Source organism: Hymenobacter telluris (genome assembly GCF_017313265.1).
In the GTDB taxonomy this organism is placed as follows: Bacteria; Bacteroidota; Bacteroidia; order Cytophagales; family Hymenobacteraceae; genus Hymenobacter; species Hymenobacter telluris.
In genome coordinates, this window is the sequence record NZ_JAFLQZ010000004.1 from 1 (window position 1) to 115,343 (window position 115,343).

92 protein-coding genes and 2 tRNA genes (1 of these 94 running past the window's edge) are annotated in these 115,343 nt (G+C 58.0%); 50 read left to right on the forward strand and 44 right to left on the reverse strand.

Features of this window, described 5'->3' with window-relative positions; all coding sequences use genetic code 11:
* Nucleotides 1-59 precede the first annotated feature (59 nt).
* On the forward strand, nt 60-3,392 hold the full coding sequence (locus J0X19_RS07435) for a UTP--glucose-1-phosphate uridylyltransferase (protein WP_206983451.1): 3,333 nt from the start codon (nt 60-62) through the stop codon (nt 3,390-3,392).
* Between the two features lie 102 nt (nt 3,393-3,494).
* On the opposite strand, the gene J0X19_RS07440 is transcribed toward J0X19_RS07435, so the two are convergent.
* Nucleotides 3,495-4,742 carry an Imm26 family immunity protein gene (locus tag J0X19_RS07440; protein ID WP_206983453.1) on the reverse strand — a complete coding sequence of 416 codons (1,248 nt, stop codon included), beginning with the start codon at nt 4,740-4,742 and terminating at the stop codon, nt 3,495-3,497.
* A gap of 75 nt (nt 4,743-4,817) precedes the next feature.
* Here J0X19_RS07440 and J0X19_RS07445 point away from each other — a divergent pair, with 75 nt between their 5' ends.
* On the forward strand, nt 4,818-6,794 hold the full coding sequence (locus J0X19_RS07445; RefSeq protein ID WP_206983455.1) for an AAA domain-containing protein: 1,977 nt from the start codon (nt 4,818-4,820) through the stop codon (nt 6,792-6,794).
* 96 nt (nt 6,795-6,890) lie between these two features.
* On the opposite strand, the gene J0X19_RS07450 is transcribed toward J0X19_RS07445, so the two are convergent.
* The 8 genes from J0X19_RS07450 to J0X19_RS07485 all read right to left on the reverse strand — a co-directional run bounded on the left by J0X19_RS07450 (nt 6,891) and on the right by J0X19_RS07485 (nt 22,801).
* Nucleotides 6,891-8,117, reverse strand: coding sequence for a glycoside hydrolase family 88 protein (locus J0X19_RS07450; protein ID WP_206983457.1), 1,227 nt, complete (start codon nt 8,115-8,117; stop codon nt 6,891-6,893).
* A gap of 90 nt (nt 8,118-8,207) precedes the next feature.
* Entirely contained in the window at nt 8,208-9,386 is a 1,179-nt protein-coding gene (locus J0X19_RS07455; protein WP_206983459.1) for an alginate lyase family protein, read from the reverse strand.
* 110 nt (nt 9,387-9,496) lie between these two features.
* Nucleotides 9,497-11,950, reverse strand: a complete 2,454-nt coding sequence (locus tag J0X19_RS07460) for a glycoside hydrolase family 2 TIM barrel-domain containing protein (RefSeq protein WP_206983462.1) — start codon at nt 11,948-11,950, stop codon at nt 9,497-9,499.
* Between the two features lie 156 nt (nt 11,951-12,106).
* Entirely contained in the window at nt 12,107-13,306 is a 1,200-nt protein-coding gene (locus tag J0X19_RS07465) for an alginate lyase family protein (protein ID WP_206983464.1), read from the reverse strand.
* Nucleotides 13,306-14,724 carry a RagB/SusD family nutrient uptake outer membrane protein gene (locus J0X19_RS07470; protein ID WP_206983466.1) on the reverse strand — a complete coding sequence of 473 codons (1,419 nt, stop codon included), beginning with the start codon at nt 14,722-14,724 and terminating at the stop codon, nt 13,306-13,308. Before J0X19_RS07470 ends, J0X19_RS07465 begins: the two co-directional genes overlap by 1 nt.
* Nucleotides 14,725-14,829: 105 nt before the next feature.
* Nucleotides 14,830-17,898, reverse strand: a complete 3,069-nt coding sequence (locus tag J0X19_RS07475) for a SusC/RagA family TonB-linked outer membrane protein (protein WP_206983468.1) — start codon at nt 17,896-17,898, stop codon at nt 14,830-14,832.
* Between the two features lie 257 nt (nt 17,899-18,155).
* Entirely contained in the window at nt 18,156-20,969 is a 2,814-nt protein-coding gene (locus J0X19_RS07480) for a substrate-binding domain-containing protein (RefSeq protein ID WP_206983470.1), read from the reverse strand.
* 164 nt (nt 20,970-21,133) lie between these two features.
* Nucleotides 21,134-22,801: a serine hydrolase gene (locus tag J0X19_RS07485; RefSeq protein ID WP_206983471.1), complete on the reverse strand. Its 1,668-nt coding sequence runs from the start codon at nt 22,799-22,801 to the stop codon at nt 21,134-21,136.
* A 389-nt stretch (nt 22,802-23,190) separates the two neighbouring features.
* Here J0X19_RS07485 and J0X19_RS07490 point away from each other — a divergent pair, with 389 nt between their 5' ends.
* Nucleotides 23,191-23,706, forward strand: a complete 516-nt coding sequence (locus J0X19_RS07490; protein ID WP_206983473.1) for an FKBP-type peptidyl-prolyl cis-trans isomerase — start codon at nt 23,191-23,193, stop codon at nt 23,704-23,706.
* 564 nt (nt 23,707-24,270) lie between these two features.
* On the opposite strand, the gene J0X19_RS07495 is transcribed toward J0X19_RS07490, so the two are convergent.
* Nucleotides 24,271-24,945 (reverse strand): acyl carrier protein phosphodiesterase, encoded by a 675-nt coding sequence (locus J0X19_RS07495; protein WP_206983475.1) that lies wholly within the window; start codon nt 24,943-24,945, stop codon nt 24,271-24,273.
* A 120-nt stretch (nt 24,946-25,065) separates the two neighbouring features.
* Here J0X19_RS07495 and J0X19_RS07500 point away from each other — a divergent pair, with 120 nt between their 5' ends.
* The 9 genes from J0X19_RS07500 to J0X19_RS07540 all read left to right on the forward strand — a co-directional run bounded on the left by J0X19_RS07500 (nt 25,066) and on the right by J0X19_RS07540 (nt 36,170).
* On the forward strand, nt 25,066-25,572 hold the full coding sequence (locus tag J0X19_RS07500; protein ID WP_206983477.1) for a pyridoxamine 5'-phosphate oxidase family protein: 507 nt from the start codon (nt 25,066-25,068) through the stop codon (nt 25,570-25,572).
* A gap of 215 nt (nt 25,573-25,787) precedes the next feature.
* Nucleotides 25,788-26,501 carry a spheroidene monooxygenase gene (locus J0X19_RS07505; RefSeq protein WP_242582251.1) on the forward strand — a complete coding sequence of 238 codons (714 nt, stop codon included), beginning with the start codon at nt 25,788-25,790 and terminating at the stop codon, nt 26,499-26,501.
* Between the two features lie 443 nt (nt 26,502-26,944).
* Entirely contained in the window at nt 26,945-27,934 is a 990-nt protein-coding gene (locus tag J0X19_RS07510) for a PspA/IM30 family protein (protein ID WP_206983486.1), read from the forward strand.
* Between the two features lie 246 nt (nt 27,935-28,180).
* The gene (locus J0X19_RS07515; RefSeq protein ID WP_206983487.1) at nt 28,181-29,962 is read left to right on the forward strand and encodes an OmpA family protein; all 1,782 of its coding nucleotides are present in this window, start codon (nt 28,181-28,183) and stop codon (nt 29,960-29,962) included.
* A 200-nt stretch (nt 29,963-30,162) separates the two neighbouring features.
* Complete coding sequence (locus J0X19_RS07520; protein WP_206983489.1) at nt 30,163-30,939, forward strand: ABC transporter permease; 777 nt, start codon at nt 30,163-30,165, stop codon at nt 30,937-30,939.
* 161 nt (nt 30,940-31,100) lie between these two features.
* Nucleotides 31,101-31,931, forward strand: coding sequence for an ATP-binding cassette domain-containing protein (locus J0X19_RS07525; protein WP_206983491.1), 831 nt, complete (start codon nt 31,101-31,103; stop codon nt 31,929-31,931).
* A 153-nt stretch (nt 31,932-32,084) separates the two neighbouring features.
* A complete protein-coding gene (locus J0X19_RS07530; protein WP_206983493.1) occupies nt 32,085-32,645 on the forward strand; it encodes a transposase in 561 nt (186 codons plus the stop codon).
* Between the two features lie 169 nt (nt 32,646-32,814).
* Complete coding sequence (locus J0X19_RS07535; RefSeq protein WP_206983495.1) at nt 32,815-34,176, forward strand: sigma-54-dependent transcriptional regulator; 1,362 nt, start codon at nt 32,815-32,817, stop codon at nt 34,174-34,176.
* A 221-nt stretch (nt 34,177-34,397) separates the two neighbouring features.
* Complete coding sequence (locus tag J0X19_RS07540; protein ID WP_206983503.1) at nt 34,398-36,170, forward strand: sensor histidine kinase; 1,773 nt, start codon at nt 34,398-34,400, stop codon at nt 36,168-36,170.
* Nucleotides 36,171-36,335: 165 nt separating this feature from the next.
* On the opposite strand, the gene J0X19_RS07545 is transcribed toward J0X19_RS07540, so the two are convergent.
* A complete protein-coding gene (locus J0X19_RS07545) occupies nt 36,336-36,752 on the reverse strand; it encodes a response regulator (protein ID WP_206983505.1) in 417 nt (138 codons plus the stop codon).
* 78 nt (nt 36,753-36,830) lie between these two features.
* Nucleotides 36,831-40,379: a PAS domain-containing protein gene (locus J0X19_RS07550; protein ID WP_206983509.1), complete on the reverse strand. Its 3,549-nt coding sequence runs from the start codon at nt 40,377-40,379 to the stop codon at nt 36,831-36,833.
* A 183-nt stretch (nt 40,380-40,562) separates the two neighbouring features.
* On the opposite strand from J0X19_RS07550, the gene leuS reads away from it, so the two are divergent.
* Entirely contained in the window at nt 40,563-43,409 is a 2,847-nt protein-coding gene (gene leuS / locus J0X19_RS07555; RefSeq protein ID WP_206983515.1) for a leucine--tRNA ligase, read from the forward strand.
* A 340-nt stretch (nt 43,410-43,749) separates the two neighbouring features.
* Here leuS and J0X19_RS07560 read toward each other — a convergent pair whose 3' ends face one another.
* The 5 genes from J0X19_RS07560 to J0X19_RS07580 all read right to left on the reverse strand — a co-directional run bounded on the left by J0X19_RS07560 (nt 43,750) and on the right by J0X19_RS07580 (nt 46,942).
* Nucleotides 43,750-43,986 (reverse strand): hypothetical protein, encoded by a 237-nt coding sequence (locus J0X19_RS07560; RefSeq protein ID WP_206983518.1) that lies wholly within the window; start codon nt 43,984-43,986, stop codon nt 43,750-43,752.
* Nucleotides 43,987-44,090: 104 nt separating this feature from the next.
* Nucleotides 44,091-45,716, reverse strand: a complete 1,626-nt coding sequence (locus tag J0X19_RS07565; RefSeq protein WP_206983521.1) for an FAD-binding protein — start codon at nt 45,714-45,716, stop codon at nt 44,091-44,093.
* The gene (locus J0X19_RS07570) at nt 45,713-46,090 is read right to left on the reverse strand and encodes a hypothetical protein (protein ID WP_206983523.1); all 378 of its coding nucleotides are present in this window, start codon (nt 46,088-46,090) and stop codon (nt 45,713-45,715) included. The genes J0X19_RS07565 and J0X19_RS07570 overlap by 4 nt, the downstream gene beginning before the upstream one ends.
* A gap of 188 nt (nt 46,091-46,278) precedes the next feature.
* Nucleotides 46,279-46,647, reverse strand: a complete 369-nt coding sequence (locus J0X19_RS07575) for an MmcQ/YjbR family DNA-binding protein (protein WP_206983525.1) — start codon at nt 46,645-46,647, stop codon at nt 46,279-46,281.
* Nucleotides 46,648-46,771: 124 nt separating this feature from the next.
* Nucleotides 46,772-46,942: a DUF6728 family protein gene (locus J0X19_RS07580; protein WP_206983527.1), complete on the reverse strand. Its 171-nt coding sequence runs from the start codon at nt 46,940-46,942 to the stop codon at nt 46,772-46,774.
* A 213-nt stretch (nt 46,943-47,155) separates the two neighbouring features.
* Between J0X19_RS07580 and J0X19_RS07585 the strand changes: the two genes are divergently transcribed.
* The gene (locus tag J0X19_RS07585; RefSeq protein ID WP_206983529.1) at nt 47,156-47,611 is read left to right on the forward strand and encodes a nuclear transport factor 2 family protein; all 456 of its coding nucleotides are present in this window, start codon (nt 47,156-47,158) and stop codon (nt 47,609-47,611) included.
* A gap of 132 nt (nt 47,612-47,743) precedes the next feature.
* Here J0X19_RS07585 and J0X19_RS07590 read toward each other — a convergent pair whose 3' ends face one another.
* Together J0X19_RS07590 and J0X19_RS07595 are read right to left on the reverse strand one after the other, a co-directional pair.
* Nucleotides 47,744-48,403 (reverse strand): HAD family hydrolase, encoded by a 660-nt coding sequence (locus tag J0X19_RS07590; RefSeq protein WP_242582271.1) that lies wholly within the window; start codon nt 48,401-48,403, stop codon nt 47,744-47,746.
* Nucleotides 48,404-48,525: 122 nt separating this feature from the next.
* Nucleotides 48,526-49,188: a Rossmann-fold NAD(P)-binding domain-containing protein gene (locus J0X19_RS07595; RefSeq protein ID WP_206983531.1), complete on the reverse strand. Its 663-nt coding sequence runs from the start codon at nt 49,186-49,188 to the stop codon at nt 48,526-48,528.
* A gap of 71 nt (nt 49,189-49,259) precedes the next feature.
* On the opposite strand from J0X19_RS07595, the gene J0X19_RS07600 reads away from it, so the two are divergent.
* On the forward strand, nt 49,260-49,787 hold the full coding sequence (locus J0X19_RS07600) for a hypothetical protein (protein ID WP_206983533.1): 528 nt from the start codon (nt 49,260-49,262) through the stop codon (nt 49,785-49,787).
* Between the two features lie 549 nt (nt 49,788-50,336).
* On the opposite strand, the gene ispG is transcribed toward J0X19_RS07600, so the two are convergent.
* Nucleotides 50,337-52,328, reverse strand: a complete 1,992-nt coding sequence (gene ispG, locus J0X19_RS07605; protein ID WP_206983541.1) for a (E)-4-hydroxy-3-methylbut-2-enyl-diphosphate synthase — start codon at nt 52,326-52,328, stop codon at nt 50,337-50,339.
* Between the two features lie 226 nt (nt 52,329-52,554).
* Between ispG and J0X19_RS07610 the strand changes: the two genes are divergently transcribed.
* Both J0X19_RS07610 and J0X19_RS07615 read left to right on the forward strand, forming a co-directional pair.
* On the forward strand, nt 52,555-53,049 hold the full coding sequence (locus tag J0X19_RS07610) for a TlpA disulfide reductase family protein (protein ID WP_242582273.1): 495 nt from the start codon (nt 52,555-52,557) through the stop codon (nt 53,047-53,049).
* A 45-nt stretch (nt 53,050-53,094) separates the two neighbouring features.
* Nucleotides 53,095-53,715 carry a thioredoxin family protein gene (locus J0X19_RS07615; RefSeq protein WP_206983543.1) on the forward strand — a complete coding sequence of 207 codons (621 nt, stop codon included), beginning with the start codon at nt 53,095-53,097 and terminating at the stop codon, nt 53,713-53,715.
* A 134-nt stretch (nt 53,716-53,849) separates the two neighbouring features.
* On the opposite strand, the gene J0X19_RS07620 is transcribed toward J0X19_RS07615, so the two are convergent.
* Nucleotides 53,850-54,515, reverse strand: coding sequence for an NAD(P)H-binding protein (locus J0X19_RS07620; RefSeq protein WP_206983545.1), 666 nt, complete (start codon nt 54,513-54,515; stop codon nt 53,850-53,852).
* 159 nt (nt 54,516-54,674) lie between these two features.
* Entirely contained in the window at nt 54,675-55,652 is a 978-nt protein-coding gene (locus tag J0X19_RS07625) for an NAD(P)H-quinone oxidoreductase (protein ID WP_206983547.1), read from the reverse strand.
* Nucleotides 55,653-55,799: 147 nt separating this feature from the next.
* Here J0X19_RS07625 and J0X19_RS07630 point away from each other — a divergent pair, with 147 nt between their 5' ends.
* Together J0X19_RS07630 and J0X19_RS07635 are read left to right on the forward strand one after the other, a co-directional pair.
* On the forward strand, nt 55,800-56,312 hold the full coding sequence (locus J0X19_RS07630) for a hypothetical protein (protein ID WP_206983549.1): 513 nt from the start codon (nt 55,800-55,802) through the stop codon (nt 56,310-56,312).
* Nucleotides 56,313-56,410: 98 nt separating this feature from the next.
* Nucleotides 56,411-56,770: a hypothetical protein gene (locus tag J0X19_RS07635; RefSeq protein WP_206983552.1), complete on the forward strand. Its 360-nt coding sequence runs from the start codon at nt 56,411-56,413 to the stop codon at nt 56,768-56,770.
* A gap of 12 nt (nt 56,771-56,782) precedes the next feature.
* Here J0X19_RS07635 and J0X19_RS07640 read toward each other — a convergent pair whose 3' ends face one another.
* From J0X19_RS07640 to J0X19_RS07650, 3 genes are all read right to left on the reverse strand, one after another.
* Nucleotides 56,783-57,985: a lactonase family protein gene (locus J0X19_RS07640; protein ID WP_206983554.1), complete on the reverse strand. Its 1,203-nt coding sequence runs from the start codon at nt 57,983-57,985 to the stop codon at nt 56,783-56,785.
* Between the two features lie 170 nt (nt 57,986-58,155).
* Nucleotides 58,156-59,409, reverse strand: a complete 1,254-nt coding sequence (locus J0X19_RS07645; RefSeq protein WP_206983556.1) for a sensor histidine kinase — start codon at nt 59,407-59,409, stop codon at nt 58,156-58,158.
* Nucleotides 59,406-60,083, reverse strand: a complete 678-nt coding sequence (locus tag J0X19_RS07650) for a response regulator transcription factor (protein WP_206983558.1) — start codon at nt 60,081-60,083, stop codon at nt 59,406-59,408. Before J0X19_RS07650 ends, J0X19_RS07645 begins: the two co-directional genes overlap by 4 nt.
* Before the next feature lie 196 nt (nt 60,084-60,279).
* Between J0X19_RS07650 and J0X19_RS07655 the strand changes: the two genes are divergently transcribed.
* The 4 genes from J0X19_RS07655 to J0X19_RS07670 all read left to right on the forward strand — a co-directional run bounded on the left by J0X19_RS07655 (nt 60,280) and on the right by J0X19_RS07670 (nt 62,673).
* Nucleotides 60,280-60,684 carry a hypothetical protein gene (locus tag J0X19_RS07655; RefSeq protein WP_206983560.1) on the forward strand — a complete coding sequence of 135 codons (405 nt, stop codon included), beginning with the start codon at nt 60,280-60,282 and terminating at the stop codon, nt 60,682-60,684.
* Between the two features lie 220 nt (nt 60,685-60,904).
* Entirely contained in the window at nt 60,905-61,324 is a 420-nt protein-coding gene (locus tag J0X19_RS07660; protein WP_206983562.1) for an STAS/SEC14 domain-containing protein, read from the forward strand.
* Between the two features lie 227 nt (nt 61,325-61,551).
* Nucleotides 61,552-61,962 carry a hypothetical protein gene (locus J0X19_RS07665; RefSeq protein WP_206983564.1) on the forward strand — a complete coding sequence of 137 codons (411 nt, stop codon included), beginning with the start codon at nt 61,552-61,554 and terminating at the stop codon, nt 61,960-61,962.
* Between the two features lie 90 nt (nt 61,963-62,052).
* Nucleotides 62,053-62,673 (forward strand): outer membrane beta-barrel protein, encoded by a 621-nt coding sequence (locus tag J0X19_RS07670; protein WP_206983567.1) that lies wholly within the window; start codon nt 62,053-62,055, stop codon nt 62,671-62,673.
* 329 nt (nt 62,674-63,002) lie between these two features.
* On the opposite strand, the gene J0X19_RS07675 is transcribed toward J0X19_RS07670, so the two are convergent.
* Nucleotides 63,003-65,192: a glutamine synthetase III family protein gene (locus tag J0X19_RS07675; RefSeq protein WP_206983569.1), complete on the reverse strand. Its 2,190-nt coding sequence runs from the start codon at nt 65,190-65,192 to the stop codon at nt 63,003-63,005.
* A gap of 322 nt (nt 65,193-65,514) precedes the next feature.
* Here J0X19_RS07675 and J0X19_RS25110 point away from each other — a divergent pair, with 322 nt between their 5' ends.
* The 5 genes from J0X19_RS25110 to omp85 all read left to right on the forward strand — a co-directional run bounded on the left by J0X19_RS25110 (nt 65,515) and on the right by omp85 (nt 72,051).
* On the forward strand, nt 65,515-67,374 hold the full coding sequence (locus J0X19_RS25110; RefSeq protein ID WP_206983571.1) for an LTA synthase family protein: 1,860 nt from the start codon (nt 65,515-65,517) through the stop codon (nt 67,372-67,374).
* 123 nt (nt 67,375-67,497) lie between these two features.
* A complete protein-coding gene (locus J0X19_RS07685) occupies nt 67,498-68,526 on the forward strand; it encodes a family 43 glycosylhydrolase (protein WP_206983573.1) in 1,029 nt (342 codons plus the stop codon).
* A 73-nt stretch (nt 68,527-68,599) separates the two neighbouring features.
* Entirely contained in the window at nt 68,600-68,995 is a 396-nt protein-coding gene (locus tag J0X19_RS07690; RefSeq protein WP_206983575.1) for a hypothetical protein, read from the forward strand.
* 49 nt (nt 68,996-69,044) lie between these two features.
* Complete coding sequence (mtaB, locus tag J0X19_RS07695) at nt 69,045-70,391, forward strand: tRNA (N(6)-L-threonylcarbamoyladenosine(37)-C(2))-methylthiotransferase MtaB (RefSeq protein WP_206984123.1); 1,347 nt, start codon at nt 69,045-69,047, stop codon at nt 70,389-70,391.
* 268 nt (nt 70,392-70,659) lie between these two features.
* Nucleotides 70,660-72,051 carry an Omp85 family outer membrane protein gene (gene omp85 / locus J0X19_RS07700; protein WP_206983576.1) on the forward strand — a complete coding sequence of 464 codons (1,392 nt, stop codon included), beginning with the start codon at nt 70,660-70,662 and terminating at the stop codon, nt 72,049-72,051.
* 151 nt (nt 72,052-72,202) lie between these two features.
* On the opposite strand, the gene J0X19_RS07705 is transcribed toward omp85, so the two are convergent.
* Both J0X19_RS07705 and J0X19_RS07710 read right to left on the reverse strand, forming a co-directional pair.
* Nucleotides 72,203-72,913, reverse strand: coding sequence for a hypothetical protein (locus tag J0X19_RS07705; RefSeq protein ID WP_206983579.1), 711 nt, complete (start codon nt 72,911-72,913; stop codon nt 72,203-72,205).
* Nucleotides 72,914-72,969: 56 nt separating this feature from the next.
* Entirely contained in the window at nt 72,970-74,208 is a 1,239-nt protein-coding gene (locus J0X19_RS07710; RefSeq protein WP_206983581.1) for an ABC transporter permease, read from the reverse strand.
* Between the two features lie 309 nt (nt 74,209-74,517).
* On the opposite strand from J0X19_RS07710, the gene J0X19_RS07715 reads away from it, so the two are divergent.
* On the forward strand, nt 74,518-75,792 hold the full coding sequence (locus tag J0X19_RS07715; protein ID WP_206983583.1) for an asparagine synthetase B: 1,275 nt from the start codon (nt 74,518-74,520) through the stop codon (nt 75,790-75,792).
* 173 nt (nt 75,793-75,965) lie between these two features.
* Nucleotides 75,966-77,804: a glycoside hydrolase family 2 protein gene (locus J0X19_RS07720; RefSeq protein WP_206983585.1), complete on the forward strand. Its 1,839-nt coding sequence runs from the start codon at nt 75,966-75,968 to the stop codon at nt 77,802-77,804.
* A 94-nt stretch (nt 77,805-77,898) separates the two neighbouring features.
* Here J0X19_RS07720 and miaE read toward each other — a convergent pair whose 3' ends face one another.
* The 3 genes from miaE to lpxK all read right to left on the reverse strand — a co-directional run bounded on the left by miaE (nt 77,899) and on the right by lpxK (nt 81,696).
* Complete coding sequence (miaE, locus tag J0X19_RS07725; RefSeq protein WP_206983587.1) at nt 77,899-78,504, reverse strand: tRNA-(ms[2]io[6]A)-hydroxylase; 606 nt, start codon at nt 78,502-78,504, stop codon at nt 77,899-77,901.
* 104 nt (nt 78,505-78,608) lie between these two features.
* Complete coding sequence (locus tag J0X19_RS07730; protein WP_206983589.1) at nt 78,609-80,636, reverse strand: putative porin; 2,028 nt, start codon at nt 80,634-80,636, stop codon at nt 78,609-78,611.
* Entirely contained in the window at nt 80,629-81,696 is a 1,068-nt protein-coding gene (gene lpxK, locus J0X19_RS07735; protein ID WP_206983591.1) for a tetraacyldisaccharide 4'-kinase, read from the reverse strand. The genes J0X19_RS07730 and lpxK overlap by 8 nt, the downstream gene beginning before the upstream one ends.
* A gap of 69 nt (nt 81,697-81,765) precedes the next feature.
* On the opposite strand from lpxK, the gene J0X19_RS07740 reads away from it, so the two are divergent.
* The 13 genes from J0X19_RS07740 to groL all read left to right on the forward strand — a co-directional run bounded on the left by J0X19_RS07740 (nt 81,766) and on the right by groL (nt 95,475).
* Nucleotides 81,766-82,449, forward strand: a complete 684-nt coding sequence (locus J0X19_RS07740; RefSeq protein ID WP_206983593.1) for a uracil-DNA glycosylase family protein — start codon at nt 81,766-81,768, stop codon at nt 82,447-82,449.
* A 143-nt stretch (nt 82,450-82,592) separates the two neighbouring features.
* Nucleotides 82,593-83,696, forward strand: coding sequence for a Nif3-like dinuclear metal center hexameric protein (locus tag J0X19_RS07745; RefSeq protein WP_206983595.1), 1,104 nt, complete (start codon nt 82,593-82,595; stop codon nt 83,694-83,696).
* Nucleotides 83,686-84,450, forward strand: a complete 765-nt coding sequence (locus J0X19_RS07750) for a zinc ribbon domain-containing protein (RefSeq protein WP_206983597.1) — start codon at nt 83,686-83,688, stop codon at nt 84,448-84,450. Before J0X19_RS07745 ends, J0X19_RS07750 begins: the two co-directional genes overlap by 11 nt.
* A gap of 56 nt (nt 84,451-84,506) precedes the next feature.
* The gene (locus J0X19_RS07755; protein WP_206983599.1) at nt 84,507-86,036 is read left to right on the forward strand and encodes a tetratricopeptide repeat protein; all 1,530 of its coding nucleotides are present in this window, start codon (nt 84,507-84,509) and stop codon (nt 86,034-86,036) included.
* A gap of 41 nt (nt 86,037-86,077) precedes the next feature.
* Nucleotides 86,078-87,346 carry an aminodeoxychorismate synthase component I gene (gene pabB / locus J0X19_RS07760; protein WP_242582277.1) on the forward strand — a complete coding sequence of 423 codons (1,269 nt, stop codon included), beginning with the start codon at nt 86,078-86,080 and terminating at the stop codon, nt 87,344-87,346.
* A 181-nt stretch (nt 87,347-87,527) separates the two neighbouring features.
* Nucleotides 87,528-88,982, forward strand: coding sequence for a tRNA (N6-isopentenyl adenosine(37)-C2)-methylthiotransferase MiaB (gene miaB, locus J0X19_RS07765; protein WP_206983603.1), 1,455 nt, complete (start codon nt 87,528-87,530; stop codon nt 88,980-88,982).
* Nucleotides 88,983-89,028: 46 nt separating this feature from the next.
* Nucleotides 89,029-89,451, forward strand: a complete 423-nt coding sequence (locus J0X19_RS07770) for a hypothetical protein (RefSeq protein ID WP_206983604.1) — start codon at nt 89,029-89,031, stop codon at nt 89,449-89,451.
* Between the two features lie 55 nt (nt 89,452-89,506).
* Nucleotides 89,507-90,820, forward strand: coding sequence for a sigma-54 interaction domain-containing protein (locus J0X19_RS07775; protein ID WP_206983606.1), 1,314 nt, complete (start codon nt 89,507-89,509; stop codon nt 90,818-90,820).
* Nucleotides 90,801-91,346, forward strand: coding sequence for an LptE family protein (locus tag J0X19_RS07780; RefSeq protein ID WP_242582279.1), 546 nt, complete (start codon nt 90,801-90,803; stop codon nt 91,344-91,346). Before J0X19_RS07775 ends, J0X19_RS07780 begins: the two co-directional genes overlap by 20 nt.
* A gap of 135 nt (nt 91,347-91,481) precedes the next feature.
* Entirely contained in the window at nt 91,482-92,834 is a 1,353-nt protein-coding gene (locus J0X19_RS07785; protein ID WP_206983608.1) for a hypothetical protein, read from the forward strand.
* Nucleotides 92,835-93,254 (forward strand): preprotein translocase subunit SecG, encoded by a 420-nt coding sequence (gene secG, locus J0X19_RS07790; RefSeq protein WP_206983610.1) that lies wholly within the window; start codon nt 92,835-92,837, stop codon nt 93,252-93,254.
* A gap of 247 nt (nt 93,255-93,501) precedes the next feature.
* Nucleotides 93,502-93,792 (forward strand): co-chaperone GroES, encoded by a 291-nt coding sequence (groES, locus tag J0X19_RS07795; RefSeq protein ID WP_206983612.1) that lies wholly within the window; start codon nt 93,502-93,504, stop codon nt 93,790-93,792.
* A gap of 42 nt (nt 93,793-93,834) precedes the next feature.
* Nucleotides 93,835-95,475, forward strand: a complete 1,641-nt coding sequence (groL, locus tag J0X19_RS07800) for a chaperonin GroEL (protein WP_206983614.1) — start codon at nt 93,835-93,837, stop codon at nt 95,473-95,475.
* 353 nt (nt 95,476-95,828) lie between these two features.
* Here groL and J0X19_RS07805 read toward each other — a convergent pair whose 3' ends face one another.
* Nucleotides 95,829-97,250 carry a peptide MFS transporter gene (locus J0X19_RS07805; protein WP_307788299.1) on the reverse strand — a complete coding sequence of 474 codons (1,422 nt, stop codon included), beginning with the start codon at nt 97,248-97,250 and terminating at the stop codon, nt 95,829-95,831.
* A 231-nt stretch (nt 97,251-97,481) separates the two neighbouring features.
* Between J0X19_RS07805 and pckA the strand changes: the two genes are divergently transcribed.
* The 3 genes from pckA (at nt 97,482) to J0X19_RS07820 (ending at nt 100,877) form a co-directional block, all read left to right on the forward strand.
* Nucleotides 97,482-99,107 (forward strand): phosphoenolpyruvate carboxykinase (ATP), encoded by a 1,626-nt coding sequence (pckA, locus tag J0X19_RS07810; RefSeq protein WP_206983617.1) that lies wholly within the window; start codon nt 97,482-97,484, stop codon nt 99,105-99,107.
* A 171-nt stretch (nt 99,108-99,278) separates the two neighbouring features.
* The gene (locus tag J0X19_RS07815) at nt 99,279-100,064 is read left to right on the forward strand and encodes a S1/P1 nuclease (protein WP_206983619.1); all 786 of its coding nucleotides are present in this window, start codon (nt 99,279-99,281) and stop codon (nt 100,062-100,064) included.
* Between the two features lie 102 nt (nt 100,065-100,166).
* A complete protein-coding gene (locus tag J0X19_RS07820; protein ID WP_206983621.1) occupies nt 100,167-100,877 on the forward strand; it encodes a 16S rRNA (uracil(1498)-N(3))-methyltransferase in 711 nt (236 codons plus the stop codon).
* Between the two features lie 8 nt (nt 100,878-100,885).
* On the opposite strand, the gene J0X19_RS07825 is transcribed toward J0X19_RS07820, so the two are convergent.
* A complete protein-coding gene (locus J0X19_RS07825) occupies nt 100,886-102,319 on the reverse strand; it encodes an RtcB family protein (RefSeq protein ID WP_206983623.1) in 1,434 nt (477 codons plus the stop codon).
* A 223-nt stretch (nt 102,320-102,542) separates the two neighbouring features.
* Between J0X19_RS07825 and J0X19_RS07830 the strand changes: the two genes are divergently transcribed.
* The gene (locus tag J0X19_RS07830) at nt 102,543-103,211 is read left to right on the forward strand and encodes a DUF4159 domain-containing protein (protein ID WP_206983625.1); all 669 of its coding nucleotides are present in this window, start codon (nt 102,543-102,545) and stop codon (nt 103,209-103,211) included.
* 23 nt (nt 103,212-103,234) lie between these two features.
* On the opposite strand, the gene J0X19_RS07835 is transcribed toward J0X19_RS07830, so the two are convergent.
* The 5 genes from J0X19_RS07835 to J0X19_RS07855 all read right to left on the reverse strand — a co-directional run bounded on the left by J0X19_RS07835 (nt 103,235) and on the right by J0X19_RS07855 (nt 107,449).
* A complete protein-coding gene (locus J0X19_RS07835) occupies nt 103,235-103,786 on the reverse strand; it encodes a hypothetical protein (protein WP_206983627.1) in 552 nt (183 codons plus the stop codon).
* A 61-nt stretch (nt 103,787-103,847) separates the two neighbouring features.
* Nucleotides 103,848-104,420, reverse strand: a complete 573-nt coding sequence (locus J0X19_RS07840) for a 1-acyl-sn-glycerol-3-phosphate acyltransferase (protein WP_206983629.1) — start codon at nt 104,418-104,420, stop codon at nt 103,848-103,850.
* A 125-nt stretch (nt 104,421-104,545) separates the two neighbouring features.
* Nucleotides 104,546-105,358: a patatin-like phospholipase family protein gene (locus J0X19_RS07845; RefSeq protein ID WP_206983631.1), complete on the reverse strand. Its 813-nt coding sequence runs from the start codon at nt 105,356-105,358 to the stop codon at nt 104,546-104,548.
* A gap of 204 nt (nt 105,359-105,562) precedes the next feature.
* Complete coding sequence (locus J0X19_RS07850; RefSeq protein WP_206983633.1) at nt 105,563-106,411, reverse strand: MBL fold metallo-hydrolase; 849 nt, start codon at nt 106,409-106,411, stop codon at nt 105,563-105,565.
* A gap of 90 nt (nt 106,412-106,501) precedes the next feature.
* On the reverse strand, nt 106,502-107,449 hold the full coding sequence (locus tag J0X19_RS07855) for an acetyl-CoA carboxylase carboxyltransferase subunit alpha (protein WP_206983635.1): 948 nt from the start codon (nt 107,447-107,449) through the stop codon (nt 106,502-106,504).
* Between the two features lie 251 nt (nt 107,450-107,700).
* Between J0X19_RS07855 and J0X19_RS07860 the strand changes: the two genes are divergently transcribed.
* Nucleotides 107,701-107,774: transfer RNA gene (locus tag J0X19_RS07860), tRNA-Asp, on the forward strand.
* Nucleotides 107,775-108,267: 493 nt separating this feature from the next.
* Here the strand turns inward: J0X19_RS07860 and J0X19_RS07865 are convergent.
* Both J0X19_RS07865 and J0X19_RS07870 read right to left on the reverse strand, forming a co-directional pair.
* On the reverse strand, nt 108,268-108,447 hold the full coding sequence (locus tag J0X19_RS07865; RefSeq protein WP_206983636.1) for a hypothetical protein: 180 nt from the start codon (nt 108,445-108,447) through the stop codon (nt 108,268-108,270).
* Between the two features lie 686 nt (nt 108,448-109,133).
* A complete protein-coding gene (locus J0X19_RS07870) occupies nt 109,134-109,559 on the reverse strand; it encodes a BLUF domain-containing protein (RefSeq protein WP_206983638.1) in 426 nt (141 codons plus the stop codon).
* Nucleotides 109,560-109,845: 286 nt separating this feature from the next.
* Here J0X19_RS07870 and J0X19_RS07875 point away from each other — a divergent pair.
* Nucleotides 109,846-109,919, forward strand: a tRNA-Asp gene (locus tag J0X19_RS07875).
* Between the two features lie 186 nt (nt 109,920-110,105).
* Here the strand turns inward: J0X19_RS07875 and J0X19_RS07880 are convergent.
* Nucleotides 110,106-110,297 (reverse strand): hypothetical protein, encoded by a 192-nt coding sequence (locus tag J0X19_RS07880; protein ID WP_206983640.1) that lies wholly within the window; start codon nt 110,295-110,297, stop codon nt 110,106-110,108.
* A gap of 492 nt (nt 110,298-110,789) precedes the next feature.
* Here J0X19_RS07880 and J0X19_RS07885 point away from each other — a divergent pair, with 492 nt between their 5' ends.
* Nucleotides 110,790-111,035, forward strand: a complete 246-nt coding sequence (locus tag J0X19_RS07885; RefSeq protein ID WP_206983642.1) for a hypothetical protein — start codon at nt 110,790-110,792, stop codon at nt 111,033-111,035.
* Between the two features lie 80 nt (nt 111,036-111,115).
* Here J0X19_RS07885 and J0X19_RS07890 read toward each other — a convergent pair whose 3' ends face one another.
* The 3 genes from J0X19_RS07890 to J0X19_RS07900 all read right to left on the reverse strand — a co-directional run.
* Nucleotides 111,116-112,063: an ADP-ribosylglycohydrolase family protein gene (locus J0X19_RS07890; RefSeq protein WP_206983644.1), complete on the reverse strand. Its 948-nt coding sequence runs from the start codon at nt 112,061-112,063 to the stop codon at nt 111,116-111,118.
* A 42-nt stretch (nt 112,064-112,105) separates the two neighbouring features.
* Nucleotides 112,106-112,807: an HAD family hydrolase gene (locus J0X19_RS07895; protein ID WP_206983645.1), complete on the reverse strand. Its 702-nt coding sequence runs from the start codon at nt 112,805-112,807 to the stop codon at nt 112,106-112,108.
* A gap of 131 nt (nt 112,808-112,938) precedes the next feature.
* On the reverse strand, nt 112,939-115,343 hold the 3' portion of the coding sequence (locus J0X19_RS07900) for a carboxypeptidase-like regulatory domain-containing protein (protein ID WP_206983647.1). It continues 3,721 nt past the right edge of the window; 2,405 of the gene's 6,126 nt are visible here — the last part of the coding sequence; its start codon lies off the right edge, out of view; the stop codon is at nt 112,939-112,941.

Consider the following 115,343-nt stretch of genomic DNA (forward strand, 5'->3'; position numbering starts at 1 on the left):
TGAGGAGGGAAGCCTAGTACATAGCTTCTAGGCCACTCCCTAATAAATCACGCATCTTCATGAATGCATTTATAGATACCATTACCTCCACCGACCCGGCGGTGCGGAACCGGTCGTTCTACGACCTGAGCCGCGGACTGTCGGCGCGGACGCTGTTGCAGCACCTGCGGGAGCTGGACGAGTTCCGGAAGGCTACGCCCAACCTGTATGATAAGGTGCGGGCCATTCTGTTTCTGTACGCGGGCTTCCGGTTTTTCTTGCAGGAGTCCGAGGAAACTGCGCCGGTGGGCAAGATTCCGTACGCGGGCTTCGAGGACCTACTGGGCCGCCGGTTCGAGCACGCCATCAGCACGTTTCTGAAGGAGTTGGACGCGCACGGGCCCAACGCCACGCTGTTCAGCGCCCTGGCCGAAAGCTACCACCACCTCTCCTTCCAGATTCTGGCCGACCAGGTGCGCAAGAGTGTGCGTTCCAGTAAGGGCAACCAATGGATGTTCCGCGTCGGCCACCAGGAAGAGCACCCGATTCGCATTCATCCGCAACTGCTTCAGCGCCAGGAAGGCAGCTTGTTCTATCCCGTTCTGCACGAAAGCACCTCGGTGCGCATGGACCTCACCCACAGCGGCTGGTCGGATATCTTCTTCCTGGGTATGGACTACCCGGAGGGCGCCCGCGTGGTGAACCTCTCCATCGACCTGGGTATGTTCGGGCGCGACAAAGACATTCTGCCGCCCCTGCACGCCTACGTGCGCGTAATTCCCGACCCGGTGCTGCGCCTGACCAGCATCGACCTGAACACCACCAAGGACATCCACGACCTGGCCGACCTGTTCAACTTCGGCAACGACTACCTGAGCCTGGTGAAGGCCGGCGTCATTGCCTCCGGCATGATTCCGCCTTCGTTTGAAGGCACCAACCAGAGCCTGCCCGATATTCTGGCGCGCATGGTGGCGCCGGGTATGGGCATTGAGCTGGTTACCAAGGTAAACGACATTCCGAAAGGCTCGCGCTTTGCGGTTTCCACCAACCTGCTCGGCTCTATCATCAGTTTGCTGATGCGCGCCACCGGCCAAACCCAGCAGCTAACCGACGGCTTGCTGGAAAGTGAGCGGCGTTTGGTGGCTTCGCGCGCTATTCTGGGCGAATGGATTGGCGGCTCCGGCGGCGGCTGGCAGGACTCCGGCGGGGTGTGGCCCGGCATCAAGGCCATTCAGGGCACCTTCGCGCAGCCCGGCGACCCGGAGTACGACATCAGCCGCGGCACGCTACTGCCCCGCCACCGAGTATTGGAGGGCGAGGAAGTGCACCCCGAAATGGAAGAGCGGATTATGAAGTCGTTGGTGCTTATGCACGGCGGCATGGCCTCCAACGTGGGGCCTATTCTGGAGATGGTGACCGAGAAATACTTGCTGCGCGGCGAGCAGGAAACGGCCGCCCGCCAGCAAACCAACCAGGTATTCGACAACATTCTGGCCGCCATCCGGGAGGGTGATATTCAGAAGCTGGGTGCCAACACGGCCCGGAACTTCGAGGGGCCCATCAAAACCATCATTCCCTGGGCCACCACCTACTTCACCGAGCAGCTGATTGCCAAGGCGAAAAAGGAATTTGGGGCCGACTATTACGGTTTCCTGATGCTCGGCGGCATGTCGGGCGGCGGCATGGGCATGTTTGTGAACCCCGACAAGTACGAGCACTACAAGGTGCGCGTGCTGGAGCTGCTGCGCCAGACCAAGCAGGAACTGTCGGCGGCGCTGCCGTTTGCCATGGAGCCGGTAGTCTACAACTGGAGCATCAACAAGCGCGGCACCTGGGCCAGTCTGCACCAGGGCGCCGAAGCGCTGATGCCGGAGCAGTACTACGCCATTCACGTGTCGCAGCTGGTACGGCAGGAGCCCGCAACCATTGCCTACATCCGGCGGGCGGAAATCGACTTCTTCACCACCCACTGCGAGCAAAACAACCTGGCCTACCCCCTGCTGCGCACCATCGTCAGCAACCTGTTCAAAGTATCGGACCCTACGGCCCAGGGCAACCGCAGCACGGAAAACGAGAAAGCCGAGCGCATCAAGCAGGAAAACGGCTTCGACTACATTCAGCACGAAGACATCCGGGAGGAGCTGCAGAAGGGCCGCATTGGCCTGTCCCGCAACCGCCTTTCCAACGATACCACCATCGAGGACGTGCAAGCGCCCGACGTGGTGCAGTTCGACAGCCTGAGGGAGTACGAGGCCGCCGGCGCAGCCGCCATCCAAGCCAATAAAGTGGCCGTGCTGAGCCTCGCGGCCGGCGTGGGCAGCCGCTGGACCAAAGGCGCGGGCGTTATCAAGGCCCTGAACCCGTTTGTGGAGTTCAACGGCCAACACCGCAGCTTCCTGGAGATTCACCTGGCCAAAACGCGCCGCGTGGCCCAGCAGTACGGCGCCACCATTCCGCACGTGGTAGCTACCAGCTACCTCACCCACGAGCCCATCCGCAAGCAGCTGGAAGCCACCGGCAACTTCGGCTACAACGGGCCGGTGTACCTCTCCGAGGGCCGCAGCATCGGGCAGCGTTTTGTGCCCACCGAGCGGGATTTGCGCTTTATGTGGGAGGAAATGCCCCAGGAAACCCTCGACGAGAACAAGCAGAAAGTGCGCGACGCCGTGCGCGGCAGCATGATCAACTGGGCCAAAGGCAAGGGCGAAGGCACCGACTACGTGGACAACATTGCCGCCCAGCGGTTCTCGCCCCTCGGCCACTGGTACGAGGTATCCAACCTGCTCCGCAACGGTACGCTGGCCCAGCTGCTGCGCGAAAATCCGCAGGTGGAAACCCTCATGCTCCACAACATCGACACGCTGGGCGCCGACGTGCACGCGGCGGCGCTGGGCTACCACCTGGCCTCCCGCAACGTGCTGACCTTCGAGGTGATACCGCGCCGCATCGAGGACCGGGGCGGCGGACTGGCCCGCGTGAACGGCCAGGTGCGCCTGCTCGAAGGCCTCGCCCAGCCCCACGAGGAAGACGAGTTGGCCCTGAGCTACTACAACACCATGACCACTTGGATTCAGGTGGATGAGCTGCTGGCCCTGTTCGGCCTCACCCGCCAGGACCTGCAAGTGAACGACGAAGCCCAACTGGCCCGCGCCGTGCGCAGCGTGGCCCAGCGCATCCCTACCTACGTCACCATCAAAGACGTGAAGTACCGCTGGGGCCACGGCCAGGAAGACATTTACCCCGTAGCGCAAATCGAGAAGCTCTGGAGCGACATGTCGGCCCTGCCGGACGTGCAGTGCGGCTACGTGGTAGTACCGCGCAGCCGCGGCCAGCAGATGAAGGACCCCGCCCAGCTGGACTCCTGGGTAACAGACGGCAGCAAAGCCCACGTGGAATCGTTGGGTACGTTTTAAGTAGCTGTTAGTGTCATTCCGAGTGCAGCGAGGAATCTGAGTTAGCCGGTTATGGTTAATACAGATTCCTCGCTTCATTATGGGATGACAGCTAGTTGTTCCTCACCACCATTTCCATTCTCCGCACGAAGGAGGTAAACTATTCTGCCAGTTTACTATTTTCTGCCTCGTAGGAAAGCCAAAATGCTTACTGAATTCATCATAACTTGTAGTTGCCGGCAGTCCTTTTTTAGCTAAAATTGTTTTTCTAAGATGTTGGTAGCGTGAATGACGTAAATCACGCTCTTCTACTTCATCTTGTCCGGCAGATAAGTAGAAATGGCGTTCGGGGTGGAAGAAAAAACTCTCTGAGTTGATATCTGCTAATGGTCTTACGTGATGAGTCCACTCAGACATGATTTTTTCATTCTCTCGGCTTAGCATTTCGTCTTCGGGTACGATAATAGAAGCAATTCCCCATTGATAATGGTATCCGCGAGGGCCATTCTGGTATAATGGCTCAAACGCCTGCGGGAGTTGATGCAACTGCTCCACCTCAACCTTCTGATGCGCTACTATTGGTAAACAGCCGTTCAGGATGTAATAGTCGCTGAGGAGCAGTGGAGGATAACGCCCAGCACTAGCCAACTCTTCTGTACTCAACTCTGGTACGGTCTTCTGAATTTTTAGGACCTCCGCCATCATCAATGAGCCAATAATACGGCACAGATAATGATAGCCGCCGGTATATCCAGGAGGATTCTGTATCCAGGATGTCTGACGTAATCGGTTTATATCTAGAATTAAACGGCAGAATCCATAGCCACTATCATTACTTAGAGTGAAGGCCACTACATCTCCAACCTTGTAGCTTATTTTGGGTATTGGCGTATGAAGCCGGGCCGTTAATTGCTGCGGGTAGTCAACTGGCTGCCTTGCAATAAAGCCATCAAGCCACCGGGCTGCATCCAACCATGAGTTATATACTCCACGAGCCTTTAGGGAGATAAACGAAAAGTCTGGCGTATAAGCGGAAAATTGTGTGGCTCCATCAAAGAAAAAACGGTACCCCGTAGGCCTATACTTTTCTACATTCGACCCAGTAATACTCCGTGGTTTACCTCGTCCCGAAGCTGTGCGCATAAGCTTTTCCGGCGTTAGCTCGATATCATAATCAGCCTCACTAAAGGCATCAGGGCCTTTAGAAGTGAAGTATGATACAATTTTGCGGATTGCTGTTTCGTCATGATAGAACACCATATTGGGCAACCATTCCTCGCGCTGCCAATGCGGCTCTACAATACGTAACCCAAGATAAGGACGCTGGTCGTTGGTAAGCTCTGGTCGCATTATGGCAAGATAGACTTCCATTCCAAAATTCTCCCCGACCTTCGGCCACCAATTTGCCGTTTTCGTTGTTATCAGCGAATATCTACTACCACTCTGTTGACTGAACAACCGACCTATACCGACCCGTACGCAGTAGAGAAAGAACTGCGTAAGGTGCAGGCCCTCATGAAGCTGGAACAGCAGGAGGACCTGGAGCAATTCAAACTCAAAAACGCCAAGGCCAGCATTGCCGAGCGCCAACAGCGCGGCCTGACCTGGTATCCCGTCAAAATCATCAAGGAAGACATCGGCTTCGGCGGCAAGCTGGTGCTGGAACTGGAACGCCCGGCGGCGCAGAACGGCTTGCACCTGTTTCAGGTGGGCAAAAACGCGGCCTTGTTTGGCAACGTGCCCGGCCGCTCCGGCTCCGACCGGCCCACGCTCAACGGCGTGATTACGGCCGTGAAGCGTAATAAAATCCTGCTAGCCACCACCAAAGAAGACCTCCCCGATTGGGTGGATGAAGGCAAGCTCGGCGTGGACCTGACCTTCGACGAGGTGAGCTACCGCGAGATGGAGTACGCCCTGGGCAAGGTGATGGGCGCCTTCGATGGGCGCCTGGCCGAGCTGCGCGACGTGCTGCTGGGGGCCAAACCCGCGCAGTTCCGTCCCGAAACCGAAGCCACGCTCTACTATCCTTCGCCCCTGAATGAGTCGCAGCTGGCGGCGGTGCGGCACGTGCTGGCCGCTAAAGACGTGGCCATCATCCACGGTCCGCCCGGCACCGGCAAAACCACCACGCTGGTGCAGGCCATTATGGAAACCACTCGGCGCGAGCGGCGGGTGCTGGTGTGTGCGCCCAGTAACACGGCCGTGGATTTGCTGACCGAAAAGCTGGCCGAGCGCGGCGTAAACGTCATCCGGATGGGCAACCCCAGCCGGGTGTCGGACTTGCTGCTCGAGCACACGCTCGACGCCCAGATTATGGCCCACAAGAGCTACCCCGAGCTGAAAAGCATGCGCCAGACCGCCGAGCAGTACCGCGAAGCGGCCGGCAAGTTCAAGCGCCATTTCGGGTGGGAAGAGCGGGAGGAGCGCCGCCAGCTCAAAGAGCAGGCCCACCTGATGCTGCAAGATTCCGACAACCTGGAGCGCTACATCACCGAAGATTTGCTGGACAAGGTGCAGGTGATTACCTGCACGCTGGTGGGCGCCAGCAACCGCGCCATCCGCCACCTCACCTACGAAACCATCTTCATTGACGAAGCCGCGCAGGCCTTGGAGCCGGGCTGCTGGATTCCGATAACCAAAGGCAACCGCGTGGTACTGGCCGGCGACCATCAGCAGCTGCCGCCCACCATCAAGAGCGAAAAAGCGGGAGCCTTGCGCGAAACGCTGTTTGAGAAGTGCATCCGGCGCCAGCCCGAAACGGCCCGCATGCTGGAAGTGCAGTACCGCATGCACGAGCAGATTATGGAGTTCAGCTCCGAGCAGTTCTACGACGGCAAGCTGGTGGCCGCCCCCACCGTGGCCCACGCCGACCTGCCCGACTACGACATCCGCTTCGCCCCCGACCAGGCCGTGGAGTTCCTGGATACGGCCGGCTTCGGCTTCCTGGAGCTGGGCATTGCCGAAAGCCGCTCCATTGCCAACCCCGAAGAGGCCGACCTGCTACTCAAGCGCCTGGCGCAACTCCTGGAGCCCTACGATGCCGCCGACCACACCGAGGATTTGCTGACCATCGGGGTAATTGCCCCCTACCGCGCCCAAATCAACTATTTGAAGGACGCCGTGGAAGGCAACGCCGAGCTGGCCGGCCTCCTGGAGCACCGCATGTTGAGCGTGGGTACCGTGGACTCGTTCCAGGGCCAGGAGCGCGACATCATTGCCATCAGCCTCACTCGCAGCAACACCCAGGGCGAAATCGGCTTCCTGAGCGACATCCGCCGGATGAACGTAGGCATGACCCGCGCCCGCAAAAAGCTGCTCATCGTCGGTGATTCTTCTACGCTCGGTTCGCACCCGTTCTACAAGGCCTTCCTCGACTACGTGGAAAGCATTGGGGCCTACCGCACGGCCTGGGAGCTGCAATAAGGCGTAAGTCCGCACACGAAGAAGCCTCCGTTTCAGATTCGGTGTCACCGAGTTTGGAACGGGGGCTTCTTCGTGCGTGTGCGGACTGTGAGAAACTTACCGCACCGATAAACCCCGGCCGGCGGCTAAGTTGCGTTGGCGAAGCAGGGCTTCCAGGAAGTAATAATCGGCGTAAATGAGCGGTACATCTATTTCGCTGTTCATGGGTTTCGAGCCGGTGCTGTGTTGCAGCAGGAAGCCTTGGCTGCCGCCGGGCTTGGCGGTGTAGCTGCGGGCCAGGTTGGCCATCATTTGGTCGGCTTTGCTGCGGTAGAGTACCCCGCGCGTGGCGCTGAACGTGCTGAGCTCATACAGCCCCGAGGCAATAATGGCCCCGGCGGAGGCGTCGCGCGGCTCGTTGGGGATGTTGGGGGCGTTGAAGTCCCAGTACGGAATCAGGTCCGGGGGCAGGTTGGGATGATTGAGGATGTACTGGGCTACCTTTTCGGCTTGCGCGAGGTAGGCGGGGTTCTTGGTTTCGCGGTAGCACATGGTGTAGCCATACAGCGCCCAGCCCTGCCCCCGCGCCCACGCCGACGCGTCGGCGTAGCCTTGGTGCGTCATTTTCTTTACTGGCTGGCCCGTGGCCGTGTCGTAGTCCACTACGTGGTAGGAGCTGAAATCGGGCCGGAAGTGGTGGCGCAGGGTGGTATTGGCGTGGCTGACGGCAATTTTGTAGAACGACGAGTCGCCGGACAGCCGGGTGGCGGCGAACAGCAGCTCCAGGTTCAGCATGTTGTCGATGATGACTGGAAAGCCCCAGGTTTCGCGGTGATGGTCCCAGGAACGCAGCGCGCCCACCGTGGGGTTGAAGCGGGTGCAGAGCGTGCGCGCCGACTCCAGCAGCACGGCCCGGTAGGTGGCATCCTGGGTGAGGCGGTAGCCCTGCCCAAAGCTGCAATACACCTTGAAGCCCATGTCGTGGGTGGTGGCGTTGGTTTTTTCGGGCTCGATGCGGGTGGTATAGGTTCGGGCCGCCGCCTGCCACTTCGGCTGCCCGCTGGCTTCGGAAAGCAGCCATAAGTAGCCCGGAAAGAAGCCGCTGGTCCAGTCGCGCGAGGGCACCAGCACCAGCTCTCCGCTCGGTGTGAGCGTGCGCGGCGACACGAAAACCGGCTTACCGGCCGCCGCAGGCTTTTGCTGCATAGCTTTTGGCACCTGTTTGAGCAGCAAAGCGGCCTGCGTTTCGGCCAGCTTCACGGTCTTTTTATAAGGAGCCTGGCCCAGCGCCTGCGTGGCCAGCAAGGCCAGGACTAAGTGGAAAAACGCGGTTTTTCTGTTCATCTGAATACATTCTTGCGCCATAGCTTGCGCCAGGCGGCGTTGCAGCAACGCGCCGGCCCGCTGGCTTGATGGTGGGTTGGAGAAAAGGAATCAGTTCAGCCAGATCAGGGGGTTGCGGACGGGCAGGTTGCGCACCACTTCTTCCACCTGCGGGGCGTGTTCCAGGCGCTGCCAGACAGCAAACCACTCGCGCTGGTTGAACTGCACGGCGCCCAGTACCAGAAAAGGCTGCGCCACCGGCCAGTTGTTCCAGTACATCACGTCTTTAGCGAAAGGCCAGGCGTGTTTATCGGCCACAAAAGGGTACAGAAACTCGATGCCCCGCCGGATGCTGCGGCCGTCCGGGGTCTGGTACACCCACAGGTTGTCCTGGTGGCGGCTGAGGATCTGGCAAATCATGGTCATGGCATCCAGGTTGAACAGCGAGTAGCCGTAGGGCTTGGTGCGCTTGGTTTCCAGCGGAAAAGAGCCGTTGGCGGCCATTTGGGTCGGGAGCAATACCGTTTTGTACCGCTCCCGGCAGAAGTTCAGCAGCTCTTGGTTGCCGGTGAGGCGGGCAAAGGCGGCCACTTGCATTACCCAGCAGGTGCCGTGGTTGTTGGCGGCCTTCATTTCGTCCTGGCCGTACGGGTGCGTCGTCAGCCAGGTCAGGTACTGCGCAAACCAGCTTTTGATGCCGGCCAAATCGGTGCTATTGAACTGTTTATCCGCCTGCATGACCAGCACGCCCTGGGCCACTTCCATCAGCTGAATGGTATCAATAATGCCAATACCCCGCCCGGTGAAGCGGCCGGTAATGGCCTGCGCGTACAGCAACGACGGATTCATGCGCGTAGCTGGGTCCAGAAACCAAGCCCGCAGGTGCATTAGCGCGTGGCGCACGTACTGCGCATCGTGGGTGAGCTGGTAGGCCGAAGCCAGCGCCCCGATAATGCGGCTGAACCGAATCATGGCTTGGCGGTGCGCCACGAAGTTGGCCGGGTTGGTTTTTCCGTCGCGCTGGATGTAGGGGCCGCTGGGATTCGCAGGGTCGGGCCACCAGTAGTCCCCCTCCGAAAAGAAGTCGTGGGGGCCGCCCGCACTGCGTGGTGAGGTACTACTCGTTACCGTAACCGGTGCCTGCTGCAAGGCCCAGGCGGCTTCGGCCAGCACCTGGCGGCGCAATACTGCCTCGGCCTGCCGCTGGAGCTTAGGGCTGGGTGCGCCAGCGAAGCTGAACCACGCATTGAGCAGGAGCAACAGCAGAAGCAGGATTGGTTTGCGGTTCATTGTAGTTGTGGTTCAAGCAGATATGACAATCAACCTGTTTGCTAAATGCTGTAGAGACGCGACACTTGGCTGCGCCGACCTGCGGTTCGCGTCTACATCCTGCCTGTTGCTTATAGCATCAGCAGCACCGTTTCCAGGCCGGGCGACTGCACGGCTACGGCGGTTTTGCCGGGCTGAGCTTCCAGGCAGATGATGGCCCGACCGTTGTAGGCCTGCACCTTGCGCGAGCCGCTGCTGGTACCCAAGTCGTCGTGGAGCTGGCCCGCGCCGACCAGGGAAAATTCCACCCAATTGGCGGCGTCCAGGCACTGCACGCCCTGGGCATCGTAGAGCTTCACTTCCACGGTGGTTTGCCCGTTGGTGTCGGCTATTTTACTGAGGACCAACTTGGTGGGCTTGCCCCATTTCTGGGTTTGGTAGCGGAAGCTGATGTGGTCCTGCACCGTTTGCTTGCCTTGGCTGGCCACCACGCGCAGCTGGTTTTCGCCGGGGGCGAAGGGCACGTTCCAATGCAGGCCGGCCGCCGGAAAGTCCTGGGAGTTGCGCTTTTTCACGCCGTAGCTTTTGCCGTTCACGAACAGCTCGGCCTCGGCGCAATTGGAGTACACTTTCACCATTTTCAACTCGCCTGCTTCGCCCCAGCGCACCGGCCAGGAGTGGCCGTAGAGGTGCACCATCGGGGCGGTGGTCCAGTAGGACTGGAACACGTAGTAGGCCTCTTTGGGCGTGAAGTCGCGCTCCACTACGCCCTTTTGGTTCATGTAGGGTACGGGGTTATCGGGGCGCACGGGGGTCGAGAAGTCCTTGAAGGGCCAGTAGGCGGTGCCGCTCAGCCAGGGCATGGTTTCCTGCTCTTTGAGGTGCCAGTCCACGAGGTTGCAGAGGTAACTTTCGCTCCAGTCGCCATCCTTGGAAACCCGGGCGCTGCCCCCGAACAGGGACGCGTCGCCGGCCCGCTCGTCGGCGCCCTGGCCGGCGGTTATTTTAGCCAGGGCATTGTCGGGGGTTTCGGAGTGGCGGCCGGCGTGGCTGTCGCCGCCCCATTCCACGTGCAGGAAACGCTTCACGCCCGCAAATTCCTTCTCGGTAACTTCTTTGTAATCAGTGTATATACCGCGGTACCAACCAGCCCAGATGGAGGGCGAGTACACATCTACAATGTCCTTGCAGAAGTCGCAGCGGCGGATGGCGGTGTAGCGGGAACGGTCGAACTGGTGCGAAAGGTCGTTGAGCTCGGTCATGAAGGCGCGAATCTTCTGCTTGTCGAACTCGGGGAAGTCGCCGGGCCAGTCGTTTTCGTTGCCGAGGCCCCAGATGATGATGCTGGGGTGGTTGTAGTGCTGCTGCACCATATTGCGGAGCATGCGCTTGGCCTGCGCCTGGTACACGGGGCCGCCCAGCCCGCCGCGGCACCACGGAATTTCCTCCCACACCAGTATCCCCAGCGAATCGCAGAGGTTGAGCACGATGCGCGACTGTTGGTAGTGCCCCAGCCGAATGAAGTTGACACCCATGCGCTTCATGAGCACCATTTCCTCCCGAATCATGGCCTCGGTCATGGCGGCGGCTACGCCGGCGTGGTCTTCGTGGCGGTGGGTACCACGCAGCAGCAGGCGCTGCCCGTTCAGCTTATACGGGCCGTGCTCCACAAATTCGCTGTGCCGAAAGCCTACTTTATTGGTCTGCTGATACGCCTGCGGCCCGTTGCCCACCGTCAGCTGCACCGTGTAGAGCTGCGGCCGGTCCGGCGACCAAAGCCGGGGGTTCTTCAGCACGAATTGGTGCAGTTCCACTTCGCCGGCTTTCACCATCAGGCGGCCCTGGTACTTGCCCACCGGCTTGCCCTGCGGATCAAGCAGGCGCACTGACACTGGTGTTTCGGTGGTTGACAGGCTACTTTCCAGGAAGGTGGCTTTCAGCGTGAGTGAGCCGGTTTTGCCAGCGGCATCCACTTCCGCCTTGGCGGCCAGCCGCTCCACCGCTACTGCCGGCAGATACTCCAGGTTCAGGTAGCGGTACAAACCGCCGTACACGTTGAAATCCGACAAATCGGAGGGTATCATTTCCAGGTCGCGGGAGTTGTCGCACCGGATGCTGAGCGGGATTCGGCCGTTGAACTGCTTCTGGTACGCCTCCGTCTGCTGAAATATGGCCACGGCATTGGTAATATCCACGGTCCACTCATCGTAGCCGCCCACGTGGCTGCCTACTTTGGTGGTGTTGATGTAGACGTCGGTTTTCTGGCCGGCCCCCTCGAAATGCAGGCGCGTGCGGCCGTTGGCGTAGGGGTTTTGCACGGTGAGCTGGGTGCGGTACCAGCCTGGCCCCTGGTAATAATTCTGGTCGGGGCGCACGGCATCATGAGCGTTGAAGCAGTGCGGCAGCGTCACGGATTGCCACAGCGGCACGCTTTCGGGGTTGCCTGCTACCACCGGCCGCACCGCTTCCCACACGCCGCCCAAATCCTGCCGCACAAATTCCCAGCCGGTGTTCAGGCGGGTAGTGCGCTGGGCTAGCGCTACATTGGCTAGGAGGAGTAGAAAGGCAATCAGCTTTACTTTCATGTGGTTTCTAATACAGCGTGCGTGGGCCTCCCCCCGGCCCCCTCTCCCGCGGAAAGGGGGAGCCTTGCGTCAGGGCGGGAGGGAATGAGTGCAAACAGGTATGAGTCAATACTCCTACCCTCTTAACCTCCTACCCTCACGCCTAGAGAGTTGCGCTTATATCTCCCAGGGAGTGGATTTGAAATCGGGGTACAGGGCCAGCACCTGGGGGGCGTTCAGCGAGGGGTACTCCTGCGCGGCGCGCTGGTAGAGCATGAGGGCCGTGTGATTGGAGGTCGGGGTTACGTCGGCGCGGTCCATCTGCTTTTCCCGCCGCAGGTACGGCTGCAACCACTCCACTCCTTTTTGGAGGCCGCGGCCGTCGGCGGTGCGGTACTGCCACAGGTCCACGCCAGCCTGGCGGGCCAGAACAGCGAGCTGCACCCAGCCTTGCAGGTTCATGGAGGTGTAGTTCCAGGGGCGGGTGCGGGCCAGTTCCAGCGGCTGCCCACCATCGGGGGCGAATTGTAGGGCCACGCGCGGCACGGTTTGCTTTTCCAGCGTGGTGCGGGCCAGGGTTTTGTTGCCGGTGAACAAGGCAAAATCCACCACTTGCAGGTCGTAGAACGTGCCGTGGTTGTTTTTGGTGTTGCCCTCGGCTACGCCCAACTTGCTGGTGGTCAGCCATTCGGTGTACTGGCTGAACCAGGTTTTGAGGCCACTCACCAGCTTCTCATCCACGCTTTTGCTGCCGCTCATCAAGGCCAAGGCCTCGGGTATTTCCACCAGGTGGCGGGTCTGGATGATGCCGTAGCTGCGGCCCTCCGTGGTGCCCGGAATGCCCTGCCCGTAGTTCAGGTTGGGGTTCATGCGGGTGGCAGGGTCCAGGAAGAAACCGCGCAGCTGACGCGCGGCCTGGGTAGCATACTTCTCGTCACCGGAGAAGTAGTACGCCAGCGCCAGGGTCTTCACATCTTTGCACACGCCGGCCAGGGCCGCATCGTCTTTCAGCTCCTTGCTTTCCGGGTTCACCAGGCCATCCTTCTGGATGTAGGGCTTGCCATCGGGCTTGCTGGGGTCGGGCCAGAAATACGGCGCCTGCGACATAAAATCGTGCTTGTCGCCACTGGGCGGCAGTTTGGCCTTGCTCGTGACGGTGTACACGTCGTGTTGCAGCGCCTTGTCGGCCTGGCTCAGCACCGACTTCACTTGCTCCATTTCCGGCGCGCTGCCGCGCTTATATGCCGCCTTGTAGCTGGCCATACGGGTGGCATCGAGCAGTAGGAAAGGCTGCGTGGAAGCGGCTTGCGCCGCCCCTACTGTAACCAGCACTAGCCAAATCAACGCCCCACAAAGGCTTTTGGTGAGAGTACCCATTAAATATGGCCTGGATTCTGAGTGAGGTTTGGGTTAAGCAGCAACTCGGGCTGCGGCAGCGGGAACAGGTAGTATTTATCATCGACTACGCGGGTGGGCGTGCTGGCTTGCACGGCTTGGCGCAGGCGCTTGAGCCGCACCAAATCAAACCAGCGGTGGCCTTCCTGGCACAGCTCCCAGGCCCGCTCCCGCACCAGCAAATCCACGAAGGCATCCTTGGTGGTAGCCCCCCCCAGCGGCGCCAACCCAGCGCGCGTGCGCACCGCATTAATGCCCTGGTACTTGCTGGCGTCGGTGGCGTTCAGGTTGTTGAGGGCCTCCGACTGCATGAGCAGCACGTCGGCGTAGCGCGTAATCAGGTAGTTGGTGCGCGCATCGTTGACGATGCGCTTGGGGTCCCGGAACTTGTTGAAGTAGTAGCGCGGCAAAGTGGTAGTGCCGGCCTGGTTGCTGAGGTTCCAGGCGCGGCGCACGTCGGTGGCGGCGTAGGAAGCCACGAAGGCATCTTCCACCGTGAACGTGCCCAGCCCGCTGAGCTGCGAGGGCAAAAACTGCCGCACAATGATGCTGCCGGTGTTCGGCGGCAAGTCGAACTGGATGGAGAAGATGTGCTCGGGGCCGTTTTCCTTGTCCGGGTCGAACACGTCGCCGTACACGGGCAGCAGCCGGTAGGTGTTGGAGGTAATAACCTTGTTGCAGGCGGCCAGGGCATCCTGGTTGTCGTTGGGCTGCACGGCGGCACTGCTGGCGCGGGTTAGGTACACCTTGGCCAGCAGTGCCGTGGCGGCCCCACTGGAAACGCGCCCTTTTTCGCCGGCGGCAATCTGGCTTTCCGGGAAGCAATTGGCTTCGGCAAACTTTAAGTCGCTGATAATCTGCTCGTACACCTGCGCCAGTGGGGCGCGCGGCGGCCGAATGTCGTCGGAAGGGCCTTTTACGGTGGCCAGCACCAGTGGCACGTCGCCAAAGCAGCGGGCCATATCGAAGTAGCCCAGCGCCCGCAGAAACCGCGCGTTGCCGATGATGTTGTTTTTGCGGGCCTCGTCCATGCTCACGGTCGGCACCTTCTCAATAACGTCGTTGGCCCGGTTGATCATCCGGTAGGTGTTGGTCCACCAGCTGTTGATTTCGGTGTTGGTGGAGGTGTAGGTGAAGCGCGAGAGTTGCGCCCGCTCGTCGGTGGCCGAGCCCACCCGAATCAGGTCGGCGGGCAGCTCCGTGATTTGCCAGCCGGTGCGACCAAAGTAGGTCTGGGGCAGCAACGCGTTGAACACCCCGTTCAGGCCCGCCACGGCGTCGCCTTCACTCTTGTAGAAGTTTTCGGCGGCAATGAAATCGTAGGGTTTTTCTTCCAGAAACTTCTCGCAGGAAGTGAGGCTCAGCGAAGCCAAACCCAGTAAGCAGATATATTTTTTCATGGTCTGTCTAGTAGTTAGTAGGGAGTATTAGGTAGGGAGTAAGTGGTGTTTGAGAGCTATCAAGCTCCTTTTTCTCACAACTCAGCACTGATTACTCCTATCTGATTAGAAGCCCAGCTTCAGGCCGGCAATGAAAGTGCGGGTGCTGGGGAAGGCGTTGTAGTCGGTGTTGAGGCTCAGGTTGTCGCTGCCGAACGAGTTTACCTCGGGGTCGTAGCCGGAGTACTTGGTCCACGTCACCAGATTTTGGGCCGTGATGTACACGCTGGCCGACTTCACCACCTTGCTGAACTTAGGCACGGTGTAGCCCAGCGTCACGGTTTTGAGGCGCACGAAGCTGCCGTCTTCCAGCACGTCGTTCACGATGCCGGTGGAGCGCCGGATCGTGCTGCCGGCCCGCGGAATATTGGTATCCGTGTTGGTCGGCGTCCAGCGGTTCACCACCGATTTCAGTTTGTTGGTGCTCGTCAAGCCCGATTCCAGCTCGTAGCGGTTCAGGTTCAGCACGTCGGTGCCTTGCACGCCCTGCACAAACACGCTCAGGTTGAAGCCACCGTACTTGAAGTTGTTGGTTACGCCGTAGATGAACTGCGGCTGGGCCTGCCCGATGATGGTGCGGTCGAGGGCCGTAATGGCGCCGTCGCCGTTCAGGTCGCGGTAGCGCGGGTCGCCGGGGCGCACCACGGTGCGGGTGCCGCTGGCCTGGATTTCCTCAGTTGACTGCCAAATACCATCGAACTCATAGCCGTAGAACGAGCCGATGGGCTCCCCTACCCGCAGCACGCTGGTTTGGCCCAGGCCCGAGCCCACAAACAAGCTGGAGCTGGAAGCGCCCACGTACCGCTCATACTCGCCGTTGAGGTCCAGCACCTTATTGCGGTTCAGCGAAACGTTGAGGTTGGTGTTCCAGTTGAATTTTTCGCCGTTGAGGTTGGTGGTGTTCAGCGCAAACTCCAATCCTTTGTTTTGCACGCTGCCCGCATTCAGGTAGATGTCGTTGTAGCCCGTGGTGCGGGGGGTTGACACACGCAGCAGCAGGTCGGTAGTTTTCTTGTAATACGCGTCGGCCGTAACGTAAATGCGGTTTTGCAGGAAGGCCACATCAATGCCCACGTTGCTGGCCGCCGTGGTTTCCCAGCGCAAATCGGGGTTCACAATGTTGAGCGGCACCAAGCCCACCAGCCGGTTGCTGCCCGAGGCGTAGGAGCCCACATCATAGCGCGCCAACGACTGATAGTTGCTGATTTCCTGGTTGCCGGTGACGCCGTAGCCCACGCGCAGCTTCAGGTCACTGAGGGCGGTGAGGTTTTTCATAAACGGCTCATCGATAAGGCGGTAGGCAAAGGCCGCCGACGGGAAGTAGCCCCATTTGTTGTTCTTGCCGAAGCGCGACGAGCCATCGGCCCGCATCGTAAACGTGAACAAATACTTCTCGAACAGCCGGTAGTTGACGCGCCCGAAGTACGAAGCCAGCGTGTTGGTGTAGCGCCCCGAGTTGGGCGTCAGAATGTTGGCGCCCAGGGCCAGGTTGTCGGAGCCGAGCGTGTTGGTGAAGAAGTTGTTGGCCGAAGCCGAGAAGTCGTTGCCGTAGAACTGCTGGAACGTGAGGCCGCCCACCACGTTGAGGGCGTTGTTTTCGTTGATTTTGGTGTCGTAGGTGAGCGTGTTTTCGTTGAGCCAGCTGTAGCGGTTGGTTTCCGAGCGGGAGCCGGAGCCGTTGTTGAGGCGGCCAAGGAAGATGTCGTTCGGGCGGAACACGTCGGCCTGAATGGTGCGGTAGTCGAGGCCGGCCGTCACGCGCAAGGTCAGACCCTTGAGCACCTCGTAGTTGCCGGCCACGTTGAACAGCCCGCGCCCGGTGGTGCGGTGGTCTTTGGCTTTTTCGGCGTACGCCACCGGGTTGCCCACGTCTTCCACATACGGCAGCGGGGTATTGGAATAGGTGTACTGCCCAAACTCGTCGCGCACCGGAATGATGGGGCTAATCCGCAGGGCATCAAGCAGTACACCGCCGTTACTCCCCCCCGAGGAGTTCACGAAAGCCCGCTTCTCGAAGGTGCCCGCCACTTGGCTGGAAAGGCTGAAGCTGAGCTTCTGGCTGATTTTGCGGTCAAGGTTCAGGCGCACCGTGCCGCGCTGGAAACCCGAGTTCAGGATGATACCTTGCTGGTCGAAGTAATTGAAGCTGAGGTTGTAGCGTGTGCCTTCGTTGCCGCCATTGAAACTCAGCTGGTAGTTGCTCATGCGCGCTGGCCGCAGAATCTCGTCCTGCCAGTCGGTGCCTTCGCCCAGTGCGTCAATCTGCTCCTGGGTGTAGGGCAACGGCAGCGGACTGCTGGAGTTTTCGTTGCCCTGCTCCCGCACGTCGTTGAGGTACTCGGCAAACTCGCGGGCGTTCATCAGCTCGTACTTGTTGCGCACCATTTGTACGCCGGTATAAGCCTCGAAATTGATGTTGTTGCTGCCGGCCTTGCCTTTTTTGGTGGTGATGAGCACCACGCCATTCGCGCCGCGCGAGCCGTAAATGGCCGTGGCTGAAGCGTCTTTGAGAATCTCCACCGACTCGATATCCGAGGGGTTGATGGAATTCAAATCTCCCGCGCCGGGGAAACCGTCCACCACAAACAGCGGCTCGTTGCCGGTGTTGATGGAGTTGGTACCCCGGATGCGGATGGACACGTTGCCGCCGGGCTCGGAGTTGGTTTGCGTCACTTGCACGCCGCTCACCCGGCCCTGCAAAATCTGGTCGGCGCGGGCAATAGGCGTTTCGGCCACCTGCTCGGCCGAAATGGACGCCACGGCCCCGGTCAGGTCGCGCTTGCGCTGGGTGCCGTAGCCCACCACCACCACTTCATCGAGGCCGGTTGCCTTTTCTTTCAGCTGCACGCCATCGATTGCAGAACGGCCCGCAACGCGCACTTCGGTGGGCTCGAAACCGATAAAGGAGAAGACAAGCACGGCGTCGTTGTCGGCGGCGGCTAAGGGCAGGGTGAACTTGCCGTTGGGGTCGGTAGAGGTGCCGGTGGAGGTGCCTTTAATGATGACCGATACGCCGGGCAACGGGCTCTTGTCGGTGGCGCTCAGAACGGTGCCCGTTACCTGCCGGGTTTGGGCGTGTGCAGATAGGCTTAGCGCTAATGCAGCAGGCATCAGCAGGTGGGTAAATTTTTGCATAGTACTCGGAGCTAAGTGGGAAATCAACGGGAAGATCTTGGCAAGCCCAGCCGGTTGCGGCAGCAGGCATCGTTGCAAGGAGCGGTGGTTTCTACAAATGTTCACCCCCAACTCACCTCCGCATTTGCTGGATTCTTTCAAATGCTGTTCAAAAACCAATTTATTACAAGTACTTATCTATCAATAGCATATAAAAACAAAAACGAGCCCGTATCGGGCTCGTTTGCAAATTTGTAACGCCGCTTTCAAGAAATCTTTCAGTTGGGTGGGGCGGTGTGCAGGGCCCGGAACTCGGAGGGCGACACCTGGTAGCGGGCCTTGAAGCTGGTAGAGAAATACGACAGTGAGGAGAAGCCGATTTCGTAAGCCACATCCGTAACGGTGAGGGTGTCGTTGAGCAGCAGGTCGCGGGCTTTCAGCAGGCGTACGCTCTGGATGAAATCGGTGACGCCGGTGCCGAGTACGGCCTTCACTTTGCGGTAGAGCTGCATGCGCGAAATGCCGAGGCTACGCGCCACGTCTTCCACGCTCAGGTTGGCTTTGGTGAGGTTGGCTTCCACAATGGCCGTGAGGTCGGCCACAAATTTCTGGTCGGCGCTGGCGGCGGCGGGGGTATCCGGGGCCCCGGAAAGTTGCCGCCGGAAATGCTCGCGCTGGCGGTTGCGGTTGGCCAGCAAGGTGCGCAGGCTTTCCAGCAGAAAAGTGGGGTTGAAGGGCTTGGTCAGGTAGAGGTCGGCACCGGCCTGCACGCCTTCCACTTGCTGCTCCGGGGCGTTGCGGGCCGTGAGCAGCACCACCGGAATGTGCGAGGTGCGCCAGTCGTCTTTGAGCTGGGCCACCACTTCCAACCCGGTCAGGCCCGGCATCATCACGTCGCACACTATCAAATCCGGAATCAGCTCAGTAGCCAGCCGGAAGCCGGTGTGGCCGTCGGTGGCGGTTTCCACCCGAAAATCCGAACGGAGCTTGCGGGCCAGAAAGTCGTTGACCTCGGGGTTGTCTTCAATCACCAGCACCAGCAGTTCGGTGTCGGGGCTGGGCTGCGGGGCGGCATCCGGGAAGGAGCCTTTGATGGTTTCCAGCTCATCGAGGGCGAAATGCAGTGGCGCGGCCTCGGCGTGGGCGCGCAAAGCTTCCGGCAGCTCGCGGGGCAGCTCCACCGTGAATGTGGCGCCCTGGCCGGGCACGCTGCTGAACGTGAGCTGGCCCTGGTGCAGCCGCACGAGGCCCTGTGCCAGCGCCAAGCCCATGCCTGAGCCCTTGCCGGCCGCCTGCTGATTGCCCTGGTAAAACCACTCGAATACGTGCGCCCGGTCTTGCTCCGAGATGCCCGGCCCGGTGTCGGCTACGCTCACGCGCAGGAACTGGCCGTCGGGGCTGGCCTGGAGGCTAACGGTGATGCGGCCCTTATCCGGCGTGAATTTCAGGGCGTTACTCAGCAGGTTGAAAAACACCTTGTCCAGGATGTTGCCATCAAACCAGGCCGTTAGTACCGGCTCGGCCACCTGAAACTGCACCCGAATACCGCGCTGCCGGGCCGGCTTCTCAAACAGGTCCACAATGTCCTGCACGAAGTCCACCACGTTGCCCTCAGAGGCGCGCACCGTCATTTTGCCGACTTCAATCTTGCGAAAATCGAGTAGCTGATTCACTAACTGCAACAACCGCTGGGTGTTGCGCCGCACCAGTTGCACATCTTGCCGCTGGGGTGCCGTGAGGTTGGCACTATCGGCCAGCAGTTCTTCCACCGGCCCCATAATCAGCGTGAGCGGGGTGCGCAGCTCGTGCGAGAAGTTGGTGAAGAAGCGCAGCTTGGCCTCGGTATCAGCGCGGGATTGGGCCGAGAGTTCCTCCAGCTGGTTGCGCTGAAAGCTGATTTCCTCGTTTTTGCTTACCAGCTGCCGGTTGATTTTCTCGTTTTCAACGTTTTGCAAGGCCAGCTGGTGGTTGATCTGGCGGTTTTTGCGGGCCGAGCGCCAGGCCACGGCACCTAACAGGATGGCTCCCAGCAGCGTAGCCAGCAAGCCATTGAGCACCGTTTGCTGGCTGGCATAGGTGGCGCGCAACGTTTGCAGCAACCCGCGCTGCAACTCAATATCGGTTTGCTGAGCCAGAATTTTTTCGCGCTGCTGCATCATCGTCAGCACGTTCGTGGAGTCGATAACGATGGTGCTGAGCTTGTTTTCGCGCTTGTAGGGCTGCTTGTTCAGGATTTTCAGGGCCAGCCGGATGGCGTCTTCCCCGGCCGGCGAGTATAGCAGTGAGGCCGTGAGTACCCGCTGCTGCACCAGTTCCAGCACTACCCCATCCACGCCAATGATGCGTACTTGCTTGCTGCGGCCCAGGTCCCGGAGCACCTCCTGGGCGGCCCGCCCCATGTTGTCGTTGTGCGCAAAAATCAGGGATACTTCGGGGTGCGCTTGTAGGGCCAGCCGCAAAGGCCGCTTCAGGGTGGCGGCGTTCCAGTAGCCGGTTACCTGAGCGGCGAGGCGCATGTTGGGAAAGGCCGTCAAACCCTGCGTGAAGCCCTGGTGCCGGCCCGCCGTGGCCGACGAGCCCGGCGCGCCTAGCAGTTCCAGCACGCTACCCTGCTCGTGCAGCAGCCGGGCGGCGTAGGTGGCGGCGGCCTGCCCCACTTCCAGGTTGTCGCCGCCCACGTAGGCAGTATAATCCTGGGTAGTGATGCGCCTATCGAGCAGCACCACCGGAATGCCGCGGCGGTAGGCTTCCTGCACGGCGGGCGTTACGGGGCCCGCCTCGTACGCCGACACAATCAGCAAATCGAGGCCGCCGCGCAGCAACTCCCGAATCTGTTGCTGCTGCCGCTGGCTGTTGTCTTGGGCGTCGAGCATGCGCAGCTGCACTTCCGGGTGGAAGCTCAGTTCCCGCTCCATGCCCGCCACTACTGCCTGCCGCCACGAGCCCGTGGTGCTGCACTGCGAGAAACCGATGCGGTATTTGGGCTTCTCGGTCGGTGAGGTGCAGCCGGGCAGCAGCAGCAGCCAGAGAGCCAGCAGCCAATGGGGCCGTTGGCTGTAAGATCTAAATACGATGCTGGAAAACGTTTGCACAGTGCGAGGGTGGGAAAGCCTATCTACCTATTAAAGGTAAAACATTGCCGCGTGCAGTGCACAGCAAACTTGGTTGCTTGTATGCAACTAACGGCTTCCCTGCCTTCTTCCCTAGTTTCTCTCCACAAAGCCGAGCCACGAGTGCACTACATTCAGCGGGCAATTCACTCACGTACTGTTAGCACGGAGTTGGTGTTTCCGCTGTTATCTTTTTCGGTGTTAGGATTGGTTGGGTCGGGTTGCCAGTTGCCATCCACAACGATTCTGTAAGCATAGTTACCGGTAGGCAAGCGGAGCGTGCAGCGCCACTCGTTGCCTTCTTTCAGAAACAGGGTGTGCAGAGGCTGCCAGTTGTTGAAGCTACCAGCCAGGGTAATCAGACGAGCCGCCGGAAAGCCCGGCAGCCGAAGCGTGACGTTGCCCGCAGCGGGAGCGGTAAGTTGCGCTAAAAGATGGCGGGCGGCTTCGTCGTCGGGTCTGCTGGCAACATAGCGGGCTAACGCAGTAGCAGCCTGGTCCCGGTCGCCTTGTTTCAGGGAAGTGAAAGCCAGGGCCTGGAGTATCGCCGTTGACTGCGGATAGTAAGTGCGCCCTAGCTCCAGCAATTCAATAGCCTGGTTGCTACGCGAACTGTTGCTTAGGTGCTCGGCTATGTCCACCAAATCAATTTCGCCCAGCATAGCAGTGCCCGCGTGCTCTTTGTTCAGAAAGGGGGATACAGCGGCTGGAACGCCCTTTTTCATCAGGCGGCTGACCTGCACCGGCGCACTACGGTAAGAGTCATAAGCCAGAAAATCAGCCACGCTGTTCATTGGCACCCCAAGCACCTGGGCCGGCAAAACGGAAAGCAGACTCAAGCCATTGCGGCTGTTGGTGAAGTACACGACCCCTCGTTTCTGGGTGCGCGACACGTAAGCAAAGCAGCGAAAGTCTCCGTTGTCGCCCCAGTGCCAGAACGCCTGGTTGCCGGGCTCCTGCACCACGCCTAGGCCTAGCCCCCACCCCAATGAGGCCGAAACCTGCGTGGTGTCGTGAAGCGTTTTGCCAGTGCTTACCTGGGCCTTGAACAGAGCCTGCGCGGTGGCAGGCTTTAGCCCTTCACCGGTGAGCAGCGCCACCAGAAACCGGCCATAGTCGGCTGCCGTGGTTTGCAGCGAGTAGGCCGCATTTGCTTCCGGGTAGCGGGTGAGGGCCGTGGGCTGGCCAAACCGATTGTGAGGCACGGCGTAGTTGCTGTCAAATGCGGGCTGCCAGCGGTAGGAACTCCGGCTCATACCCAGCGGCTTGAACACGTATGCTTGGGCTAACTCGTCTAGTTCCTTGCCCGTGATGGTCGTCACCACTCCTTGCAAGTACACGAACCCTTCGCCGGAGTAGCTAAACCGGCGGCCAGGCTTGAACAGCAGGTTGAGCTGCCCGTTGCGCCAGTTAGGAAAACCGGTTTGGTGGCTGAGCACCATGCGCGCCGTAATGGTTTTGTACCGCTCATCGTGCTCAATGGCGCGGTACGGCACGTACTGATACAAGGGCCTGTCGAGGTCGATTTTGCCTTTATCGGCCAGCTTGAGCACTAAATAAGCGAAAACCGTTTTGCTGAGGGAGGCCGCCGAAAAAACGGTTTGCGGGTCTACAAGGGCCGGTTTGCCCGCCTCTCGCACCCCAAAGCCCTTCGCCCAAACCACCCCCTTCGGGCCAATAACCGCCATTGATAAACCCGGCACCCCGGCGCTGTCGAGCAGCAACGGCAAGTACGCTTCGGGGCGGGTAGCCTTTTGTGCGTGGACCAGTTGCGCTATCAAAAGCAGCAAGAACAACAGAAGGTTCGGCTTCATGGCACGGGGTGGTTTAAGTGAAGTATATCTATCAAGTACAGGTAGCCAGTTTCTTATGCGATACTACCTGCTTGTTAGGCTGGGTACAGCCATGCCTTTTGTAGGTGTGCAACCCAGAAAACGTCTCGAACGAAACACACGACAAGTATAGTGTATAAGACACTACTATGTAATACATATTAGTAAAAAAAGATTGATTTTATTGGTTGCTTATGGTTGCGCTGCCATTAAGCCCCTTGGTTGAAACAGAAATTTCACTTCCTCAAAACCCAGTCGTTTCGGTTGGAGTATCACTCTCGAAAGGGCTGTAATTACAAGTCAATTCCGTAACTAGCCGCCCTAACCCTATTTTCCAACCCAGACCGGGACTCCCCCGTCCTCCCCGCAGTATGGCTCAAATCAGCGAAAACAAAGTCGTCACCATCACCTACGACCTGAGCGTGACCGACGAAAACCAGGAAAAAGTACTCGTAGAATCGGCCGAAGCGGATGCCCCGATGGTGTTTCTGTTTGGGCAGAGCGGGTTGCCCGAGGAGTTTGAGCGCCAGCTCGACGGCAAGCAGCCCGGCGACTCGTTCACTTTCTCGCTCACGCCCGAGCAGGCCTACGGCGAGTACGACGACCAGGCCGTAGTGGACATCCCGAAAAACGTATTTGAAGTAGACGGCCAAATCGACTCGGAAATGCTGCAAGTGGGCAACTTCCTGCCGATGGCCGACAACCAAGGCCACCACATGCAAGGCAAAGTGGTGGAAATCGGCCCCGACAGCGTGAAAATGGACTTCAACCACCCGCTGGCGGGCATGGTGATGCACTTTGACGGCAAAGTAGCCGAAGTGCGCGACGCCACCCAGGAAGAAATGGACCACGGCCACGTCCACGGCGAAGGCGGCCACGACCATTAGAGTCGTTTAGTACTTGAACTTGAAAAAGCGGGGCCCAAGGGTTCCGCTTTTTTTTGGCTGGATTTCCAGAAAATAGTTCGTGAGTAACTTTGCTTGCGCTGAAAATTCAAATTAACAAGCAGTAGCTTAATCAAGTACATGTATCATATTATCCGCTTTTTAAGCTGCTTCGCCGTCTTGTTACTGGGCAGCTGCAAGAAGCAGCCGGCAGCTCCTAAACCAGTATTGGAAGGCCAATGGAAAGCTGACAGTTTGCATACGGCATCCTACAGCTCGGCCAGCGTACTCGGGCCCATCAGCACCCTGCTAGCGGCTCCCCATACCACGCTCACGTTCGGGGCTACCACGCTCACGGATATGGGCAGCCTCGGTTTAGGTGGCAGTTCCACAACCCCTGTCACGTACAACTATACCCACAACGGCACCTCCATTACCATCTCTCACCCAACAGTATCCATACAGTACACAGGCGTTGTCAAAAACCTGACTTACAACCGCTTGCAGCTTGAATTTGTGAGACCTGGCGCCCTGGGAGGCTCGTTTATATACACGGAGGCTTTTTACTCAAAGTAGCGTACTGGTGCCCGCCAACTCTCCGGCGGCCGCAGTCCGCAGCTCCGGCCAAAACTCCCGAAAATCAGCCTCATAGGCGGGCAGTTCCGCCAGAAACGCCGCCGCACCGGTAGCCAGCACGACGGCGGCGGGTACGCGGCGGCTCAACCCTAACAGAGCCTGTTTCAGGCCTTGCGGCTGCGCGTAGCCGGTCAGCCAATCGCCCTGGTGCATGTAGTGAAGCGTGTGTTGCAGGCGCTCCGGCAGCTCGTGGCGGCGGGCCTGCAGCAGAGCGTAGTGGCGTTGGGCGAAGGCCACCAGCGGCTCGGCAGGGTCTTCTTGGTGGTAATAGGCAAAGTCGCGGGCCAGCAGGTGGTCGAAGCCCACATCGGAAACGACGCCGGCCCACTTGCCGAGGCCTGATTCGCGCAAACGGGCGGTGGTGCGGCGCACCAGCGGGTGGGCGTCCGTAAACGAGTCGATGAAGCGGTGCAGGCGGATGCCGCGCTGCACGGCGGCCGGGTACGCCTCCAGGCCCGCCCGCCCCCGTACGGCTTCGGCCGCGAAGTTGCCCACCACAATATCGGCGTAGTCAGGACTATTGGGTGGGCCGGAAAGCAGCAGATGAGCCAGGAAGTTCATTTCATTGGTGCGTAGTGCCTCGTGCAGAGTGCGTAGGCTGTTCATTTCAAACAATGATAGAACAACCTACGCACTCTGCACGAGGCACTACGCACGAAAAGGGAACCTTCGCACAGCAGCGCCGTATTCTCTACCTCCAATCTACCCTATCAAAACCCTGAACTTATGGCCGAGCAAGTTGCCGTTAGCCACGATGTCACCGAGCTAGTAAAGCGCATCAAAGACATCAAGATTGCCATGCTAACCACCGCCGAAGAAAGTGGCATCCTTCATAGCCGCCCCATGTACACCCAGGAGCCGGAAGAAGACGGTACCCTGTGGTTTTTCACTGAAAAGGACTCTGCCAAGGTGTACGAGGTCAAGAAAGACCAGCACGTAAACCTGGGCTACTCCAAGCCCGACGATAACCTGTACGTGTCCATTTCCGGCACGGCCACCGTTTCCACCGACCCGGCCCTGATTAAGAAGTATTGGTCGGAAGGATTGAAAGCGTGGTTCCCCAAAGGCTCCGATGATCCGAATATTGCGCTGCTCCGCATTGATATTGTGCGCGGCGAGTATTGGGACCAGCCCAGCAACGTCTTGGTGCGCGCCTTCGGGTACGTAAAAGCCGTAGCCACCGGCGAGCGGTACCAGCCTACCGGCGACGAGCACGCCCAGGTGAAACCCTAGTTTATTTTTTCCCAACGCGAAGCCCTGCTTCGCGGCCCGCCAGCGAATGGCTCTGACCAAGAAGCCTTCCGACGGACTGCGAAGCAGGGCTTTGTGCTGTCCGTACGTGTCTTTCTGAGCTATGAACGAAGAGTCGGAAGCAATTCCGGCTCTTTTTTGTTGCTTCGTGGCGGGCCTGAGGCCCCCTTGCCTTACTCATTCTTTTCGTTTGCGGCTTGCATACTACTGTCACCTTATTCACGCTCCGCCCCAACCAGAAACGCTGGGGTTTGGCTCAGATGGGCACCTCGCCACCACAGTTGCAAAAGGTATCAGGCCTGCGCTTTTTCAAACTGGCGGGTAGCGGCAATGCCAACGGTTTTGGGCTGTGGCCCAATCTGCACCGCTATGGCTTCTTGGCCGTTTGGGACTCGGCAGCAGCGGCAGCAGCCTTTTTCCAGGAGCATGCCTTATGGCAGGAATACCGCCAGCGCAGCGTTGAAACCTGGACGCTGGATTTGGCCCCGCTGAAGTCGCACGGCCTTTGGGATGGTACGAACCCATTCGACTACGAAACGCCGGACTTAACTCCCACCGACAATGCTCCCGTGGCCGTACTAACCCGCGCCTCCATCCGGTGGCAGAAAACCTGGCGCTTCTGGCAATACGTGGCCCCCACCAGCGCCGCCGTAGCCCACGCCGACGGCGTGCGGGCCGCCATTGGCCTGGGCGAGTTACCTATCATTCGCCAAGCCACGTTCAGCGTGTGGGAATCCGCCCAGAAGATGCAGCAATACGCCTACCGCGACGCCACCCACCGCGAAGTTATCAAGCTGACCCGCCAGGAAAAGTGGTACGGCGAAGAGCTATTCGCCCGCTTCCAGGTGCTGCGCAGCGAAGGTACTCTGGACGGCAAGAACCCGCTGGAGAAGTTGCAATCAACGATTTAAGCTCATTACGGTGCGGCCAGTTGCCATTCTGTGAAGCACTTTAGAGCTAACTAGACTAGAGCTAAAGTCTAGTTCCCCTCCTTAGATAAGGAGGGGTTAGGGGTGGTTGACAATTGTTGAACGACTTACTAGTTGTAATTTTTAGCTCTAGTGTTTCAACCACCCCTAGCCCCTCCTCATCTGAGGAGGGGAACTAGACTATAGCTCTAGAAAAGCGGTTTGTGATGAACTGAAGGCATAGCTCCTACCTCTCTTTCACCCATCCGTTCTGGAAAACACCCTTCCGTTTTGGTAGGGTTTCAAACACCTCCTGATGTAGCATCAGGAGGTGTTTTTATTTTATATCCTTAATTACCAACTAGATAAATCAATTGCAGAAAGAAAAGTAGGACGCGGCACTGGTCTTGGATTCTGGTATCCATCACCAATTCACCAACACTCCTATGAACACGCTACTTCCTACCGATCAACCCACCGATTTGCCGAAGTGGCAGCAGCCCGAGAAAGTGGCGGGGTGGGTATTTCTGGCTGGCCTTGTGGGGGCCGGCGTGTACAGCTGGGGCGTCATCGTGCCCTACCTCGTCGACATTGTGTTCGATACCGTGAAGCTCGGTATTGGGCTGGGGGTGCTGTTCGCCTTGTTTCTGCTGGTCACCAACCAGCGCGTGAAGGCGGGGCTATGGTACGCCGGGCAGCGCATTTTCCGTACGGCGGCGGGCATCTTCGTCAATACCGACCCCATCGGTATCATGGAAGACTACATCCGCAACACCGAAAAGGAAGCCAAGAATATGGCCGCCGAAGTGGGCCACATTGAAGGCGCGCACGAGCTGCTCAAACGCAAGCTGACCGACAACCAAAACCAGATGCAGGACTACCTGAACCTGGCGGCCTCGGCTACCCGCCAGGGCGAAAAAGACGCCGCCGACAGCTACGCCTCCCGCGCCGCCCAGCTCCAGGACTACAACCAGCGCCTCACGCCCATGCTCACCACCACGGCCAACGTGAGTTTGGTGATGCGCCAGATCCTGAAAGCGGCCCTGCGCCAAATCGACAACAGCAAGTTCAAAGTGGGTTTGCTGAAAGACGAATACGCCCTGGTGAAGCGCACCAGCTCGGGCATGCGGGCCGCCATGAACATCCTGCGCGGCGACCCCGACAAGAAGTACTTCTTCGACCTCGCCACCGACCGGGTGGCCCAGGACATGGCCGCCCAGCTCGGCCAGATCAAGCAGGCCATGCGCTACTCGCAGGAGTTCGTGAAGGAAATGGACATCCAGAACGGCGTGATGAGCGAGAAAGGCCAGCGCCTGCTGGGCATGTACCAGAAAGGCGACTTCAACGCCCTGATCAACGAGAAGCCGCAGCCACCGCTTACCGCCACGCAAACCCGCCAAGCCACCAACGATGCCTACTCTAGCCTGCTTGATTAGCTTTTTGCTGGTGCGGCTGGTGCTCCTTGGCCTGGAATCAGCCCTGCCCAGCGCCGCCAGTCAGCCCTCGGCCCGCAGTAATGCGGAAATCTGTTCCGCAACGAGCAACGCGAGTTCCTGCGCGGCAGGATCACACGGCGCGGCCCCAACTACCCGCTCTACTGGTCGCGGAACGGATTTCCGCGCTACGCTTCCTTTTTCTTCCTTCTAACTCCTGACTCCTAGCTTCTAGCTCCTTCAAAAACCATGACTACTCGCGGTAAAATTGTAATTGGCCTGCTCATCGTAGTGGCCCTCTATTTCGGCATCAACAAGGTGGTTTCCAGTGGTGCCGTGTTCAAGAAAGCGGAAACGCAGTCGGTGCTGCTCAACTCCATTGAGCTGCCCACCACCGCCGGCAGCGGCAACCGGGCCACTACGGTAGTGCCGCTGGCTGACCTGCCCGGCACCACGCCCGCCGAAAAAGGCACGCCCATTACGTGGGAAGTAATGGCCTGGAACTCCCAAATGGCCGGTATGCTGGCCAACGGCGGCCCCCGCACCACCCAGGGCTCGGCCATGGCCGCCAACGGCCTCGACCTCCAGATTGTGCGCCAGGACGACGTAGCCAAAATGCAGGCCGACCTGGTGAAAAACGCCGCCGACCTCGACGCCAACCCCAGCACGCCCGGCCTGCTAGTGAGCATAATGGGCGACGGATTACCCGGCTTCTCGGCGGTGCAGGAGCAGCTCAAAAAAGTGGGCACCCAGCTCCAAATCATTCCTTACTCGGTTGGTAAATCCTTTGGCGAAGACAAGCTGATGGGTCCGAAAGAGTGGCTCGACAACCCCAAGCTGGCCGTGGGCAAAACCATTGCCTGCTACCTGCGCGACGGTGACCAGAACATTGCCCTGAAGTGGTGCGCCGACAACGGCCTCAAAGTCAACCCCGACGAAACCACCTACGACCCCGAAGCCGTGAACTTCATGTCGGCTTCTGACTTTTTGGTGGCCGCCGAAAAGTACATCGTTGGCAAGCCTGAGCAGCGCACCAAAGTGGTAAACGGCAAAAACACCGGCGTGAAAATAGATGTGGTAGCCGACGCCGTAGCCACCTGGACGCCCGGCGACGTGAACATCGCCAAGCAGAAAGGCGGCCTGGTGAGCATTGTGTCCACCAAAGACTACTCCAACCAGATGCCCAACATCATGGTGACCACCAAGCGCTGGTACGACGCCCACCAGAAAGAAGTGGCTGGCCTGATGACTGCCTTTGCCGTGGCTGGCGACCAAGTGAAGTCGCACCCCGAGGCGCTGAAACGGGCCGCTGATATTTCGGCCGATGTGTACGCCGACAAAGACAAAAACGGCGCTTACTGGCTAAAGTACTACAAGGGCGTGAGCGAAGCCGACCGTACCGGCGAAGTGGTGGAACTCGGGGGCAGCAAGGCCTTCAACTTCGCCGACAACCTGGCCTTGTTCGGCCTCGAAGAAGGCGGCACCAACATCTACGCGTCCGTCTACAAAACCTTCGGCGACGTGCAAAGCAAGCTCTACCCCAAGGAATTACCCAACTACGTACCCCTCGACCAGATGCTGGACCTGAGCTTGCTCAAGAACATGCAAGCCCAATATAAAGGCAAAGCCGTAGCCCCCGCCGACCAACAAAAGTTTGCCGCCGACGATGAAATCCGCCGCAACGTGAGCAAACGGGCCTGGAACATCGAGTTCAACACCGGCCAAAGCTCCTTCACCCCCGCCGCCGAGCAGCAACTCAACCAGCTCTTCGACGACCTGGTAGTAGCCGGCAACCTGAAAGTAGCCGTGCACGGCCACACCGACAACGTCGGCGACCCGCAACGCAACCAGCAGCTCTCCGAAGACCGCGCCATGGCCGTGCGCGAGTGGCTGCAACAAAAAAGTACCAGCGCCTTCCCCGAAGGCCGCGTGCAAGTATACGCCCACGGCGCCACCGAACCCGTGGTAAGCAACGCCACCCCCACCGGCAAAGCCAAAAACCGCCGCGTGGAAGTGGTATTGGGCAACTAGAGGTGAAGTGGTGAGGAAAAAGAACGGTCATGCTGAGCGGAGGCGCAGCCGCAGTCGAAGCATCTCGCGTGCTGACGTTGCCAAAGTATTGTCATGCTGAGGAATCGAAGCCTTTCTCTCACTTCGTTGATTTTACCACACTAGCGAGATGCTTCGACTGCGCTCAGCATGACGTTCTTTTGCTCTCACCACTAACAACCATGAAAAACCTGTTCATCCCCAATGCCCAGCCGCGCCAGCCGGTTTTCCTGACCATGGTGGCCTGCCAGGTGCTGGTGCTGTTGGTGCTGTGGCTGCTGTATCCGCTCAAGCTGTTCCCGACGCTCGGCGAAGTACTAACCGCCTTTCAGGACCTGGTAAGCACGCAGGGCTTGATTCAGGAGCTGTGGGCCAGCTTGACAACGGCCATTCAGGCGGTGGCCGTGGCCACGGTGCTGGCCCTGTTTATCTCCTACCTCACGGCGCTGCCGTTCTTCCGGCCCCTGGCCTACGCCGCCACCAAGCTGCGCTACCTCACCCTCACGGGCCTCACGTTCTTCATGGCCCTCATGCTTAGCTCGGGCCACCAGGTGAAGCTGTCGGTGCTGGTATTCGGGGCCACGGTGTACTTCGTGACCGGTATGACCAGCGTGATTCTGACCACCACGCAGGAGGAAATGGACCACGCCCGCACCCTCGGCATGAGCGAGTGGCGCAGTTTTTTCGAGGTAATTGTACTCGGCAAGCTCGACGACATGCTGGAAGTGGTCCGCCAGAACTTCGCCATCATCTGGACCATGATTACGCTGGTCGAGACGCTCTACCAGTCAGAAGGCGGCATTGGGCTCCTGCTCTACAAGCAAAACCGCTACCTGCACCTGGCTGGCGTCGTGTCCATCCAATTGGTTATTCTGGCCGTGGGCGCGTTGCAAGACTACCTGTTCGTGCTCCTGCGCCGCGTGTTTTTTCCCTATTCCAGCCTTAGTACGGCGCGGTAAGGAGTGAGGTGGTGAAGTTGTGAGATGGTGAGTTTGACGCTCTTGCCGCGCAGTCTGCGCTACCATGATAATCTCAATCACTGACCGCACCTTTTTTCACCTCACCCAAGCGCTAGCAGAACAAAAACTCACCATCTCACCATTTCACCACCTCACCGCCCGTGACACCGCTACCCCACAACTACAAAGAACCGGTCCTCACGCTGCAAGGCGTATCAATGACGTTCAACGGGGAAGTTGTTCTGCGCGACATCAATGCGCAGGTCCTCGACGTGACCCGGCCAGGCATGAACCAAGGGCAAGTGGTAGGGTTCTACGGCCGCTCCGGCATCGGCAAATCGGTGCTGTGCCGCATCATGGCCGGGCTGCTGGCCCCGAGCAGCGGCACGGTGCACGTGGGCGTCAACCAGTTGCCGGTACGGCCGGGCATGGTGGGCCTCGTGCAGCAGCGCTACCCCCTCTTCGACCACCGTACCCTCCACGACAACCTACTGGTGGCCGCCCTCCGCAAACACGCCCCCGACGAAGCGCAGCGCCAAGTTACCTCCTACCTCGACCGGTTTTGCCTCACGCCGCACCGCAAGAAATACCCGGCGCACCTCTCGGGCGGCCAACGCCAGCGCGCCGCCATTGCCCAACAACTGCTCTGCTCCGAACACCTCATCCTGCTCGACGAGCCCTTTTCCGGCCTCGACGTGGCCATGATCGACGAGGTCAAGAAGATCATCCTCGAAGTCACGACCATGGACGAGCTCAACACCGTCGTCATCGTCTCCCACGACATTGCCACCACCACCGCCCTCGCCGACCGGCTGTGGCTGCTCGGCTACGAGCGTGACGCCACCGGCCAGCTCATCCCCGGCGCCACCATCACCCAACAGCACCAATACAACCTCGCCGAAATGGGCCTGGCCTGGCACCCCAACGTGGAAGCCGAACCGGAATTCGCACAGTTTGTGGAGGAAATTAAGAGCGAGATTCGGGGAAGCTAACCACTTAAACAGAACGATGTAGAGACGCGACACTTCGCGTCTCGGCACTGAACGATTAGCACTGAACGAGTACCTTCATTGCCAATAGCAAACCTTATTATCGTTCAACGCCGAGACGCGAAGTGTCGCGTCTCTACAACCGTTACATCCTCTATGGACGATCTTTATCGAAATCAATACCGCATAACTTCCTCTCGGCTAGCAGGCTACGACTATGGCCAGAATGGCGCCTATTTCGTGACCATTTGCACCAAGAACCGCCAGCCCTATTTCGGTTCGATAGAAGCACCGGCCAGTAATTGGGACGCTGCTTTTTTACGGCCCACACTTCTAGGAGAAAAAGCCACGGAGTATTGGGGTGCTATTCCTCAATTTGCGCCATTCATCGAACTTGATGCCTTTATACTTATGCCGGACCATTTGCACGGTGTATTACTAGTTGACAAAGCAGAACCTGTCGACAAAATATCTGCTCCAGCCTACGAGAATCGCTTTGGCCCACAGTCCAGCAACTTAGCCTCCGTGTTACGCGGGTTTAAATCAGCAGTAACAACTTTCGCCCGACATCAGCAGCTAGAATTTCAGTGGCAAGCTCGGTTTCACGACCGGGTTGTACGCAGTGCATTCGAGCTAGAAAAGATTCGCAACTACATCGTCACAAACCCCAGCCGGTGGGAAAAAGAGTACGAAAACGGCGAAGGCCTCTACCGCTGAGCATTATGCTGTTTCAACGAACGATGTAGAGACGCGACACTTCGCGTCTCCCGCATGCTGCTGTTGTTTACAAAGGTGGGGTTCTAGTCGTTCAACGCCGAGACGCGAAGTGTCGCGTCTCTACATCGTGCCTACTTTTACTGCGGTATTATTCTTTCTCCACCCACTTATGCCCTCCGGAACCCTACTCCTCATTGACGACGAACCGCGCTTGCGCCAGCTCTTGGCGCGGGTACTGGAGCTGGAAGGCTACACGATTCTGCAAGCGCCCGATGCGCGGCGCGGGCTGGAGCTGCTGGAACAACACGCTGCCGACGTGCTGGTGGTGGTGTCCGATGTGAAGCTGCCCGATGCCAACGGCGTGGAACTGCTGCCACGCCTCAAGGTGAAAGCGCCCGATATGGAAGTCATCCTGCTCACCGCCTTCGGCACCATTCCCGACGGCGTGAAGGCCATGAAGCAAGGCGCCTTCGACTACCTCACCAAAGGCGACTTCGAGCAGCAGCTGGTGGTGGTAGTGGACCGCGCCGCCGAAAAAGCGCGCTTGCGCCGCCGGGTGGCCGAGTTGGAGCGCAAAATGGGCCAGCGGCACAGCTTCGGTTCCATGATTGGCTCGTCGGGGGCGCTGCGGCGGGCCCAGACCATGGGCGAGCAAGTAGCAGTGACGGATAGCACCGTGTTGCTGGAAGGACCCACGGGTTCGGGCAAGGAGCTGTTTGCGCAAGCCATTCACGAGGCGAGTCCGCGCAAGTCGAAGGCCTTTGTGGCGGTAAATTGCAGCGCTTTCCCCAGGGAGCTGCTGGAATCCGAGCTGTTTGGGTACAAGAAGGGTGCGTTTACGGGGGCGCTGGCCGACAAGAAAGGCTTGCTGGAAGAAGCCAACGGCGGCACCTTGTTCCTCGATGAAATCGGGGAGTTGGAGCTGAACGTGCAGGCCAAGTTCCTGCGGGTGCTGGAGTTGCAGCAGTTCACCAAGCTCGGCGACACCAAACCCACCAACGTGAACGTGCGCCTGGTGGCGGCCACCAACCGCAACCTCAAGCAGGAAGCCGCCGAAGGCCGTTTTCGCCCCGATTTGTACTACCGGCTGTCGGTGTTCACCATCAACGTGCCGCCGCTCAAAGACCGGCCCACCGACGTGCCCGCGCTGGCCGACTACTTCCTGCAATACTTCGCCGCCAAGCTCTGCAAGCGCCTGCCCGGCCTCGATGCGGAATGCCTGCGTCTGCTCCAGCAATACCCCTGGCCCGGTAATGTGCGCGAGTTGAAAAACGTGCTGGAACGCGCCGCCATCCTCGCCCCCGCCGACCAGCCCCTGGCCGCCGCCTACCTCCCCGACGAGTTCCATGCCCCGCCCGCCCCGCTCAGCCTTACCGACGCCAACCCCGACGACAACAGCCTGCGCACCGTAGAAGCCCGCCATATTCAGCTGCTACTCCACCGCACCCAGGGCAACAAAACCGAAGCCGCCCGCCAGCTCGGCATCGGCCTGACCACGCTCTACCGCAAAGTGCAGGAGTATGGTTTGTAACCCGGTTTTGGCTGTAGAGACGCAATATCTTGCGTCTTGTCGTTGAACGGACCGGAAGCAGGCCATCTGAAACAACGTCAGCAACGACGAGACGCAAGATATTGCGTCTCTACTCTACAGCCTGCGTACCACAACCCTACGCGAAGCAAAGGCTTCGCGCTACCGCCTACGAACACCGCTCAACGGCTCACCGACTGAAAGTTGGTATCACCTTCATTCCCATGACCTTAAAAACCAAAATCCGCCTGAGCATTCTCACTATGCTGGTGTTGCTGCTGGCGTTGGGCGGGTATGCGTTTCAAACCATCCAGCGGCTGGAAGGCGGCGCGCGGGGCATTCAGGTAGCCAACTTCAACTCCGTGGAATATGGCCTCCAGATGCTGCGGGCCGTGGAGCAATTAGAGCAGCAACCAACGGCCACCGCCCCGCTAGAGCAGTTTCGGTGGGCCCTCACCCGCGAAGCCGCTAACATCACCGAACGGGGCGAATTGGAGCTGGTTGACACGCTCACCCAACACCTGGCCGACTACCAAACCCTGGTGGATGAGCAGGCCCCGCGGGCAGACCAGCAACGCAAGCTGCGCCAGCTGCAAGCCGAAATTCACCGCGCTGTGGACCTCAATACCGTTTCCTTTAACGCCAAAACGCAAGCTGCTACCACCAACGCCGCCCGCGCCCGGCAGATGGTCTTGATTTTCATTAGTTTGAGTGCCGCTATTGGCTTGGTGCTGATCGTGCGGCTGCCGCGGGAAGTGCTGCGCCCCCTGCGCCGCCTCACCGCCGATGTAGAGGACGTAGCCAGCCCCGGCCCTACCCACCTCGTGCCCATTGCCAAAAACGACGAAGTAGGCGCCGTAGCCCTCGCTCTGAACCGCGCATTCGGCTACATGCAAGACCAGCGCAGCGCCACCCGCGTAGCCCTGGCCACTGAGCGCAACCGCCTGGAAAGCCTGGTCGAGCACCTCGACGAAGGCCTGCTGCTGCTGGATGAAAGCGGCTGCGTACTACTCGCCAACCCCACCGCCCGGCGCCTGCTCGACCGTGCCGCCGCCGACCTGGTGGGGCACAAAGCCGAGGACCTGAGCCGCGAATCGGAGCTGTTGGCGCAACTTTTCCAACCGATGCTGGCCCCGGCTGCTTCGCCTACTACTGGCAGTTCGCCGCAGCTGTTTACGTTCCGGCACCAAGGCGAGGAAGTGTACTACCGGCTCACGGCCAGCCACATCGTGTCGTACAACAAGGAGTTGCGGCAGACCGAGTTTGCGGGCCATATTCTGTCGTTGCGCAACGTGTCGGAGTTCAAGAAGCTCGATGAAGTGAAGTCCAACTTCCTGGCCACCGTATCGCACGAGCTGAAAACGCCGCTGGCTAGCATCAACCTGAGTTTGATGCTGCTGCAGGACGAGCGCACCGACCCCGAGGAGCGCCTGCGCATCGCCGACGGCATCCGGGAGGAAACTACCCGCCTGCTGGGCATGGTGGGCCAGCTCATCGACGTTTCGCGCCTTGACGCCGGGGCCGGTATCAAGCTCGATGTGTGCCCGGTGGCCCTGGCCGACGTGGTGGAATACGCCGTAGATACCGTGCAGCCGCAGTTCCAAGACAAAGAGCTGATCCTGGAAACCAACCTGCCGCCCACGCTACCCGCCGCCCGCGCCGACCTCGAAAAAACTACGTGGGTACTTATCAACCTACTAGCCAACGCCATCCGGTACTCGCCCCGGGGTGCCCGCCTGCTGGTGCAAGCCACCCAGCTGCCCACCCACGAGTTGCAAGTAAGCGTACAGGATTACGGCCCCGGCATCCCGGCAGAGTACCACGAACGAATTTTTCAGCGCTTTGCCGAAGTTCCTAACCCCGCCGGCCACAAAGGCGGCTCCGGCCTGGGGTTGAGCATCTCCCGCGAGTTCATCAACGCCCAGGGCGGCCGCCTGTGGGTGGAAAGCTCGCCCGGCGCTGGCAGCCGGTTCCTGTTCACGCTGCCCAGCGAGTAACTGAGCAGCGGAGTAACTGAGTAATGGAACAACAGGCCGGGGGGGCTGGGCGCAGGGCAACGCAGCCTGAAGGTTCGTTTGGCAACACTGATACCCAGCAAGCAACGGCAAGAGCCCAGCACAACCAAAAAAAACGTTCTGATTACTTAGTTACTCCGCTGCTCCCTATTCCAGATGGCGCTGGAAATACACTTGCAGGATGGATTCCACCTTCTCTTTGGTGAGCGGCTTGTTGACCAGCCCGGCAACGGGAAGCTCCTGCACCCGTTCTAAGTCGCGGGAGTGCAACGAGGTAGTCAGCATAATTACCACGGCCGATTCCCGCTGCGTTATTGGTAGCTGCGCATACACTTCCAAGAACTCGATGCCATTCATAACGGGCATGTTCACATCGAGCAGGATCAGCGAAGGACAGTCAGCATTAGCGTCTGGGCACACTGCGTTCAGAGTAGCAAGGGCTTCCCGTCCGTTCTGGGCCGTCAGGAGCTTATCGGCTATTCCCAGCCTTTTTAATAGCAGCTCGTTAAGAAAATTAGTAGTTGAATCATCATCTACTAGCAGGATACTGGAAAGTTTCTGCATACGTATAAACTCCACTCAAAATGGTTGGCCTTACTAACAACAGGCCGAATCAAAGAGCCTAGTGTGGAGCTATACGAGTTAGCGCGGGAAAAAGACGATAAACGTGGTGCCTTCTCCCAATTGACTTTGCACCTGAATACGCCCGCCAACATTTTCAATCATCCGTTTCACCATGTATAGTCCTATTCCGGTGCCTTCCACATGGTCGTGAAACCGCTGAAACATACCAAACAGGCGTGCCTGCTGCCCTTCGTCGAGCCCCAGGCCATTGTCTTCCACTTCCAGCACGGCGTAGCCCTTGGCTTGGTGGCAGCGCACAACCACCTGCGGCGGCCGGTTGGGGTGGCTGTATTTGAGGGCGTTGCTGAGCAGGTTGTACACCACGCTCCGTAAGTTCTTCTGGGAAAAGGAAATAGTGGGGCAGGTTCCCACATCCACCCGCAGCGTGGCCTGGGTGGCGGCCAGCAAAGGAGTTAAATCCAGGCGGACTTCCTCCAGGATGGCGGCCAGATCCACCGTTTGCGTGGGCTGGATTTGCTCTTTCTGAAGCTTGGTGACGTCGGTTAGGTGGTTGATGGTTTTCTGGAAACGCTCCACCGCGCCCTGCATCATATCCAGGATGGGCTGCACCTGGTCCTCGTTGGCAACGCTGGGCGGCAGCTGATGGGTCAGGGCCTGAAGCAAGCCCTCAATATTGGCAATGGGCGCGCGCAAATCGTGCGACGCCGTGTAAATGAAGTTGTCGAGGTCGACGTTGGTGCGGCTCAGCTGCTGGTTGGTATCCGACAGTTCTTCGTTGGTGGCTTGCATCTCTTCGTTGATGGCCGCCAGCTCCTCGTTCAGCTCCTGCACTTCCCAGCTGCTTTGCTCTACCTGCTGGCGGGCGCGCACCTGCTCGGTTACATCAATGGCCACGCAGATAATCCCCGTAATTGTTTCCTGCTCATCGCGCAGCGGCTGGTACACAAAGTTGTAGTACCCCATTTCATTGGGAGCATGGTGTTCCAGCTGACCTGCCCGCTCTCGCATTACCTGCGGCATCCCCGTGTGCCACACCTCGTCAAGCAATTCCTCGTAGCCCTGGTCTTTCAGTTCCGGTACCGCTTCAAAAAAGGGTTTGCCCAGCAAATCCGAAATCGGGCGCCCCAGCATGGCACTCATGGACGGGTTGACAACCTCGAGGATGTAGGCAGGGCCGCGCAGCACGAAAATAGCGGCCGGGGCCTGCTCAAATACCGCCTGTAGCTGTTGCTGCATGGCCTCGCGCTGCCGCCGGGCCAGCACCTGCCCGGTTACATCATAAGCGAAAACGGAGATGCCTACAATCTGGCTGTTTTCGCGGTACGGTTGGTAGGTGAAGTTGAAGTAAGTTTTTTTAGGTGGCCGACCGTTAGGCTGCTCAATTGCGAGCGGCATCTCATCTCCGAAGAAAGTTTCGCCGGTGTCGTATACCTTGTTGAGCAGCGCTACAAAACCCTGTGCGGCAGCGTCAGGCTGGATTTCGGCAATGGTACGGCCCAGCATTTCACGCCCCGGAAACAGCTGTTGGTACGCCTTGTTGTAATACTCGACCCGGTGCTGAGGGCCCCGCAGCAACACGATGCACGCGGGCGTCTGCTCGAACACCTGATAGAACGATTCGCGCTGCTGCGCCTGATGCTGGGCGGCCGCCAGCACTTCGGCCTGCAAGGCTTCGGCCCGCTTCCGGATATGGACCTGCGCCGTGGTTTCAAAAGCAAATACCAGCACGCCATCAATATGCCCGTGCTCGTTGTAGCGGGCCTGCTGGATGTAGTTGAAATAGAAGGGTTCCAACTCGTCGCCGGCGTAGCGCGCCACAGGCACCAGCATATCCTTTTCCTCGTGCGTAACGCCCGTTTCGTACACCTGGCGTAGGGTTTGCCACACCGGCAGGCCCGTTAGCTCCGGCAACGCTTCCAAAATGGGCTTGCCTAGCAGCTCGCGGCCCGGAAACAGCTGCTGGTAACGCGGATTCACTAGTTCGTACACCAGCTCGGGCCCGTCCAGAATGCAGATAGCGGCCGGGGCTTGCCTGAAAAACAGCTCCAAGCGGGCCCGTTGCCGCTCGGTTTCCTGCTGCGCAGCTTGCACCTGCCGGGTGCGGACAAGCACCCGGTTTTCCAGCGTATTATTCAACTCCATCAGGGCCTGCTCACTGATTTGCAATTCAGTGATACTGGCCCTGATTTCCTCGTTAGCGGCTTGCAGTTCCTCGTTGGCCGCGGCTAGCTCCTCGTTGAGCACCTGCACCTGCCGGCGGGCGCGTACCTGCTCGGTCACGTCGTAGGCGAAATTGAGGATGCCATCTACGTTGTTCTGCGAGTCGCGCAAGCCTTGCAGAAATATGTTGTAGTAGCGTTGCTCCAGCTTGCCGGTATTCAACCTGTCCACCCAAGCCTCTGACTCATAGCTGTAGTACGGCTCCCCCGTGCGGTACACTTCATCGAACACCTCGAAGTAGTTCTGCCCTTCCAGCTCGGGTAGCACCTCACGGATAGGGCGTCCTTGAAAGCTACGCCCCGGAAATAACTGCTGGTAATACGGGTTTACAAGCTGATAAATATGGTTGGGGCCGTGGTACGTGGATACGCTGGCCGGGAGCTGTTCCAGCACCGTATAGAGCCGCTGGCGTTGGGTTTCGGCTTCCACCTGCGCAGCTTCGGCCACCTGAGCGGCCGCCATCAGGGCCTCGTTGGCCGCTTCAAGCTGCTGGTTGAGGCGCTGGAGTTGGGCCTCGTTGTGCTCCACATTGCGGCGGGCCTTCACCTGCGCCGTTACTTCGTAGGCAAATACCAGAATCCCGTCTATTTCGCCTTCCAGATTACGGGTGGCCTGGTAAATGAAGTTGTAATAGTTTTCGCCCAGGCTGCCGGAGTTGCTGTGGTCGAGTTGCACCAGCATTTCTTGGGCCCGAAACGTTTCGCCGGTCCGGTACACCTCATCCAGCAGTCCAAAAATGGGTTGCCCTACCAGTTCCGGCATGGCCTCGGCAATAGGCATGCCCACCAACGGCCGCTCCCCCACTAGCTGCTGATACGGCGGATTCACCAACCGAAAAATGTGCTCCGGCCCCTCGAAAATGCAGATCATGGCCGGAGCCTGCATAAAGATATTGTGCAGCTGCTGGCGCTGAAGCTCGGCATCGGCCCGGGCTTGCTGCTCACGGGCTTGGCTTTCGCGCAAGGCCTGCTCTACTGCCGTCCGCTGGTGGTCGGCAGTGTCGGAGAAGCTCACCACCAGCAGGTCGCCGCTACGGTCGGCGCTTAGCTGAAAGTAGTTATCAAGCCCGTCGTGCTGATAGTTGACGTCGAACCGGTTAAGCTGCCCGAGCAGAAAAGCGGTGCGGTAGAAATCGAAAATGCCCTCGGCTTTGGCGTTGGGGTAGAGCGTAAGAAACGTGTCGGTTGGGTGCTCAGGCAGCTGAAGCATCTGCTGCGCAGCCGCGTTGAGGCGCACATACGCCAGGTCGATGATGTCAGTTTCATCATCGGGCGCGTACACCGGCCGGAAAAGGATAATCCCGTTCAATGACACGCGCAGAAGCGTTTCCAGCAGGTTGGCAGCAGCGGACGACTCGGGAAGTAGCGGCACTGAAGAATCAGACATACGAATAAAAAGCGCAATTCTAACAACCGTTTCCGCTTCCTACAGCAGCCAAGGGAAACAGGTGCAAGTTCAGATAATCCAAGCAAAACGCAGCGGTGCCATTAGGCGAGGCCGTTGAAATTAGCCCTTCCCGGCAATTCGCCGTAATTTCGCTTTCCCTAACAAACGGATTAACCCAACCTCATGCCCGGTTACAGTCCCCAGGAAATAGAGAAGAAATGGCAGGCCCACTGGCAAGCCCAGCAAACGTTCAAAGCCGACAACAGTTCGGCAAAGCCGAAGTTTTATGCGCTGGATATGTTCCCGTACCCCAGCGGCGCAGGCCTGCACGTAGGGCACCCGCTCGGCTACATTGCCTCCGATATTGTGGCGCGCTACAAGCGCCTGCGCGGCTATAATGTGCTGCACCCCATGGGTTTCGACTCGTTTGGGCTGCCCGCCGAGCAGTACGCCATCCAAACCGGCCAGCACCCGGCCGTCACCACCGAGAAAAACATTGATACCTATATCCGGCAGCTTAGCTCCCTGGGGTTCAGCTACGACTGGAGCCGCGAAATCCGCACCTCCGACCCGGCTTATTACAAGTGGACGCAGTGGATTTTCCTGAAGCTGTTCAACAGCTGGTACAACCTGGACACCAACCGCGCCGAGCCGCTGAAAACCCTGCTGGCGAAGTTCGAGCAGAACGGCAGCGAAGGCATCCGGGCGGCCGGCGGCGACGAGGAGCGGCACAGCTTCACGGCCGGCCAGTGGCAGAGCTTTACGGAGAAGCAGCGCCTGCAAGCCGTGCACCCCTATCGCCTTGCTTATCAGCAGGATACTTACGTAAACTGGTGCGCCGGCCTGGGTACGGTACTCAGCAATGATGAGGTGAAGGACGGCCTTTCGGAGCGCGGCGGCTTCCCCGTGGAGCGCCGCCTGATGCCGCAGTGGAACCTGCGCATCACTGCCTACGCCGACCGGCTCCTGCAAGGCCTCGACACGCTCGACTGGCCCGATGCCGTAAAGGAAATGCAGCGCAACTGGATTGGCCGCAGCATCGGGGCCGAAGTGACGTTTCCAATTAAAAATGAAGAATTAAAAATTAAAAATTCGGTTGGGGAATCCACTGACGGCCAACAACCAACAACCAACAACCAACAACCAGCCATCAAGGTGTACACCACCCGCGTGGACACCATCTATGGCGCTACGTTCCTGGTGCTGGCGCCGGAGCACGAGCTGGTGCAGCAGTTGACCACGCCGGAGCAGCAGCAGACCATTACCGACTACATCGACGCCACCAAGCGCCGCTCGGAGCGCGACCGGATGGCCGATGTGAAGGCGGTTTCGGGGGCTTTTACGGGGTCCTACGCCGTTAATCCGGTGTCGGGTGAGCCCGTGCCGATTTGGATTGCCGACTACGTGCTGGCCGGCTACGGCACCGGCGCAGTGATGGCCGTACCGTCCGGCGACCAGCGCGACTACCTGTTTGCCAAGCACTTCCACCTGCCCATCGTGCAGGTAACGGACGCGCAGCAAGCCCTTGACGAGCAAGCCGACCCCACCAAGGAAGGCCGCTACATCAATTCCGGCATCATCAACGGCCTCGGCTACAAGGAAGCCACCACCAAACTCATCGAGTTTCTGGAGGAGAAAGGCCTCGGCAAAGGCAAAACCAACTTCCGCATCCGCGACGCCATTTTCGGCCGCCAGCGCTACTGGGGCGAGCCGATTCCGATTTACTACAAAGACGGTGTAGCCTATGGCGTGGCCGAAGCGGATTTGCCGCTGGTGCTGCCCGAAATCGACGAGTACAAGCCCACCGAAACCGGCGAGCCGCCCCTCGGCCGCGCCAAAGACTGGAAGTACAAAGGCCAGTACGACTACGAGCTGAGCACCATGCCCGGCTGGGCCGGCTCCAGCTGGTACTACCTCCGCTACATGGACCCGCACAACGCCGAGCGGTTCGTGGGCGAAGCGGCCGAGCAGTACTGGCAGAACGTGGACCTCTACCTCGGCGGCGCCGAGCACGCCACCGGCCACCTGCTCTACTCCCGCTTCTGGCACCTCTTCCTCAAGGATTTGGGCCTGGTAACTGCGAATGAGCCATTCCAAAAGCTGATTAATCAGGGCATGATCCTGGGCCGCTCGAACTTCGTGTATCGCATCAACGGCACCAACACGTTTGTAACGCTCGGCAAGAAAGATCAGCACCAAACCACTGCCCTGCACGTCGATGTTAACATCGTACACAACGATGTCTTGGACACTGAGGCCTTCAAAAAGTCGCGGCCTGACTACAATAGTGCTGAATTCATCCTTGAAGATGATGGACGTTATGTGAGCGGTTGGGAAGTCGAGAAGATGTCGAAGGCCAAGTTCAACGTGGTCAACCCCGACGTGCTGGTAGGCCAATACGGTGCCGATGCGCTACGTGTGTACGAAATGTTCCTGGGGCCGCTGGAGCAGTTCAAGCCGTGGAACACCAACGGCATGAGCGGTGTGGGCGGCTTCCTCAAGAAGTTCTGGCGCCTCTACCACCCCGCCGATGGCGCCTTTGCCGTAACCGACGAAGCCCCGAAACCCGCGGAGCTGAAGGCGCTGCACAAGGCCATCCGGAAGGTAGAAGAAGACATCGAGCGGTTCAGCTTCAACACCACCGTCAGTGCCCTGATGATTACGGTGAACGAGCTAACCGCCCTCGACTGCCACAAACGCGCCATTCTGGAGCCGCTGGTAGTTATTCTGTCGCCGTACGCACCGCACTTGGCCGAGGAGCTGTGGCAGCTGCTGGGCCACGAGGCCGGCAGTATCAGCTCGGCCACGTATCCGGAGTTCCGGGAAGAATTCCTGGTGGAAGATACCGTGAACTACCCGGTAGCTATCAACGGCAAGGTGCGCGAGCAGATGTCCTTTGCCGCCACTGCCACTGCCGCTGACATTGAAGCTGCCGTGCTCGGCTCCGATTTCCTGGCCAAGTTCGGCGACGGTAAAACCGCCAAGAAGGTCATCGTTGTGCCCGGCCGCATGGTGAACGTGGTGGTGTAGCTGGTGCCACGTTGATAAAGTGAAAAGCCCCGTTGGAGTCGTTCCAGCGGGGCTTTTTTATATCAGGTCGTTTTCACGCAGCAGGTCGTCCCGCTCTTTATCGGAAATGGAATCCTGCTTGGATTTATCGTACACAATTAACCTACGTTACAAAATAGCCGCGTAGCGGCGGAAGGTTTGTAGTAGATGGATGATTTTCCTGGAACGACGCGCCGCGTAGTGGTGCCAGAAGCCGATGGAACGTCTCTTGCACCGCTACGCGGCGCAGGATGTCGTTGGCTCGTGGGGCTACAAACCTTTCGCCGCTACGCGGCTACTCCGCAATTTTAGGTGACTTGCCTTATAGCTCATCAATCAGCTCATCTAAAGACCGAAGCTTGATTTTTCCCTGCTGGTGCAGTTCCACTTGCTCTAAGGCTTCCTTCATTTCGTCGACCCACTCCTGCTGAGCAGGCGTGAGCTTTTTCTCTTTCGGGGCGCGAACGGGCTTGGCTTCCACTTCGAAAGCAAAGCTTTTGAGCACCTTCATCAGGAAGGCGTATTGCTCATCGGGAACGGTCAATAGTATCTGGCGCATGATGCAAAATAGCAGATTTCCGGCAGACCAAACATTCTACACGGCCGCCGGAGTCATATGCCAGCAGGCGCTTCATAGTTTCCTGCGAAGCCCGGAACCTAGCCTCACGCCACCGGGCTGGTGCTGGGCACGGGGTCTTTATCGAGGCCGCAGCGCTCCATGAAGGCGTTGGTGAACACGCGGCGCGTGGGCGCATCGAGCAGGCGCTGGCGGCTGCTTAGCCACTGGTTTACGGCCGTGTCGCCGTACATCTTGCGCAGGCGGGCCGGGGTCAGGTTGAAGTTGATTTTGCCCCAGTGCAGCGTGTAGTTGATATTCAGAGCTTCGAGGCGGGCCCAAATCTGTTCCAGAAACTTACGAGTCACCTTGCCCTCTACCCCGTCAAACTCCAGCACCGCCGTAACCGGGAAGCGCGTGAAGCCGAGCGTGGCCTTGGTGCGCTGCACAAACCGCAACCCCAGCACCCCCGGAAACGGCGTCTGCTTATTAAGCGCTTGGATTTCAACAAGCACGCGGGGCACGTCGTGGTTATCGATACCGATGGCGGCGCTGGCGGCCTTGCCCCGAATATTGGTGTTGTCGAAGGTTTCGGACATGGTGCCGGCCGTGCCGTTGGTATTTTCGAAGGCCAGCGGGTAAAGCTTGTTGACCAGCGTGGGTACCACGGCCGCGCCCAAATTGCCGAGGTGGTCGAGCACGGTTTCGATGAGGCCCAGCGTACTGTCGCCGTAGGTGAAGCCCGGCGCGGGAGCGGGCCGCCGCTTGTACGGGAGCTTGTATGGCGCCTTGAACAGCAGCTGCACGAATACGCCGTGGTCGGCATTGGCGCCCGTCAGGTCGAACTGGTGGGGGTTGATGATGACGGTGAGGTGGTAAGGCTGCCGGCTGGGGTCAGTGAGCGGCAGGGTCAGCCACGGATGCAGGCCACTCAAGTTGAGGTTGGTCATGAGTTGCTTCACCCCTTCCCGATACGGCACGCGGTAGGCACTGAAATCTTCCAGCAGAAACAGCGGCTCCGTTTCCAGCAACACGCCATGAATAAAGCCGAAGCTCCCGAAACTCACCAGCGCGGCATTGAATAACGCGTCGTCGCGGTGCACGTTTTCGGGCGCCACGCCCAGCCAGTCGGTGAATTTTGCCGAGGCCACCGGGTACGAGGCGCGTTCCAGCCACACGTGCCGGTCGGGACCCGTGACGAGGTGCAGGCCCACCACGGTTTCGGCCACGGCCCCGAAGCGGAACGCCCCGCCGTGCGTGCCCGTTGATAAAGCACCGGCAATGCTCTGGCCGTTGCTGGCCCCGGAGGCCCGGATGGATTTGCCGCGCGGTTCCAGCAGCTGTTCCAGCCCCACAATGCTTGTGCCGCATTCCGTGAAAAACAAGTTGTCGGCGGTGCGGCCGGCGGTTTGATAGGCCGGGGCCACCATAGCGGGCTTCAACGCAAATGACTGCCGTAGCGCCATCGTGTCCACCAACCCACCATTCGTCACGGCCACTTCCGAAAACGACCAGCCCTTGCCCAACGCCCGCAGCCGCATATTGTGCTCGATGCCGTAGCGAATCAGCCACTGGAAGTTAGCCGTGGTTTGGCGGTACTGCTCCTGGCTGGTAGGCAGCGCAGGAATGCGCAGCTTGAAACAGGCGCTGGCGGTCAACTTCTGGGTGAAATTCTCGTGGCGGTTGGTCCACTCCGTCATCGGGTGCGCCTCCAGTCCGTTGGGCAAACTCATGGCCGTACAGATAAGCTAAGTGGAAAACCGGGGGCGCCGGGCGCCAGCCCCAACGTGTCAATCGGGGGCGTGTAGGGCGCGCAGCACCAGCTCACGCGCTGCCTGGTTACGATGCCCACTGTGGCCAGGGCCAGCAGGTAGTTGCCGAAACTGGTTTTGACTGTGACGCCGTTGAGGTGGCTGAAGCGCGGGTCGCAGGCGGGCCGTACGTCGGTGGGCTGCTTGAGGCCCCAGAAATAAGCCGTGACCAGCTGGGTATTGTTGGGGTCATTCACCACGGAGTCGCAGTCGTGGCTTGTGGCAACGCGGGTAGTCATGCAGCCCGACAAGGCTCCAACCAGCACCAGGCCTGTAATTGTTCGAGAGTAAGCCATAGCTGTGTAATATATTATATAAATTATATATAATATATTACAATTGCAAGCACTTCCCTCCTATACTAAAGTCCTGCCCTTCACCCTTACCCAGATGGAAGGCAGCGCATTGTACTGCCGGCACCCTACCTAGCGCCGGTTACGCTGTGCGGTTACTGCTTGAGCAACAACCCGAAGCCGGTGCAACGCTACAGGCCTTCCTGCTCAGAATTGGCTAACTCCTCACGCTGCTTACGGGGCAGCGAAGCCCGCACCAAGTCATACGAATGGTCGATTAGCTCCTGGAGTTGCCCATTGGAAACCCCGGTTCCTATCAGCACCGTGTTCCAGTGCTTTTTGTTCATGTGAAAGCCCGGCAGTACGTAGTCGTGTTGTTCGCGCAGCTCCACGGCCCGCTCGGGGTCACATTTCAGGTTGATACTGTTAAACGTGTCAATGTCGGTGAGGGCAAATACTTTACCGCTCACTTTAAACACCAAGGTACTCGGACCGAAAGGCGTTTCTTCGGTTACGCCGGCTTTCAGCAGGCAGTAGTCGCGGAAATCTTCGATGTTCATGGATGGCTAGCGGAGGCTTGTTTGAGAAACGCCGGTTTGTTGCTGATGGCAATTTCCAATAGCACGTACGGAGCTATCGAAAAGCGCTATCAGCAACAAACCGGCGCTGCAAAAAAGCAGATATCTAGCGAATAAACCAGCGGTACAGCAGCACGATAAACCCGACCAGGAACATGGCCATGGAGAGCTTATTGATGAAGTGCATGGTACGCAGGTTGAAGTTGGTGGTGCGGTTTGGGTCGTTCTTACGGAAGAAGTAACCGAATACCGGACTAAGGTCGAACAGGCCTTTCATACGCATAAGTAGGGGCTTTTGGGTTGCTGCTATAACACCGGAAGCAACAGAATGATTTACTTTTTTGGTTGTATTCTTACTCTATTCTCACCTAACGGAGTGCCACCCATACAACCGAGTACCAGTTGAATCTTCACCATCCGGTAGGTACTGGCCGGCGCAACAAGGTAGTACTCATCGGTGTCTTTCACTCCCATTTGCTTCTCTCCCACCATGAAACACGCCTTACTCGCCGCCCTGCTGCTGGCCGCTACCGGCGCCACGGCCCAAACCGCTGCCCCCGAAACCGAAGCCGTTAAGAAAACCATTGAAACGTTTTTCGAGGGTATGCGCAAAGGCGACAGCACATTGGTACGCTCCACCATTGCCCCTGGTGCGGTGTTTCATACCCTAGCCACCCGCAACGGCGCCACCCAACTGCGAGTTGAAAACCCCTCGGAGTTCGTGAAGGCTGTAGGAACGCCGCACAAGGAAGTCTGGGATGAGCGCATCACCTTCGATAAGGTACTGATTGACGCCAACTTAGCCAGTGTCTGGACGCCTTACGAGTTCTACCTCAGCAGCACGTTCAGCCACTGCGGCTACAACTCGTTTCAGCTGGTGAAGCTGGCCGGCAACTGGAAAATCGCGCACGTCATCGACACCCGGCGCAAGGAAAAATGCAAGTAATGGTTGGGGCTTAGTGCTTGGTGCGTAGTGCCTAGGTTGTACTTCCACTACTGATAGAACGACCTAAGCACCAATAGAACGACCTAAGCACCAAGCACCAAGCACTAAGCACCAAGCACTAAGCACCAGGGACTAAACGCCAAGTCCGAGCACGGTGGCGGCGGTGAGTTGCCGTAGGTCCGACACGATAAGGTCGGCGCGGCTCAGGTCCTGGCCATCGGAATGCTCGCTCTGGTAGCCGATGCAGTGCATGCCCGCGGCTTTGGCGGCGGCCACGCCGTTGGCAGCATCTTCAATGACTACGCACTCGGCGGGCGGCGTGCCTACCAATTCGGCGGCGTGCAGGAAAATGGCCGGGTTGGGCTTCGATTTCTCGAAATCCTCGCCGCTCACCAGGTGCTGGAAGTACGGATACAAGTCGAAGCGCTTGAACACGCGGCCAATTGTTTCTTTGGAAGCCGACGAGGCCAGCGCCAGCGGAATACCCTGCTCGTGCAGCGCCACTACCAGTTCTCGCACGCCGGGCAGCAGCTCCAGCGTAGTTGATTCGTCGAAGGTTTTGCCGAAAAAGTCCCGTTTGCGGCTCATTAGCTCTTCTACATCCTGCTTCAGGTTGTACTGCTGCTTGAGGTGCTGGTACACATTACGCGTAGACGAGCCCAGGAACGTGGCGTACTCCTCCTCGGAAACCTGAATGCCCAGCTCGGCGAAGTGGCTGTAGAAAGCGTCGTGGTGCAGCGGCTCGGTGTCAACCAGCACGCCATCCATATCGAAAATTACGGTGCGAATCATGCGAAAAAGTAGGGAGGTCCGGCCAAAGGTAGCGCATAGACGCTAGGATGAGCTTTGGTAAAGCAGCCCATTCTGTTGCGCTTCGCTCTGCACGACGTTCTACTTGCCTTGGCTGTTTTTGGCTACTGCTTGGCCAGGGCTACAATATCCGGCACTTCCAGCACTGGTTTAGGTGCCCCGTGCTGCGCTACGTGCAGCATAGCCTGCCCGAGCTCGGCCAGCGTAGAGGCGTACTTGGGCGCCAGGGTGCGAATTACCGGATAGAGCCAGCCGAAATATTTGTAGTACGACAATACGTGCTGCTGGCCCGGTGTGGCGCGCAGCAACCCCGGCCTAAACATATACGCCTGTCGGAAACCGAGTTTCAGCAAGTCGTTTTCGGTCTGGCCTTTCACCCGCGCCCACATCTGGCTGCTTTGCAGGGTGCCATCGGTACCCGCGCCGGAAATGTAGCAGAACGTGAGGCCGGGGTTGCGCGGCAGCAGCGTCTGGGCGAAGTGCAGGGTCAGGTCGTAGGTGAGGCGGCGGTACTCCGGCTCCTTCATCCCCACCGACGACACGCCCAAGCAGAAAAAGCAGGCGTTGTAGCCCGTCAGCTGGTCCTGGATGGGCGCGAGGTCGTGGAAATCGGCGTGGATGATTTCGTGCAGCTTGGGGTGCGTGTGCCCGCTGGGCTTGCGGCTGACGCTGAGCACCTGCTCCACGTCTGGGCTGCTCAAACATTCCAGCAGCACCCCTTCCCCTACCATGCCGGTTGCCCCGGTCAATATCACGCGTAGCTTCATAGGTGGGGAGACGGATAATCGGCGCAGATGTTTTAGATAAGCTTACTTTTAGCTTTTCTGAATGGCCCCTTATGGAACCCAAACGTTATCCTCGGCAGCTTTCCCGCGGCGCCAACAACGCCGTTATAGCACTATCCGAAAACGAAGTCGGCAAGCTTTTCAGCGAAGATACCCGCTCCGATATCGGCTCGGAAGCGGAAAAGATGCGCTTCGCCAACTCCGTAAACGGGCTCGTCGTCCGGTTTGAACGCCTCGAATACAACCCCCACCTGCAAGCCGACATGCTGGTCATGGAACGCATTTACCCGCTCGATTTCCGTGCCTACGAAGTGGAAATGCGGGAGCTGTGGCTGGACGTATTCACCGAGGAACTACTGGCGCTGCACGCCGCCGGCTTCGTGCACCGCGACTTGCTGCGCCCCTCCAACCTCCCCGGCGACCGGTACGACAACATCCTGCTCACCGCCCAGGGCCTGCGCCTGATTGACGTCGGCATCTCCGTGTTGCAGCGGCAGGTCGGCGAATCGTTCTTCAACGCCTACCTCCAGCGGGAACGGGAGGAACTGGAGCTGTTTGGCCGGTTTTTCTTGGGGCGGTAAAAAATAAATTATTTGTCGTTTGATGAGCCCCTAAAAGTAAAAAATATAACAATACCACTTAAAGTCATGCAGCAAATACCATATACGTTTGCGTGAGTTTCAACACCTCCATGGTGAGAACAGGCTCCACTTCTACCAATGCTTGTGGAGTTCCAACCGTCTGCACATCCCTCATAAGCGCCTAAACCTGCAGCTAATACAGCTAAAACAAACGCCGATACGAGTATAAATTTTGGATATTTATCAAAATTGAAAATCTTCGAAAAAGCTATTAGTACAGCGACACCTGTGACGAAAAAGAGGAAGAGTCTTATCATTTTATGCATCTTAAAGGGTGTGTGGACAGCAAGCACAAACAACGTCATGCTGAGTTTGTCGAAGCATCTCTACCACTTTGTTAAGTTAAAATTGTTCGGTAGAGATGCTTTGACAAGCTCAGCATGACGTTCTAAAAGGCTCACAAAAGGCTATGCTCAGTTGCTGTTCACACACCCTAAATAAATGCAGATTTCATCTTTTGTAAAACAAGGGCTTTGTAAAAGATGAAATCTACCCCGCTACCGGTTCTTCCAGCAGTTCCTTTTCAATCCAGCGGCCGTCTTCGCGCATGAGTTCGATTAGCTCGTCTACGGCTTGTTCTTCGGGCACGGCTTTCTTAATGACTTCCTGGCCGCGGTAGAGGGCAATTTTGCCTTTGCCCACGCCCACGTAGCCGTAGTCGGCGTCGGCCATTTCGCCGGGGCCGTTCACGATGCAGCCCATGATGCCGATTTTCACGCCCTTGAGGTGGTCGGTGCGCTTGCGGATCATGGCGGTGGTTTCCTGGAGGTCGAACAGGGTGCGGCCGCAGCTGGGGCAGCTGATGTACTCGGTTTTGCTCATGCGGGTGCGGGCCGCCTGCAAAATGCCGAAGCTGAGCTGGTTGAGCTGGTCGATGTCGCGCAGCCAGGCGTCCTGCTCCTGCTCGGGCAGCAGGTCGGTGCAGAGCGCAATACCGTCGCCGAGGCCGTCGATGAGCAGGCCGCCCACGTCGGTAGCCGCGTCGAGTTGGGTTTGGGGCATGTTGTGCACGGTGTAGGTGCGCCGGACGACCACCGGGCACGTCACGCCGTAATCCAGCAAATCGAAGAAGGCCCGCCGCATTTCCGGCATGGCGTGGGGGTTACTGGTGTTGAGGGTGAGTACCACGCGGGTTTCGGTGCGTAGCTGCTTCAACAATTCAGCATCGAGCGTACCCAGCTCCATCATCAGGAAGTTGAGCTGGGGGTGCAGCTTAGGAAAATCGGCCAGGTAGGTATCCACGGTAAGCAGCGGAAAATGGTCGGGGCGCTGGCCGCCGTCCACCCAGGCGCTGTGCGTCACGATTTCCTTGAGGCCGTTGGGTAGCATAAACGGCACGGGCCGCTCCCCGGTATAAATGTAGTCGGCCCCCAGGTCGCTCATGTGAAACTTGTCGAGAAACGACGAATACAAGTGCCCGGCGGCGCGCAAATCGGCGTATTCCAGCTGCGGCAGGCGCGAGAGGTCGGACACCACGCGCGGCACGTTCAGGCCGCCAAAGTTCAATACCTCGTGCGTAACGCGGCGGTGATACTGAAACGGGTCGAGCGGCTCTTCCTCCAGCAGCGGCCGAATCGGCTGGGCTTCCTGGGCGCGGTGGGTGTAGCGGTTGATGAGGGCCCGCGCCACGGGGGCTTCGGCTTCGGGCGCTTCGGTGAGGCTCACGCGCACCGTGTCGCCGAGGCCGTCTTCGAGCAGCGTACCGATGCCTACGGCCGATTTAATGCGGCCGTCTTCGGCTTCGCCGGCTTCCGTCACGCCCAAGTGCAGCGGGTAGGGTTGCAGGCCTTCCTCGTCGAGCTTCTGCACCAGCAAGCGGTAGGCCTGCACCATCACCTGCGTGTTGGAGGCCTTCATGCTGAGCACCACATTGTAGTAGTTTTCTTCTTCGCAGAGGCGCAGGAATTCCAGCGCCGATTCTACCATGCCCAGCGGCGTATCACCGTAGCGGCTCAGAATCCGGTCGGATAGGGAGCCGTGGTTGGTACCGATGCGCATGGCGGTGCCGTACTGCTTGCAGATTTGCACCAGCGGCCGAAACCGCTCCCGAATGCGTTCCACCTCGGCGTGGTAGGTGGCGTCGGTGTACTCGATGAAGTCGAACTTCTTTTTGTCGGCGTAGTTGCCGGGATTCACGCGCACTTTCTCCACAATGCGGGCGGCCAGCTCGGCGGCGTTGGGCGTGAAGTGAATGTCGGCAATGAGCGGCACGGTGCAGCCCCGCTTGCGCAGCTCTTTCTTGATTTCCAGCAGGTTCTGGGCTTCCTTCATGCTGGGAGCCGTGATGCGCACGTACTCGCAGCCGGCCTCCACCATGCGCAGCGTCTGCTCCACCGACCCCAGCGTGTCCATGGTATCCACGGTGGTCATGCTCTGCACCCGAATGGGGTGGAGGCCGCCCATAGGCAGGTCGCCGAGCTGGACTTCCCGGCTGAGGCGGCGCTTGTACTCGGTGAGGCTGGGGCAATAGGTCTTGTTCATAACCCGAAGGGAGCGTTTTTCTGAAGAATAACAAAGGTACGGAAGGTTCGTTCTTGCCGGGTAGTAGAATGAGGCTGTAGCGCGAAGCCTTTGCTTCGCGTATGGCTGAGGTAGCAAGCCAGTTTGTTACCTCAGCCATACGCGAAGCAAAGGCTTCGCGCTACATGCATACGGCCGCAACTTCTGCTGCTTCCAGCTGTCTTTATCCCGACTACCTTTCTCAACTATGAATTTTCTGAAACTTACGGCGCTGGCCGCCGCTCTTTTCATGGCGGGTCCCTGCCCCACCCAGGCACAGCAAGTAGCCCTCATCAAGCTGCCGGAGCTGCAAAAGCGCCTCAGCCGCAACACCGATACCACCTACGTTATCAACTTCTGGGCCACCTGGTGCGCGCCCTGCGTGAAGGAGCTGCCGTATTTCGAGCAGGTGAACACCACCTATGCCAAGCAGAAAGTGAAGGTGCTGCTGGTAAGCATGGACTACGCCTCGCAGCTCGACAAGAAAGTGAAGCCCTTTGTGCTGAAGCGTGGCCTGAAATCGGAAGTGGTATTGCTCAACGAAACCGACCCCAACTCCTGGATGGACAAGGTGGACGGAAAATGGTCGGGGGCGCTGCCGTTTACCTTGATAATCAATAACCGCAAGCAGAAACGCATGGCCTACGAGCAGGAATTCACGCAGCCCGAGCTAACGGCAGCACTGCAACAGTTTCTGAAGTAAATTACAGCATCCGTTTTCACCTTTCACCTACTTCATTTCCCTGCTATGAAAAAGCTCGTTCCCTTTCTGGCGGCTTGCCTTTTGCTGGTACTCAGCAGCTACATCCGCCCCATGGCCGGCTATCAGGTCGGTGATAAAGCCGCCGACTTCAAGCTCAAGAACGTGGACGGCAAGATGGTGTCGCTGAGCGACAACAAAACCGCCAAGGGCTACATTGTGGTGTTTACGTGCAACACCTGCCCCTATGCCAAAGCCTATGAAAGCCGCATCATTGACCTGCACAGGAAGTACGCCAGCCAAGGCTACCCGGTAGTGGCCATCAACCCCAACGACCCCGCCATTGCCCCCGGCGACTCGTTTGCGGCCATGCAAACCCAGGCCAAAACCAAGAGCTACCCCTTCCCCTACCTCTTCGACGAAACCCAGCAAACGGCCCAAACCTACGGCGCTACCCGCACCCCGCACCTCTACGTGCTAACCCGCCAGGGTAGCACCAACGACTTCAAAGTGAGCTACATCGGGGCCATCGACGACAACTCGGAAGATGCCAAGCTGGTGAAAACCAAGTACGTGGAAAATGCCATGACCGAAATCCTGGCCGGCAAGCCTGCTACCACCAACTCCACTAAGGCCATCGGCTGCTCCATCAAGTGGCGCAAAGCATAGCCGCAACCCAACTTTAGAAGCAGCCAGCTTCCGTAACAAACCGGGCCACCGCAAAGCACGATACATGCTTTACAGTGGCCCGGTTGCGTATGCGTGCAACGGCATGTATCGGCAACTGGCACGGCACCTAAGTGTCAGTCTTCTTGTATAGTAGCGCGCTTGAATACGCCTTCCAGGGTATCAACCTGCACCCCGGATTTTTCGTCGAGGGCTGCGTTAATCATGGCTTGCGCCACTTCCCGGCCGTGGATGGGCCGGTAAGGCGCCAAACCAGGCAGGTAGGCCACCAAGGCGGCCAGCGGCAACGCAATGCGCTCAGCCAGCCGGGGCTCCTGGCGGTTACCGGCCAGCATACCCGGCTGAATGATGCGGATGCGCTGGAACGGCAGCCGCTTCACGGAGCGCTCCAACTCGCCCTTCATACGAGTGTAAAACATAAACGAATCGGGGTCGGCGGAAGCGGCCGATACCAGCACGTAGGTTTTCACGCCGTTTTGGGCCGCCGCTTCGGCCGTGCGGTACTGGTACGTGTAATCGACGCGGTACTGGGCCTGCTGGCTACCCGCCTGGCGCAAGGTGGTGCCCAGGGCCGAAAACAGCACGTCGCCGGTGAGCAGGTGCTGCCACTTTTCGGGTGCTTCAAAATCAACAATGTGCTCTTCCAGCTTCGCAGGATTCTGGAAGCCGGTGGAACGACGCGCAAATACTTTCACGGTGGAGAAACGCTCGTCGGACAGCAGCTGACGCAGCAAATAGTTACCAACCAGGCCGGTTGATCCAATGAGTAAAGCAATTTTCATGAGATACAGGTGGTGCAGGAGGTGTGGGCAGGGGGCGGGAATCAGATTCTCGACAACATAAACTCGAGAGTGAGCTTATACGTAGGCGCAACCAAAACTGCCGGTTTTCCAAAAATTCCATTGGTCGGCACTGCCTTTTTTCCGGTTTTGCACCTGGCATCAGTCGCCGAGTGTCAGCACTATTTTTCCGATGTGCTCACTGCTTTCAAGCAGCTGATGCGCCGCGGCGGCTTCGGCCAGAGGAAACGTGCGGAAAACAACCGGCCTGAATTTACCTTCTTGCAGCAGCGGCCACACATGCCGCTCCACCTCCGCGGCCAGGGCGGCCTTGAAATCGGCGGAGCGGGGGCGCAATGTGCTGCCGCTGATGGTGAGGCGGCGGCGCATCACCTCCAGGGCATTGAACTCGGCCGTTCCGCCGCGCATAGCGTTGATGAACACCAGCCGGCCATCGTCGCGGAGCAAACGCAGGTTTTTGGGCGTGTAGTCACCACCAATCATGTCCAGCACCACATCAGCCCCACCCATAGCCTGCACTTCCACCTCGAAATCCTGCTCTTTATAGTTCACCACCACATCGGCGCCCAGCGCCCGTACGGCATCGGCTTTGGCGGCGCTGCCTACGGTTGCGGCCACTTTGCTGCCCAGCGCGTGGGCTAGCTGCACGGCCGTAATGCCAATGCCGCTGCTGCCACCGTGTACCAGGAGCGTTTCGTTGGGTTGCAACTGGCCCCGCTGAAACACGTTGTGCCACACCGTAAACACGGTTTCGGGCAAGCTGGCCGCTTCCGTGTAGCTCCAGCCGGCAGGCACGGGCAGGCAATGGCGGGCATCGGCCACGGCGTATTCGGCGTAGCCGCCGGCCGCCAGCAGTGCGCACACCTGGTCGCCGGGTTGCCAGCGCGTTACGTTGGCGCCGCACTGCGCTATGGTGCCCGCCACTTCAAGGCCGGGCACCGAGCCCGATACATCGCCAGAACCGGCGTATTTGCCTTGCCGCAGCAGCACATCAGGGCGGTTGACGCCGGCCGCGTGCACCTGAATCAGCACTTCGTGGGCGGCGGGCGTGAGGCGGGGCGCCGACTGCAACCGCAGTACCTCGGGGCCGCCGGGCTGGGTGATAACAATAGAATTCATGACCAGAAAATACCGCTCAGTTGAAGCTGCACGTATGAAAGAAAGCGTTGGAGAAGTGCCGGACACTATTGCCAGCTGCTTGCCATACGCGAAGCGGCCAGCCGGCGCTGCTTTCTTGCAGCAATTTCTGTTTCTTGCCTTCCTATCATGAAAAAGCTGACCCTCCTCCCCCATTTCCTGCGTACCGCGGGCCAGCTTACCAGCATGGCCGCCTGGCAAACCGGCCGCCTGTTTCGCAAAGCTGCCGCTTCTGCCCTCGAGTCCATTCAGGATGTGCTGCGGGCGGAAGTGAAAAAGGGCAATGCCAAGCTGGTAGCGGATTTCCTGACCGATAAAGCTCTGCCCGCCGCCCGGGCGCTGCTTTTGGAGCGCATGGCGGCCCGGCTGCTAGTGCGCCTGGGGTTGCGCGGGGTGCTGGCGTCCAGCGTTATTGGCTGGATTTTGCCCTTTGTGCTAGAGCAGATGGTGAAAGTGGGGCAGCGAACCGGCCTCTTCGATAAGCTCCGGGCCCACAGCACCGTGCAGGAAAGCCTGCTACGCCTAGAAGAGCTGAAAGAAGCCGTTTGGAAACGCCTGGTCCCCGACCACGGCAGCAGCGCCGAATTGCTGGACGACGACGCGGAATTGCCCCACCAACTGCCGCCCCAAACCAAGCTCTAACGCAGCGGGCAAACGGATAATTCCAACAAGAATTTTTCCTGATTTTCGTTGAATACAAGAAATCCAGAGGGTTTTGGGCTGTCGTAAGTGACACCCAAATGAGCAATTTGTTGTCTACCAACCGACCGGACCCCACCGCCGCCACTTCCCAAACGGCCCTGCGCGACTTGTACCGTGCCGCCCGGCTTATCCCGTATCATGGGCCCTACGCCGCAGCCCGGCTAGCCCGCATTGCCGACCAAGCCGAGTATTTTCTGCAAGCATGGCCCCTGGAGCTATGGCCCGTCCACACCCGCTCTGAGTGGCCAGTACCTGCCAAAGACGTGCTACTAGCTTGGCTGGCCACCGCCAAACAAGAAGCCGAACGCTATTTGCCACCTGCCAACCACCCCTGGACCTATGCGGCTTGGCGGCAGGTTACCACTACTTTACTAGCTGCCTTGGTGCCGTTCAACTAAGCCGCCGTCCGTTTATTTGCCGGACTTGGTGAAGTCGGAGGTAACGAACAAAAACATCGGGGAAGGAATAGTGATGGACTGCCCCGTGGGCTGCAACTGGCCCGATTTCTGGTCGACGTGGTAGGTGAAAACGTTGTTGGAATTCTGGTTGCCTACCAGCAGCAGCCGGCCGGTTGGGTCGAGGGTGAAGTTGCGCGGCGTTTTGCCCTGGGTGCTTTCGTGTTCTACCAGCGTCAGGCGGCTGTCGGAGGCAATGCGAAACACGGCAATGCTATTGTGGCCCCGGTTGGAAGCGTACAGAAACTTACCGTCCGGCGAAACGTGGATGTCGGCGCAGGAGTTGTTTTCCGCAAATCCGGCCGGTAGCGTCGATATGGTTTGCAGCTCGCGAAACTGGCCCTGGGCGGCGGCGTAAGCTAGTGCCGTTACCGTGGAGTTCAGCTCGTTGATGAGGTAGGCGTAGCGGCCGTTGGGGTGAAATGTGAGGTGGCGCGGCCCGGCCCCTGGTGCGGTAGTGAAAGCCGGCGCGGACTGGGCGGTTAGCTGGCCCTGCGCCGGATTGAGTGCGTAACCGTAAACTTTATCGGTACCCAGGTCCACGGCAAACGCATACTTGTTGGTTGGGTCGGTGAGGAAGCAGTGTGCATGAGCCGCCGTTTGGTTTTTGTGCGGCCCGCTGCCCTCATGCTGGTCGGATGCCGTAGGAGCGCCCACCCGGCCGTCGGCCTCCACGGGCAGTACGCTCACGTTGCCGCCCATGTAGTTGGCCACCAACACTGCTTTTTCGGTGCGGTCGAGGCTGATGTAGCACGGTGACGCCCCCTGCGACGGTTGCTGGCTGAGCCGCGCGAGGCCGCCGGTCTGCTGGTCTACGGCGAAGGCGCTAACGGCCCCGCTTGTAGCTCCCTGAAACTCATTGGTTTCATTCACGGCGTATAGGTGCTGCCGCTTGGCGTCCATGGTCAGGTAGGTGGGGCTGGCACCGCCTTTCAGGCCGCTTACCGGCGTTAGCGCCCCGGTAGTAGGATTCAGCCGGTACAGAAATATCGTATTCTCAGCTTCAGAGCTAATATTGGTACCGATATACACCAAGTACTCGGAGGCGGCTTGGGTGCCGGGCATCAGCCGGGTACAGCCGCTTAAGGCACCTAAAGCCAGAGCCAGGCCGAAGCCGGTAGCATGCAGAAAACGACGGCGCGAATACAAATGAATCATAGAATCAGAAAAGAAAGGGGTGGGAACATCCGCAGCAACAGGCTAACCGATACCAGCTGGCAGTGGCAAGAGCAGTGGCCGCAAAAGTCACGAATAATCTTCAGAGGCAATCCACTGTTTGGCAAAAACCCGGTTTCTATCAGCACAACCGCCTGCTGCGTGGCCACTGCCTAAAACTGCACCCGCAACGTATGCAGTGAGTCGGCGGCGGCAAACGAGTAGCTGACCGTATAACCGTAGTAGCGGCAGATTTGCTGCACAATAGACAAACCCAGGCCCGGCGAGTCGGAGGTGGCATTAAGCTTGCGGAACCGCTCGAAAAACCGACTTGGCTCACCAACCAGGGCCGGGCCCGTGTTGCTGATGGCCAGATAATCGGGCGTCAGAATCCAGCTTAAAGTGCCGCCCCGGTGGTTGTGCTTGATGGCGTTTTGCAGCAGGTTGCCCACCATCGACTCGGCCAGGGCGGGGTGCATATGCAGAGGCGGTTGTCCGGGGGCCACCACCCGTTCCACCCGCAACTCTTTGTTGTCCACGAAATCCTGCAATAAGTGCAATTTGTTTTCCACCACTTTATCCAGTGCCAGCGGCACCGCCCCCGGAAACTGCCGGTTCTCGATTTTGGTGAGCAGCGCAAGGGCCTGATGCAGCCGCGAAAGCCGCATAGTGGCCCCGTACAAATCCCCGATTAACTGAGACGTGGCCAACGGCAATTCTTCGGTTTGAAGCAGCTGTTCCAGCTTCACCTGCATAATGGCCAGCGGGGTTTGAATTTCGTGCGCCGCATTTTCCGTGAAGTCCTTGAGCGACTGATAATCGGCGGCGAGGCGGGTACTCATTTGGGTTAGCGCCTGGTTCAGCTCCGTGAATTCATCAATGGGCGTGGCGGCGGCCAAGGCCAGGGGTTGCTGGTGCTGCAAGTTGTAGTGGCGCAAGGCCTCCAGCGTTAGTTGAAACGGGTGCCAGATGCGGTGGGCAAGCCAGCGGTTCAGCACCCCTAAGCTCAGCAGTAGCAAGCTCAGCACCGTGAGCATCACCGCCAGCACCACGCCCAGCATATCTTCGGTTTCGAGCAACGACTTGCGCAGCGTCACCCATTGCGCCCCCTGCGAGCTGCTCACCGCAAAACTTAGCTGCCGATACGGCACTTGCTCCTGCTCTACCGGATCAAAAAACGTGGTATCCCGCAACTGCGTGGGCAAGGGCCCCGGCGTAACGGCCAGTTCGTTGCCGAGGCTATTGGTGGGCAGTTGCCCCGTGCGCCGGATCAGGTTCAGGGTGGCCGTCCGATGGTTTACGAGCTGTTCGTCTACTTCCACGCGCAGGGCCCACCCCATACTGTAATAAAATACCACGCTCCCCACGGCAAACACCAGGGCGGCAAGCAGCAGATAGTACCTGTTGGTGGAGGAAAGCAGCTTCATTCGGTACTTAGCTTGTAGCCCGTCCCGTAAATGGTGCGGATGTAGTTGTCAACGCCCTTTTCCTGCAACTTCTTGCGCAAGTTTTTCAAATGGGTGTAGATAAAATCAAACGAATCGGCCGTATCGGCATCATCACCCCAGAGGTGTTCCGCAATGCTTTCCTTGGTAAGCACCCGGTTGGGGTTGGCTAGCAGAAATAGCAGCAAGTCATACTCCTTGCGCGTAAGCGTGAGCGGCTCGTCGCGCACCAGCACCAGCGCCTGCTCAGGAAATACGCTCAGGTCGCGGAACAACAAGTGGTGCTGCCCCTGAAACTGCCGCCGCCGAATAATAGCTTTCAATCGGGCATTCAGTTCCACTAGGTGGAACGGTTTGGCCAAGTAGTCGTCGGCTCCTAATTCCAGCCCGAGCACCTTATCATCGAGGGCAGCCCGCGCCGAAATAATGAGGACGCCCGCCCGCGAGCCATCAGCTTTGAGTGTGCGCACCAAGTCTAGCCCGTTGCCGTCGGGCAATGTCAGGTCAATCAACACACAATCATACTGATAGAGCTTGATTTTCTCGTGGGCTTGCAGGTAGCTGTCGGCTACTTCGCACACGTAGCCATCATGGCGCAGGTATTCCAGCAAGGCATTGCGCAGTACGGGTTCGTCTTCTACAATCAATAATTTCATAGGGCTACTGAGTGGGGCACTCTAGTTTTGGCAGATAAATCGACTATCAAAAACGGTAAAAATTCTGTCGCAAATCTGTGCTTTTTCGTTGAAAGCGGCGCTCCTGCTTGTGCTTGCCAACTGGCCCTCTAGAAGTGAACGATGTTGCCTGCTTATCGTAGAGAAACTTGATCCTGCCCCACCCACTACCACACGTATGCTCCTGTTGCAAGCCGAACCATACCTTACTATTTATTTGCATCAAGGCCCAGATTCGGCCATCGAAACCGAATGGCTGGGCTATGCAAACAGTGCCGATTTTCGCCGCTCCGTTTTGCTGGCCTTGCAATTCGGGCAGCAACAGCACATACGCGGCTGGATAGCCAACGACCGGCGCCTAGGTGCAGTCCGCCCCCGCGACTTGGAATGGCTGCGCGCGGAAATATTACCGGCGCTGGCAGCAGCGGGAGTACGTCGTTTTGCGTTGCTTGAAGCCGAGGATAGCCTTAACCGCCTCACCATCGGCTGGATGTATCAGCAGGCCACAACTGAGCTCAGCTTTGAAATTCGGCCTTTCACCGAGGTTAGCCAAGCAAGAGCCTGGGCTATCGGTAGTTTTTGACTTGCCAGCAGCAGAGTAGAGCATCCAGTATTACGAATCAAGCAATATATAGGATAATGTAATTATCTTAGGCACTTTATCATGAAATGAGGCTATGCCGCTCAGGTGCATAGGTTCATTGCTTTATCACTAGATATTTATAGGTTGACTCACCCACCGGCTTCTCTGGACACCGTTCTGCACCACCCATCGTCCAGTAAGCTTCCAACCGCCCCGCTTCATGAAGACCGAAATGCGTAATGCGTTTGGCGAGATATTCTTAACCATTGAATATCACAAAGCTAGCCAGCTAGTGTACAACAATTGGGTTGGCTACCAAACCTATTCTGGCATTATTGCTGGCGCCAACACCTGCCTAGGTGTCATTGCCGAGTACAAATGCCCCTTTCTACTCAACGACAACAGCAAAGTTGTAGGCCCCTGGGACCACGCCCTAGAATGGCTGACCACCGATTGGGCGCCACGGGTGCGCGATGCTGGCCTCTCCCATTTTGCCCACGTAGTCAGCCCCGATTCCTTTGCGGCCTACTCGGCCCGCAACATGCACCTTGATATTGGCGAGCAGCTCCAGATGCGCATTTTCGACAGCGTTATTGAGGGCTTAGATTGGCTGCGAGTTGCTCAGCAAGCCACTTCCTAGCCGTTAGGATTTCATATTAGATCAAATAAAACCCGCCCACCTCGAAAGAAGGTCCAGTTCTGGCGCTAGTAGCCCCCTGGTCTACAGGCCTAATCGCCCTGGCATATAGCATTCTTAGCCGAATATGCTGGATTGCCCCAAGTGTCTATGCAACGTATTTGGCAGCAAGTGGCTCCCACTCATACACTCTCCGGCTATTTATGAAAAACCCACTCCTGCTCTCCCTATTGCTGGCTACGCTAAGCGCCTGCCAAAAAGAAGACGTACCAGAAACTCAAACCACAGCTTACCCCCAAACGTGGCAACTGGTCAAAATGACTTCTAGCTGGACAAACACCGTCCAAACGGGTACGGCTCTATCCTGGCAGGAAACCTATGTTTTTCAGGCCGATAGTAGCTTCACCAAAACGCGCCAGCAAAACGGGCAAGTTGTGGATGCTCAGGGCACCTTTTCTGTGCGTACTTCTGCTACTGGGCAGCACATCATTCTTACTTACACTGCGGCCAACAGCTTAATTGGCTCTTGCACAGCGCGTGCGTTGCAGGAGTATCTCCTTGTTAAACCCAACGATACGCTGGTTAATACCTGGGAAGCCTGTGATGGACCCCGGCTTGAATATGAAAAAGTGGCGCAGTAAGCCAGAGAGTCCATGTGGTCCTTTTTAAAAGCGTTTCACTCTTATTCAATGTGTATGTTATTCCGTTCATTTGCTTCCGTGGCCCTACTTATGAGCACGCCTCTGCTTAGTTGTGCTCAATCAACTCCAGTCTCTGCTAATCCGGCGCCAGCGCACCGGTTCTACGTGGGCGTGGGTGCGTATACCAGCAAGCATGAATACTGGGGCAGCCGTGACGGTTTGCCGTCCACTCACCCCATTCAGGTTACAATTGGCTACCAACTTCAGCCGCGGCTGGCTCTGCAAGTAAGTGGCGTAACTGCCGCCACCAAAGGCGCTAGCTCGGGCGTCGTTCCCCAGCCAAACGGCACGGTACTGCCCTATTCCCAAACGTATGGTAACCGGTCCACCTCTATCTCGTTACTAGGCCGCTATACGCTCACGCGCACCCCGTCTCACCGGCTACAGGTAGATGGGTTAGGTGGCTTCACGCTGCACCACTACTCGTTTGATGGCACTGGGTCCTATCCTGCTAACTTCCCCGGCGGCGACTACGATCTGCATTCCCGAGACACAGATCTACTACTCACTATAGGCGCGAGCGTGCGCTACCGTCTCAGTTCCCGCTTGGAGGCCGTGGCAGACGGCACGGTAAGCACTAGCCTGCGAGCCTTACGAGACCTAACCCCAGCGGGTACAGTAGGACTGCGTTACAATTTCGGCCTTCGATAAGCGACTCCAGTGGATTACTAAACGGCCCAGCCACACGGCAGCCTGCGTGAAACAGATTTGCCTTTTAAGCAAACTGATTGAGTGAAAACACCCCGCAAACTTGGTTTGCGGGGCGTTTTCACTCAGCAGCCTCCCTTGCCCGGCAATGCATAGTATTACTAAATGTAATCTTCCTATTACCGGCCCGACGTATAGAGTGGTCGTACCAAGCCACTGGCACCTGACGGGCAGGCACAAAAAAAAGCCGCCCCCACCCGGAAACGGCTTTTTTGAAATCGATGCACGGAGAAAATTCCCACCCAACTCCGGCCCGATTCTGTACCCTAAGTTTAGTGCCGGAACAAAAGTTCACGGTACTTCACCAGGGGCCAGTCCTCGTCGGCCACCATTAGCTCCAGTTTGTCAACTGAGCGGCGAATGGTGTCGAAATGTGCTTTGACGGTGTCGCAGTAGGCAAAGGCCCGTTCGCGGGTGTCGTCAACCTTGTTGGCTACTTTGCGAGCATTAACCATGCCATCCACTGTGGTTTTGATGGTGGCAATGTGCCGCGAAATAGCTTTGATGGTGTCTATGGTTACTTGTGATTCGGTATCGTCGAGGCCTAACTCGCGCAAGCCCCGAACGTTGGTTACAAGCTTGGTTTGATACGCTACGGCGGTTGGAATGATATGGTTGATGGCCAAATCACCCATTACGCGGCTTTCAATCTGAATCTTTTTGATGTAGTCTTCCAGCAGAATCTCGTGGCGGGCGTGCAGCTCAACGTGGGAGAAGATGTGGTGCCGCTCGAACAGGGCCGAAGCCTCCGAGGTTACCAGCGCGTCCAGGGCGTGGGGAGTGGTTGGCACGTTGGCCAGGCCCCGCTTGGCTGCTTCTTCTTTCCATTCGTCGGAGTAGCCGTTGCCCTCAAAACGGATGTTTTTCGAGCTAATTACGTACTCACGCAGCACTTCTACAATAGCTACTTCCTTCTTCTTACCAGCGTCGATGAGCTTGTCGACTGCCGATTTGAACTCGATAAGCTGCTCGGCTACAATGGCGTTGAGCACGGTCATGGCCGACGAGCAGTTTGCCGAAGAACCCACGGCACGCAGCTCGAACTTGTTGCCGGTGAAGGCAAACGGCGAGGTACGGTTCCGGTCGGTATTATCGAGCAGGATGGCTGGAATCTTGTCGATGCCGAGCTTGAGGTAGATATTGTCGCCTTTGTCGAGCGGCACTTTGGCGGTGCGCTCCAACTCGTCGAGCACCGAGTCCAGCATCGAGCCAACAAATACCGACATGATGGCCGGAGGGGCTTCGTTGGCGCCAAGGCGGTGGTCGTTAGAGGCCGAAGCAATGCTGGCGCGCAGCAAGTCGCCGTAGGTGTGCACGGCCTTGATGGTGCTGATGAAGAACGCCAGGAACTGGAGATTTTCCTTAGGACGACGACCCGGTGCGAGCAGGTTCACGCCCGTATCGGTGCTCATCGCCCAGTTGTTGTGCTTGCCCGAGCCGTTTACGCCGGCGAAAGGCTTCTCGTGCAAGAGCACCTTGAAATTATGCTTTTCAGCTACCCGCTCCATTACGTCCATCAACAGCTGGTTGTGGTCGACGGCGAGGTTGGCATCTTCGAAGGTTGGGGCGCACTCGAACTGGTGCGGTGCCACTTCGTTGTGGCGGGTACGCAACGGAATACCCAGCTTGTTGGCTTCTTCTTCGTACTCCAGCATGAAGGCGTGCACCCGGCTCGGAATCGAACCGAAGTAGTGGTCTTCGAGCTGCTGACCCTTAGCCGGAGCGTGGCCAAACAGCGTGCGGCCCGTCATAATCAAATCGGGGCGAGCTGCATACAAGGCTTTATCAACCAGGAAATACTCTTGCTCGATGCCGAGGGTGGTGTGCACCCGGTTTACATCCTTGTCGAAGTACTGACAAACGTCAACCGCTGCTTTTTCCAACGCCGCCAACGACTTCAGCAAAGGCGCTTTGTAGTCGAGGGCCTCGCCGGTGTAGGCGACGAAGATGGTAGGGATGCAAAGCGTTTTGGCGCCGGCCGTTTCAATGATGAAAGCAGGCGAAGTAGGATCCCAGGCGGTGTAGCCGCGGGCTTCGAAGGTGTTACGGATACCGCCGTTCGGGAACGACGAAGCATCCGGCTCCTGCTGCACCAGCGCCGAGCCCTTGAAGTTTTCAATCGGACGACCGTCCGAATTCAAGTCAAAAAACGAATCGTGCTTTTCGGCGGTAGCGCCGGTCAGGGGCTGGAACCAGTGCGTGTAGTGCGTCGCGCCCTTCGACATGGCCCAGGTTTTCATGGCCGAAGCCACGGCATCGGCCACGCTGTGCTCTACCGGGGAGCTTTGCTTGATAGCAGCTTGCAGCTTTTTGAAATACTCGCCGGGCATGGTAGCCCGCATAGCCTCCAAGTTAAAGACGTTTTTCCCAAAACTGTCGGAGCGACGCTCACTGCTGCTCTGTGGGACCAGGGTTTTGCGCTGGTCAACTAACTCAAGTGCTTTAAAGCGGAGAATTGCCATGAAACGAGTAAACGGAGAAGCTTGATTTTCTACTTGGTTTGGTACCGGCAAATGTGGAGTTCATTTTTCTTTTTTCCAAATACCCCCTCCTTTTTATTGATCCCTCCTGCAATATCCTATGCATTTTCAGTGCCCCCCCCCTTTCAAAAGCTATAGGTGTCTACAATTTTCATTGAAATAGAGAGAACATAGGCTAATTGCAGAATATCATCCGGATACTGAAAAGTAAGTTAGTGGTCACTATGGCAAGCTCAACCATTGACACCGTGCAAAAGTACCGGCGCAAACCCAAATACGAGGTTAGGGCCGTTACCTTTGCGGCGTGAAAAACCGATTTTCCTTTCAGTGGCGCTACTTTCTGTTTTGGCTGATCTTTTTTGTGGTAGCCAAGTCACTGTTTCTTGTTTACCATTTCACTAAATCGGCGACTTTGCCGGCGGGTACGCTTGCGGGTATCTTCGGCTATGGGCTGCGGCTCGATGCGTCGGCTACGGCTTACCTAAGCGTGGTGCCTTTCGTGCTTTTTACGCTGGGCAGCCTAGTGGGGCCGCGCTTTCCACTGGCGGCGCTGGTGAAAAGCTACACGGCGGTGGCTGGCCTGTTGGTGGCGCTGCTCACCGTTGCCGATTTAGAGCTTTACCGCACCTGGGGATTTCGCCTGGATGCCACCCCGCTGCAATACCTGGATTCGCCCGCGGAAATGGCGGCTTCAGCGGGTAGCGCACCGCTGCTGGTGCTTGGGCTGGCGTTGGCGGGGTTGGTAGTGGCCGGAATACTCCTATATAATAAGGTAGTAGGCGCCATCCCGGCCCTGCCTGCTGGCTTCGGGCGGGGCCGGGCGGCGCTGGCGGGGCTGCTGTACACGGCGCTGCTGGTAGTGCCGTTGCGCGGCGGGGTGCAACAGATTCCCGTCAACCAGAGCGACGTGTATTTTGCGGCTGTGCCGTTTGCCAACCACGCCGCCGTAAACGTGCCCTGGAACGTGGCCAACTCACTGCGGCTGCGCGACACCAACACCGGCCGCTACCGCTTCATGGCCGACTCGGTGGCTACTCGCCTGGTTGAGCCGCTCTACACGTACGCCACGCCAACTGCTGATACTGCCACGCATAACTTGCTGCGTACCAGCCGGCCCAATGTAGTCTTCATTATTCTGGAGAGCTTCACTTCCAAGCTGGTGGGCAGTGTGGGCGGCGAGGCGGGCGTAACCCCCAACCTCGACAGCCTGGCCCGTACTGGGGTATTGTTCAACAACATATATGCCGCCGGCGACCGGAGCCAGAAGGGGTTGGTGGCGTTGCTGTCCGGCTTTCCTAATCAGCCGAATACCAGCATCATCAAGTACCCACGCAAAACCGAACAGTTGCCGCACCTGTGCCAGTCGCTGAAGCCGGCGGGGTACCGGTCCAGCTACTACTACGGGGGCGAATTGGCGTTTGCCAACATGAAAAGCTACCTCGTCACGGCGGGCTACGAGCGGTTTACGGAGCGCAACGACTTTGCCAAGCGCGAGCAGAACTCGAAGTGGGGCGCCCACGACCATGTGCTGTTCGACCGGGTGCTGCGGGATTTGCGGACGCAGCCGCAGCCGTTTTTCAGCACTATCTTCACCTTAAGCAGCCACGAGCCGTTTGATATTCCGATTGCGCGCAAGTTTCCTGGTACCACCGAAACGGCACTATTTCGCAACTCGGTGTACTATACCGATTGGGCGCTGGGCCGCTTCCTGCGCGAGGCTCGCCAGCAACCCTGGTACGACAACACGCTGCTGGTGCTGGTAGCCGACCACGGCCACCACCTGCCCGGCGACGACAATGTAGAGGACCCCGCCAAATTTCGGATTCCGCTGGTGCTGGCCGGCGGGGCACTTCGGCCCGAAGCGCGGGGCCGCGTTGTGACGGGCATCGGCTCCCAAACCGACGTGGCGGCTACCTTGCTGGCCCAATTGCAACTGCCCGCCAGCACCTACCGCTGGAGCCGCGACCTGCTGCGCCCGGTGCAACAGCCCGCGGCCTTTTACTGCTACACCGACGGTTTCGGCTTCGTTTCGCCCGCTGGCATCCTCACTTTCGACAATGTTTCGCGCCGCCCCACCAGCCCTACGGCCGGGTTGCCCGCCGCTCAACTCAAGCAAGGCCAGGCGTATCAGCAGCTGAGCTACGAGGATTATCTGGCGAAATAGCCTTTTCCGCTGCGGGAAAGCAAATAGCTGGGGCCTTCAGGAGGGCGCAGGAGGGCGGCGTGCGTTGCAAGCCGGTTCTTGCGCTTCGTCCTTACTTCCAAGTTGACCTTTTCACGTCGTATAATGCACTACCTCCGCTTTCTGCTTGCTTTTACGCTCTTGGTTTCCACTGCCAGCTTGGCCCAACAGAAGCCCGCCGGTAAGCTCGCGCCCAAGCCGTTGTTTCGGGACCCGGTGTATGATGGGGCCGCCGACCCGGTGGTTATCTGGAATAAGCAAGAGAAAAAGTGGTTTATGCTGTATACCAACCGCCGGGCCACCGATACCACAGCCACGGGCGTTACCTGGGTGCACGGCACGCGCATCGGTATTGCCGAATCGGTGGACGGGGCCACCTGGCGCTACCGCGACACGGCCAATATCAACTACCGCCCCACCCCGCAGTACACCCACTGGGCGCCCGATGTAGTGGAGGCCAACGGCTTGTACCACATGTTTCTGACCTACGTGCCCGGCATTTTCACCGACTGGAACCACCCGCGCAACATTCTGCACCTCACCAGCCCCGACTTGCTGAATTGGAAGTACGAATCGACCCTGAAGCTAGCTACCGATAAGGTGATTGATGCCAGCGTGTACCAATTGCCCGACGGTACTTGGCGCATGTGGTACAACAACGAGCGGGATGGCAAAAGCATTTACTACGCCGACAGCCCCGACCTCTATACCTGGCAGGACAAGGGCAAGGCGCTGGCAGAGCGTGGCGAAGGCCCGAAAGTATTTCAGTGGCAGGGCCGCTACTGGATGGTGATTGACAAATGGAAAGGCTTGGGCGTGTATAGCTCCTCTGACCTCAAGCAGTGGCAGGCCCAGCCCGAGCGGCTGTTGGAGCTGCCCGGCCAGGGCCCGTTCGACCAGGCCATTGGGGGCCACCCCGATGTAGTGGTGCAGGGCGACCGGGCCTACCTGTTTTACTTCACCCACCCGGCCCGCACGCAGGGTACGCCTTCGGCCGCCAGCACCATTGACACCAAACGCAGCCTGATTCAGGTGGTCGAGCTGCACTACAAAGACGGTACTATCACCGCCAACCGCGACCAGCCGACTTATATCAAGCTAGCCCCCGCCACCAGCAAGAAACGCCGCAAATAACCCTGGCGGCACTACTTGACACTAATTTTGAACTTGCTGTATTTCAGGTGGGCTTACCTTTGCTTGCAATGCTATGACCGAATTGCTTTTCGTATACAATGCCGATAGTGGTCTGCTGAACGCAACGGTGGATTTCTTCCACAAAATCATTTCGCCGGCCACCTACACCTGCTCGTTGTGCGCCGTTACGTACGGCAAGCAGAGCATGCGGCCCGACTGGCGCGAGTTTGTGGCAGAATTACCGGTTAAAACCACTTTCCTGCACCGCGACGAGCTGCGTAAGCTGCACCCGGAACTAACGCATCATCCATTGCCAGCGGCTTTTCGGCGGGATGCGGGCAGCTCGTGGCGCTTGTTTTTGACCAATTTCGAGCTAGACCACAGCGACCTGCCCGCCCTCATGCGGCTGGTTCGTAATCAGGTGGAAGCGGATGTAAATCAGGCGGCTTCGCAGCGTTCTGGTAGCTAGCCGCGGGGTTACTCGGCGCCCGGTTGTATCTTTGCGGTCTTGTTCGTGAATAACCGTGGAAAACAAAAAAGTTGCCTTTTATACGCTGGGCTGCAAGCTCAACTTCTCGGAAACGTCGGCCATTGGCCGGCAGTTTGAGGAGCATGGCTTCGAGAAAGTGCCCTTTGAAGATGCCGCCGACATCTACGTCATCAATACCTGCTCGGTAACCGACCACGCCGACCGCAAATGCCGGAAAGTGGTGAAAGAAGCTCTGAAGCACAATCCGGAGGCTTTTGTAACCGTAGTGGGCTGCTATGCGCAGCTCAAGCCCCAGGAAATAGCCGAAATTCCGGGCGTGCACGCCGTGCTGGGCGCCGCCGAAAAGTTTCAGTTGGTGGAAACGCTGGCGGGCTTCCGTAAGCCGGAGGCCGGCGCGCCGGGTCACGTACACGCTTCGCCTATTGCCGCCGCCACCGAGTTTCATGCGGCCCACTCCTTCGGCGACCGGACCCGCACTTTCCTGAAAGTGCAGGACGGCTGCGACTATTCCTGCTCGTTCTGCACGATTCCGCTGGCCCGTGGCAACAGCCGCTCCAACTCGGTGCAGAGCGTGGTGGAACGGGTGCAGAAGCTTGCCGAAACCGGCGTGAAGGAAATCGTGCTGACCGGCGTCAACCTCGGCGACTTTGGCTTGCAGGGCCCAACGCGGGAGCGGAAAGAAAACTTCTACGACCTGGTACAAGCCCTGGATGAGGTGGAAGGCATCGAGCGGTTCCGCATCAGCAGCTGCGAGCCGAACCTGCTTTCCGATGAGATTATCCGGTTTGTGGCGCGCTCCAAGCGGTTTATGCCGCACTTCCACATTCCGTTGCAGTCGGGCTCCAACAAGATTCTGGGGCTGATGCGTCGCCGCTACCGTCGGGAGTTGTACGTGGAGCGGGTGCAACTCATCAAGGAGCTGATGCCGCACGCCTGCATTGGAGTTGACGTTATTGTGGGTTTCCCTGGCGAAACGGAGGCGGAATTTCTGGAAACCTACCAGTTTTTGAATGAGCTGGATGTTAGCTACCTGCACGTTTTCCCGTACTCGGAGCGCGAAAACACGCTGGCTCCCACCCTGCCCGGCCGGGTGCAAGACCGGCACCGGCACGAGCGCACCACCCAGCTCCGCACCCTGTCAGAGAAGAAGAAGCGCCATTTCTACGAGCAGCACGTGGGCGCCGAAACCGCCGTGCTGTTTGAAGACGACGTGACCAACGGTCAGATGGAAGGCTTCACGCCCAACTACATTCGGGTGGTAGCCAAATACGACCCGCTCCTGGTAGGCGAGTTGAAGCGCCTGCGCCTAACCGCCGTGAATCCGCAGAACCTAATGGAAGCCGAAGAGTTGGGCGTTGAGGTCTTCCAGCACTAAGTCGCTAAATTATTCTTTACTACAAATGCAAAAGCGGCAACTCTGTTGAGTTGCCGCTTTTGCATTTAGCAAGTAGCACATTGGTTGAACTTGCAGCACCTCGTTCGGCGCAGCCTCTTATTTGACTGTCCTCACAAAAAGCAACGCCACGGGCGGCTACAGAATTGCGCCAAATTTCCTATTCATTTTTGCTTCATCTAAACTTCATGTCTACCACACGTTGCTCAGGTAGCATTTATTCCATCATCCAAATCTTTCTTTTGGCTTTATGAAATTACGGCTGTGTCTTGTTGCCTCATTCACTTTGGTGGCATCGGGCGCTTTCGCTCAGCAAATAGATAGTTTGGCTTTTATTCGTTCCAAACGGATGTCCGACGCGGACCTGACCAAGAAGCGCGAGGGCACCTTCGTAACCGGCCTGCCCGATTTATCGTCGGACCCTGTAACGGGCTTTGGGGTGGGAGTGAAAACCAACATCTTCTGGAATGGCACCCGCGCTAACCCGCTGTTTGCCTACACGCCCTACCTGATGCGCCTGCGTGCCAATGTGGCCTATTACACCAGCAACGCCCGTGAGCTGACGCTCTCATTAGATGTACCTTACTATAAAGGCACACGCTGGCGCTACCGCCTCGATTTCAAAGCGCAGCAGAACCCGGCCAACCTGTACTTTGGCTCGTCGGAGGCCACCCTGGGCCGCCTGCGCCTGCCCTCCGACCCCACCACAACCTTTGCCACCTACGCCGCCTACAACGCGGCCCGCAAGCAGCTGCGCCCCGGCCAGCCGGGCGAGGCGGCGCAGGTAAGCGACGCGCTGTCCAACCGCTTCCGCGAAACCGAGTTCATGCTCAACCTGAAGGCCGACTACGCCCTGGGTAAGGGACGCTGGCGGGTGATGGGCGGCTACGAAATTCAGCATCTGGCCTACACTACCTTTCAGGGTACCAAAACTGATGCCGTGCACCCGAGCACGGGGGAGGAAACGACCGCGCCCAACGGCTTTGCCCTGCTACAGCGCGATTCTCAGCAGGGACTCATCTATGGCCTTGACGGGGGCTGGGTTTCCATCGTGCAGGCAGCACTCATCCACGACACGCGCGACTTCGAGCCCGACCCCACCCGAGGGCTCTACTTTGAGGCGGCCAACGAATTCTCCAATCCGATAATAGGGTCGCAATTCAGCTTCAATAAGCTGTTTTTTCAGGGGCGGGCCTACCGCAAGCTGCCAGTGGGTAAGCGCACGGTGCTGGCCGGACGCGTGGGTGTGGGCAATATCTTCGGCGAGCGGGCACCCTTCTTCGAGTTTCAGGACCAGTGGAGCCCCGACGGCAGCATCAACGCGCTGGGCGGGCGGCAGTCGTTGCGCGGCTACCGGGCCAACCGCTTTCTGGCCCGCTCGCTGGCCTTTGCCAACGCCGAGCTGCGCATCCGCCTCGCCGACGTGCAGCTCGGCAAGCAGAATTTCGGCCTGGGCGTAGCTCCCTTTGCTGACGCCGGCACCGTGCGCGACCGGTGGCAGAATCTGGGCTTTCAAGATGTCCGCTTTTCCTACGGGGCCGGGGCCCGCATTGCCTGGAACCTATCTACCATGCTCTACGCCGACTACGGCATTTCCAGAGAGGACCGTCTGTTCTACTTCGGCATCGGGCAGAATTTCTAGCGGCAGCCAGCAGAAAGTATCCCAGAAACGCTGGGGCGCTGCCTTGCTATTCCTACAATCACCCAAACCTACCCAAAGCCGGCAACTGGTAAAACGCCCGATTACCTTTTGTGCTAGAGCTTTCAACCAAGGCCAATGATGGCAACAGGCTTCAGCGGGCTAACTGGCGCTGCATCAAATCCATCATTTGCTGCATGAGGCGCTGCTGATCCTGTAAATGCTGGTTGCGCAGTTCAGCCAAGGCCAGCTGATGAGCCATTTGTTGGGTGTAAAGAGCAGTTTGCCAACTGGTGTCAGCAGCGGGAGCGGTTGCTTCGGCGGCAACAATTGGAGCAGCTACCGGCGCAACAGTTGGCGCTGGCACGGGAGCCACGGCAGGTTCGGGTATGGCGGCGGCAGGAGCAGGAGTTGCTACAGGAGCAGGCTGTTCTTCAGCAGGTGCCGGCTTCTCCGTGACGGTTGCTGTTGACGGCGCTTTTTCGGCAGCTGGTATTGAAGTTGGCTTTGGCGCAGCTGGTTTTTTTCCGGGAACTGGGGTTGGCGGCACTTCCGACTTTACACTTTCAGGCTTGGTTTCATTCGCCTTCAGCATGGGGCCGATGCCCTTCATCATCCAATCTGTAGAAACGTTGGGATACACTTCAAATACTTTATCCAAAAGATCAAAACCAGGTTTATTTCGCTCATCTACAAGATGTTGGATTACCGTGGCTGTTTTGCCCAATGAAATAGCAAAGGCGTTTTTCGATATTCCCAAATGCGCAATAAGCTGCACAAATCGTTGCCCAACTGTTTCCTGGCTATCCATATACTCAAATGATTTATGGTGCAATATACACGCAAATGGTAAAACCGGTTGCATAAAAAATCCCCGGCCAGAACCTGACCGGGGACGCATGCCCTATAAGCTGGTTGCGGCTACTCGTAGCGCAGGCTTTCGATGGGGTCGAGGCCGGCGGCTTTGCTGGCGGGATAGTAGCCCGAGGCCAGCCCCACACTCACGCAGATAACGAGGCCTAGCATCATCCAGAACCACGGCACCAGGAAGGTTCCCTCCCCCACAAACAACGACACCGCATTGCCCATTGAAACCCCGAGGATGATGCCCAGCACCCCGCCCATCAAACAGATAACAATGGCTTCGATGAGGAACTGCTGCCGAATCTGAAGGGCGGTAGCGCCCAGGGCCTTGCGGATACCAATTTCGCGGGTGCGCTCCGTCACCGATACCATCATGATATTCATGAGGGCAATACTGGCGCCAAGCAGCGTAATAAAGCCCACCAGGAAGCCGCCCATTTTCAGCCCCCCCGACAACTCATCGAGCTTAGCGGCCATAGAGTCGGAGCGCTCCACCTCAAAGCTGTCTTCCTGGCCTAACGGGTCGTGGCGCACGGCGCGCATCACGCCGGTGGCCTGGCCAGTAAGGTAGGTGAGTTCCTCGGGCTTGGGCGTGGCGGTTTTCACGTCGAAGGTGAGGGCACGCTGGCGGGGGAGTTGGTTGCCGGTTTCCAGCGGCACCAGCACCAGCCGGTCGGCTCCCCCACCCTGGCCGGTACTGCCGCTTTTTTCGAGCATGCCCACCACCAGAAACCGGCGGCCCAGCAGGTACACATACTTGCCAACGGCCGATTCAGAAGGGTACAGCTTGTCTTTCACCTCGGAGCCAATAATGACCACATTGGTGCCGTTTTCCAGCTCCAGGGGCGAAAATGCCCGCCCGTCGCCGAGGTTGTAATTCTGTATCTGCAAGTAGTTTTCGTCGCCGGCTACTACTTGTATGTTGGGGTTGGTTTTCTGGCCATTGGCTTTCACTTCAGTGGCGCCGGAAATGAAGGCAGAAATACCCACCCGCGCTTCGTCGCCCAGAGCCTGCTTGTACTTTTGGGCTTGCAGCAAGCTGATGGGCGGGTAAATGCGCCCCTGCACCCCGCCCCGCCGAAACCGGTTGGTGTAGCCTTTGGCCTTCATTTCAAAAGAATTGGCTCCCAGGCTGGCGAAAGTCTGATTTAAAGAATACTTCATGGCGTCGATGGCCGTTAGAATACCGACCAAGGCCATAATTCCGATACTTACAATGAGGGCCGTCAGGACCGTGCGCAGCAGATTGCTTTGAATGGAACGGAAAGCCTCCTTGATGTTTTCTAACAGGTGCATAACGACAGGACAAAACAGCGCCAGCGGCGCGAAAATCAACTGAACTTCATGGCCCTTAGGTGGGTTCCTGAAGCTGATTGAGGCACGCAATGTAGCGGGTTTCGCGCACATTCAGAGGGTGTTCCATGGCCCTTGCCGGCCTTGGCGAATATTTGATTATTTTAATTTTATAGTTTCTGGAATTGGTCCAAATTTCAAGCTGATTTTCGATGGAATAAAGAGCAGGAAACACGTGTTTTATTTTTTCTAACTACCTTCCATCAGTTGCCTACGCTCCAGCAGCAGTATCCCGAGCTCAACTTTCGCCTCATGATTTTCCAACGTTTTCTCCTATTTCTGCTAGTAGTTACGGGCCTGGCAGTACCCACCTTAGCTCGCGCCAACCATGTGCTTATACCCATGGACCAGGCGCAGAAAGAACACCTCAAAGCCTACGGTATAGCGTACTGGCTGCTTACCAAGCAGGTGGAAGTGGATTGGCTGCTCAACTACCGGGGCGGCTCGTTTGCCTGCGAGGTAGCCACGGGCGTAGAAAACGAGTTGGCGGTGCGCAACGTCTCGTACCAGGTCATTAGCGAGGCGCAGTACACCAGTATTCTGTCGGAAATAGCCGACCCGAACGCCAACATGGACGTGATGAAGCTGGAGAAGGTGCCGAAAATTGCGGTGTACACCCCCAAAGGCAAGCAGCCCTGGGACGACGCAGTGACGCTGGTGCTGGGCTACGCCGAAATTCCCTACGACCAGATTTATGACGACGACGTGCTGGATGGCAAGCTGCCTAAGTACGACTGGCTGCACCTGCACCACGAGGACTTTACGGGCCAGTACGGTAAGTTTTTTGCTTCCTACCGCAACCGCCCCTGGTATCAGCAGCAGCAGCGCGACACCGAAGCCGCTGCCAAGCGCCATGGCTTTGCCAAGGTCAGCCAGATGAAGGCCGCGGTGGTAACCAAGATGCAGGAATTTATTGCCGGTGGGGGCTTCCAGTTTGCCATGTGCTCAGCCACCGACACCTACGATATTGCGCTGGCCGGCCTGGGCGTGGATATGGTGGAAAGCATGTACGATGGCGACCCGGCCGACCCGGCGGCCCAGAGCAAGCTCAATTTCAACCGGACCTTGGCCTTCAAAGACTTTCAATTGGTGCGCGACCCGTATCAGTACGAGTTCAGCAGCATTGATATGGATATGCGTGAGCGGGGCGTGTACGAAGACAACGACTACTTCCAGCTCTTCACCTTCTCGGCCAAGTACGACCCGGTGCCTACCATGCTCACCCAGGACCACGAGAAAACCATTAAGGGCTTTATGGGCCAGACCACGGCGTTCCGCAAGAGCCTCATCAAGTCGGATGTGGTGATAATGGGCGACAACAAGGCCTCGGGGGAGGTGCGCTACATGCACGGCACCCTGGGCAAAGGCACCTGGACGTTCTATGGCGGCCACGACCCCGAAGACTACCAACACATGGTGGAAGAAGAACCCACGGACCTGGCGCTGCACCCCAACTCCCCCGGCTACCGCCTGATTCTCAATAACGTATTGTTTCCGGCTGCCAAAAAGAAAAAGCAGAAAACCTGATTTACACGAATACTGCAAGAAGTCGGGCCGATGTGGGAGGATTTTGCGGATTCGCAGTCTTCCTACGTCGGCCCGACTTTTGGCAGGCAGCTTAAATGATTTTTCTCCCGTATTTACAAGCAAAGCCTGACAGCCAACACCACTCCTTGGCTGACTTTTGCTAATTCCTGCCTATGAATTCCGAACAAACTAATTATGGCTTATCTATTAGCCAGGAAGAGTTAAACACTCCGGAACCATTCGAAAACCCGCTCCCACGCGCCGTATTGCGCCTCAACACCCACGTGCTGCTGGATGGCGACTGGCGCTTCGCCCTCGATACCGAGGATACCGGCCTGCGCGACGGTTGGCACCTGGGACATTATTACGAGCATATTGCCCAGTGGCCGGGCTCCATTGAAAACCACATGGCTGAAGCGCACAGCCAATCGTTGCCGGCTGCCTGGCACGACAGCGTAGTGGCGTGGTACGAGCGGGAATTTACGCTGCCGGAAATGGCCGAATCCCTCAACCGCTCGATGCTACAGCTCACTTTCGGGGCCTGCGGCTACGAGACGCGCGTGTGGCTGAACGGCCGTCTGCTGCGCACGATTGAGGGCGAAGAAATTCATTACGGCGAATACACCTCGTTTTCTTACGAGCTAAAGGCTGAGCTGCTCCGGCCCAACAACCGCCTGACCGTGCGCATTGCCGACACCATGGACGCCGAAACGCCGCGCGGCAAGCAGGAGTCGCACGTGTATAAGCGCGGCGGCATCTGGTACCAGACCAATACGGGCGCCGTGCGCAGCGTGTGGCTGGAAATGGTGGAGCGCAACCGGCTTCGCTCCCGCGTGGGCGTGGTAAGCGTAGTGGAAGACCAGTTGGTACGCTTCACCTTCACGCCCCGCATCCACGACCCCGGCCTTTATACGTTGCGCCTCCAAGTGTATGAGCGCAACGCCGCCCCCGATGCCGCTCCGCTGGCAACGTCTGATTTTTCGTTGCCGCTGGAAGCTGGCCAACGCCAGCAACGCGTGGTGATGGAAGTGCCCGATGCCAAGCTATGGTCCACGGAAACGCCTAACCTCTACCGCCTGGTAGCCCAGCTCATCGACCAGGAAGGGTATTCCGCGCAGATTGAAACGCATTTCGGACTACGCAAAATAGAAGCGCGGGGCCGCTACGTGTATCTGAACAACGAGCCTATTTACCTCGACGGTATTCTGTATCAGCCGGGTACGGCCACGTATGCCGAAATCAGAAGGCACATGTACGCCATGAAAGAGCTGGGCTGCAACCTGGTGCGGGTGCACATTGCCGGAGTTGACCCGCGCATCTACAACCTGGCCGATGAGTTGGGGCTACTGCTGTGGGTGGAAGTGCCCAGCCCGCACAGCTCCACTCCGCGCAGCCGCGAAAACCACCGCGCCGAGCTCCTGCGCATGCTGATGCTGATTGGCACCCACCCGTCGGTGGTTATCTGGAGCCTATACAACGAGGACTGGGGCGCGCAGGACATTGCCACCAACCCCGAAACCCGCAAGTATATCGTGGAAATGTACCATTATATGCAGCTGGCGTACCCGCAGTTTCTGGTGGTGGACAACGACGGCTGGCACCACATTTCTTACGAAGGCCGCCTGAAATCCGACCTGCTCACGGCCCACCTCTATACGCCTGACCTAGGCCGCTGGCAGGAACTGCTCGACCGGCTGGTGCAGGGTGAGCTGGTAGGCACGGCGGCCTTCCCCCTAGTGGTCGGCGACCCATTTTTCTACCGCAAGCAGGTGCCGCTATTAGTGAGTGAATGGGGCGGTTTCGGCTTCTCCGACTACGGCGGCCCCAAAGATGCCGAGAGCCGCACCGAAGACATTCGCCGGTTCAAGCAGGAGCTACGGGCCCGCCCCATTGCCGGCGACGTGTACACTCAGGCCACCAACATCGAAGATGAGCGCAACGGCCTCATCGACCCGCACACCGGTGCCCTATCCGTACCGCCGGGCCTGCTGGATTCGCGGACAGTGAACTAGTGAAGTGGTGAAATGGTGAGTTTGAAGTTTTGATGGCACCGCTTACGCGGTTCGAACATCAAACTCACCATTTCACCACTTCACTAGTTCACTATTAATGCACCCGGTCGTTGCGGACGGGCAGGTTGGTTACGATTTCGCCTTCCAGTTTCAGCAGTTCTTGCAGGCGCGCATCCACTTCCTGTGGGTCGCAGTACTCCTTGGCCAGATCCACGTAACTCACGAAATGAGCGGCTTCGGACACCATCAGCTCGTAGTAAAACTTGCTCAGGTCGGGGTCGGGAATGTGTTTCCAGAGCAGCTTGAACCGCTCACAGCTGCGCGCTTCAATCAAGGCCGACACCAGCAGCTGGTCCATGAGCTGCCGCTCACGGGGGCCGCCTTTGCGCACGTGCGTGAGCAGCTGCACCACGTATTCGTCGCGGCGGGGGCGCCCGAGCTGGTAGCCCCGCTTGCGCAGCTCCAGCAGCACCCGCTCGAAGTGGCTCCACTCCTCGGCCACCAAATCAGTCAGCTCATCTACTAGCCGGGTTTTCTCGGGATAGTGAATAATCATGCTGATGCCGGTGCTGGCGGCTTTCTGCTCGCACCAGGCGTGGTCCACGAGAATGTCCTCGATGTTCTTGCTGGCAATGTCCACCCAGCGCGGGTCGGTATTGAGCTTGAGCTTAAGGATGGTTTTTTCTTTGGGTTGTTCCATTGTTGAATTGCTGCTTGTTGAATTGCTGATTACAATTGATTGATTGTAAAAAGCTTTTCATCAACAGCTTAACAATTCAACAATCAGCAATTCAACCATTAACTCTAATCAAAAAATTGCCAACGAATTCCTAGCTGGAAGCGCCGGGGCAGGCCAGTATAGTAAGGCGTCGGGAAATACCCGTCGCGGCCCAGCCCCTGGTTCACGTAGGCCATCTTCAGGAAAAAGCCTACGGTACGGATGTCACCGGCCAGAAACACGTCGGCTATGGCGTAGTTGCCTGCCGTAAAGTGGTTCTGCACGTAAAACTGCTGCGTGCTGAGGTTGTAATCGTAGGGCTGCCACGTAGACTGGTAATACACTTCCGCGCCAATCTGTCCGAACAGCGCCCTCTTGAATACGTAGCCCTGGTAATACGCTTTGCTGTTGGCAATCAGGCCCGGAATGCGCAGTTCGGCCACGTCGCCACCGCGCGTAACGTAGGCTTGGTTATCAAAGAAAAAGTTGCCCACGTTGAAGCGGTGCCGCGCCGATACGGTTAGTAGCGGCAGCGTCCGGCCAGATTGCGCAGGCCGTCCCGACTCATCGTAAAACACGAGGCTGGTAATGTTGGCAAATTCCACCGATGCTTGTAGCCGCTGCACCCCCAGCGTCTGGTCGAGGCGGACTGTCAGTTGCTGGACTTTGGTGTTAGCAAAGTTGTTAGCTCCGCGGAACACCTGGGTGGTGGCATCGTAATCGGAGCCCCAGCGGTAGTGGTTGCCGTTGAACTGCTGCTGGGTAAGCGTGGGCGAATAGCTGGTACTCAGCACTTCGCCCGTAAGCGGACCAAGCTTTGCCGAGCCACGCAGCATATACTCGTCGAAAAACTTGTATTCAGCAGCCGTTTCAACAGCGAAGATCTTGTAGCGGAAGGCCGCAGTGCCGCCAACAAACGTGTTGTTGTATTTTTCACTCGGCAATAGCTCTACAATAGTACCCGGATTACCTGTAAGCTGGCCGGTCGAGAGGGAAGCATTGCGCTGCCGGGCGTAGAGGCGGTATTCCACCGTTTCGGAATGGCCCGTTACGCCCAGCGTATTCTCCACCTGCTGCAATTCGGCGCGGTCGTCGGTGGCCGTTTGGCTGTAGCGCCGCTCCGGATATAAACGAGTATATACCGTATCGGTAGCTGTTATGGTAGGTAGCTGCGTGTCACGAAATCGGTTGAACTGCCGCCGCCAGTCCACAATATGATAGGCGGTAAGGCCACGGCCCAATAGGCGGTAAGTTTGCGCCAGCCGCATTCCGTCGCGGTGTTCCAGGTTGGAGGCAGTGGTCAACCGAGGCAGTTCTTCGCTGTAGCCAAACAAGTCTTCGGGGGTACTGTCGGCCGGCCTGACTTCTGTTCCGTTATTTGAAACGGCCGGCTGGTAGCGTATCCCGCCAGGTTCGGCGGCGTTGTGGCGCACGTTGTTGTAGTTGAACAAGGCACGGTAGCGCCCATCCGTGCTCTGGAAGCGGGCAAAAAGCAGAAAGTTGGTATGCTCTACCAGGCCATCCCGGCTATTGGTCGTGTAGATTTTATTGGCCGCGAATCGCTCGTAGGCCAACCCAACGCTGGCGTTTTTGTTGATGCTGCGCGTGTACGACAACTCAAATACCTGTTCGCCATTGCCTCCCTGGATAAAGCGAAAAAACGTGTACGGCGACTTGGAATCGTAGTACGGAATGGTGGCGGGGTCGCGCGCATACCTATCGAAGGCGTTGCGGCCCAGGCGCGTACCGAGCTGCGTATTGGTGCGCCACAGCAACGGCCGCGACGCCGTACCTACGTGGCCCAAATCCTGAAAAAAGGTACTGTCGTGGTACCAGTTGCGGGTTTGCGGAAAATCAACAAGGGTGGTATCAATAATGCGCCCCTCGGTGCGGTCGTGCAGCACGTCGTCTTCCCGAATAATGCGCGTAGTGCGGGCGCCATACAGCACCTTGGTGGAGTCGTCGAGAATCTGAGCCTGCGCCGCAAAGGGGACGGCACTTAGTACAAGCAGTAGCGCCGGCAGCCAAGCCCAGCGCTTAAGTGAGAGCAGAAAAACCGTCGGGTGGCGTAGCGGCCAGCAGCTTGAAAACACGGAGAGCAGGAAATCAGACAACAGCTTGGGGCTGAATAGCAGCCGGAAGTAACTGGCGCAAACGGTTGGCACCGTCCGCCAGAAACTCCACGGCAATAGGAATATAGAAAACGGCCAGACCTGCCATTTCCGTATGCAACGAGGGGTCGAGCAAACGGGCGGCGTCTTTCTGAGTGGTAAAAATACGGCGGCCCGGCCCGTAATGCGCTTTCAGCGCCGCAATTTCCTCGGCAGTAAAAGCATGATGGTCGTTGAACTCGGCATAATGTACAATCTGGTAGCCCGCCTCCCGCAGATACTTCCGCAAGGGAAGTGGCTGGGCAATGCCGGTCAGCAGCACAATTTCCGCGGAATACGCCGCCTCATCCGGCACTACCCCAGGCAGCGGCACAGGCGCGCCGTAGGCATACGTACTGAACAGCACCGGCACCGCCCGCCGACCATAGCGCCGAATCCGTTGCTCGATTTCCAGTTGCTGCGCCGTAGTTAACTGAGGGTCGCACTTGGTTACCACCACCACATCGGCGCGGGCAGCCCCGGTGCGGCTTTCACGCAGGCGGCCGGCGGGCAGCACATAATCATGATAGAACGGGCGCTGCTGTTCGGTCAGCAGCACGCTGAAATCGGGGCGTACCCGGCGGTGCTGGTAGGCATCGTCGAGCACTACAGTGGTAATCTGGGGCTGCTGCCGGAGCAGTTCGTGCAAGCCAGCCAGTCGGTCTTCACACACGGCTACCGGCACTTGCCCGCCGAAAGCCGTGAATTGCTGCCACGGCTCGTCGCCGAGCGTAGCGGCCGTTTCGGTGGCGCTACCGAGGCGGAAGCCGCGGGTACGGCGGCCGTAGCCCCGGCTCAGAATAGCGGGTTGCTGCCCTTGCTGCCGTAGCTCTTGCACCAGCCAGGCCACGTGCGGCGTTTTGCCAGTTCCGCCCACCCGCAGGTTGCCCACGCCGAGTACCGGTACCTTGCTAAAGCGCGTCGTAAGCTTCCACCCTCTGTCGTACAGCCAGTTGCGCACGGCTATTATGCCAGCGTACAGCCAGGCAAACGGCAGGAGCAGATAGGTAAGCAAAGTGGGCATGAGGCAAAGTTAGCCAACCAAACCCAACGGGTTGTAGTAGCTACAAAGGCGCCTGCAAATCTTATCCTTATGCCCGATACTTTCGCCGACCGGCTTCTGCGCTTCCTTTCTACATTTCCGGCGCCACCCGCCCTGCCCGACGAGGTGCAGGCGCTCAACCCCTACCAGGAACCGGCGGTGGCCGAATTGCTCACGCAGTTCGGCCAGAAATTTTACGCCGACCAACGCCCGCGCGTGGCGCTGCTGGGCATCAACCCCGGCCGCTTCGGGGCGGGCCGCACCGGCGTTGCCTTCACCGACCCAGCGGCGCTGGCCGGGGCTTGTGGCATCCCTAATCAGTTGCCGCCGCACCCCGAGTTGAGCAGCCAGTTTGTGTACCGGGTGATAGACGCCTTGGGCGGGCCGGCCAACTTCTACCAGGATTTCTACCTAGGCTCCCTCTACCCCTTGGTGCTGATGCGCCACGGCAAGAACTATAATTACTACGACTCTCCGGCCCTGACTGAGGTGCTGGAACCCGACATCCGGGCTTCGTTGCAGCGGCAGGTACAAGAGTTGGGGCTGGTTCGTACGGCTGCCGTCTGTTTGGGCCGCCGGAACGGCTTGCTGTTTGACAAGCTGAATAAGGAATTGCGCTTGTTCGACACCATCCACGTCCTCGACCATCCGCGCTACCTCATGCAATACAAACGTCGTGAGCTACCCACTCACGTAGCGCGCTATGTGGAAGTGCTGTTTTCAATTAAAAATTAAGAAGTAAAAGTTAAAAGTTCGGAGTTGTAATCACAATTTGCGGTAGCCAGTGCCGCACTCAACATCCGGCTTGTGTATTTACCGATGCGCCATCAGGTTGAAGTGCCAGTTCCAATTTTTAATTTTTAATTCTCAATTTTTAATTGAAAACCACCGTTCAAGACCTCGCCCGCGTGCTGGAAGCCGCCGCGCCCCTCGCCTATCAGGAATCGTATGATAATGCGGGTTTACAGTGCGGCGACCCACAGATGGAAGTGCGCGGCGTACTGATTACGCTGGACTGCACGCCGGCTGTGGTAGACGAGGCCATCCGGCGCGGCTGCAACGTGGTAGTGGCTCATCATCCCTTGATTTTCAAGCCACTCAAGCGCCTCACCGGCGCCAACGAAGTGGAGCAAACCTTGCTCAAAGCCATCAAGAACGATGTAGCCCTCTACGCCGCCCACACCAACCTCGACAACGTGCGCCACGGCGTCAACCGCAAGCTGGCCGAGAAGCTGGGCCTCGTCAACCTGCGCATCCTCGACCCCAAGCCCGGCCTGCTGGCTAAGCTCGTGACCTTTGTGCCACCCACGCATACCGAAGCGGTATTGGAGGCGCTGTACGCAGCCGGTGCGGGCCAGATTGGCGACTATTCGGCGTGCAGCTTCCGCACCGATGGCACGTTCACCTTCACGCCCGGCCCGGAAACCAATCCGTTTTCAGGTGAGCCCGGCCAGCCCCACACCGGCCCTGAGCAGCGCGTAGAAGTGCTGCTGCCGCTGCATTTGCAACACGCGGCGGTGCGCGCTTTGCATAAGGCCCACCCCTACGAGGAAGTAGCCTACGACATCATCAAGCTGGAAAACATGAATCAGGAGGTCGGCTCGGGTATAATAGGTGAATTGCCGGAACCGATGAGTGCCCAGGAGTTTCGGGCGCAGCTGAAAAAGGCCCTGTTAGTGCCCGTAGTGAAGCATACCGCTTTCGAGAAGCCCATCAGGAAAGTGGCTTTGTGCGGCGGCGCGGGCAGTTTTCTGATTGGTAAAGCCCGCGCTGCCGGGGCTGATGCCTATGTTACCGGCGACCTGAAATACCACGAGTACTTCCAGGCCGAGGGGCGGCTAATGCTCTGCGACGTAGGCCATTTCGAGAGCGAACAATTTACCGGCGAAATCTTTCAGGATTTGCTTGCCGACAAGTTTGGGAGTACTTTTGCGCTCTTCATTGCCGAGACCCATACCAACCCCGTCCATTATGACTTCTAAACCCGTCGCTACTGCCCCGGCCGATGCCCCCGTTGCCAGCAAGCTGGAAGCCCTGCTCAACCTGCAACGCATTGACTCGCAGCTCGACGAAATCCGGCGCGTACGCGGCGACTTGCCCGAAGAAGTGCGCGACCTGGAAGACGAAATTGCCGGCTACGAGGTGCGCGTAAGCAAATTCGACGAGGAAATTTCTGCCCTCAACGACCAGATCAAGCAGCGCAAGCAAAACGCCAAGGACGCCGAAGGCCTCATCAAGCGCTACGAAGACCAGCAGCAGAACGTCCGCAACAACCGCGAGTACGAGGCTATTGCCAAGGAAATCGAGTTGCAGAAGCTGGAAATCCAGATTTCCGAGAAAAAAATCAAAGAAGCGCAGTACCAGATTGAGTTGAAAAACTCCGACATCGCCGGTACCAAGCAGCGGCTGGATGAGCGCAAAAAAGACCTCACCAACAAGAAAACCGAACTCGACGTCATCGTGGGCGAAAGCGAAGCCGACGAGAAGAAGCTGATGGAAGAGCGCGCCGGCGCTACCCAACCCGTGGAAGACCGCCTGCTGACGGCCTACACCCGCATCCGCGGCAACGTGCGCAACGGCTTGGCCGTGGTAACGGTGAAGCGCGACGCCTGCGGCGGCTGCTTCAACACGGTGCCCCCGCAGCGCCAGGCCGACATCATCTCGCACAAGAAAATCATCGTGTGCGAGCACTGCGGCCGGGTACTAGCCGACGTGGAAGCCCGCATCACGGCTTAGGTTTTCCTGGTTCTGATTTCGAAAAGAACGGCCTCCGCGCCGTTCTTTTTTTGCTTATGAAATTCCTCCCTGTGGTATGCCAGTTGCAGAAATGGGAGCAGAAGCTGTTGCTTGTGCTTACCTGCGTGTGTGTGCTGCTCGGGCCAGCGGTAAGCGCGCCCAGGTTGGAATATCGGCAGCCCGAAGCAGTTCCAACCGTCGGCCTTAGCCCCCAGCAAGCCCGCGCCTATGCCGAGGTACTGAAGATGCGGCCAGCCACGGCCAAGGCGTTACTCAAAGACGCTCCTAGCTCGGCGGGGACGCTGCTAGTGCAGGATTGCTTGGACATTATGGAGTTGCTGGTTGGCCAGGATGCCCGCCGTTACGACGCCACTATCGACACCCAGGACGAGCGGCTAACGGCACTGGAAAAATTGCCGTTGAATGCGCTGACGCAGTACGCCCGCGCGGAAATCCGGCTGCATCAGGCGGCGGCGCAGGTCAGTTTTGGGCACGAGGTGCAGGGGGCCTGGAGCTTACGGCAGGCGTACCAGCAGATGCAGGCCACCGTGAAACGCTATCCGACGTATCTGCCAGCCCGCAAAACACTGGGCATGATGCAGTTCTTCATTGGCTCGTTGCCGGAAGGCTACCGCTGGTTTCTGAAATTATTGGGGCTAACGGGCAGTGTGGAGGCCGGCCTGAGCAACCTACGCGCCGCCGCCCGCCAGCCCAACGACTTCCAGACCGAAGCCCAGATTATTCTGGCGTTAGTGGAGGAAACGTATTACAAGAAGCCCACGGAGGCTCTCCAACTGGTTGGGCGACTCGCCCAGCAGCAACCCGACAATCTGTTATTCAGCTACTTGCTGGTCAGCCTCAACAAAAAGCAGCACCGCACCGATGCCGCGCTGGCAGCCTACCGGACCCGCCCGCAAGGCCCCGCGTACTTCTCGCTAAGCTACCTGCACCATATGGCCGCCGATTTGCTTTTGTATCAGGGCCAGTATGCGGCTTCCCGCCGTGAAAACGAGCTTTTTCTGGCAGAGTTTCCGGGCACGCATTACCGCAAAGACGCCTATTTCAAGCTCTACCTAGCCGCTTGGCTGGCTAATGACGCTCCGGCCGCCGAGCGGTACCGCCGCCAGATTGATGCCGCCGGGCGCACTGTAGTAGAGGAAGACACCTACGCCCAACGGTTTTTCGAGGGGCAGTTGCCACTCAACCGCCAACTTACCCGCGCCCGCCTGCAAATCGACGGGGGGTACTACCGGGAGGCGCTGGCTACGCTGAACGGCTTCCAGGTGACGGCCGCCACTCCCCTGCGCGACCGGCTGGAAGAACCGTACCGCCGGGCGCGCGCCTGGCACGGCCTCGGCCACCTCGATTCGGCCCGGTTGTTCTACGCCCGTACCATTGCCCTGGCTGGTACTGCCCCCTATTATTTCGCGCCGCAGTCGGCGTTGCAGCTGGGCTATCTGTACCAATTGGAAGGGCAGCGAGCTACGGCCAAGGTGTACTTCCAAAAAGCCTTGAGCTACCCCAAGCACGAATACAAAAACAGCACCGACACCAAAGCCAAGCTGGCGCTCAAGGAGTTGGAATAGGTTGGTATTGCGGGCGGCTAGTGGGCTACCTTTGCGCTGTGTTGTCTGTTCCGCTTACCGAGTTGCCCCCCGATTTTCGTGCCCGCGCCCTGCATTGGGCGGCTGGTTTCGCTCACTGTGCCTATTTCGAGCCCAACGACCTTGCGTATCCTGGCGGTTCGTTTCAACGGCTGCTAGCCGTGGCCGCTGCTGCCCCTGCAATGCCTGGCACATTGGATGAGCTACGCGCGTGGCTTGCGGCAACAGCGCCATCTGCTGGCCCGCTTTGCGGCTTCGTAACCTACGACGTCAAAAACGAAATCGAGGCCCTGACTAGCAGCAACTTTACGGCCTTCGATTGGCCGGATTTGCACTTCTTTCAGCCTGAAATCTGGCTGTACTGGCACCCTGACCACCTGGAAATACACGGTCAGTCGGCGGGTGTGCTAGAGGCCATTCTGGCCACCGCACTGCCGGTTTCTTCACCGCCTCAGCTGCCAGCCCTGCGCCCCCGCATGCCCAAGGCCGACTACTTGCGGGCGGTGGCCGCCATTCGGGAGGACATTCTCAACGGCGAGGTGTACGAGTTGAACTTGTGCCAGGAGTTCTACGCCGAGCAGGCTCAGCTGCAGCCGGTGGATGTTTTTTTGCAGCTCAACGCGGCGTCGCCCACCCCCTTTGCGGGCTTCTACCGCCACCACCACCATTACCTGCTGTGCGCCTCGCCCGAACGGTTTCTTTCCCGCCGTCAGCATACGCTCACGTCTCAGCCCATTAAAGGCACCATCCGGCGCGGCCTCACGCCGGCCACCGACGAGCAGCAGCGCCAAACGCTGCTACACGACGAGAAGGAGCGCGCCGAAAACCTGATGATAGTGGATTTGGTGCGCAACGACTTGGCGCGCGTGGCCGAAACCGGCACTGTGCAGGTTCCGGAGTTGTTTGGGCTGTATCCGTTTCGCCACGTCTGGCAGATGATTTCCACGGTGCAGGCTCAGGTGCGGGCTGGCGTTGATTTAGTGGATATTCTGCGCGCTACCTTCCCCATGGGCTCCATGACCGGGGCCCCGAAAATCCGGGCCATGCAGCTTATCGAGCAGTACGAGCGGAGCCGCCGCAGCCTTTACAGCGGCAGTATCGGCTACATATCCCCCACCGGCGACTTCGAATTTAACGTGGTGATTCGTAGCCTGCAATACCGCGCCGACACCGGCTACCTCAGCTTCCAGGTCGGCTCAGCCATTACCTACGATTCGGTGCCGGAACGCGAATACGAGGAATGCCTATTAAAAGCCCAAGCCATGCTGGAAGTACTGAAGGTGAAATGGTGAGGTGATGAAATAGTGAGTTTGATGTTCGATATGCGCCACCCGGGCCGCCAGAACATCAAACTCACTATTTCATCACCTCACCATTTCACTTCTTATCAGCTCTGCCATTCTGTCATTTTCGCCCTAAAACAGTTACCTTTGGGGTTCTCCCGAACGTGAAGCTGACGCCCCGCCGCATCCCATGTCTCAACCGCTGATTACCTTAGACTTCCTCGATACCCTGCCCACCCCAAGCCCCGATGCTACCACCCACGAGGCCACGCCTTCAGGTGAGGTGCGGGTAAGCCCGGCCACTGAAACGGGCCGCAAACGCAAGCTCTACATTGAAAGCTACGGCTGCCAAATGAATTTTTCCGATTCGGAAATCGTGTCCAGCATCCTTTTCGATGAGGGCTTCGATACCACCGAGCAGCTGGAAGGAGCCGACTTGGTGCTGCTCAATACCTGCTCCATCCGTGAGAAGGCCGAGCAGACGGTACGCATGCGCCTTTCGCAGATCAACGGCCATAAGAAGCGCAACCCCGGCTTGCTGGTGGGCGTGCTCGGCTGCATGGCCGAGCGCCTGAAAAGCAAGTTTCTGGAAGAAGAGAAGCTGGTAGACCTGGTAGTAGGCCCTGATGCCTACCGCGACCTGCCGCAACTTATTCAGCAGATTGACGGCGGCCAGAAAGCCGTGAACGTGCTGCTGAGCCGTGAGGAAACCTACGCCGACATCACGCCGGTACGCCTGAACTCCAACGGGATTACGGCCTTCATCAGCATCATGCGCGGCTGCGACAATATGTGCTCGTTCTGCGTGGTGCCGTTCACGCGGGGCCGCGAGCGAAGCCGCGACGCGCACAGCATCATCCGCGAAGCCCAGGACTTGGTGGTAGCTGGCTACAAGGAAGTTACGCTCCTTGGTCAAAACGTCGACTCCTACAAATGGGCTTCCGAAGACGGTACCGAGCAGGTCAACTTCGCGCAACTTCTGGAGCGTGTTGCGCTGATAAATCCGGCGTTGCGGGTCCGCTTCTCCACCTCACACCCCAAGGACATTACCGACGAGGTGCTGCACACCATGGCGCGCCACGAGAATATCTGCAAGTACATCCACTTGCCGGCCCAGAGCGGCAACTCGCGGGTACTGGCGCTGATGAACCGCACCTACGACCGGCCTTGGTATGAGGAGCGAGTGCGCGCTATCCGCCGCATTCTGGGCAACGATTGCGCCATTTCCACCGATATGATTTCCGGCTTCTGCTCAGAAACCGAGGAAGAACATCAGGACACGCTAAGCCTCATGGAGTTTGTGCACTACGACATGGCCTACATGTTCTTCTACTCCGAGCGTCCCGGCACCCTGGCCGCTCGCAAGCTGGAAGATGATGTGCCACTGCCGGTGAAGAAGCGCCGCCTCCAGGAAGTAATCGACTTGCAGCAGCAGCACAGCCGCCTGCGCAACCAGCAGGCCGTAGGCAAAGTCCATCGGGTGCTGGTCGAGAACTTCTCGAAGCGCAGCCAGGAACACCTTAGTGGCCGCAACAGCCAAAACCAGGTTGTTATCTTCCCCAAGAAGCACTATCAGAAAGGTGACTACGTGGATGTGTTAGTGCATAGCGGTTCGGCTAGTACGCTGCTAGGCGAAGCAGTATAGGTGCATCAGACGCTACTACTACCTTAAAACAATAACTCTTTGCTACATGACAGAAGATGAGGGCATTCTACTTGAACGTTGGCTCACGCCTTGTTCAGATTTGACAAGCCTATTCTTTGTCAGATTGGTGGAAGAGCAAGGGCAATTGGTTTTTGCTGTCCATGACGAGAAGTTTCTGTATGAGTTTAAATTCGAGAATTTCGGCCCTTACCAAGTAGCAGATGAGGCATTTTTAGCGTGCTACCAAACTTCAGCAACCTCTTTCAAGAACGTTAAGAATTTTGTTGGACGGACAGCATTAGTTACCAACTCTCGCTGGAAAGATTCTTTCAATCAAATGCTTATGCTTGGAATCTATTTTACTGAGGGGCTTCTGCACTATACGATTTCAACATCAGACTCATCATTGGATATTCTGGCATCTCAAGCACCAACCATTTCGGTAACTGAAATGACTATTTTAAAATAAGCTACCCCTTTTATCGTCTATAGAAAAACGAAAAACCAGCAACGAAAAACCAGACTTGACACCTTCCGAAATACAAAGCATAAAACAGCGCTTCGGCATCATCGGCAACGCGCCGACGCTGAACTACGCCATTCAGGTGGCTGCACAGGTGGCGCCCACCGATATGACGGTGCTGATTACCGGGGAGAGCGGGTCCGGTAAGGAGTCGTTTTCCAAGATTATTCACGCGCTGTCGCCGCGCAAGCACGGGCAGTTCATTGCCATTAACTGCGGCGCTATTCCCGAAGGCACCATTGATTCTGAGCTATTTGGGCACGAGAAAGGCTCGTTTACCGGCGCCCAGGAAGCTCGCAAAGGCTACTTCGAAGTGACGAACGGTGGTACCATTTTCCTTGACGAAATTGGCGAGATGCCGCTTGGCACCCAGGCCCGGCTGCTGCGGGTGCTGGAAAACGGTGAGTTTATCCGGGTCGGGTCCAGCAAAGTACAGAAAACTGATGTGCGCGTAGTGGCCGCTACCAACGTCAATCTGCTGGATGCCGTGCGCGACGGGCGCTTCCGCGAGGACCTGTACTACCGCCTGAATACGGTGCCTATCCTTGTTCCACCACTGCGTGAACGAGGCGAGGACATCTACCTATTATTCAGAAAGTTCGCTACCGATTTTGCCGACCGGTATCGGGTGAAACCGGTGTCTTTAACGCCGGATGCAGTGCAGGATTTGCAGCGGTTCCGGTTTCCCGGCAACATCCGTCAGCTCAAAAATGTGGCCGAGCAAATGTCGGTGCTGGAAACCGACCGGGAGGTGGATGCGCGCCGCTTGCGCCAGTATTTACCTGCCGACCAAAGTAGCCGCCTGCCCATGCTGCTGCACGCCGCCGGTGCTTCCAACGACGGCAATTCCTACTCCGAGCGCGACCTGCTGTATAAGGTACTCTTTGACATGCGGCGCGACATGACCGACCTCAAAAAGTTGGTACTCGACATGGCCACTGGCCAGCGGCCCCAGGAAGCGCAGGAAATGCTGCGCCAGAACAGCCATCTGTTCACCAACCTCGGCCCCGCCCCCTACGATGCTGGTGCCCGCCCGCTCCGGCAGCCTTCCCCCGACGGTGGCCCCACCGAGTACATCCTCACCCCCAATACGGTGGAAGACGCCACCGATTACGAAGAGGAAGCGCACCGGGTAGAGGATATTCCGCACGAAACAGAAGAGGAAACCCTTTCGCTGGAAGCCAAGGAGAAGGAAATGATTCTGAAGGCGCTGAAAAAGCACCACAACAAGCGCAAATACGCGGCCCACGACCTCGGCATTTCCGAGCGGACCCTGTACCGTAAACTCAAGCAGTATGATTTGGAACAAGCCTAATAAAATTCAGCAAGTCAGCGGCTGGATTCTGAGCGTACTGCTGGTATTTGGGCTGCACGGCTGTAAGATCTATTCGTTCAGCGGCGTCAGTGTATCTCCCGATGTGAAAAGCATTTCTATTGCTACGTTCCAGAACACGTCGAGCAACGGGCCTTCCTCACTGTCGCAACGCTTTACGGAGGATTTCAAGGACTATTTCCAGCGCAATACCAGCATCAAGCAGGTACCACGCGACGGCGACTTACAGTTTGAAGGTCAGATTATTGCCTACGACTACGCGCCGGCAGCTATTCAGCAAACCAACGGCCAAGACCAAGCCGGCGTGAACCGCTTAACCATTCAGGTACGCATCAAATTCACCAACACCAAGGACCCGAAACAGGACTTCGAGCAGACTTTCCAAAGCAACGCCGACTTCCCAGCCACGCAGGATATTGCCCGCATCAACAACGACCCTACGGCTGTCCGCCGCATCACCCAAAACATCATCACCGACGCCTTCAACAAGTCGGTGGCGAACTGGTGAGTAGCGCCGTTCAACGAATTACTGGCTGAATTGCCGTATTGTTGCGGTCCGGTTGGGCCTTGCGCAGCCAGACCCTTGCCTTGCTTGAAGCAGCCACCAGCCGTTGCTGATCCAACCATTTAACCCTCTATTGAAATGACCCGCGCGTCGCTGTTGCACATTCTCAACCACGTGGGGAGCATTTCAGAAGCAGAAGTGCGGGAACTGGAACAACTGGCAGCGGCTTTCCCGTACTGCCAAACCGCCCATCTGCTTCTGGCCAAAGCCGCCCACGACCAAGGCAGCATGCTAGCCAGCCAGCGCCTACGCCGGGCCGCCACTTACGCCGTTGATCGGCAGCTACTACGGCAACTTTTAGAGCAGCCTGCCACTCCGGTTAATGCGGTAGCAGTAGCCCCCCCGAAAGAGCTGGCTACTGCCGAAACGGATGGCTCGGGCTCGGGGCCTGCTACGGGCAACTCCACCGCTTTCTTGCAGATGCTGGTAACCGAGGACGTTCAGCCCCTGGAAGTTCAGGAAGATGATACCGCCACGCATGCGGAGGAACTTCCGGTAGATGCTCCCGCTGCGCACGTACCAGATTCTGATGATCCTATTTCAGCTGCCGAGCAACCCGCTGAACCCGAGCAAGAAACCGGTAGTACGTTGGAGCCCGACGCATTACCAGAATTGCTGACGGAAGTAGTTGAGACACCTATTGATGTAATAGCGGAAACCCAGCCCACTGAAGTTTCCTCGGCTGCCCCCGAGCCAGTTGATATAGCAGCCGAGGACACGGCGGCTACTACCGACCTAGTCGAAACTTCAGTTCCTGCCTCAGTAGCAGCTGAACCAGAAGAATTATTACCAGCAGTAGCGCCACCCATCCGGCCGCCGGCCGATGCGGGTATCTCCCGGTTTGAGTTTGGGTTGAGTGAGCCGGAAGAGCAGTTGGTTCCGATTCTCTACCAGCTACCAGGCCTGGAGGAAGAGGATGCCGGCGAGCAAGCACCGCAGGAATACCTGTCGGCACCGGCTACAACTGCACTGGCCCCGTCTTTCCGTTCTGATACCACTTTGGCATACAGCTTATTACCCGAGGGAAGCCGTTTAGGCTATGCATTGCAACTGCAAGACGAAGAACTGACGCAGCCTCTACCCACTGCCGAGTTTTTCCCGCCCGACGCCTTACTGAACGAGCATGCCGTTCGTCCGCAGTTACCCGCTGCGCCAGCTCCTTCCTCCCTGGACCTGATCAACCGGTTTCTGAAAGCACAGCCACGGCTGAAGTCGCCGGTGGTACTGCCCACGGTGCAGGAACAGACGGATCTGGCGGCGCGCAGCACCTCGGCTCCGCCCGCGCTGGCCTCGGAAAGCCTAGCTAAAATCTTGGTTAAGCAAGGTAAAAAGGACCGCGCCATCGAAATATATGAACAACTCATGGTGCGTCAGCCGGAAAAAAGCGCGTACTTTGCCGACCAAATTCTACACCTGAAAACTTCCGAGTAAATGTACGTTGCGCTCATTATCGTCATACTTATCGTTTGTTTCCTGCTGGCCATTGTTGTTCTGGCGCAGAACCCCAAAGGCGGCGGACTTTCCAGCCAGTTCGGTTCGGGCGGTGCGGCCAACCTCATGGGCGTAAAGCGCACCGGCGACCTGCTAGAGCGCCTGACGTGGGGTTTTGCCATCGGTCTGATGGTGCTCACGCTGGGCACGCACGTAATCAGTGGCACGCAAGCCGGCAACGGCCCGGTACGCAGCGTCAACCAGCGCCGGGCGTTGGAGCAACAGAAGGTTCCGGCAGTTCCAGCGCCAACTGCTCCGGGGGCAGCCGCTCCGGCGGCGGGTGGTGCAACCACTCCGGCGGCGCAACAGCCCGCTTCAACTCAGCAGCCTGCCTCGGCTCCGGCTACGCCAGCTCAATAAGCACTACCCAACTCCTATTACCAAAGGGCTTCCCACACGGGAAGCCCTTTTTGCTGGGCTCTTCGGTCTTTGGCCTGCCTTATTGAGCAAGAGCTATTCTGCCACGTCTGGCAGGCTTTGTACACAATCCTGACGCAATGCGCCTTTTTCATGTTCATTCTGTCAGGTTTCCACGGGCTGGCACAGGAAGTGAGGGAAGGCGGACACCACCTAGTTTCAAGTAAACCTTTCAACCAAAACGTACAATATGTCGCTTAGCATGAAACCACTGGCTGACCGCGTCATCATCGCGCCGGCCGCTGCCGAGGAGAAAACCAAATCGGGCATCATCATCCCCGACACGGCCAAGGAGAAGCCACAGCGCGGCGAAGTAGTAGCCGTCGGCGAAGGCAAAGTGGCCGACAGCGGCACCACCATCCAGCCTCAAGTGAAAGTGGGCGACCAGGTGCTCTACGGCAAATACGCTGGTACTGAAATCACCATCGATGGCCAGGACTACCTCATCATGCGGGAGTCGGACATCTTCGCTGTAATCTAAGCTCCTTCCTTTCTCTCTGATTCCAAACACCCGAAATTCCAGATGGCTAAGAACATCCAATTCGATACCGACGGCCGCGACAAGCTGAAACGCGGCGTAGACAAACTGGCGAATGCCGTGAAAGTAACCCTCGGTCCGAAAGGCCGCAACGTGGTTATCGACAAGAAATTCGGCGCCCCGAGCATCACCAAAGACGGTGTAACGGTAGCCAAAGAAATTGAGCTGGCCGACCCAATCGAGAACATGGGCGCGCAGCTGGTGAAAGAAGTGGCTTCCAAAACGGCCGATCAGGCTGGTGACGGTACCACTACGGCCACTGTACTGGCCCAGGCCATTTACGCTGCTGGTTCCAAGAACGTAGCGGCTGGTGCCAACCCTATGGACCTGAAGCGCGGCATCGACAAAGCGGTACAAGCCGTTGTTGCCAACCTGAAAGCACAGTCCAAGAAGATTGAAAACTCGTCGGAAATTGCCCAGGTAGGTGCTATTTCGGCCAACAACGACATGGAAATCGGCAAAATGATTGCCGATGCCATGGACAAAGTGGGCAAAGAAGGCGTTATCACGGTAGAAGAAGCGCGTGGCACCGAAACCGAAGTGAAAACGGTGGAAGGCATGCAGTTCGACCGGGGCTACCTCTCCCCTTACTTCGTAACCAACCCGGAGAAGATGGAAGTGGAGCTCGACTCGCCGTACATCCTCATCTACGACAAGAAAGTAAGCACCATGAAAGAGCTGCTGCCCGTGTTGGAGCAGGTAGTTCAGACTGGCAAGCCTCTGGTTATCATCTCGGAAGACGTTGACGGTGAAGCTCTTGCTACCTTGGTAGTAAACAAGCTGCGTGGCTCGCTGAAAATTGCGGCCGTGAAGGCTCCTGGCTTCGGCGACCGTCGCAAGGCGATGCTGGAAGACATTGCGGCCCTCACCGGCGGTACGGTTATCTCGGAAGAGCGTGGCTACAAGCTCGACAGCGCAACGCTGGAGTACTTGGGCACTGCCGAGAAAATCATCATTGACAAAGACAACACCACGATTGTCAATGGCAAAGGTGACAAAGACGGCATTACCAGCCGCATCAACCAAATTAAATCTCAGATCGAAACCACTACTTCCGACTACGACAAGGAGAAGCTTCAGGAGCGCCTTGCCAAATTGTCGGGCGGTGTGGCCATCCTCTACATCGGGGCTTCTACGGAAGTGGAGATGAAAGAGAAGAAAGACCGGGTTGACGATGCCCTGCACGCTACTCGCGCCGCCGTTGAGGAAGGCGTAGTACCCGGTGGTGGCGTGGCCCTGGTGCGTGCCCTTGATGCCCTCGAAGGCGTGAACACCATCAACCTCGACGAGCGCACTGGCGTGAACATCATCCGCACGGCCCTCGAAGCTCCCCTGCGTACCATCGTAGCCAACGCCGGTGGCGAAGGTTCGGTAGTGGTGCAGAAGGTGCGCGAAGGCAAAGGTGACTACGGCTACAACGCCCGCGAAGACAAGTACGAAAACCTGATGGCGGCCGGCATCCTCGACCCCACCAAGGTAACGCGTCTGGCCCTGGAAAACGCCGCTTCGATTGCCGGCCTGCTCCTGACCACCGAATGCGTGATTTCGGACGAGCCTGAAAACGAGAAAGAGCACAGCCACGCTGGTGGTGGAGGTGCCATGGGCGGCATGGGCGGCATGATGTAATCAAGCCGTCGGCTTCGCTGACTGATTAGAAAAGCCCCGCTGGACTTAATCTGGCGGGGCTTTTCGCGTTTTGGAGGTAGCGTATACGCGCACCGACAAGCGGCAGCTACAATACGGCAAGCAGCACTGTGTTCTGTTTGTTAGACATGCTGAGCTTGCGAGGGCCCTTGCACACACACAAATGAGGTATTACTTCAACATATACAGTGGCACTCCTCTTCGCTGGATATGAATGTCAGGTGGACGCGCGGCATTACTACTTAGGAACCGTATGCTTGTAAAAAAGCCCGCCCCGAACATCCGGGGCGGGCTTTTTAATAACCTAGCAGCAGCAAGTGGCTAACATTCAGGGACTAGCCACGGCCGTGCATCATGTAAAACAGCTTTCTGGAAATGGCAATCAGAATCAGGCCTGCTAGAATAACGAAGCCAGCAATCAAGCCAAATACCGTTAGGGCACCTAGTTCTTCTACATATTTAGCAATGTAACCGCCGGCAATCTGCGCTACGAAAGGAGCCAGGAACCACACTCCCATTAGCATGGAGGTAAGGGCGGGCGGCGAAAGGCGCGACACCATGGAAAGGCCAACCGGAGACAAGCACAGTTCCCCAACGGTGTGAAAGAAATAGGTGGCAATCAACCACCAGATGCTGGCTTTGATAGTCTGATCTGCTACATCGCCGCCGCGCTGCATTACCGCGCCTACCATGAACAGAAAGCCCACGCCCAGCAGCACCATACCCAGGCCCATCTTTACCGGAATACTTAAGTCTTTGCCCTTGCGGCCCAGACTAACCCATAAAGCAGCAATAGGCGCCCCTAGAAGCACGATAAAGCCGGCATTTACCGATTGAAACCACGAGGTTGGAATCAGGAAGCCAGCAACCTCCCGGTTGATATACTTATCTGTGTAGAGCGTGAGGGAAGAACCCGCCTGCTCGAAACCCGCCCAGAAAAACACCACGAACAGGGTGATAATAAATACCACAGCCATCCGGTCGGTTTCTTCTTTAGTCAATGGCTCTTTCACTACCACCTTGTTCTTGTCGGCGCTTTGGCCTTCCGGATACAGCCCTACGTCACCAAGGTACTTTTTGCCGAGCAGATTAAAGGCCAGTTGTCCAATCAGCATGCCGATACCGGCAGCCAGGAAGCCATAGCGGAAGCCATAGTTTAGGATTGCACCGCTGGCATCTTTGGTGGCAAACAGGTTTTCGGCTAGGAAGCCGCACACCAGTGGCGCTATAAAGGCCCCGGTGTTGATACCCATGTAAAAGATGGTGAAAGCAGCGTCACGCAGCGGGTCACCTTGCTCATAGAGCTTGCCAACAATGGTGGAAATGTTTGGCTTGAAAAAACCGTTGCCGAGCATCAGCAACAATAGACCAATCATAGTAGGCCAGGGCAAACCCAGCGCGGCGGCTTGGGTGGATAGCGCAGGCTGCATGAACAAAAAGAACTGCCCCGCAGCCATTGTCAGACCTCCTATCAGAATGGCCCGGCGCTGGCCGATATATTTATCGGCCAACCATCCTCCGATAATAGGCGTGAAATATACGAAGCCGGTGAAGTAGCCATAAATCAGCGTTGCGCTAGCCTCAGGAATACCCAATCCGCCTTCGAGAGCCGTTTTGGTTAGGTAGAGCACCAGCAAACCACGCATGCCATAGTAGCTGAACCGTTCCCACATTTCCGTGAAGAACAACAGATAAAGTCCAGGTGGATGGCTTTTCCGCATAACGGGTTGATCCTGGACAGCAGAGGTGGTTTGCATGAAGGTGATTTGAGATGAATAAGAAAGGAAAAAGGCGGCTGGCTGCAACCAGACGCTAGTTGGTAAAGCTACAAAACTTTGTGAACTGCCAACAATGCCACTACAACCTCAAAAGCAGCGAATATTCGCTATATAATCCATCGAAATCGTTTGCATATCATTTTTTTCCTATAATTTTGCTGACATATCCTGATTGTCCTACTAAATCCCACCCTTCTGTTCCCACAGTTTATGACAAACCCCGCCGCCACCATTCTCTCCCGTTTGGCGCCATTGGGCTTCACCACCGCCCCGGCCCAAGTACACCTAAACCTGCCGGCCAACGAGCTGGTGCAGCACGCCCTGCGCCGCCAAGAAGGCCAGCTCACCGACCTTGGCGCCCTCATGTGTGACACCGGTCAGTTTACGGGCCGCTCCCCCAAAGACCGTTTCATTGTGCAGGACGAGCTGACGACCACCCGGGTATGGTGGGGCGACATCAACATTCCTTTTGCGCCGGAAAAATTCGACCGGTTGCAGCAGAAAATGGTGGCCTACCTGGCTGACAAGGAACTGTACGTGCGCGAAGCTTATGCCGGCGCCAACCCCGCCTATCAGCTCAAGCTGCGGGTGGTGAACGAGCTAGCCTGGCATAACCTATTCAGCAACAACCTCTTCCTGCGGCCACAGGCTGGAGCTGATACCAGCTGGATTGCCGACTTCACGATTATCAACGCCCCTGGTTTCGAGGCCGACCCCGCCTTGGACGGTACCCGCCAGAAGAATTTTGCCATCCTCAACTTCACCAAGAAAGTACTGCTTATTGGCGGCACAGGCTATGCCGGTGAGATGAAGAAAGGCATTTTCGGGGTGCTCAACTTCCTGTTGCCAGTGCAGCACAACACGCTGCCCATGCACTGCTCGGCCAACGTGGGTGCCGCCGGCGACACGGCCATTTTCTTCGGCCTTTCGGGCACCGGCAAAACCACCCTTTCGGCCGATCCTACCCGTAACCTCATCGGCGACGACGAGCACGGCTGGACCCCGCAGGATGGTATTTTCAACTTCGAGGGCGGCTGTTACGCCAAGGTGGTAGACCTAAGCCGCCAGAAGGAGCCGCAAATCTGGGACGCTATCCGGCCCGGCGCTATTCTGGAAAATACGCGGTTTGTGCCCGGCACTTCCACTGTAGATTTCACTGATACTTCAGTAACGGAAAACACGCGGGCGGCTTATCCCCTAAACTTTATCCCGAATGCACTGGAGCCGAGCGTGGGCGCTGCTCCACGCAACATTGTGTTCCTCACGGCCGATGCCTTTGGGGTGCTACCTCCGCTCAGTAAGCTGGATAAGAGCCACGCCATGTACCATTTCCTTTCCGGCTACACCGCCAAAGTGGCCGGCACCGAAATGGGCGTTACCGAGCCACAAACCACTTTCTCGGCTTGCTTTGGTGCCGTATTTCTGCCGCTTCACCCTACCGCGTATGCCGAAATGCTGGGCCGCAAGCTCGACGAGAATCCGGATGTGCAGGTGTGGTTGCTGAATACCGGCTGGACGGGGGGCAGCTATGGCACTGGCCACCGCATGAGCCTCCCGCACACCCGCACCCTGCTCACAGCCGCCCTCACCGGGCAGCTCCGCGACGCCGAGTTTACGCCGCATCCTATCTTCGGTGTGCAAGTACCCACGGCCGTGCCCGGCGTACCCACCGAGTTGCTCGACCCGCGCAGCACCTGGCAAGACCCCGAAGCCTACGACCACACGGCCCTCGAACTGGCTCATAAGTTTGCCAACAACTTCCAGAAGTACGCCGCCTTTGCCAATGCCGACATCATGGCAGGGGCTCCCCGCACGGAAGTAGTTGCCAGCGTGTAGAACCTTGATTGACAGAGCAATGAAGCCCCGCTGGTCTATTCCGGCGGGGCTTTTATACTGCTCTACATCCTACGGTTCGCTCAAAGTAAGTTTCCAACTAATAGTACAGATGTTGTTGCTGGCGGCGCTAATTTTACCGTTTCAACGCACCCCTTATTTTTTCTTTTTGCCATGCGCAAGCGCCTCCTGCCGCTCCTGTTGCTTTTTCTTACTCCTCTCCACTTGTGGGCCTGGGGGGTAGATGGGCACCGGGCCGTCGGTAAAATTGCCGAACAGCACCTCTCCCGCAAAGCCCGCCGTGAAGTTCAAAAACTCCTCGGCACCGAAACCCTGACCCTGGTCAGCACCTGGCCCGACGAAATCCGCTACTACCCGGAATACAAGGACACCGCCCCCTGGCATTACGTCAACACCCCGTCCGGCCTCACCCACGACCAGTACATCCAGCAGCTTAAAGCGCAGACGGAGCCTAACGCCTACAACGTGCTTCAGACCAAGCTGTTGGAACTGAAAGACACCAGCAAGTCTCAGGCCGAGCGACTGGCCGCCCTGAAATTTGTGGTGCACATAGTAGGCGACGCCCATCAGCCCCTGCACGCCGGCCACGCCGAGGACAAAGGTGGCAACGACATCAAGCTCAAGTACCGCGGCAAGGATACCAACCTACACAGTCTGTGGGACAGCGGCTTGCTTGATTATCAGGGCCTTACCTACACCGAAATGGCCACGCAGTACAACCAGCACCTCCCGCACCAGCAAGTACGGGAGTGGCAGAAAGCTATGCCGGAGCAGTGGTTTTGGGAGTCGTATCAGGCCAGTGAGCAGATCTACAAAGACGTACCCACTGATGGCGACGTCGATTACAAATACTACCCTGCTCATTCCGAGCTGATGAAACAGCGGATCGAGCAAGCTGGCGTACGACTGGCCGAGTTGCTGAACAAAACGCTGGGCTAATCAACACCAACCGTTGTAGCTTTTAGCTCATCCACTAAACCCCATCGGCCGCAAACCGGTGGGGTTTTATTTTGCAAGACCGACGCCCTCTATCTTTGCTGAATGCCCCACACCTTCTACGCTCCCGACCTTACTGCTGCTACTTACACCCTGCCCGAAGACGAAAGCAAGCACGCCGTACGGGTGCTGCGCCTCGCCCTCGGCGACGCGGTAGAGCTGGTAGATGGCCGCGGTGGCGTTTATCAGGCCGAGGTAACGGACGCCAACCCCAAGCGCTGCCAGCTACGCATCACGCAAGAGCAGCAAGTGCCGCGCCGCCCCTACTTGGTACACGTAGCCGTGGCGCCCACCAAAAACCTCGACCGGATGGAATGGCTGGTAGAAAAGGCCACCGAAATCGGAGTGGACCAGATTTCGTTTCTGCGTTGTGCCCGCTCCGAGCGCCGTGAGTTGAAGCTGGACCGCCTGCACAAAATTGCGGTGAGTGCCCTCAAACAGTCGGGCCAAGCCTGGCTACCTGAGCTGACTGAACTTATCGATTTCGCCGATTTTCTACCTACCGTAGAAGCCGCCACCACCTTTATTGCTCATCTCGAAGACGGAGAACGGACGCCCTTAGCCCGCGTGGCAGCAGCTGGTACCACCTGCTGTATCCTCATCGGCCCGGAAGGCGACTTCACTCCGCAGGAAATTGAAACCGCCTTTGCCCGCGGCATTCGGCCGGTTACGCTCGGCACCTCCCGGCTGCGCACCGAAACCGCCGCACTGGCCGCCGTGCATACCGTGCACATTGCGCGCGAGTTAGCTAGCTAAGCTTGGCGCTATTGGTCCTGTAGCGCCGAGCAGTCGGCCTGGGAGTCACCGGCGGCCAAGCGGGCAGCCTCCTTGGCCAGCTTCTTCTTCCGCCACGGCGCATCCTGCTCCCAGTCGCCGGCCATAATGCAGCCGTAGGGCCGAATTTCATCCAGAATGGTCGCCAGCTTGAAATCCGTAATCTGTTGTTTCACGTCGTTGGCGTCTTTGTAGGCGCTGGGCAGCTCGGAAATATCAATCTGGTTGAAGTAGAACCGGGCATCAATTCCTTGGGTTTCTTCGGCAAACAACTCCTCCTTGGTCTGGCCGAGCTTGCTGTACTTGTGCTTGGTCCGGCTCAGATTTCGGCCGGCGCCGTGCGGGGCAAAGCCCAGGTTGTTTTCGGTGGTAATGCCTTCCACAATGAGGATGGGCTGGGCCATATTCAGCGGAATGATGCGCGGGCCGGTGATGTCGGGCATGAACTTGGGGTCCAGTGGCGTGGCGCCTTTGGCATGGTAAAACAAGTCCCCGTCGCGGAACACGAAGTTGTGCTCGTTCCAGAACTGCTGCTGCACCGGAACTCCTAACTCGCTACTGATGGCGTTGTGCAAGCACAGATGGTTCTGTTTGGTCCACTTCCGAATGGTTTGCAACGCCGCCCAGTACTGCTCGCCCTCCACTGACTCACTGGGAATCCAGGCGTTTGCCGGGGCCGTTTCCGGCGACAGGGCCTGGCGGAATCGTTCGGCCACCTTCATGCCCTGCGTGTATAAGGCGGCCCCAGGGCCGCGGGAGCCGTGGTGCGTCACCAGCACCGTGTCGCCGGTATTGCGCGAAACGCCCACGTACAGAAAGTGGTTGCCGTCGCCCTGCGTACCCAGATGCTCGTGGGCAAAGTTGAGGCTGCGCAGAGAGTTCAGAAACGGATTGGCGCGGAATTCCGCCTCTATTTCTGCCGGCAGCGCAAACTGCCGCTCCGGCGCCCGGCCGCCCGGTCCGAAATGAGTGATTTGCTGGGCGACATCCAGCACGGTTTTCGGCTCCACTTTGCCGAGGTTGGTCAGCATCACCGAGCAGCAGATATCGGCGCTGTGCATACCGGGGTGAATGGCGTTGCGAGCCACCACAATGCCGCCCACCGGAATAGTACCGACCGGGCCGGCCGGGCAGGCGTCGGGCATGATGGCGCCGGCTACCACCGTGGGCGTGCGCATCAGTTGCTGCATGGACTGCCGTACGTACTCGATGTTGGCCTGCTCCACTGGTGTGTCGGCGCTGATGTTTTCGTGGAAGAACACGGGCTCGGCCAGCAGCGGAATTTCCGGCGCGGGCCTCACGGTATCAAGGTAAGCCAGCAGTGCTTCGCCTTCCAGATGGTGGGCGTTGACGTGTTCCAGAATCTGCTTGAACATCTTTCCTGGTTTCAGGCCCAGGTCCACCAAATCCTTTCCAGTAATCATGAACGAATAGCGTGTAGTAGCAAGTAACCGTCTTATATTATTCGGCAATAAATGAATTAAAGCGCAGTTTATTGTTGCAAAAAATCGACGAGACTGTCATTCCTTGGCAAGCTCGGAATGACACCCCTTATTGGGTTACTATCCATAACAACCCGACTGAACTTTCCCAGCTATCCGTTACTTTGTTTACTAGCTTGCTTACGCTACCTGCGCTCAACACCCCATGCTGAAAAACCTGCTGCTCCCACTTCTGCTGCTCTTTTCCCTTACGGCCGCCGCCCCGGTGGTAGCACCCAGCTTCCGCATTGCCAAGCTGCACTACGGCGGCGGCGGCGACTGGTACGCCAATAAAACCAGTTTGCCCAACCTCATCCGGTTTTGCAACCAAGCCCTGCGCACCAACATTGCGCCCGATGAGGCCACCGTGGAGCTGGATTCGCCGGAGCTACTGACTTACCCCTTCGTGCACATGACCGGGCACGGCAACGTGGCTTTCACCGAGGGCGAGGCCAAAAACCTGCGCCGCTACCTGATTGGCGGCGGCTTTCTGCACATCGATGATAATTACGGCCTCGACAAGTTCATTCGGCCGGAAATGAAGAAGGTGTTTCCCGAGTTGGACTTTGTGGAGTTGCCTTTCTCCCACCCTATCTACCACCAGAAGTATCAGTTCCCCAGAGGCTTACCGAAAGTACACGAGCACGACGGCAAACGTCCGCAGGGTTTCGGGCTGCTTTACAAAGGGCGGCTGGTATGCTTTTATAGCTTCGAGTGCGACTTAGGCAACGGCTGGGAAGACCTGGGCACCTACCCCGAAGATACCCCTGCCACCCACGATGCGGCCCTGCGCATGGGCGCCAACCTGGTTACCTATGCCCTGACGCAGGACTAGCCGGTTAGTCAGGACGGCGCGGCTTAGAATTTTCGTTGCAGAATTTCGCTCAGTACAAAAGCCGCCCGTAAATCGGCGGGGTTCCGGAGGCGTTCCTGTATGCCAGATAGAGCTTGCCGGCTTGCCTCTTCCCGCTGCTGGCGCTGCACCCGGCTCCAATAGTCTTCTTGCCCGTGCTGCGTGGCGGCGCGAGGTAATCCGGCCGCGCGGCGCGCTTCAGGCACTGGCACTTCCAGCGAGCGGGCCTGCTTTTCCCGCTCCAACGACTTGGCCGTTACAATAGGTTGCTCTAGGTTGCGTGGCACAGGAGCCGTTTCCTGCGGCAGTGCCCGCCCTGCTGGCGTGGTTTCGGGGGCATTGCCTGCCCGATTTTGTTGCTGCATCTGCTTCAGCATTTCCTCGAACGAGGTAGCTGGTAGCGGCGCTACCGGGCGCGGCCGACCAGTACTGTCGGGCCGGGAGAATTTGCGCTCCTGCCGCTCACGTTGCGTAGTAGCCTTGGCTTTCTGCACCATGCGCCAGATGAACACCCCCAAGCCAAACAATATCCAGAGTAAGGTTTGTAGCTTTTCCATAGGGCGTATTGATAACTACATGAACTGATAGATAGGCAAGGCGCGGGCAGTCCGGCACAGACTATCGTACGCCTTTCTCCGGGAATCGGCCGCTTTTAGTGCGGTAGAAGGCTTTAATTTTCTCTAGGTCGGCTTCGTAGTCGCCGCTTGGGTACACGGCCGGGCCTACGCCGGCTTCTTTTTTCTTGTAATCCAGAAAGCCTAGCAAAATCGGGACGCCCGCTCCTTCAGCGGCATGGTAGAATCCTTTGCGCCAGCGCGGCTGATACGCACGGGTACCTTCGGGCGTAATCATAATTACCAGTTCGTCGCGCTCCTTGAACAGCTGGATCATGCCATCAACAAGGCTATTGTTTTTGCTGCGGTCCACGGCAATACCACCTAATGACCGCACAAGACCACCCAGTATTGGCGTAGTTGTCCACTCTTTTTTGATGGTCAGTTTTACGTCCACGTCCATCAGAAAGAAAGCGGCCCGGGCGAAAATAAAATCCCAGTTGCTGGTGTGAGGTGCCGCAATCATCATGCTTTTCTTGATATTGGGCGGCACCACGCCGTTGAGTTTCCAGCCGGCTACCCAGAATATTGCTTTGGAAATGTAGTACCAGAAAGAAGATGTTTTACGAGCAGCCATGCAGAAAATAAAGGCTTGCGTGGGTACAAGCCAGGGTAAAGCTAAAAGTAAATACAGAAATTAATAGAAAGCCGCCCCGCAAAAGCCACACCGAGTAACTAGCATACCCAACTTCCAGAGAGTTATCAGGCCTTCTGAATTTCTACCAGCGTCCGCAGCTCGTCGGCCCGGCTCATGGTATAGTGGTACCCGATGTCGAACAGTTCCTGCCCGAGGCGGTAGTCGAGGGTGCGGTACAGGCGGAGTTCGGGCGGCTCCAGCAGCAGGTTGCATTGCTGCTTGCTGAGCGTGGTGTTGGCATCTACTACCAGGTTCAACGTCCGCTCTATCAGCGTCCGGAAGGTGGTGACGCGGGCGGCGCGGTTCACGGCGTTGCAATTTACGGCCACCACCGGCATGCCTTGGCCCAGCAGCGCCGCCACGGGCAGGTTGTTGAGCAACCCTCCATCCACCAGCTGCCGCCCCTCAAACTCCACGGGCCGGTACAAAATAGGTACGGCCGAAGAAGCCAACAGCGGCGGAATGAGCAGGCCCTGCGCAAAGTACACCGATACCCCTTCCGTCAGGTCGGTAGCCACTAAGGTCAGCGGCCGGTGCAAATCCGCAAACGTGCAGTCGGCCCCCAGGTGTTGGGCCAGCAGCACCTGCACGGCATCCAGGCGCAGCAGCCCATAGCGGCTCAACGACAAGCGCATCAGGCGCGTGACATTAACGCCGGTAAACAACCGCAGAATCTCGCGGGGCGGAAAACCGGCCGCGTAAAACGCCCCCACTATAGCCCCCGACGATACGCCCGCCAAGTGAGTGGGCGGCATTCCCAGTTCATCAAGGGCCGCCAGCACCCCCAAATGCGCAATTCCCCGCGCCCCCCCGCCCGACAGCGCCAGGCCTAAAGGCGCACGAGGAGCCGGATCAGGAGCTTGGTAGAGTAAGGGCATCGTGAAAAAAGGCAGCAGAGTTAAGGCGCAGGCGTGGTACTCTCCGGTCTGTTACGTTATCCTGCAAAGTAGTCGGTACGCATTATTCCGGGCGGCGTGAGGAACTGAAGAATGTGCTACGGAAATACCCTTCAGATTTCTCGCACCGCTCGGAATGACAACTGTCCTTGTTTCCAGGTTTCAGCCCCAGCCGGACTCGCCAGCTTACAGTTCGTCCAGCCGAAACGTTTCGGCCACCCGGACGCCTTTTTCGGTGTGTTGTACGGTGCAGCATTCCACGCGGGAGTCGTGTTCAAGCACCAGCACCCAGTTTTCATCGGCCGCCCGGCGCAGCACCTGCTCTTTCTCGTCCATCGTCACGAGAGGGCGCATATCATAGGCCATGACGTAGGGCAGTGGTACGTGGCCGGCGCTAGGCAGCAGGTCGGCCATAAATACCACCGTCCGGTCTTTGTAGCGCAGCAGGGGCAGCATCATTTTCTCGGTGTGCCCATCAGCGAAGATGATTTCGCGGAAGCTTGGTAGCGCATCGGGTACGCCGGCAGCCGGATCGACGAACTGCAAGTGCCCGCTTTCCTGAATCGGCAGGATGTTTTCCTTCAGAAACGAGGCTTTTTCGCGCGGATTTGGCGTCACGGCCCAGTCCCAATGCGCCTGGTTGCTCCAGTACGTGGCATTCGGGAAGGCCAGCTGCAGCTTACCATCGGGCGTACGCAGCACCGAGCCGCCGCAATGGTCGAAGTGCAGGTGAGTCAGAAAAACGTCGGTAATGTCGGCGGAGGTAAACCCCTTCTGGCGCAACGACTTTTCCAGCGTGTCGTCGCCGTGCAGATAGAAGTGGCCCCGAAACTTCTGGTCCTGCTTGTCGCCGATACCGTTGTCTACGAGCACCAGCCGGTTGCCGTCTTCTACCAGCAAGCAGCGCATGGCCCAGGTACACATGTTGTTCTCGTCGGCGGGGTTGAGCTTTTGCCACATGCTCTTGGGCACGACGCCAAACATGGCGCCCCCGTCGAGCTTAAACAAACCAGTATCGAGCGTATGAATCGTCATTTTTTCTAGCTGTTAGCTGATGGCTATTGGCTGCTAGCTCTCCGGTGGAAAAGCTAACAGCCAATAGCCATCAGCTAACAGCCGAAAAAACTACTCCAGCACCACACCCATTGCCGAAAACTTATCGATGCGCTGGCTGATGCGCTCTTCGTGCGGCAACGCCTCCAACTCGTCGAGGGTTTTGAGAATGGTTTTCTTAAGCGTCTGAATCATTTTCGCGGTATCGGTGTGGGCACCGCCGAGCGGCTCTTTCACGATGCCATCCACCAATTTGGCGCCGAGCATATCGGTGGCAGTCAGCTTGAGGGCCTCAGCGGCCTGCTCCTTGTAATCCCAGGAGCGCCACAGGATACTAGAGCACGACTCTGGCGAAATAACAGAGTACCAGGTGTTTTCCAGCATCAGCACCCGGTCGCCGATGGCAATGCCCAGCGCCCCGCCGGATGCCCCTTCCCCGATGATGATGCAGATAACCGGCACCTTCAACAGGAACATTTCCTTGAGGTTGCGGGCAATGGCCTCACCCTGCCCCCGTTCTTCGGCCTCTAGGCCCGGAAAGGCGCCGGGCGTGTCAATCAGCGTGACAATGGGCTTGCCGAATTTCTCGGCCAGCTTCATCAGGCGCAGGGCCTTGCGGTAGCCCTCCGGGTTTGGCATCCCAAAGTTGCGGAACTGCCGCTGCTTGGTGTTGCGGCCCTTTTGCTGCCCAATAAACATGACGGAGCGACCATCCAGCTCGGCAAACCCGCCAACCATGGCTTTGTCGTCGGCTACGGTCCGGTCGCCGTGCAGCTCCACAAACTTTTCGGTCATGCCCTCAATGTAGTCCAGCGTGTAGGGCCGGTCGGGGTGCCGCGAGAGTTGCACGCGCTGCCAGCGGGTTAGGTTGGCGTAGGTTTCCTTTTTAAGGGACTTTATTTTGGCTTCTAGGGCGGTTACCGCGTCCGAAACGTCTACCTGGCTGTCGAGGGCCAGTTGTTGCATTTCACGAAGCTTGCCTTCAAGGGCAGCAATGGGTTGTTCGAAATCAAGGAGCATTGGCCGGGGAGGAATGCGTCGGTGTAGTGGTGAAAGGAGGAAGGAAGCAAAGGTAAGCGAAGCACCTCACTCGTCACAGGCTTGCGGCGGCGGACTTCTGAAGAAAGTTTTTCTCGCTGATAGCCAGCCACAAATGCTCGAAACAGCATTTTTAGCCACTTTTTTCTTGGCATAGATTGGGAAATGTCGTGGCTCCCCCTACCTTTGCAGCACCTTAACGAAAAGCACCTGGCTGCTCAGCAAGGCGAACTGGTTCGGTAGTTCAGTCGGTTAGAATGCCGCCCTGTCACGGCGGAGGTCGCGGGTTCGAGTCCCGTCCGGACCGCAAAAAGCCCCTACAGCACACACTGTAGGGGCTTTTTCGGCTTCAGGCGCTAGCTGAGCAGCACAGCTAAGCGCTACTTTCGGCGGTGGTATACTTAGTTTCCTGGTGCAACCCGATTGCCAGATCCTGGTCTTTACCGACGCTGATAGCGGGTGCAACAGATAATTCTGTATGCACCAAGGTGGCTTCCGGCAGGAAACAATACGATCTATGCTCGGTTGACTTGCTCGATGCACCCAGAATATCCTTTCTATTCTCACGTCCGGGGTAACGGGGTAGTTGATGCCTATCACTCTCACCCAGCCTGCCAGATTGCGCAAAGCATAGAGCCTTGTTTTCGCCTGCCAGGCAACGCCCTTAACTGGCCCGAGTGTAGCTGTTGCGTAGTCCTTGCGGGCCGCTCTCCTACTTCTATCTCTCCAGAAGAAGCCCCCCCGGCTGCCTAACTTGTCTGCGGCGTCAATACCTCCGTATTACCAGCAGCCCACGGTATTTAGCCTTCAATTGGCGCCACAATCCTTTTATACTGGCTCAATTCCTCTACCAGTTCCAGCTGCCCCCACGCAGTAAGCAAAATACCGAGCACCAAGCCAAACAGAGACAATACCGACAAGTACCAGTACACTTGTTTCTCGAATGGATTGGGGCGGGGCCACCATAGCAGCAAAGGCAAAACAAGCGGCAACAAACTATGCCAAGGATTACCTCCCTGCAACCGCAGGCAAATACATGTGAGAATGGCTAACAGCACACCCGTTAATAGCAGGTATTGCTGCCAACGCGGCAATTCGGGCACTGGAAACATGTCAAAAACTGTCGTAAGCGAGTTGGAATACGACCTGCACCCGTAGCTGCGACAAAGCGCAGGAGTGAGGCCCAACAAACAGGCGGCAGTTTCCAGAAATAAATGAGTGGCGCTTAGCGCAGGCTTACAAAGCCATGGGACAAGGCCCCGCACAACAGACCGCAAAGGGTTTTATCTGGACTACCAGCTGCATACGGTACCGCTGGGGCACACCCTAAAAACCTGGTTCCCGCATGGGTCACCAGCTGAAAGCAATCAGCTACAAGGTTTTTGGCATTATGCCCAAGCGGTACGATTCACACTGGAGTAGAGCGGTTTGTGCGGCGCTAAAATAGGGCAAGAAGGACATTGTATCAACCTAGTGCCAATTTTTACACATTGCTAAGTTGAGAAACTCGGCTTGTATTCTGCGTTTTCTTCGTGCTCTATTCCTTTGTCTTTGCATATATCTCACTGGCTGCTTCTAGCTCCTATCCTCAAAAGGACAGGAGCTTCGAGCTTTAATTTCTACGCTGCTACGGGAGCAACCGGTCCTACGGGCTAGGGTGTACCGGCTACTCCTTGGGTGGAGTGAGTACAAAGGTCTTCATCATTTGCAGCAGTAGCGCGTCGGCTGCACTGAGGCCGGGCACGTCCATCTTCATTGCGGCCGGATCGACGTAGCCAGCCAGTTCGGCAAATTTATCGGCCGATACCACCTGAAACCCCATCGACCAGTCCTGAAAACTGCGCTGGCCTATTTGTTTATCGGCTAGCTTGACTACGTTTATGTGCCAGGAATCTTGCAGAAGCTTTGCGTACAAAGCTGCCAGCACGCTCTCCTCCCCTTCAATAATCTGCATGAACTGCCCGTCGCCATACACTAGGGCACCGGTAATTCCTTGCCGCTCGTTCTCCCGCCGGGCTTGCTCTAGCAGCGTCAGCAATTCTTCTTCATTCATTGGGCGCACGCCCCGGCTCATATAAATGATGTGATGCATGGAAATGGCAGTAGTTAGGCCGGCAATTTAGGTGGTCGATTTCCTTTTGCGAGGCAGTTGCTTTGAGTTATTGCTACTGCCAACATGGTGGCACATCTTTATAAATCGAAAAAACCAGCTAGACGCTAAAAAACTTGCTCGATGTAAGCCCCTAACACTATGGTTTTTACTGAAAAAATTAATTAAACCAAGCATAAATCATGCTTTCCCGCTTGCAGCTACAGATTTCGCTCTTACCTTTGCGCCACCTTAATGAAAAGCACCTGGCTGCTCAGCAAGGCGAACTGGTTCGGTAGTTCAGTCGGTTAGAATGCCGCCCTGTCACGGCGGAGGTCGCGGGTTCGAGTCCCGTCCGGACCGCAAAAAGCCCCTACAGCACACACTGTAGGGGCTTTTTCGGCTTCAGGCGCTGCTACTTGTTGAAAGAATGGGGCGTTTTTAGGCAAGAGTCAGCTTCGGCTTGGTGAGCGGCACCAATTAAACCGGGGGCGTTTTGGTGGTTGCCAGCACAAATGCCTTGGCAGCCGCCTTCTATACCAGCCCTGGCTAGTTCTTTGGTTTTCTCCCGGTATCAACTTCTCTCATCACCTGATGGCGTGAATCAGCGCTTTCCGTTTTGGGCGCTTCAATCTTTAGTTGCGCGTATACAAGCGCAATTTGGGCGTTAATTTTCTCCCGCTTGGTACGGAAAACGGATTCGTCAGCGGCGTGCGGCTGGATGGTTGCAAGCAGTTCCACCAGCGGTAGTGTTGTCGGCGGCCGAAGAAACCATAATAACTAGGTTCCTATTCAAAACATCAGGTAACATAGGTTTCCTTCCTGCAAAGTACCATGTTCAATACAGGCCGCGCAAGGCCAGTAAAGAGTTGTAAATGTGAGGGCGCGCAAGTTGCACAGCAGTAACTATTGAGGAAGGTCGAACTGGTTTTCGTGTAGTACTGGTGCTTTTCTAGCAGGTTAGAAACATACTGTACGCCACTGAAAATAATTATCAGATTCCTGCACTCTTTCACATATAATAATAGCAGGATATATTATGCTATTTTCTATAACTAGCTAGCACTCAGCATACCCCTTGCAGAATGTTGTAAGGCGTGATAAAGCACACAATAAGTATAATTGAACATAAAATACATTATATAACTTTTCCGCAAAGTTGAATTACTTATTTTGACTATTGGAATAATACAGATTATATTGGCCATACCATCAACCAAACCGCCTCCACCTATGAAAGGATTAACTACTCTTTTACTCGGCACTTTCCTGCTAGCAGGAGCTACTTCGACTACCGTGGAGGCCAACGCAATGGCTACTACATCAACTGAAACTGCTGGCTTGCCCGAGGCTACTTCGGCCTTGCCAATTGCTTTTAAGACGGCTCGCAAACCTATCCTGCACCGCCCCAACTACACCTATTACAAAGGCGACAAAAAGCGCAAAGGCTTCTTCAAGTTTCTCTCTTTCGGGAAATAGATATACTTACCCATAAAAAAGGCCTGGCGTAACTGCCAGGCCTTTTTTATGCACTTTATTGACGTGCTTCATACAGTCAACTAAGCTAGGACAGCAGCCGTGCGAGCGGCCAGGTTTTCGATATCGGGGCGCCGGGCTAGTACCGCTAGCCACTCCGGTGGTATAGCCGCCTCTCCGTAATAGATGCCCGCTAGGCCACCGGTTACAGCACCCGTCGTATCGGTATCGTCGCCGAGGTTGACGGCGGCCAGCACGGTTTCGGCGTAGGTGCTGTACCGCAGCAGGCACCAGAGAGAGGCCTCCAGTGTGTGCATGACGTACCCGCCGCTACGAATAAGCTGCTCTGGCAAGTCAGCTACACGACCTGTGAGCAAGTAGTCGAATTGTTGAATTTCCGCAGCTGGCAAGTGTAATTGCTGTAACTGAGTTGGGGCATCTTGGCACAATTGGCTGTACGCCGCTGCCGGTGTCAGGCCAGCCAACAGATGCCGGGCTATTTCCAGATATAAAAAGCAGGCTATGGCCGAACGGACATGCCCGTGGGTTATGGCCGAAACGTCTGAAATTAAAAGAAATCGGCTGCTCAATGGGGCATCGGGTTTGTAAAACGCCAGCGGCAGAATTCGCATGAGGGCGCCGTTGCCGTTGCTGTACTCGTCGGTGCCACCGGCCAATGGGGAGCCCTCAGGATTAGTGTAAAACTTGTAAAGTGCTTCACGAGTGGTGATACCTATATCGAATACGGCGCCATGGGGAGTCCACAGCTTTTCATAGTACCAGCGGCAGCACTTGTGCGCCAGTTTGCGTAGGGTAAACCCGTCGGCAATGGCTTCGGCCAAACAGAACGTGAGGGAAGCATCATCAGACCAGGTGCCGGCCGGCTGGTTGTGGGTGCCGTAGGCGCGCATGTGCACCACCGGGTCGGTTTTGCGGGCGGCGCGGCTTTGAAACTCGACGGGTACGCCCAGCGCATCCCCAACGGCTAGCCCCAGCAGCGCAGCCCGGAGTTGGGATTCTAGAGGACTCATAAGCTAATTTTATACTGTGTGATTGTTCGACAACTCGTTGAGCTATTGCAAATTGGACTTATCCATCCCATTGCTCTGCTGCTGTTTCAACAGCGGCAATAGCTCCGGCAGGCTATCAATACGGTATGCAGGGTGCAGCGGCAGGCAGTCGGCCGCCTGCCCGAAGCCGTAGCTGGCCCAGCAGGCCGCAATGCCGCAGTTGCGGGCAAACAGCAGGTCGGTGGCGGTGTCGCCTACCATGAGGGTGGCGGCGGGGCTTACCTGCGGGAAGTGGACCTGTACTACCTGCGTAAACAGCGCCGGATCGGGCTTGAGCGGCAGCACCCGGCTGGGACTGTCGCCGAGCACCAGAGCCACTTGCTCGCGCAGGCCCAGCCGCTGCAGAGAGTTTTCCAGAATATCGAGCCCTTTGTTGCTGATAACCACCACCTCCTGGCCGTGCGCGGCGGCCGTAGCCAGCACCTGCCCGGCCCCCGGAAAAAGCGTTGCCAGGGCTTCCGCCTCGGTATTATACACCATTCGGTAGGTGTCCACCCACACGGCGGGCAGCGGTGGCGTACCGGGCGGGTGCAGCCACAGCAGCATATCGGGCAGCACCAGCCCCCGCCCCACGGCCTCGTCCATCAGGGCTTCGGGGGGCGCTGGGTAACCCAATAGCTGGAAGGTCCGGCGCATGGAATGCTTGATGGCTTCGCGCGTGTCACACAGGGTACCATCATAATCGAGCAGCAGGAGTTGGTACAATGAGTGAATGGGTGATTGGATGAATGGGTGAATTGACGTTCTGGTTACGCAATATGCATAAGCAGGACCATTAGAACATCCATTCACTCATTCATCCAATCACCCATTCACTCATTGTACCATTCACCCATTCATCGTATTTCCGCTTGCTTGCTGGCGGAGCGGCCGAAGCGGAGGGGGAAGTACATCAGCTCGGCTTTGGCGGGGTTGATGGTGTAGCGGCCCCGGTAGCGCGGCTGGAGCGCCACCCGGAACGTGTGGCGGCCGATGGGCAGTACGTCCATGAAGATGCCCACCTGGTGGCGCAGGTACTCGCGGTGTACCTCGAAGTAGTTGCCTCGCTCCTTCTCGCCGTAGGAGCAGCCGGCCGGAATGGGTACTTCCAGCAGCACGTAGCGGGCTTCGGCTTTCACGTCAACCGTTACGAGCAACTCGGTGGGTTGGCCGGCGCGCAGTTTCACTCGGCTTCCCTCCTGCCCGGCCAGCGTGGTACGCACCACAAACGGCGCGGCCTTGGCCTCGGGCGCGGCGTTCCAAAACGACTGATACGCCGTGGCATACACCGGCAGGCCGCCTTCTTTGTGCAGCGTGAGCGGTCCGGCCGCAGCCGGAACTTTCACTTCAAACGGAAATTTCTCCACGCTCTGCGTAAGGGCACCACTAAGTTGGGTTCGTGCTACCAGACCGTTGCCACCGGGCACCAGCAAGTCGGGCGCTATGGTTTCCAGGATGGTAGCGGCTTCGTAGGTGCTGCTCCAGTGGCTGTAGGTGCGGCGCTGCTGAAGCAAATAGGTGCGGATGCGGGTCAATTCCGCATCCTGGCCGCCTTTGGCACGCAGCAGCCGGTAAGCCAGCAGCGTGTTGCCAATCCGGTCAGACAGCAAATAGCGGTAGTACGAGCCCAACCGCAACGTATCAGCGTAGAACGCGCCGCCTAGCTCGGTGCGCAGGCGGTAGCGACGCAGGGTATCGAGCTGGAACGGCAAGCCGAGCTGCTGGCGCAGGTTGGCGAGGGCCAGGTACCGGTCGAGGGGCTGGCGGCCTTTCTGTTCGCGCTCCATGCGTGCCACGTAGCTGCGAAAATCGGGCTGGGCGCCGAGGCGGTGCAGGGCGTGCAGCAGCCGGATTCGGTCGTCATCGGAGCGGAAGTACAGTTGGTCGATGCGTTGGCCGACGGGCGTAGTGGACAGCGCATTGCGCACGGCGGCTTCGGCAAAGGCGTAATCCAGCTGCTTGAGCAGGTAGCTGCGGATGGCGTCCCGGTCGAACTTCACGCTGTAGCCTTGCTGCTCGGCTTGCAGCAACGCCTCCAGCACGTGCAGCGTGGCCCAGGGGCTTACCGGCGCATTCGCCCAGGTTCCCCACAAGAGCTGCTTGGCCGGCCGGCCGCGCAACAGGTGCCGGATCAGGCGGTTCACGTCTTTCTCGCCGGTAAACTCCTGCTTCAGCGTTTCCCGAATGCGCTGTTCCAGCAGCAAGGTTTTCAGCTTGGAGGCGGCTTGTTCGTTGCAGAGGTAGGCGTAGCGCTGCACGTGCCGGATTTCTTCGAGCAGCGTGGGCAGCGGGTCACTCTCAAGCCGTACGGTCATTTCGCCCAGTTCGGGGCGCACGGCCAGCGTGAGGGTGGTGTCGGCGGCGGTAAGCACGGCAAAGGTGCCTACCCGTTCCCGCGTGCCGGCTGGCAGCACCGGAATGTGGCGCAACTCGCCATCCTGGTAGCCGTTGGGCTGCGTTAGCGCGAAGCTAACCGCCACCGAGTCAACCCCAACCGGAGCCGTAAACGTGAGGGTATCGAGCACGGCGGTGGCTACGGCGTGGCGCTGGCTGTGAGCCGGCCCGTCGCCGATGCGGAAGGTGGTCGTGGCTTGAGCGGTGTCGGGGAGGTAGTTGAGGGTTTTGCCGATGAGCTGCACCCGGTCGCCCTGAATCAGGAAGCGGGGCGCGGCCAGTTCGCCCATCACGGCCTTGAAGGAGCGCATGAAGGCCGTGAACGAGCCGGTGCGGGCGTGGTTGTCGGAGGCCAGCACGAAGGTGTTCCAGCCGGTGATGTCGTCGGGCACGGTGACGCTGGTGCTGGCGCGGCCCTGCTGGTCGGTGACGAGCGTGGGGCGCCACCAGCCCGAATCGGAGAAGCGGCGGCGCAAGGCCAGGCGCGGGTCGCGGCCGGTGAGCGGCAGGCCGTCGGGGCCGGTAGCGGCGCCGGCGTTAAGGCCCCTGGCGGTCTGGCCCCCGATGCCGGATTTGGTGCTGATAATAATGACCCCGCTGGCGGCTCGTGAGCCATAGATAGCTGCTGCATCCGTATTCTTCAGCACCTTCATACTGCTGATGTCGTCGGGGTCGAGGTCGGACTGCTGGCCGTTGAAGGGCAGGCCATCCACGATGATGAGCGGCTGGCCGCCGCCGCTAACGGTGGAGGCTCCCCGGATTCTGACCGCCAGAGCGCCGCCCGGCTGCCCGCTGATGGCAACACCCGCCGCCCGGCCCTGCAAGGCGTTACTGGTTATAGTTGACACCGAACCGGTGACGCTCATGC

What these genes read in the sequence shown, in the direction of transcription:
- J0X19_RS07435 (WP_206983451.1), top strand. Translation starts at nt 60, where the DNA reads ATGAATGCATTTATAGATACCATTACCTCCACCGACCCGGCGGTGCGG.
- J0X19_RS07440 (WP_206983453.1), bottom strand. Translation starts at nt 4,742, where the DNA reads ATGGAAGTCTATCTTGCCATAATGCGACCAGAGCTTACCAACGACCAG.
- J0X19_RS07450 (WP_206983457.1), bottom strand. Translation starts at nt 8,117, where the DNA reads ATGAACAGAAAAACCGCGTTTTTCCACTTAGTCCTGGCCTTGCTGGCC.
- J0X19_RS07455 (WP_206983459.1), bottom strand. Translation starts at nt 9,386, where the DNA reads ATGAACCGCAAACCAATCCTGCTTCTGCTGTTGCTCCTGCTCAATGCG.
- J0X19_RS07460 (WP_206983462.1), bottom strand. Translation starts at nt 11,950, where the DNA reads ATGAAAGTAAAGCTGATTGCCTTTCTACTCCTCCTAGCCAATGTAGCG.
- J0X19_RS07465 (WP_206983464.1), bottom strand. Translation starts at nt 13,306, where the DNA reads ATGGGTACTCTCACCAAAAGCCTTTGTGGGGCGTTGATTTGGCTAGTG.
- J0X19_RS07470 (WP_206983466.1), bottom strand. Translation starts at nt 14,724, where the DNA reads ATGAAAAAATATATCTGCTTACTGGGTTTGGCTTCGCTGAGCCTCACT.
- J0X19_RS07475 (WP_206983468.1), bottom strand. Translation starts at nt 17,898, where the DNA reads ATGCAAAAATTTACCCACCTGCTGATGCCTGCTGCATTAGCGCTAAGC.
- J0X19_RS07485 (WP_206983471.1), bottom strand. Translation starts at nt 22,801, where the DNA reads ATGAAGCCGAACCTTCTGTTGTTCTTGCTGCTTTTGATAGCGCAACTG.
- J0X19_RS07490 (WP_206983473.1), top strand. Translation starts at nt 23,191, where the DNA reads ATGGCTCAAATCAGCGAAAACAAAGTCGTCACCATCACCTACGACCTG.
- J0X19_RS07495 (WP_206983475.1), bottom strand. Translation starts at nt 24,945, where the DNA reads ATGAACAGCCTACGCACTCTGCACGAGGCACTACGCACCAATGAAATG.
- J0X19_RS07500 (WP_206983477.1), top strand. Translation starts at nt 25,066, where the DNA reads ATGGCCGAGCAAGTTGCCGTTAGCCACGATGTCACCGAGCTAGTAAAG.
- J0X19_RS07510 (WP_206983486.1), top strand. Translation starts at nt 26,945, where the DNA reads ATGAACACGCTACTTCCTACCGATCAACCCACCGATTTGCCGAAGTGG.
- J0X19_RS07515 (WP_206983487.1), top strand. Translation starts at nt 28,181, where the DNA reads ATGACTACTCGCGGTAAAATTGTAATTGGCCTGCTCATCGTAGTGGCC.
- J0X19_RS07520 (WP_206983489.1), top strand. Translation starts at nt 30,163, where the DNA reads ATGAAAAACCTGTTCATCCCCAATGCCCAGCCGCGCCAGCCGGTTTTC.
- J0X19_RS07530 (WP_206983493.1), top strand. Translation starts at nt 32,085, where the DNA reads ATGGACGATCTTTATCGAAATCAATACCGCATAACTTCCTCTCGGCTA.
- J0X19_RS07535 (WP_206983495.1), top strand. Translation starts at nt 32,815, where the DNA reads ATGCCCTCCGGAACCCTACTCCTCATTGACGACGAACCGCGCTTGCGC.
- J0X19_RS07540 (WP_206983503.1), top strand. Translation starts at nt 34,398, where the DNA reads ATGACCTTAAAAACCAAAATCCGCCTGAGCATTCTCACTATGCTGGTG.
- J0X19_RS07545 (WP_206983505.1), bottom strand. Translation starts at nt 36,752, where the DNA reads ATGCAGAAACTTTCCAGTATCCTGCTAGTAGATGATGATTCAACTACT.
- J0X19_RS07550 (WP_206983509.1), bottom strand. Translation starts at nt 40,379, where the DNA reads ATGTCTGATTCTTCAGTGCCGCTACTTCCCGAGTCGTCCGCTGCTGCC.
- leuS (WP_206983515.1), top strand. Translation starts at nt 40,563, where the DNA reads ATGCCCGGTTACAGTCCCCAGGAAATAGAGAAGAAATGGCAGGCCCAC.
- J0X19_RS07560 (WP_206983518.1), bottom strand. Translation starts at nt 43,986, where the DNA reads ATGCGCCAGATACTATTGACCGTTCCCGATGAGCAATACGCCTTCCTG.
- J0X19_RS07565 (WP_206983521.1), bottom strand. Translation starts at nt 45,716, where the DNA reads ATGAGTTTGCCCAACGGACTGGAGGCGCACCCGATGACGGAGTGGACC.
- J0X19_RS07570 (WP_206983523.1), bottom strand. Translation starts at nt 46,090, where the DNA reads ATGGCTTACTCTCGAACAATTACAGGCCTGGTGCTGGTTGGAGCCTTG.
- J0X19_RS07575 (WP_206983525.1), bottom strand. Translation starts at nt 46,647, where the DNA reads ATGAACATCGAAGATTTCCGCGACTACTGCCTGCTGAAAGCCGGCGTA.
- J0X19_RS07580 (WP_206983527.1), bottom strand. Translation starts at nt 46,942, where the DNA reads ATGAAAGGCCTGTTCGACCTTAGTCCGGTATTCGGTTACTTCTTCCGT.
- J0X19_RS07585 (WP_206983529.1), top strand. Translation starts at nt 47,156, where the DNA reads ATGAAACACGCCTTACTCGCCGCCCTGCTGCTGGCCGCTACCGGCGCC.
- J0X19_RS07590 (WP_242582271.1), bottom strand. Translation starts at nt 48,403, where the DNA reads ATGATTCGCACCGTAATTTTCGATATGGATGGCGTGCTGGTTGACACC.
- J0X19_RS07595 (WP_206983531.1), bottom strand. Translation starts at nt 49,188, where the DNA reads ATGAAGCTACGCGTGATATTGACCGGGGCAACCGGCATGGTAGGGGAA.
- J0X19_RS07600 (WP_206983533.1), top strand. Translation starts at nt 49,260, where the DNA reads ATGGAACCCAAACGTTATCCTCGGCAGCTTTCCCGCGGCGCCAACAAC.
- ispG (WP_206983541.1), bottom strand. Translation starts at nt 52,328, where the DNA reads ATGAACAAGACCTATTGCCCCAGCCTCACCGAGTACAAGCGCCGCCTC.
- J0X19_RS07610 (WP_242582273.1), top strand. Translation starts at nt 52,555, where the DNA reads ATGAATTTTCTGAAACTTACGGCGCTGGCCGCCGCTCTTTTCATGGCG.
- J0X19_RS07615 (WP_206983543.1), top strand. Translation starts at nt 53,095, where the DNA reads ATGAAAAAGCTCGTTCCCTTTCTGGCGGCTTGCCTTTTGCTGGTACTC.
- J0X19_RS07620 (WP_206983545.1), bottom strand. Translation starts at nt 54,515, where the DNA reads ATGAAAATTGCTTTACTCATTGGATCAACCGGCCTGGTTGGTAACTAT.
- J0X19_RS07625 (WP_206983547.1), bottom strand. Translation starts at nt 55,652, where the DNA reads ATGAATTCTATTGTTATCACCCAGCCCGGCGGCCCCGAGGTACTGCGG.
- J0X19_RS07630 (WP_206983549.1), top strand. Translation starts at nt 55,800, where the DNA reads ATGAAAAAGCTGACCCTCCTCCCCCATTTCCTGCGTACCGCGGGCCAG.
- J0X19_RS07635 (WP_206983552.1), top strand. Translation starts at nt 56,411, where the DNA reads ATGAGCAATTTGTTGTCTACCAACCGACCGGACCCCACCGCCGCCACT.
- J0X19_RS07640 (WP_206983554.1), bottom strand. Translation starts at nt 57,985, where the DNA reads ATGATTCATTTGTATTCGCGCCGTCGTTTTCTGCATGCTACCGGCTTC.
- J0X19_RS07645 (WP_206983556.1), bottom strand. Translation starts at nt 59,409, where the DNA reads ATGAAGCTGCTTTCCTCCACCAACAGGTACTATCTGCTGCTTGCCGCC.
- J0X19_RS07650 (WP_206983558.1), bottom strand. Translation starts at nt 60,083, where the DNA reads ATGAAATTATTGATTGTAGAAGACGAACCCGTACTGCGCAATGCCTTG.
- J0X19_RS07655 (WP_206983560.1), top strand. Translation starts at nt 60,280, where the DNA reads ATGCTCCTGTTGCAAGCCGAACCATACCTTACTATTTATTTGCATCAA.
- J0X19_RS07660 (WP_206983562.1), top strand. Translation starts at nt 60,905, where the DNA reads ATGAAGACCGAAATGCGTAATGCGTTTGGCGAGATATTCTTAACCATT.
- J0X19_RS07670 (WP_206983567.1), top strand. Translation starts at nt 62,053, where the DNA reads ATGAGCACGCCTCTGCTTAGTTGTGCTCAATCAACTCCAGTCTCTGCT.
- J0X19_RS07675 (WP_206983569.1), bottom strand. Translation starts at nt 65,192, where the DNA reads ATGGCAATTCTCCGCTTTAAAGCACTTGAGTTAGTTGACCAGCGCAAA.
- J0X19_RS07685 (WP_206983573.1), top strand. Translation starts at nt 67,498, where the DNA reads ATGCACTACCTCCGCTTTCTGCTTGCTTTTACGCTCTTGGTTTCCACT.
- J0X19_RS07690 (WP_206983575.1), top strand. Translation starts at nt 68,600, where the DNA reads ATGACCGAATTGCTTTTCGTATACAATGCCGATAGTGGTCTGCTGAAC.
- omp85 (WP_206983576.1), top strand. Translation starts at nt 70,660, where the DNA reads ATGAAATTACGGCTGTGTCTTGTTGCCTCATTCACTTTGGTGGCATCG.
- J0X19_RS07705 (WP_206983579.1), bottom strand. Translation starts at nt 72,913, where the DNA reads ATGCAACCGGTTTTACCATTTGCGTGTATATTGCACCATAAATCATTT.
- J0X19_RS07710 (WP_206983581.1), bottom strand. Translation starts at nt 74,208, where the DNA reads ATGCACCTGTTAGAAAACATCAAGGAGGCTTTCCGTTCCATTCAAAGC.
- J0X19_RS07715 (WP_206983583.1), top strand. Translation starts at nt 74,518, where the DNA reads ATGATTTTCCAACGTTTTCTCCTATTTCTGCTAGTAGTTACGGGCCTG.
- J0X19_RS07720 (WP_206983585.1), top strand. Translation starts at nt 75,966, where the DNA reads ATGAATTCCGAACAAACTAATTATGGCTTATCTATTAGCCAGGAAGAG.
- miaE (WP_206983587.1), bottom strand. Translation starts at nt 78,504, where the DNA reads ATGGAACAACCCAAAGAAAAAACCATCCTTAAGCTCAAGCTCAATACC.
- lpxK (WP_206983591.1), bottom strand. Translation starts at nt 81,696, where the DNA reads ATGCCCACTTTGCTTACCTATCTGCTCCTGCCGTTTGCCTGGCTGTAC.
- J0X19_RS07740 (WP_206983593.1), top strand. Translation starts at nt 81,766, where the DNA reads ATGCCCGATACTTTCGCCGACCGGCTTCTGCGCTTCCTTTCTACATTT.
- J0X19_RS07750 (WP_206983597.1), top strand. Translation starts at nt 83,686, where the DNA reads ATGACTTCTAAACCCGTCGCTACTGCCCCGGCCGATGCCCCCGTTGCC.
- J0X19_RS07755 (WP_206983599.1), top strand. Translation starts at nt 84,507, where the DNA reads ATGAAATTCCTCCCTGTGGTATGCCAGTTGCAGAAATGGGAGCAGAAG.
- miaB (WP_206983603.1), top strand. Translation starts at nt 87,528, where the DNA reads ATGTCTCAACCGCTGATTACCTTAGACTTCCTCGATACCCTGCCCACC.
- J0X19_RS07770 (WP_206983604.1), top strand. Translation starts at nt 89,029, where the DNA reads ATGACAGAAGATGAGGGCATTCTACTTGAACGTTGGCTCACGCCTTGT.
- J0X19_RS07780 (WP_242582279.1), top strand. Translation starts at nt 90,801, where the DNA reads ATGATTTGGAACAAGCCTAATAAAATTCAGCAAGTCAGCGGCTGGATT.
- J0X19_RS07785 (WP_206983608.1), top strand. Translation starts at nt 91,482, where the DNA reads ATGACCCGCGCGTCGCTGTTGCACATTCTCAACCACGTGGGGAGCATT.
- secG (WP_206983610.1), top strand. Translation starts at nt 92,835, where the DNA reads ATGTACGTTGCGCTCATTATCGTCATACTTATCGTTTGTTTCCTGCTG.
- groES (WP_206983612.1), top strand. Translation starts at nt 93,502, where the DNA reads ATGTCGCTTAGCATGAAACCACTGGCTGACCGCGTCATCATCGCGCCG.
- groL (WP_206983614.1), top strand. Translation starts at nt 93,835, where the DNA reads ATGGCTAAGAACATCCAATTCGATACCGACGGCCGCGACAAGCTGAAA.
- J0X19_RS07805 (WP_307788299.1), bottom strand. Translation starts at nt 97,250, where the DNA reads ATGCAAACCACCTCTGCTGTCCAGGATCAACCCGTTATGCGGAAAAGC.
- pckA (WP_206983617.1), top strand. Translation starts at nt 97,482, where the DNA reads ATGACAAACCCCGCCGCCACCATTCTCTCCCGTTTGGCGCCATTGGGC.
- J0X19_RS07815 (WP_206983619.1), top strand. Translation starts at nt 99,279, where the DNA reads ATGCGCAAGCGCCTCCTGCCGCTCCTGTTGCTTTTTCTTACTCCTCTC.
- J0X19_RS07820 (WP_206983621.1), top strand. Translation starts at nt 100,167, where the DNA reads ATGCCCCACACCTTCTACGCTCCCGACCTTACTGCTGCTACTTACACC.
- J0X19_RS07825 (WP_206983623.1), bottom strand. Translation starts at nt 102,319, where the DNA reads ATGATTACTGGAAAGGATTTGGTGGACCTGGGCCTGAAACCAGGAAAG.
- J0X19_RS07830 (WP_206983625.1), top strand. Translation starts at nt 102,543, where the DNA reads ATGCTGAAAAACCTGCTGCTCCCACTTCTGCTGCTCTTTTCCCTTACG.
- J0X19_RS07835 (WP_206983627.1), bottom strand. Translation starts at nt 103,786, where the DNA reads ATGGAAAAGCTACAAACCTTACTCTGGATATTGTTTGGCTTGGGGGTG.
- J0X19_RS07840 (WP_206983629.1), bottom strand. Translation starts at nt 104,420, where the DNA reads ATGGCTGCTCGTAAAACATCTTCTTTCTGGTACTACATTTCCAAAGCA.
- J0X19_RS07845 (WP_206983631.1), bottom strand. Translation starts at nt 105,358, where the DNA reads ATGCCCTTACTCTACCAAGCTCCTGATCCGGCTCCTCGTGCGCCTTTA.
- J0X19_RS07850 (WP_206983633.1), bottom strand. Translation starts at nt 106,411, where the DNA reads ATGACGATTCATACGCTCGATACTGGTTTGTTTAAGCTCGACGGGGGC.
- J0X19_RS07855 (WP_206983635.1), bottom strand. Translation starts at nt 107,449, where the DNA reads ATGCTCCTTGATTTCGAACAACCCATTGCTGCCCTTGAAGGCAAGCTT.
- J0X19_RS07870 (WP_206983638.1), bottom strand. Translation starts at nt 109,559, where the DNA reads ATGCATCACATCATTTATATGAGCCGGGGCGTGCGCCCAATGAATGAA.
- J0X19_RS07885 (WP_206983642.1), top strand. Translation starts at nt 110,790, where the DNA reads ATGAAAGGATTAACTACTCTTTTACTCGGCACTTTCCTGCTAGCAGGA.
- J0X19_RS07890 (WP_206983644.1), bottom strand. Translation starts at nt 112,063, where the DNA reads ATGAGTCCTCTAGAATCCCAACTCCGGGCTGCGCTGCTGGGGCTAGCC.